Source organism: Pararhizobium qamdonense, from assembly GCF_029277445.1.
In the GTDB taxonomy this organism is placed as follows: domain Bacteria; phylum Pseudomonadota; class Alphaproteobacteria; order Rhizobiales; family Rhizobiaceae; genus Pararhizobium; species Pararhizobium qamdonense.
The window spans coordinates 3,746,404-3,859,992 of the sequence record NZ_CP119566.1 but is presented as its reverse complement, the minus strand read 5'-3'; the positions used below and the strand labels follow the sequence as shown (position 1 = coordinate 3,859,992).

Annotated in this window: 103 protein-coding genes and 2 tRNA genes (2 of these 105 cut by a window edge); 61 read left to right on the top strand and 44 right to left on the bottom strand. The window is 60.7% G+C overall.

All coding sequences use genetic code 11. The annotated features are described in order from the left end of the window. Nucleotides 1–294: the 3' portion of a GFA family protein gene (locus PYR65_RS18915; protein ID WP_276119092.1), read on the top strand. It extends 72 nt beyond the left edge of the window; 294 of the gene's 366 nt are visible here — the last part of the coding sequence; its start codon lies beyond the left edge, outside the window; it ends in the stop codon at nucleotides 292–294. 47 nt (nucleotides 295–341) lie between these two features. Here PYR65_RS18915 and edd read toward each other — a convergent pair whose 3' ends face one another. From edd to PYR65_RS18890, 5 genes are all read right to left on the bottom strand, one after another. Continuing rightward, nucleotides 342–2,162 (bottom strand): phosphogluconate dehydratase, encoded by a 1,821-nt coding sequence (gene edd, locus PYR65_RS18910; RefSeq protein WP_276119091.1) that lies wholly within the window; start codon nucleotides 2,160–2,162, stop codon nucleotides 342–344. Between the two features lie 185 nt (nucleotides 2,163–2,347). After that, nucleotides 2,348–3,046 (bottom strand): 6-phosphogluconolactonase, encoded by a 699-nt coding sequence (gene pgl, locus PYR65_RS18905; protein WP_276119090.1) that lies wholly within the window; start codon nucleotides 3,044–3,046, stop codon nucleotides 2,348–2,350. 11 nt (nucleotides 3,047–3,057) lie between these two features. After that, on the bottom strand, nucleotides 3,058–4,533 hold the full coding sequence (zwf, locus tag PYR65_RS18900; RefSeq protein WP_060635979.1) for a glucose-6-phosphate dehydrogenase: 1,476 nt from the start codon (nucleotides 4,531–4,533) through the stop codon (nucleotides 3,058–3,060). Between the two features lie 109 nt (nucleotides 4,534–4,642). Continuing rightward, entirely contained in the window at nucleotides 4,643–5,929 is a 1,287-nt protein-coding gene (locus PYR65_RS18895) for an NAD(P)/FAD-dependent oxidoreductase (protein ID WP_060636237.1), read from the bottom strand. A gap of 16 nt (nucleotides 5,930–5,945) precedes the next feature. Continuing rightward, nucleotides 5,946–7,382: a glutamine synthetase family protein gene (locus PYR65_RS18890; RefSeq protein WP_060635978.1), complete on the bottom strand. Its 1,437-nt coding sequence runs from the start codon at nucleotides 7,380–7,382 to the stop codon at nucleotides 5,946–5,948. 172 nt (nucleotides 7,383–7,554) lie between these two features. Between PYR65_RS18890 and PYR65_RS18885 the strand changes: the two genes are divergently transcribed. The 3 genes from PYR65_RS18885 (at nucleotide 7,555) to PYR65_RS18875 (ending at nucleotide 12,001) form a co-directional block, all read left to right on the top strand. Further along, entirely contained in the window at nucleotides 7,555–8,739 is a 1,185-nt protein-coding gene (locus PYR65_RS18885; protein ID WP_276119089.1) for a BaiN/RdsA family NAD(P)/FAD-dependent oxidoreductase, read from the top strand. A gap of 54 nt (nucleotides 8,740–8,793) precedes the next feature. Then, the gene (locus PYR65_RS18880) at nucleotides 8,794–9,117 is read left to right on the top strand and encodes a hypothetical protein (RefSeq protein ID WP_276119088.1); all 324 of its coding nucleotides are present in this window, start codon (nucleotides 8,794–8,796) and stop codon (nucleotides 9,115–9,117) included. 355 nt (nucleotides 9,118–9,472) lie between these two features. Continuing rightward, entirely contained in the window at nucleotides 9,473–12,001 is a 2,529-nt protein-coding gene (locus PYR65_RS18875; RefSeq protein ID WP_276119087.1) for a methyl-accepting chemotaxis protein, read from the top strand. Between the two features lie 50 nt (nucleotides 12,002–12,051). Here PYR65_RS18875 and PYR65_RS18870 read toward each other — a convergent pair whose 3' ends face one another. Continuing rightward, nucleotides 12,052–12,210 carry a hypothetical protein gene (locus tag PYR65_RS18870; RefSeq protein WP_276119086.1) on the bottom strand — a complete coding sequence of 53 codons (159 nt, stop codon included), beginning with the start codon at nucleotides 12,208–12,210 and terminating at the stop codon, nucleotides 12,052–12,054. A gap of 168 nt (nucleotides 12,211–12,378) precedes the next feature. On the opposite strand from PYR65_RS18870, the gene PYR65_RS18865 reads away from it, so the two are divergent. Continuing rightward, the gene (locus PYR65_RS18865) at nucleotides 12,379–13,254 is read left to right on the top strand and encodes a LysR family transcriptional regulator (RefSeq protein WP_276121106.1); all 876 of its coding nucleotides are present in this window, start codon (nucleotides 12,379–12,381) and stop codon (nucleotides 13,252–13,254) included. An 85-nt stretch (nucleotides 13,255–13,339) separates the two neighbouring features. Here the strand turns inward: PYR65_RS18865 and PYR65_RS18860 are convergent, their stop codons facing one another. Beyond that, entirely contained in the window at nucleotides 13,340–13,579 is a 240-nt protein-coding gene (locus PYR65_RS18860; protein WP_037119629.1) for an SMc00767 family acetate metabolism repressor, read from the bottom strand. Nucleotides 13,580–13,776: 197 nt separating this feature from the next. Beyond that, nucleotides 13,777–15,066 (bottom strand): isocitrate lyase, encoded by a 1,290-nt coding sequence (gene aceA / locus PYR65_RS18855; RefSeq protein ID WP_276119085.1) that lies wholly within the window; start codon nucleotides 15,064–15,066, stop codon nucleotides 13,777–13,779. Nucleotides 15,067–15,295: 229 nt separating this feature from the next. Between aceA and PYR65_RS18850 the strand changes: the two genes are divergently transcribed. After that, entirely contained in the window at nucleotides 15,296–16,705 is a 1,410-nt protein-coding gene (locus PYR65_RS18850; RefSeq protein ID WP_276119084.1) for a helix-turn-helix domain-containing protein, read from the top strand. 8 nt (nucleotides 16,706–16,713) lie between these two features. On the opposite strand, the gene PYR65_RS18845 is transcribed toward PYR65_RS18850, so the two are convergent. Further along, entirely contained in the window at nucleotides 16,714–17,667 is a 954-nt protein-coding gene (locus tag PYR65_RS18845; RefSeq protein WP_276119083.1) for a fatty acid desaturase family protein, read from the bottom strand. A 343-nt stretch (nucleotides 17,668–18,010) separates the two neighbouring features. Here PYR65_RS18845 and PYR65_RS18840 point away from each other — a divergent pair, with 343 nt between their 5' ends. The 4 genes from PYR65_RS18840 to PYR65_RS18825 all read left to right on the top strand — a co-directional run bounded on the left by PYR65_RS18840 (nucleotide 18,011) and on the right by PYR65_RS18825 (nucleotide 22,073). Further along, nucleotides 18,011–19,105, top strand: a complete 1,095-nt coding sequence (locus tag PYR65_RS18840) for a polyamine ABC transporter substrate-binding protein (protein WP_060635972.1) — start codon at nucleotides 18,011–18,013, stop codon at nucleotides 19,103–19,105. Between the two features lie 91 nt (nucleotides 19,106–19,196). Further along, the gene (locus PYR65_RS18835) at nucleotides 19,197–20,339 is read left to right on the top strand and encodes an ABC transporter ATP-binding protein (RefSeq protein WP_276121105.1); all 1,143 of its coding nucleotides are present in this window, start codon (nucleotides 19,197–19,199) and stop codon (nucleotides 20,337–20,339) included. 4 nt (nucleotides 20,340–20,343) lie between these two features. Continuing rightward, the gene (locus PYR65_RS18830) at nucleotides 20,344–21,255 is read left to right on the top strand and encodes an ABC transporter permease subunit (RefSeq protein WP_060635970.1); all 912 of its coding nucleotides are present in this window, start codon (nucleotides 20,344–20,346) and stop codon (nucleotides 21,253–21,255) included. Between the two features lie 2 nt (nucleotides 21,256–21,257). Next, nucleotides 21,258–22,073, top strand: coding sequence for an ABC transporter permease (locus tag PYR65_RS18825; RefSeq protein WP_060635969.1), 816 nt, complete (start codon nucleotides 21,258–21,260; stop codon nucleotides 22,071–22,073). A gap of 452 nt (nucleotides 22,074–22,525) precedes the next feature. Here the strand turns inward: PYR65_RS18825 and PYR65_RS18820 are convergent, their stop codons facing one another. Continuing rightward, on the bottom strand, nucleotides 22,526–24,364 hold the full coding sequence (locus tag PYR65_RS18820; RefSeq protein WP_276119082.1) for an AsmA family protein: 1,839 nt from the start codon (nucleotides 24,362–24,364) through the stop codon (nucleotides 22,526–22,528). A 173-nt stretch (nucleotides 24,365–24,537) separates the two neighbouring features. Here PYR65_RS18820 and PYR65_RS18815 point away from each other — a divergent pair, with 173 nt between their 5' ends. Beyond that, on the top strand, nucleotides 24,538–26,490 hold the full coding sequence (locus PYR65_RS18815; RefSeq protein ID WP_276119081.1) for an acetoacetate--CoA ligase: 1,953 nt from the start codon (nucleotides 24,538–24,540) through the stop codon (nucleotides 26,488–26,490). A gap of 464 nt (nucleotides 26,491–26,954) precedes the next feature. Here PYR65_RS18815 and PYR65_RS18810 read toward each other — a convergent pair whose 3' ends face one another. Next, a complete protein-coding gene (locus tag PYR65_RS18810; protein ID WP_276119080.1) occupies nucleotides 26,955–30,869 on the bottom strand; it encodes a PAS domain S-box protein in 3,915 nt (1,304 codons plus the stop codon). Nucleotides 30,870–31,119: 250 nt separating this feature from the next. Here PYR65_RS18810 and PYR65_RS18805 point away from each other — a divergent pair, with 250 nt between their 5' ends. The 3 genes from PYR65_RS18805 (at nucleotide 31,120) to PYR65_RS18795 (ending at nucleotide 32,815) form a co-directional block, all read left to right on the top strand. Then, nucleotides 31,120–31,569, top strand: a complete 450-nt coding sequence (locus tag PYR65_RS18805) for a phasin (RefSeq protein ID WP_276119079.1) — start codon at nucleotides 31,120–31,122, stop codon at nucleotides 31,567–31,569. A gap of 186 nt (nucleotides 31,570–31,755) precedes the next feature. Continuing rightward, nucleotides 31,756–31,832 (top strand) — tRNA-His (locus tag PYR65_RS18800). 320 nt (nucleotides 31,833–32,152) lie between these two features. Beyond that, the gene (locus tag PYR65_RS18795) at nucleotides 32,153–32,815 is read left to right on the top strand and encodes an MT-A70 family methyltransferase (RefSeq protein ID WP_276119078.1); all 663 of its coding nucleotides are present in this window, start codon (nucleotides 32,153–32,155) and stop codon (nucleotides 32,813–32,815) included. On the opposite strand, the gene PYR65_RS18790 is transcribed toward PYR65_RS18795, so the two are convergent. Both PYR65_RS18790 and PYR65_RS18785 read right to left on the bottom strand, forming a co-directional pair. Further along, a complete protein-coding gene (locus PYR65_RS18790; RefSeq protein WP_276119077.1) occupies nucleotides 32,816–33,619 on the bottom strand; it encodes a BglII/BstYI family type II restriction endonuclease in 804 nt (267 codons plus the stop codon). A gap of 123 nt (nucleotides 33,620–33,742) precedes the next feature. Continuing rightward, entirely contained in the window at nucleotides 33,743–33,904 is a 162-nt protein-coding gene (locus PYR65_RS18785) for a hypothetical protein (protein WP_276119076.1), read from the bottom strand. Between the two features lie 250 nt (nucleotides 33,905–34,154). On the opposite strand from PYR65_RS18785, the gene bcsA reads away from it, so the two are divergent. The 4 genes from bcsA to bcsN are packed head-to-tail and all read left to right on the top strand — an operon-like array spanning nucleotide 34,155 to nucleotide 41,851. Beyond that, complete coding sequence (bcsA, locus tag PYR65_RS18780; protein ID WP_276119075.1) at nucleotides 34,155–36,419, top strand: UDP-forming cellulose synthase catalytic subunit; 2,265 nt, start codon at nucleotides 34,155–34,157, stop codon at nucleotides 36,417–36,419. Continuing rightward, entirely contained in the window at nucleotides 36,412–38,781 is a 2,370-nt protein-coding gene (locus tag PYR65_RS18775) for a cellulose biosynthesis cyclic di-GMP-binding regulatory protein BcsB (RefSeq protein ID WP_276119074.1), read from the top strand. Before bcsA ends, PYR65_RS18775 begins: the two co-directional genes overlap by 8 nt. A gap of 5 nt (nucleotides 38,782–38,786) precedes the next feature. Then, nucleotides 38,787–40,871, top strand: coding sequence for a bacterial transcriptional activator domain-containing protein (locus tag PYR65_RS18770; protein WP_276119073.1), 2,085 nt, complete (start codon nucleotides 38,787–38,789; stop codon nucleotides 40,869–40,871). Beyond that, nucleotides 40,868–41,851 carry a cellulose biosynthesis protein BcsN gene (gene bcsN / locus PYR65_RS18765; RefSeq protein WP_276119072.1) on the top strand — a complete coding sequence of 328 codons (984 nt, stop codon included), beginning with the start codon at nucleotides 40,868–40,870 and terminating at the stop codon, nucleotides 41,849–41,851. The genes PYR65_RS18770 and bcsN overlap by 4 nt, the downstream gene beginning before the upstream one ends. A gap of 3 nt (nucleotides 41,852–41,854) precedes the next feature. Here bcsN and PYR65_RS18760 read toward each other — a convergent pair whose 3' ends face one another. Further along, the gene (locus PYR65_RS18760) at nucleotides 41,855–42,736 is read right to left on the bottom strand and encodes a LysR family transcriptional regulator (protein WP_276119071.1); all 882 of its coding nucleotides are present in this window, start codon (nucleotides 42,734–42,736) and stop codon (nucleotides 41,855–41,857) included. A gap of 248 nt (nucleotides 42,737–42,984) precedes the next feature. On the opposite strand from PYR65_RS18760, the gene PYR65_RS18755 reads away from it, so the two are divergent. The 4 genes from PYR65_RS18755 (at nucleotide 42,985) to rirA (ending at nucleotide 47,539) form a co-directional block, all read left to right on the top strand. Then, nucleotides 42,985–44,481, top strand: coding sequence for a CoA-acylating methylmalonate-semialdehyde dehydrogenase (locus PYR65_RS18755; RefSeq protein ID WP_276119070.1), 1,497 nt, complete (start codon nucleotides 42,985–42,987; stop codon nucleotides 44,479–44,481). 170 nt (nucleotides 44,482–44,651) lie between these two features. Then, nucleotides 44,652–45,743 carry a YjgN family protein gene (locus tag PYR65_RS18750; protein ID WP_276121104.1) on the top strand — a complete coding sequence of 364 codons (1,092 nt, stop codon included), beginning with the start codon at nucleotides 44,652–44,654 and terminating at the stop codon, nucleotides 45,741–45,743. Beyond that, entirely contained in the window at nucleotides 45,733–46,800 is a 1,068-nt protein-coding gene (locus PYR65_RS18745; RefSeq protein ID WP_276121103.1) for a M48 family metallopeptidase, read from the top strand. Before PYR65_RS18750 ends, PYR65_RS18745 begins: the two co-directional genes overlap by 11 nt. A gap of 274 nt (nucleotides 46,801–47,074) precedes the next feature. Beyond that, the gene (rirA, locus tag PYR65_RS18740) at nucleotides 47,075–47,539 is read left to right on the top strand and encodes an iron-responsive transcriptional regulator RirA (RefSeq protein ID WP_060635955.1); all 465 of its coding nucleotides are present in this window, start codon (nucleotides 47,075–47,077) and stop codon (nucleotides 47,537–47,539) included. 179 nt (nucleotides 47,540–47,718) lie between these two features. Here the strand turns inward: rirA and PYR65_RS18735 are convergent, their stop codons facing one another. Together PYR65_RS18735 and PYR65_RS18730 are read right to left on the bottom strand one after the other, a co-directional pair. Continuing rightward, on the bottom strand, nucleotides 47,719–48,105 hold the full coding sequence (locus tag PYR65_RS18735) for a response regulator (RefSeq protein ID WP_060635954.1): 387 nt from the start codon (nucleotides 48,103–48,105) through the stop codon (nucleotides 47,719–47,721). A gap of 72 nt (nucleotides 48,106–48,177) precedes the next feature. After that, nucleotides 48,178–48,888 (bottom strand): helix-turn-helix domain-containing protein, encoded by a 711-nt coding sequence (locus tag PYR65_RS18730; RefSeq protein ID WP_276119069.1) that lies wholly within the window; start codon nucleotides 48,886–48,888, stop codon nucleotides 48,178–48,180. 515 nt (nucleotides 48,889–49,403) lie between these two features. On the opposite strand from PYR65_RS18730, the gene PYR65_RS18725 reads away from it, so the two are divergent. The 6 genes from PYR65_RS18725 (at nucleotide 49,404) to PYR65_RS18700 (ending at nucleotide 55,151) form a co-directional block, all read left to right on the top strand. Further along, nucleotides 49,404–50,999: an ABC transporter substrate-binding protein gene (locus PYR65_RS18725; RefSeq protein WP_276119068.1), complete on the top strand. Its 1,596-nt coding sequence runs from the start codon at nucleotides 49,404–49,406 to the stop codon at nucleotides 50,997–50,999. Between the two features lie 104 nt (nucleotides 51,000–51,103). Then, a complete protein-coding gene (locus PYR65_RS18720; RefSeq protein ID WP_276119067.1) occupies nucleotides 51,104–52,108 on the top strand; it encodes an ABC transporter permease subunit in 1,005 nt (334 codons plus the stop codon). A gap of 9 nt (nucleotides 52,109–52,117) precedes the next feature. Next, nucleotides 52,118–53,011 carry an ABC transporter permease subunit gene (locus tag PYR65_RS18715; protein ID WP_276119066.1) on the top strand — a complete coding sequence of 298 codons (894 nt, stop codon included), beginning with the start codon at nucleotides 52,118–52,120 and terminating at the stop codon, nucleotides 53,009–53,011. Beyond that, the gene (locus PYR65_RS18710; RefSeq protein ID WP_082546598.1) at nucleotides 53,011–53,865 is read left to right on the top strand and encodes an ABC transporter ATP-binding protein; all 855 of its coding nucleotides are present in this window, start codon (nucleotides 53,011–53,013) and stop codon (nucleotides 53,863–53,865) included. The genes PYR65_RS18715 and PYR65_RS18710 overlap by 1 nt, the downstream gene beginning before the upstream one ends. Continuing rightward, nucleotides 53,862–54,689 (top strand): dipeptide ABC transporter ATP-binding protein, encoded by an 828-nt coding sequence (locus PYR65_RS18705; protein ID WP_060635950.1) that lies wholly within the window; start codon nucleotides 53,862–53,864, stop codon nucleotides 54,687–54,689. The genes PYR65_RS18710 and PYR65_RS18705 overlap by 4 nt, the downstream gene beginning before the upstream one ends. A 117-nt stretch (nucleotides 54,690–54,806) precedes the next feature. After that, the gene (locus PYR65_RS18700; RefSeq protein WP_060635949.1) at nucleotides 54,807–55,151 is read left to right on the top strand and encodes a RidA family protein; all 345 of its coding nucleotides are present in this window, start codon (nucleotides 54,807–54,809) and stop codon (nucleotides 55,149–55,151) included. 65 nt (nucleotides 55,152–55,216) lie between these two features. On the opposite strand, the gene PYR65_RS18695 is transcribed toward PYR65_RS18700, so the two are convergent. Then, entirely contained in the window at nucleotides 55,217–55,603 is a 387-nt protein-coding gene (locus PYR65_RS18695) for a hypothetical protein (RefSeq protein WP_060635948.1), read from the bottom strand. A 225-nt stretch (nucleotides 55,604–55,828) separates the two neighbouring features. Between PYR65_RS18695 and PYR65_RS18690 the strand changes: the two genes are divergently transcribed. The 3 genes from PYR65_RS18690 to PYR65_RS18680 all read left to right on the top strand — a co-directional run bounded on the left by PYR65_RS18690 (nucleotide 55,829) and on the right by PYR65_RS18680 (nucleotide 58,848). After that, nucleotides 55,829–55,999, top strand: a complete 171-nt coding sequence (locus tag PYR65_RS18690; protein ID WP_200953529.1) for a hypothetical protein — start codon at nucleotides 55,829–55,831, stop codon at nucleotides 55,997–55,999. 403 nt (nucleotides 56,000–56,402) lie between these two features. Further along, entirely contained in the window at nucleotides 56,403–57,530 is a 1,128-nt protein-coding gene (locus PYR65_RS18685; RefSeq protein ID WP_276119064.1) for an AI-2E family transporter, read from the top strand. A gap of 70 nt (nucleotides 57,531–57,600) precedes the next feature. Then, the gene (locus tag PYR65_RS18680; protein WP_276119063.1) at nucleotides 57,601–58,848 is read left to right on the top strand and encodes an NAD(P)/FAD-dependent oxidoreductase; all 1,248 of its coding nucleotides are present in this window, start codon (nucleotides 57,601–57,603) and stop codon (nucleotides 58,846–58,848) included. 9 nt (nucleotides 58,849–58,857) lie between these two features. On the opposite strand, the gene PYR65_RS18675 is transcribed toward PYR65_RS18680, so the two are convergent. Then, entirely contained in the window at nucleotides 58,858–59,655 is a 798-nt protein-coding gene (locus tag PYR65_RS18675; protein ID WP_276119062.1) for a response regulator, read from the bottom strand. 287 nt (nucleotides 59,656–59,942) lie between these two features. Between PYR65_RS18675 and PYR65_RS18670 the strand changes: the two genes are divergently transcribed. Next, nucleotides 59,943–60,107 (top strand): NepR family anti-sigma factor, encoded by a 165-nt coding sequence (locus tag PYR65_RS18670; protein WP_276121102.1) that lies wholly within the window; start codon nucleotides 59,943–59,945, stop codon nucleotides 60,105–60,107. 90 nt (nucleotides 60,108–60,197) lie between these two features. Here the strand turns inward: PYR65_RS18670 and PYR65_RS18665 are convergent, their stop codons facing one another. The 3 genes from PYR65_RS18665 to PYR65_RS18655 form a co-directional block, all read right to left on the bottom strand. Beyond that, entirely contained in the window at nucleotides 60,198–60,446 is a 249-nt protein-coding gene (locus PYR65_RS18665) for a YMGG-like glycine zipper-containing protein (RefSeq protein WP_060635943.1), read from the bottom strand. Between the two features lie 51 nt (nucleotides 60,447–60,497). After that, nucleotides 60,498–60,653: a DUF3309 family protein gene (locus PYR65_RS18660; protein WP_082512023.1), complete on the bottom strand. Its 156-nt coding sequence runs from the start codon at nucleotides 60,651–60,653 to the stop codon at nucleotides 60,498–60,500. 91 nt (nucleotides 60,654–60,744) lie between these two features. Next, nucleotides 60,745–61,659 carry an alpha/beta fold hydrolase gene (locus PYR65_RS18655; protein WP_276119061.1) on the bottom strand — a complete coding sequence of 305 codons (915 nt, stop codon included), beginning with the start codon at nucleotides 61,657–61,659 and terminating at the stop codon, nucleotides 60,745–60,747. A gap of 262 nt (nucleotides 61,660–61,921) precedes the next feature. Between PYR65_RS18655 and PYR65_RS18650 the strand changes: the two genes are divergently transcribed. The 3 genes from PYR65_RS18650 (at nucleotide 61,922) to PYR65_RS18640 (ending at nucleotide 63,606) form a co-directional block, all read left to right on the top strand. Next, nucleotides 61,922–62,251, top strand: coding sequence for a hypothetical protein (locus PYR65_RS18650; RefSeq protein ID WP_276119060.1), 330 nt, complete (start codon nucleotides 61,922–61,924; stop codon nucleotides 62,249–62,251). 30 nt (nucleotides 62,252–62,281) lie between these two features. Continuing rightward, the gene (locus PYR65_RS18645; RefSeq protein ID WP_276119059.1) at nucleotides 62,282–62,476 is read left to right on the top strand and encodes a CsbD family protein; all 195 of its coding nucleotides are present in this window, start codon (nucleotides 62,282–62,284) and stop codon (nucleotides 62,474–62,476) included. A 200-nt stretch (nucleotides 62,477–62,676) separates the two neighbouring features. Then, a complete protein-coding gene (locus PYR65_RS18640; RefSeq protein WP_276119058.1) occupies nucleotides 62,677–63,606 on the top strand; it encodes a PRC-barrel domain-containing protein in 930 nt (309 codons plus the stop codon). A 119-nt stretch (nucleotides 63,607–63,725) separates the two neighbouring features. Here PYR65_RS18640 and PYR65_RS18635 read toward each other — a convergent pair whose 3' ends face one another. Continuing rightward, on the bottom strand, nucleotides 63,726–63,935 hold the full coding sequence (locus PYR65_RS18635; protein WP_276119057.1) for a hypothetical protein: 210 nt from the start codon (nucleotides 63,933–63,935) through the stop codon (nucleotides 63,726–63,728). Between the two features lie 251 nt (nucleotides 63,936–64,186). On the opposite strand from PYR65_RS18635, the gene PYR65_RS18630 reads away from it, so the two are divergent. The 4 genes from PYR65_RS18630 (at nucleotide 64,187) to PYR65_RS18615 (ending at nucleotide 67,098) form a co-directional block, all read left to right on the top strand. Continuing rightward, nucleotides 64,187–64,351: a DUF1328 domain-containing protein gene (locus tag PYR65_RS18630; protein WP_037105882.1), complete on the top strand. Its 165-nt coding sequence runs from the start codon at nucleotides 64,187–64,189 to the stop codon at nucleotides 64,349–64,351. 208 nt (nucleotides 64,352–64,559) lie between these two features. Next, nucleotides 64,560–65,060, top strand: coding sequence for a TIGR00645 family protein (locus tag PYR65_RS18625; RefSeq protein WP_082546572.1), 501 nt, complete (start codon nucleotides 64,560–64,562; stop codon nucleotides 65,058–65,060). A 26-nt stretch (nucleotides 65,061–65,086) separates the two neighbouring features. Further along, nucleotides 65,087–66,340 carry an NAD(P)/FAD-dependent oxidoreductase gene (locus PYR65_RS18620; protein WP_276119055.1) on the top strand — a complete coding sequence of 418 codons (1,254 nt, stop codon included), beginning with the start codon at nucleotides 65,087–65,089 and terminating at the stop codon, nucleotides 66,338–66,340. 464 nt (nucleotides 66,341–66,804) lie between these two features. Continuing rightward, a complete protein-coding gene (locus tag PYR65_RS18615) occupies nucleotides 66,805–67,098 on the top strand; it encodes a hypothetical protein (protein WP_276119054.1) in 294 nt (97 codons plus the stop codon). 30 nt (nucleotides 67,099–67,128) lie between these two features. On the opposite strand, the gene PYR65_RS18610 is transcribed toward PYR65_RS18615, so the two are convergent. From PYR65_RS18610 to PYR65_RS18580, 7 genes are all read right to left on the bottom strand, one after another. Continuing rightward, entirely contained in the window at nucleotides 67,129–67,674 is a 546-nt protein-coding gene (locus tag PYR65_RS18610; RefSeq protein ID WP_276119053.1) for a TIGR02588 family protein, read from the bottom strand. A gap of 9 nt (nucleotides 67,675–67,683) precedes the next feature. Continuing rightward, the gene (locus tag PYR65_RS18605) at nucleotides 67,684–68,556 is read right to left on the bottom strand and encodes a TIGR02587 family membrane protein (RefSeq protein ID WP_407951338.1); all 873 of its coding nucleotides are present in this window, start codon (nucleotides 68,554–68,556) and stop codon (nucleotides 67,684–67,686) included. A gap of 71 nt (nucleotides 68,557–68,627) precedes the next feature. Then, on the bottom strand, nucleotides 68,628–69,122 hold the full coding sequence (locus tag PYR65_RS18600) for a BON domain-containing protein (protein WP_276119051.1): 495 nt from the start codon (nucleotides 69,120–69,122) through the stop codon (nucleotides 68,628–68,630). Nucleotides 69,123–69,276: 154 nt separating this feature from the next. Then, nucleotides 69,277–69,759: a hypothetical protein gene (locus tag PYR65_RS18595; protein ID WP_276119050.1), complete on the bottom strand. Its 483-nt coding sequence runs from the start codon at nucleotides 69,757–69,759 to the stop codon at nucleotides 69,277–69,279. Nucleotides 69,760–69,947: 188 nt separating this feature from the next. Next, nucleotides 69,948–70,181 (bottom strand): hypothetical protein, encoded by a 234-nt coding sequence (locus tag PYR65_RS18590; protein ID WP_060635932.1) that lies wholly within the window; start codon nucleotides 70,179–70,181, stop codon nucleotides 69,948–69,950. 199 nt (nucleotides 70,182–70,380) lie between these two features. After that, the gene (locus tag PYR65_RS18585; protein WP_276119049.1) at nucleotides 70,381–72,300 is read right to left on the bottom strand and encodes an O-linked N-acetylglucosamine transferase, SPINDLY family protein; all 1,920 of its coding nucleotides are present in this window, start codon (nucleotides 72,298–72,300) and stop codon (nucleotides 70,381–70,383) included. A 381-nt stretch (nucleotides 72,301–72,681) separates the two neighbouring features. Continuing rightward, nucleotides 72,682–72,755 (bottom strand) — tRNA-Gln (locus PYR65_RS18580). 265 nt (nucleotides 72,756–73,020) lie between these two features. Here PYR65_RS18580 and PYR65_RS18575 point away from each other — a divergent pair. From PYR65_RS18575 to PYR65_RS18565, 3 genes are read left to right on the top strand one after another with little or no spacing between them, the layout of a single operon-like run. Further along, nucleotides 73,021–74,634 (top strand): Ppx/GppA phosphatase family protein, encoded by a 1,614-nt coding sequence (locus PYR65_RS18575; RefSeq protein ID WP_276119048.1) that lies wholly within the window; start codon nucleotides 73,021–73,023, stop codon nucleotides 74,632–74,634. After that, nucleotides 74,631–75,410: an RlmE family RNA methyltransferase gene (locus tag PYR65_RS18570; RefSeq protein ID WP_060635927.1), complete on the top strand. Its 780-nt coding sequence runs from the start codon at nucleotides 74,631–74,633 to the stop codon at nucleotides 75,408–75,410. Before PYR65_RS18575 ends, PYR65_RS18570 begins: the two co-directional genes overlap by 4 nt. A 3-nt stretch (nucleotides 75,411–75,413) precedes the next feature. Next, the gene (locus PYR65_RS18565; RefSeq protein ID WP_276119047.1) at nucleotides 75,414–75,797 is read left to right on the top strand and encodes a VOC family protein; all 384 of its coding nucleotides are present in this window, start codon (nucleotides 75,414–75,416) and stop codon (nucleotides 75,795–75,797) included. An 11-nt stretch (nucleotides 75,798–75,808) separates the two neighbouring features. Here PYR65_RS18565 and PYR65_RS18560 read toward each other — a convergent pair whose 3' ends face one another. Beyond that, nucleotides 75,809–77,221, bottom strand: a complete 1,413-nt coding sequence (locus tag PYR65_RS18560) for a DHA2 family efflux MFS transporter permease subunit (protein ID WP_276119046.1) — start codon at nucleotides 77,219–77,221, stop codon at nucleotides 75,809–75,811. A 327-nt stretch (nucleotides 77,222–77,548) separates the two neighbouring features. On the opposite strand from PYR65_RS18560, the gene PYR65_RS18555 reads away from it, so the two are divergent. Beyond that, complete coding sequence (locus PYR65_RS18555; protein ID WP_407951337.1) at nucleotides 77,549–78,418, top strand: MBL fold metallo-hydrolase; 870 nt, start codon at nucleotides 77,549–77,551, stop codon at nucleotides 78,416–78,418. 544 nt (nucleotides 78,419–78,962) lie between these two features. Further along, a complete protein-coding gene (gene guaB, locus PYR65_RS18550) occupies nucleotides 78,963–80,459 on the top strand; it encodes an IMP dehydrogenase (protein ID WP_276119043.1) in 1,497 nt (498 codons plus the stop codon). Nucleotides 80,460–80,544: 85 nt separating this feature from the next. Here the strand turns inward: guaB and PYR65_RS18545 are convergent, their stop codons facing one another. Beyond that, entirely contained in the window at nucleotides 80,545–81,807 is a 1,263-nt protein-coding gene (locus PYR65_RS18545; RefSeq protein ID WP_276119042.1) for a low temperature requirement protein A, read from the bottom strand. Nucleotides 81,808–81,962: 155 nt separating this feature from the next. Between PYR65_RS18545 and PYR65_RS18540 the strand changes: the two genes are divergently transcribed. The 5 genes from PYR65_RS18540 to PYR65_RS18520 all read left to right on the top strand — a co-directional run bounded on the left by PYR65_RS18540 (nucleotide 81,963) and on the right by PYR65_RS18520 (nucleotide 86,368). After that, entirely contained in the window at nucleotides 81,963–82,382 is a 420-nt protein-coding gene (locus tag PYR65_RS18540; protein ID WP_276119041.1) for an MAPEG family protein, read from the top strand. A gap of 234 nt (nucleotides 82,383–82,616) precedes the next feature. Then, nucleotides 82,617–83,759, top strand: a complete 1,143-nt coding sequence (locus PYR65_RS18535) for a patatin-like phospholipase family protein (RefSeq protein WP_276119040.1) — start codon at nucleotides 82,617–82,619, stop codon at nucleotides 83,757–83,759. After that, the gene (locus PYR65_RS18530; protein ID WP_060635921.1) at nucleotides 83,756–84,496 is read left to right on the top strand and encodes an acetoacetate decarboxylase; all 741 of its coding nucleotides are present in this window, start codon (nucleotides 83,756–83,758) and stop codon (nucleotides 84,494–84,496) included. The genes PYR65_RS18535 and PYR65_RS18530 overlap by 4 nt, the downstream gene beginning before the upstream one ends. Before the next feature lie 12 nt (nucleotides 84,497–84,508). Continuing rightward, complete coding sequence (locus tag PYR65_RS18525; RefSeq protein ID WP_060635920.1) at nucleotides 84,509–85,291, top strand: 3-hydroxybutyrate dehydrogenase; 783 nt, start codon at nucleotides 84,509–84,511, stop codon at nucleotides 85,289–85,291. 201 nt (nucleotides 85,292–85,492) lie between these two features. Beyond that, nucleotides 85,493–86,368 carry a dienelactone hydrolase family protein gene (locus tag PYR65_RS18520; RefSeq protein WP_276119039.1) on the top strand — a complete coding sequence of 292 codons (876 nt, stop codon included), beginning with the start codon at nucleotides 85,493–85,495 and terminating at the stop codon, nucleotides 86,366–86,368. A gap of 1 nt (nucleotide 86,369) precedes the next feature. Here PYR65_RS18520 and PYR65_RS18515 read toward each other — a convergent pair whose 3' ends face one another. Further along, nucleotides 86,370–87,269 (bottom strand): hydrogen peroxide-inducible genes activator, encoded by a 900-nt coding sequence (locus tag PYR65_RS18515; protein WP_276119038.1) that lies wholly within the window; start codon nucleotides 87,267–87,269, stop codon nucleotides 86,370–86,372. A gap of 109 nt (nucleotides 87,270–87,378) precedes the next feature. Between PYR65_RS18515 and katG the strand changes: the two genes are divergently transcribed. Beyond that, nucleotides 87,379–89,586: a catalase/peroxidase HPI gene (gene katG, locus PYR65_RS18510; RefSeq protein WP_276119037.1), complete on the top strand. Its 2,208-nt coding sequence runs from the start codon at nucleotides 87,379–87,381 to the stop codon at nucleotides 89,584–89,586. Between the two features lie 623 nt (nucleotides 89,587–90,209). On the opposite strand, the gene PYR65_RS18505 is transcribed toward katG, so the two are convergent. Continuing rightward, entirely contained in the window at nucleotides 90,210–91,160 is a 951-nt protein-coding gene (locus PYR65_RS18505) for a LysR substrate-binding domain-containing protein (protein ID WP_060504715.1), read from the bottom strand. A 322-nt stretch (nucleotides 91,161–91,482) separates the two neighbouring features. Between PYR65_RS18505 and PYR65_RS18500 the strand changes: the two genes are divergently transcribed. From PYR65_RS18500 to PYR65_RS18490, 3 genes are all read left to right on the top strand, one after another. Further along, nucleotides 91,483–91,776, top strand: a complete 294-nt coding sequence (locus PYR65_RS18500) for a DUF1127 domain-containing protein (RefSeq protein ID WP_060635916.1) — start codon at nucleotides 91,483–91,485, stop codon at nucleotides 91,774–91,776. A gap of 407 nt (nucleotides 91,777–92,183) precedes the next feature. Beyond that, nucleotides 92,184–92,777: a response regulator gene (locus PYR65_RS18495; RefSeq protein ID WP_276119036.1), complete on the top strand. Its 594-nt coding sequence runs from the start codon at nucleotides 92,184–92,186 to the stop codon at nucleotides 92,775–92,777. Further along, a complete protein-coding gene (locus tag PYR65_RS18490) occupies nucleotides 92,774–92,953 on the top strand; it encodes a hypothetical protein (RefSeq protein WP_276119035.1) in 180 nt (59 codons plus the stop codon). Before PYR65_RS18495 ends, PYR65_RS18490 begins: the two co-directional genes overlap by 4 nt. 24 nt (nucleotides 92,954–92,977) lie before the next feature. Here PYR65_RS18490 and PYR65_RS18485 read toward each other — a convergent pair whose 3' ends face one another. Further along, nucleotides 92,978–93,874, bottom strand: coding sequence for a DUF937 domain-containing protein (locus tag PYR65_RS18485; RefSeq protein ID WP_276119034.1), 897 nt, complete (start codon nucleotides 93,872–93,874; stop codon nucleotides 92,978–92,980). Nucleotides 93,875–94,065: 191 nt separating this feature from the next. Between PYR65_RS18485 and PYR65_RS18480 the strand changes: the two genes are divergently transcribed. Further along, nucleotides 94,066–94,497, top strand: coding sequence for a GNAT family N-acetyltransferase (locus PYR65_RS18480; RefSeq protein ID WP_060635912.1), 432 nt, complete (start codon nucleotides 94,066–94,068; stop codon nucleotides 94,495–94,497). A 3-nt stretch (nucleotides 94,498–94,500) separates the two neighbouring features. Here the strand turns inward: PYR65_RS18480 and PYR65_RS18475 are convergent, their stop codons facing one another. From PYR65_RS18475 to PYR65_RS18455, 5 genes are all read right to left on the bottom strand, one after another. Continuing rightward, complete coding sequence (locus PYR65_RS18475) at nucleotides 94,501–95,874, bottom strand: glutamate--cysteine ligase (protein WP_276119033.1); 1,374 nt, start codon at nucleotides 95,872–95,874, stop codon at nucleotides 94,501–94,503. Nucleotides 95,875–96,020: 146 nt separating this feature from the next. Continuing rightward, nucleotides 96,021–96,758, bottom strand: a complete 738-nt coding sequence (locus PYR65_RS18470; RefSeq protein WP_276119032.1) for a 16S rRNA (uracil(1498)-N(3))-methyltransferase — start codon at nucleotides 96,756–96,758, stop codon at nucleotides 96,021–96,023. 42 nt (nucleotides 96,759–96,800) lie between these two features. Beyond that, entirely contained in the window at nucleotides 96,801–98,306 is a 1,506-nt protein-coding gene (locus PYR65_RS18465; RefSeq protein WP_276119031.1) for an inorganic phosphate transporter, read from the bottom strand. 105 nt (nucleotides 98,307–98,411) lie between these two features. Then, nucleotides 98,412–98,921 carry an NUDIX hydrolase gene (locus PYR65_RS18460; protein ID WP_060635908.1) on the bottom strand — a complete coding sequence of 170 codons (510 nt, stop codon included), beginning with the start codon at nucleotides 98,919–98,921 and terminating at the stop codon, nucleotides 98,412–98,414. A 282-nt stretch (nucleotides 98,922–99,203) separates the two neighbouring features. Continuing rightward, complete coding sequence (locus PYR65_RS18455; protein ID WP_156382978.1) at nucleotides 99,204–99,992, bottom strand: FadR/GntR family transcriptional regulator; 789 nt, start codon at nucleotides 99,990–99,992, stop codon at nucleotides 99,204–99,206. Nucleotides 99,993–100,181: 189 nt separating this feature from the next. Between PYR65_RS18455 and PYR65_RS18450 the strand changes: the two genes are divergently transcribed. After that, nucleotides 100,182–101,465, top strand: coding sequence for a DUF3422 family protein (locus PYR65_RS18450; RefSeq protein WP_060635907.1), 1,284 nt, complete (start codon nucleotides 100,182–100,184; stop codon nucleotides 101,463–101,465). A 40-nt stretch (nucleotides 101,466–101,505) separates the two neighbouring features. Beyond that, a complete protein-coding gene (locus PYR65_RS18445; RefSeq protein ID WP_276119030.1) occupies nucleotides 101,506–102,948 on the top strand; it encodes a DUF6880 family protein in 1,443 nt (480 codons plus the stop codon). Here PYR65_RS18445 and PYR65_RS18440 read toward each other — a convergent pair. Next, complete coding sequence (locus PYR65_RS18440; RefSeq protein WP_276119029.1) at nucleotides 102,933–103,829, bottom strand: LysR family transcriptional regulator; 897 nt, start codon at nucleotides 103,827–103,829, stop codon at nucleotides 102,933–102,935. The genes PYR65_RS18445 and PYR65_RS18440 overlap by 16 nt on opposite strands. A 136-nt stretch (nucleotides 103,830–103,965) precedes the next feature. Here PYR65_RS18440 and PYR65_RS18435 point away from each other — a divergent pair, with 136 nt between their 5' ends. The 3 genes from PYR65_RS18435 (at nucleotide 103,966) to glcF (ending at nucleotide 108,135) form a co-directional block, all read left to right on the top strand. Beyond that, complete coding sequence (locus tag PYR65_RS18435) at nucleotides 103,966–105,405, top strand: FAD-binding oxidoreductase (RefSeq protein WP_276119028.1); 1,440 nt, start codon at nucleotides 103,966–103,968, stop codon at nucleotides 105,403–105,405. After that, nucleotides 105,402–106,604: a glycolate oxidase subunit GlcE gene (gene glcE, locus PYR65_RS18430; protein WP_276119027.1), complete on the top strand. Its 1,203-nt coding sequence runs from the start codon at nucleotides 105,402–105,404 to the stop codon at nucleotides 106,602–106,604. The genes PYR65_RS18435 and glcE overlap by 4 nt, the downstream gene beginning before the upstream one ends. 223 nt (nucleotides 106,605–106,827) lie before the next feature. Next, nucleotides 106,828–108,135 (top strand): glycolate oxidase subunit GlcF, encoded by a 1,308-nt coding sequence (gene glcF, locus PYR65_RS18425; RefSeq protein ID WP_276119026.1) that lies wholly within the window; start codon nucleotides 106,828–106,830, stop codon nucleotides 108,133–108,135. A gap of 238 nt (nucleotides 108,136–108,373) precedes the next feature. Here glcF and PYR65_RS18420 read toward each other — a convergent pair whose 3' ends face one another. Beyond that, nucleotides 108,374–109,063, bottom strand: a complete 690-nt coding sequence (locus PYR65_RS18420) for a L,D-transpeptidase (RefSeq protein WP_060635900.1) — start codon at nucleotides 109,061–109,063, stop codon at nucleotides 108,374–108,376. Between the two features lie 180 nt (nucleotides 109,064–109,243). Beyond that, nucleotides 109,244–110,005, bottom strand: coding sequence for a L,D-transpeptidase (locus PYR65_RS18415; RefSeq protein ID WP_060635899.1), 762 nt, complete (start codon nucleotides 110,003–110,005; stop codon nucleotides 109,244–109,246). A gap of 293 nt (nucleotides 110,006–110,298) precedes the next feature. On the opposite strand from PYR65_RS18415, the gene PYR65_RS18410 reads away from it, so the two are divergent. After that, nucleotides 110,299–110,928: a DNA-3-methyladenine glycosylase I gene (locus PYR65_RS18410; protein ID WP_276119025.1), complete on the top strand. Its 630-nt coding sequence runs from the start codon at nucleotides 110,299–110,301 to the stop codon at nucleotides 110,926–110,928. Nucleotides 110,929–110,966: 38 nt separating this feature from the next. Here the strand turns inward: PYR65_RS18410 and PYR65_RS18405 are convergent, their stop codons facing one another. Together PYR65_RS18405 and PYR65_RS18400 are read right to left on the bottom strand one after the other, a co-directional pair. Then, on the bottom strand, nucleotides 110,967–111,185 hold the full coding sequence (locus PYR65_RS18405; RefSeq protein ID WP_060635897.1) for a hypothetical protein: 219 nt from the start codon (nucleotides 111,183–111,185) through the stop codon (nucleotides 110,967–110,969). 127 nt (nucleotides 111,186–111,312) lie between these two features. Next, a complete protein-coding gene (locus PYR65_RS18400; RefSeq protein WP_276119024.1) occupies nucleotides 111,313–111,714 on the bottom strand; it encodes a hypothetical protein in 402 nt (133 codons plus the stop codon). A gap of 582 nt (nucleotides 111,715–112,296) precedes the next feature. On the opposite strand from PYR65_RS18400, the gene hisS reads away from it, so the two are divergent. Next, nucleotides 112,297–113,589, top strand: partial view of a histidine--tRNA ligase gene (gene hisS / locus PYR65_RS18395; protein ID WP_276119023.1) — the 5' portion only. It continues 189 nt past the right edge of the window; only the first 1,293 of its 1,482 coding nucleotides appear in the window; it begins with the start codon at nucleotides 112,297–112,299; its stop codon lies beyond the right edge, outside the window.

The window sequence follows — 113,589 nt, the reverse complement described above, 5'->3', positions numbered from 1 at the left end:
GTTGTCGAATGCAACTGTTCGACCTGCCGCCGTTCGGGCTTTCTGCACTGGAAAGTTCCGGCCAGCACCATCACGCTGGTCAGCGAAAAGCGCCGCATCTCCACCTATGTCTGGCGCAGCATCACCGAAGGACATCACTTTTGCGCGACATGCGGTGTGGCCCTGATGCGCAGCGGTTATCCCGGTGAAAAAGTCTCGGTGAATGCCCGCTGCATCGAAGGCATCGACATTTTCGAGCTCACCATCGAGCGTTATGACGGCAGGACCGACATGCATCCCGGGCCGCTGCCATAAGCAGCGGTGTGTGAAAGCTCGCGGCGCTTGGCCGGGAGCTTCCGCTTTCAGTGAAAGAACACGCTCGCCCCATGATCGGCCGAGCCCGTTGCCGCGCGGAACGGGGCAAACAGCTCGCGGCCCATGCCGAATTCGTTGCCGGACAGATCGGCCTCGGCCGGAGCCCGGTTGGCAAGTTCGGCAGCATCGACCAGCACCTGGATCGTGCCATGGATGGCATCCAGCCGGATGATGTCGCCTTCCCGGATTTTGGAGATCGGTCCGCCATCCTTGGCTTCCGGCGTCATGTGGATCGCCGAAGGCACCTTGCCGGAGGCGCCGGACATGCGGCCGTCGGTTACGAGCGCCACCGTCTGGCCACGGTCCTGCAGGATGCCGAGCACGGTGGTGAGCTTGTGCAGTTCCGGCATGCCGTTGGCCTTCGGGCCTTGGAAACGCACGACCGCGACGAAATCGCCCTCGAGCTTGCCATCCTTGAACGCCGTCTGCAGTTCGGACTGATCGTGGAAGATCTTGGCCGGTGCCTCGATGACGTGGCGCTCCGGCTTGACCGCCGAAATCTTGATGACGGCCTTGCCGAGATTGCCGGTCAGCATCTTCAGCCCGCCGGAATGCTGGAAGGGCTGTTCGACGGTCGAAAGCACCTTGGGATCATGGCTGACATCCGGTGCCGGTTCGCGCGCGACCGTGCCGTTTTCGCCGAGCTTGACGTCGATCGCATAGGCATCGAGCCCCTGGCCGAAAACGGTGCGCACGTCGTCATGCAGCAGGCCGTGCTTCAAAAGCTGGCTGATGAGGTAACCCATGCCGCCGGCGGCATGGAAGTGGTTCACGTCAGCAAGCCCGTTCGGGTAGACGCGGGCGAGCAGCGGGATGATGTCGGAAAGCTCGGAAATATCCTGCCATGTCAGCGCGATGCCGGCCGAGCGGGCCATGGCGACGAGATGCATCGTGTGGTTGGTCGAGCCGCCGGTCGCATGCAGGCCGACCACGCCGTTGACGATCGAGCGTTCGTCGATCATCTCGCCGGCAGGGGTGAATTCGTTGCCGAGCGCGGTGATCGCCAGTGCCCGCCGGGTAGCCTCGCGGGTCAGCGCATCGCGCAGCGGCGTGCCCGGATTGATGAAGGAGGCGCCGGGCAGATGGAAGCCCATGATCTCCATCAGCATCTGGTTGGAATTGGCCGTGCCGTAGAAGGTACAGGTTCCGGGGCCGTGATAGGATTTCGATTCCGCCTCCAGCAATTCGTCGCGGCCGACCTTGCCCTCGGCAAACAGCTGGCGGACCCGCGACTTCTCGTCGTTCGGCAGGCCCGTGGTCATCGGCCCGGCGGGAATGAACACTGCCGGCAAATGGCCGAAGGTCATGGCGGCGATCATCAGGCCGGGAACGATCTTGTCGCAGACGCCGAGATAGACGGTGGAATCGAACATGTTGTGCGACAGGCCGACGCCTGCAGCCATGGCGATCAGGTCGCGCGAAAACAGCGAAAGCTCCATGCCCGGCTGTCCCTGGGTGACGCCGTCGCACATGGCGGGAACGCCGCCCGCCACCTGCGCCACGCCGCCGGCGTCATGGGCGGCCTGGCGGATTAGCGCCGGATAGGTCTCGAAGGGCTGATGCGCCGAGAGCATGTCGTTATAGGAGGTGATGATCCCGAGATTGGGCACTTCGTCGCCGGAAAGCGCCACTTTCTCGGAGGGGGAACAGACGGCGAAGCCATGGGCAAGATTGCCGCAGCCAAGGACCGAACGGGTGACGCGTTTGGATGCCGCCGCGCGAACGCGGGCGAGGTAAGGCTCGCGGTAAGGTTTCGAGCGTTCGACGATGCGGGCGGTGATCGCGGCAATACGGCTGTCGGCGGACATGGCAATCCTGTTCCGGAGTGTTCGGCACTCCTGTGGTCTGCATGGTTGCGGTTATCCGGGTCTTGGGTCCCCGGACATCGGGCTTTCAGCATGCCGCGCAAACGTATGCAGCGGTTGGCGATGACGGCATGCGTAAATCTAAGACCTGAAGCGCGGGAAGCGATCTCGAGAGATCACGGCCCGCTTCAGGGTGCCCAGTAGATCTGGAGCGGCGAGGCCGCCCGGCGCAACATGGCGCGGATCGGCATCTCCGCCTCGTCACCGGGCGCTTCGGCCTTCGCAAGAACGTCCTTCTTGGCCGCTCCCTCGATATGGAGCACCAGAAGTCGGGCATCCTGAAGGCTGGAGAAAGTGAATGTCAGGCGCGGCTCGCCCGCACCTTCGGCTTCCATCGTCATCACGCCGCGCGGCGTGGCCGGGTCGAGCGCTTCTGCAAGGCGCGAGCCGCCCGGAAAGAACGAGGCCGTATGCCCGTCGCCGCCCATGCCGAGGATCACCACGTCGAAGGGACAGCCGATGGCGGCGGTCTGCTTGCTGGCTGCGGCAGCGGCCTCTTCGGCGGTCGCCGTTGGATAATAGAGCGGCTCGAAGATCGCGTGAGCCGCAGCGTTGATCAGGAGGTTGTCCTTGACGAGCTTTTCGTTCGAGCGGTCGGTATCGGGTGCGACAAAGCGTTCGTCGACCAGGGCCACGGTGACCTTGGTCCAGTCGATCGCCTTGCCGGACAGCGCCTTGAAGAAAGCCTTCGGCGTCGAGCCGCCGGACACGGCGATGCAGGCTTGCCCGCGGGCCGCAACGGCTGCCGACAGCGCAGTGGCGACCGCTTGCGCAAGGCCTTCCGCCAGGGCCGCACCATCGTTGAATACATGCATCGCAGCCGTCATGGCGCCCGTCCTCAGATCACTTCATGCCAGGTGCGGCCGTCCCGCTCGATGAGCGCGATGGCCTGGCTCGGTCCCCAGGTGCCGGCCGTATAGGCCTGGACCTGCTGGTTGACGGCTTCCCAGGCTTTCAGGATCGGATCGACCCAGCGCCATGCGGCCTCGACTTCGTCGCGGCGCATGAACAGGGTCTGGTTGTTGCGCACCACGTCGAGCAGCAGGCGCTCGTAGGCATCGGCGCTGCGGGCGTTGAAGGCTTCGGCAAAGGTCATGTCGAGCGAGACGTTGCGCAGGCGCATGCCGCCCGGGCCCGGGTCCTTGATCATCAGCGACTGCTTGACGCCTTCGTCCGGCTGCAGGCGGATGATCAGCTGGTTGGCCTCGATGCGGCCCGCAGCCTCGTCGAAGATCGAATGCGGGATCGGCTTGAAGGTGATGACGATTTCCGACATACGGCCGGCCATGCGTTTGCCGGTGCGGATGTAGAAGGGAACGCCGGCCCAGCGCCAGTTGTTGATTTCGGCCTTGATGGCAACGAAGGTCTCGGTGTTGGACACGCCGCCTTCGAGTTCTTCGAGATAACCCTTGACCGCACCCCCGGCCGAAGCGCCGGCCTTGTACTGGCCGCGCACGGTCATCTTCTCGACATTGCCGGGATTGATCGGTTTTAGCGCACGCAGCACCTTCAGCTTCTCGTCGCGCACCGCTTCCGCGTTCATCGACGGCGGCACTTCCATGGCGACCAGGCAGAGCAGCTGGAGGATATGGTTCTGCACCATGTCGCGTAGCGCACCGGCCTTGTCATAGTAACCGGCACGGCTTTCCAGCCCGACCGATTCGGCAACGGTGATCTGGATATGATCGATATAGGACGAGTTCCACAGCGGTTCGTACAGCGTGTTGGCAAAGCGCAGCGCCATCAGGTTCTGCACGGTTTCCTTGCCGAGATAATGGTCGATGCGGAAGATCTGCTCTTCCTTGAACACTTTGCCGATCGTGTCGTTGAGCTCGAGCGCCGAGGCAAGGTCACGGCCGATCGGCTTTTCGACGACGATGCGCGTCATCTTGGTGATCAGCTTGTGGTCGCGGATTTTTTCGGAGATATCGCCGAAGATGGCGGGTGCGACGGCAAGGTAAAAGGCCCGCACGCGGTCCTTGCCCTCGTCCAGAAGCGCCTTCAGCTGATCCCAGCCATTGTCCGACTTGGCATCGACAGGCACGTAGAACAGACGGTCGGTGAAGATCTTCACCTGCGCTTCATCGTACTCGCTCGGCTTCAGATGTTCCTTGAGGGCGTCGGTCGCAAATTTGCGGTATTCGTCATGGCTGAGCACGCTGCGCGACGCACCGATAATGCGGGTCGGATCGGTGAGTTGGCCATCCAGCTGGCGATGATAAAGGGCAGGAAGCAATTTGCGTTCGGCAAGGTCGCCGGTGCCTCCGAAAACCACATAGTCAAAGGGTTCCACAGGAATGATCTGGCTGCTCATGAGAAATCTCGATCTCGTTCTGGTCTGAGGAGTGTATAATCTAATCGATTTAAAAGCGCTAGGGTGCGGCGCAACAAAATGCGTTTCCTGCGCTTTTCAGGTGCGGCTTTTAAAACTTGTCGCGCAAGGCATACCAGCTGAGTGCGACGAACAAAAGCACGGAGCGGAACCGCGTGCCGCCTGGAAAAGCCGGAACATTCAGCTCCCGCAACAGGTCGAGGTCCGAGCGGTTGCCGGTCACCATATCGGAATAGAGCTTGCCGCAATAGTTCGACAGCATGACGCCATGGCCGGAATAGCCGCCAATCGATGTAACGCCGGGCATGACCTCGCGCACGAAGGGCTGGCGCGGCAGCGTGATGCCAACCGAGCCGCCCCAGGAATGGGTCATCTCGACATTCGCCAGCGACGGGTAGATCTCCGTGATCTGCCGGCGGATATGTTCGGAAATTTCCCGCGGATTGTCCGCCGTATAGGCCTCGCGGCCACCAAACAGCAGCCGCCCATCCTTGGATTTGCGGAAATAGCGCACGACGAAGCGTGAATCCGCCACCGCTTCGCCGCCGGGCAGCACATCGGGAAAATCGCTGAGAACCTTGGTGGCGCCGATGAACGAACGGATCGGCATGACATGCCGTGCCGTGACCGGTTCGAGATTGCCGATATAGCCGTTGCAGGCAATCAGGGCGCGATCGGCGCGGATGGTGCCCTTGTCCGTCTCGATCGTCACCCGGCCGCCGGCCTGGTTGATCTTCAGCGCCTTGGTCTGCTCGTGCAGCGATGCGCCGGCCAGGGCCGCCTGTCTGGCGAGGCCAACCAGAAGCTTCATCGGCTGGATATGGCCGGTGCCGGTATCGCGGATGCCGAAAAGATATCGCTGCGAGCCCAGCCGCGCCACCGTCTCGTCGCGGTCCATGAAGCTCTGGTGCGCATAGCCATAGCGCGATGCGGCGATCTCGACGCTGTCGCGATAATCTTTCTCGAGCCGTGGCCTGTGGCAGACATTCAGCTGCCCCTCGACATATTCGATATCGATGCCATGTGTGGATGCGAAGTCGAGCAGATGTTTCTTGGCATCCTCTGCCAGATCGAACAATGCCTTGGACCGCTCGTAGCCGAGCGTTCCCTCCATCTCCTCGGGAGACCAGCGCTGGCCGGTGCCGAGCTGGCCGCCATTGCGGCCAGACGCACCGTCGCCGAAGCGGCAGGCATCGATCAGCGTGACGCGCACGCCCTTGCGCGCCAGATTGTAGGCGGCCTGCAGCCCGGTGAAGCCCCCGCCGACGATCGCGACATCGGTCTCCACCGAACCCGAAAGGGCCGGATATTCCGGCCGCTCCGCGACACTGGACTCATACCAGGAAATCCCCGGCGAGATCGGGCTTTGCCAAGGCATGGCTGCGCCTTTCGTATCAGACATTGAGAAGCAGGTATTCGCGCTCCCAGGGGCTGATCACCTGCATGAAGGTTTCGAACTCGCCCCGCTTCACGCCGCCATAGATGGCGATGAATTCCGGGCTGAAGATCTCGGCAAAAGCCGGTTCCGCTTCCAAGAGCGACACCGCTTCCAGCAGCCCCCTCGGCAGGTCGATCGTCCCGCTATCGGCCGACGCTTCCGCCGGTGCCGATGGTTCCAGTCCCTGGATGATGCCGAGATAACCGCAGCCGAGCGAGGCTGCGAGCGCCAGATAGGGATTGGCGTCCGAGCTTGGCAGGCGGTTTTCCACACGCCGTGCGGCAGGTTCGGAAACCGGAATGCGAAACGCGGTCGTGCGGTTGTCGTAGCCCCAGGCATTGTTGACCGGCGCCGACATGTCCGGCGTCAGCCGCCGGTACGAGTTGACGTAAGGGGCCATCATCGACAGCGCCTTGGGCACGAATGTCTGCATGCCGCCGATAAAGGAGAAGAACTCCTTGGAGGGCGAGCCGTCGGCATTGGAAAACAGGTTGCGGCCGGTATTCACTTCGACAACCGACTGATGGATATGCATGGCAGAGCCTGCCTGCGCCTGCATTGGCTTGGCCATGAAGGTTGCGTAGATGCCGTGCTTCAGGGCCGCTTCGCGAATGGTCCGCTTGAACATGAAGACCTGGTCGGCAAGCTCGATCGGATCGCCATGGCGAAGGTTGATTTCCAGCTGTGCCGGGCCTTCCTCGTGGATCAGCGTGTCGATCTCCAGACCCTGCTTTTCCGAGAAATGGTAGATATCGTCGATCAGTTCGTCGAATTCGTTGACGCCGGCGATCGAATAGCCCTGTCCGCCCTGGATCGCCCGTCCGGAACGGCCTTTCGGCGGATGCAGCGGATAATCCGGGTCTTCGTTCTTGGCGACCAGATAGAATTCGATTTCAGGCGCGACGACCGGCTTCCAGCCCCGTTGGGCATAGAGGTCGAGAACGTGCTTCAGGACGTTGCGCGGCGTGTAGGGAACTTTTTCGCCCTGCGAGCCCGCAATGTCGCAGATCACCTGCGCCGTCGGGTCGCTTTCCCAGGGAACCACCGAAAGGGTCGAAAGATCAGGCACCAGCTTGATATCGCTGTCGCGGCTGTCATAGCGGAAATTGCCCGTCTCTTCGGGATATTCGCCGGAAATCGTGTGGCGGTAGATCGCCGAGGGCAGTGCAAGCGAGGTATTGGAGGTGAATTTCGAGGACGGCATCATCTTGCCGCGCGGAACGCCGGCAATATCAGGCGTGATGCATTCGATATCCTCGATGCCACGGATTTTCAGCCAGTCGGCGGCTTCCTTCCAGGTCTTCACTCCGCGGGGGGCTTGCAGTGCGGCGGGTATTTTCGAGCTCTTGACAGTCCTTGCAGTTGGTTGGGCAGCATTTCTTCTGACGGGCATAAATCACCGGTTTTGGGTTCGGATGGGGCATCATAGCCACAGTTTGGCAATTGGCTAGGGTGAAAACCGGGACTTTTGCCGCCGTACAGGCTGTATTCGCCCTCATCGTCACAACAGCAATTGACTTTGCCGCCCTTGCCTTTGAAAGAAAACCGAAACGGGAATGGATGTCTTGGCCGAACAATTCGACGTGGTGATAATCGGGGCAGGGGCTGCCGGCATGATGGCGGCGATCGAGGCGGGCAAGCGCGGCCGCCGCGTCGCTGTGCTCGATCATGCCAAGGCGCCGGGCGAAAAAATCCGCATTTCCGGCGGTGGACGCTGCAACTTCACCAATATCCATGCGAGCCCGAAGAACTTCCTCTCAGTCAATCCGCATTTCTGCAAGTCGGCTTTGGCGCGCTACACGCCGCATGATTTCATCGCCCTGGTCGATCGCTACAAGATCGCCTGGCATGAAAAGACGCTTGGCCAGTTGTTTTGCGACGACACCGCCAAGGACATCATCCGCATGCTGCTGACCGAGATGAAGGAGGCACGCGCGGTCCTGCGGCTGGGCGCGCAGATCCAGGCGGTTGAAAAAACCGTGTCCGGGTTCCGGATCGTGACCGCCGATGGCGCCATCGATTGTTCCTCGCTGATCGTTGCGAGCGGCGGAAAGTCGATCCCGAAAATGGGCGCAACCGGTCTTGCCTATAAGATCGCAGAGCAGTTCGGCCTGCCGCTGGTGGAGACCCGGCCGGGACTGGTGCCGCTGACGCTCGATCCGGTGCAACTGGAAAGCCTGAATGCGCTGGCCGGCGTTGCCGTCGATGCGCAGGCGCGCTGCGGCAAGACGGTTTTTGAGGAAGCCGTGCTGATCACCCACCGGGGCCTGAGCGGTCCGGCCATCCTGCAGGTATCGTCCTATTGGCGCGAGGGCGGCGATATCAGCCTCAACCTTTTGCCGCATGCCGATATTGCCGGCGTGCTGAAGGCGGCGCGTAAGCAGAATGGCCGCCAGGCGCTGCAGACGGCGCTCTGCGAACCCTTGCCGAAACGGCTGGCACAATTCTTCGCCGAGGCCGCCGGGCTCAGCAACCGGCCGCTCGCCGATCTCTCCGACAAGGCGATCGATGCGTTCTGCCTCACCCTCAAGGACTGGGTGATCAAGCCCGCCGGATCGGAGGGCTATCGCACCGCCGAGGTGACGCTGGGCGGTGTCGATACGAAGGCGCTCGATTCGCGCAGCATGCAGGCGCGGGACGTTCCCGGCCTCTATTTCATCGGCGAGTGCGTCGATGTCACCGGATGGCTGGGCGGCTATAATTTCCAATGGGCCTGGGCATCGGGCTTTTCGGCCGGCCAAGTGGCATGAGCCGGCAAAGCGCAGGCGGCTTCAGCACTTGTTAAGACATCTGACGGAACCTGTTTGAAACGCTGGTCCAAACGTTTTGCAGCACGGCACGATAGTCATTTTCAGGAATTGTTTCAGAAACGTGACATTTTTTACGCTTTTGTGAGCGGTTGCAGCACGGCATGGACTGGCGGTCCGGAGCATCCGGGTCTATTGTTGCTGATGTCGAAAGGAAATGATGCCATGAATCAATCACGCAATCGTTCCACCGCCCGCGCAATCGCAATTGCGAAAGCCGACGAAAGTGCCGCGCGCAAGGCTTTGTTCATCCGTGTTTCAGTGATCGCCGCGTTCGCGCTTGCAGCGCTCGTTGCCCTTCCGTCCTTCTGGTCGTTCTAAACGGTCCGATTGCTTCCCGCTTTCTGTGTGAGGCGGGTTATATCTGCCCATGCCTTGCCGCATGGTCTCGCGAAATCCCGCAGGGCGGGATTTTCCATCGATGCGCTGCAACAGCCATCTGAAACGATTTAGATCCCACTTATTCAAATATTAATCGTTGCCGTTGAAGAATGATTTCAACGGAGCCTGCCGTGATCTCAGCCCCGGGGAGGCGGCGGATCATGCAATGAATGCCTGGCAGGCTGGCGGCGATGCGCCGCATGATTTTTCAGTTAAATCACCAGCGTGCTGGCGCACCGGGCAAGCCTGTACGGCTTGAGGAGGGCGGACGCAGGCTGCGAGCCAAGGTGCGTTCATGTTCATCGACAAGATTCTTGCCCGCTTCAAAATCCAGACCAAGGTGCTGTTGTTCATCCTGCCCTTCGTCGTCAGCATCTGCGCCGTCGGCATTACCGGGCTTTATGCGTCGGGATTGCTGCAGGGGCGGATGGAGATTTCCAATAGCGTCCTGCAGTCGCTGAGCGGTTTCAAGGATGTCTATGCCGGCATGAACGCCTTTCTGCAGAACACGTCGGAGGACACCCGCCAGGCTGTGGTTGAAAAGCTTGAGGGCCAGCAAGCGGTCCTGTCGGGCACGCTGGCGCAGGTCAATGACGAGGAAGGCCGCCGCCAATTGCAGGAGGCCGTCGAAGGCAGCACCAAGATCGGCGAGCGCGTCGGCCAGCTCTGGACGCTCTACGAGGAAGAAGTGGCGCTGCGCAAATCCATCTCCAACAGCCTCGGCAGCCTGCTCGGCGAGCAGATGAAGGTGCTTGAGGAAGCCACCAAGATGGAACGCGCAGTCCGCAAGGATGAGGAAGCGGCCAAATCGATCCTGCGTGAAGCAGATCGCCTGACCTCGTCCAGCGATACGCTCGTTGCCTTCATGTCGGCCTTTGCCAAGGCGGCGACGCCGGAAGAAAAGATCAAGTTTGCGGGCAGTTCCTATGGAGAACTCACCAAGGTACAGCGCAAGATCGCTTCCGGCCTGCCGGCAAACCAGAAGGCCGTCGCCGAAACCTTCAAGAAGACCGTGGCCGAGATGAAGGCGCTGGTCGATACCGGCGATCTCAGCGAGGAAAACGCCGCAGCAGTCGGCCGTCTGGTTGCCCGCTTCCGCCAGAACAGCATCCAGCTGCAGACGGCCGCCACCGTCAAGATGCGCGACGCGACCGCCACCTTCGGCAAGCTCGATGCGCCGCTGGTCAAGGCCGCAACCGTGCTCACCGATACTCGCAAGCTGGTCAATTCCGTCTATTCCATCCGCATCGCCGCCGCGAGCTTCCTGGAAAAATCCGACGAGGAGGGCCGTGCCCGGCTTTCGCGCGAATTCTCCATCATGGGCCAGGATGTGCAAAGCCTGGCACAAACAGCCGGCGACCTGAAATTCTTCACCGATCTGGTCGGCTCCTTGAAACCGATCATCGAGAAGATGGATCAGGACAGCATCGCCCTGGTCGCAACCAGCCATAAACGCCAGGCCGAATTCACGGCTGCGGCTGCCGAAATCGACAGCATCTGGGGTCAGCTGACCGCATTTGCCGAGGGCCAGAAGACCACCGCCTCGGTCGAGCGCGACAAGGCAAATCAGGTCTCTGTCTTTGCGACGGTTCTGGGCATCCTGATCGCCCTTCTCGCCGGTGGCGCGCTGGTGCTGACACTGAAGGGTCCGATCGGGCAGATCACCGCCGCCATGCGCCGTCTGGCTGACGGTGCGCTCGATACCTCGATCGATGGCGGCGCCCGCCGCGACGAGATCGGCGACATGGCGCGGGCGCTGGGCATCTTCAAGGAAAATGCCCTTTCCAAGGTCCGCATCGAAGCCGAAAGCGAGGAGCAGCGCGCCCAGGCCGATGCCGAGCGCAGCCGCAACGATACCGAAAAGCGCGCCCTCGACAGCCAGATCGATTTTGCCGTCAACCAGCTCGCCGCCGGTCTCGGCCGCCTGGCGCAGGGCGATCTCTCGCAGCAGATCGAAACGCCGTTCACCGGCCGTCTCGAACAGCTGCGGATGGACTTCAACGGTTCGCTGATCCGCCTGCAGGACACGCTCCTGCAGATCCGCAACAATGCGCTGTCGATCCAGCGCAGCGGCAACGATATGCATGCATCGGCAGATCAGCTCTCCAAGCGTACCGAGGCTCAGGCCGCGTCGCTGGAAGAAACCGCAGCCGCCGTCGACCAGATCACCGTCACCGTACGGTCCTCGGCCGAGCGGGCGCATGAGGCCAATGTTGCCGTCACGCATACCAAGAAGAGCGCCGACAATTCCGCCGTCGTCGTCAGCAACGCGATCTCGGCCATGGGCCGCATCGAAGATGCCTCGCGCCAGATCGAGCAGATCATCGATGTCATCGACGAGATCGCCTTCCAGACCAATCTCCTGGCGCTGAATGCCGGGATCGAGGCCGCCCGCGCCGGCGATGCCGGCAGGGGGTTTGCGGTGGTGGCGCAGGAAGTCCGGGAACTCGCCCAGCGTTCGGCAGGTGCGGCCCGCGAGATCAAGGGCCTGATCAACAAATCCGCCAACGAAGTGAATTCCGGCTCGCAACTGGTCCAGGAAACCGGCGCGGTTCTGGCATCGATCAGCCAGCAGATCGTTGCGGTCAGCAGCCATGTGGAAATGATTGCCACTGCCAGCCGCGACCAGGCCGCAGCGCTGCACGAGGTCAACGGGTCGGTCAACCAGATGGACCAGATGACGCAGCAGAATGCGACCATGGTCGATCAGGCAACCAGCGCCAGCCGCGAACTCGCCAACCAGGCCGATACGCTGATGATGCTGGTCGAACAGTTCCGCCTGGAGCCTGTTGCAACCGGCCGCCAGGTCGGCCGCGCCGCCTGATAGATACTAGATAAATGCGGACAGCCCGGCGGCTTTGGACGCCGGGCTTTTTATTTTCGTCGCAGCCAGCCCAGGCAAAGCCGCCGCACCGCGCTGGACATCCTGCTGGACAGGCGGTTCCGGTCGATCACCTCCTGGAATTCATGCGGTCTGCGCGCGTCCTTCGCCAGCATCTCCATCCATAAAACCATTCCCATCATCTCCGGCATCACAGCTTCCCTTCGGCAACAGAAAGCCGTTGCCGGACCTAAGGCCCTGCAGGACGCTTTCTTCAATTTGGGATGAGGCGGCACTGCCGCCGCACTCCGTTCACACCTTGAACCTATGCTTCAAAAATGGGTTTATAAACGCAAGAAACCGGAGTATGTTTTTCAATGATGAAAGACATATCCTGGGATGCCTATCAGATATTTCTGGCCGTTGCGCGCCATGGCGGATTGACCGGTGCCGCGCAGGTCAACGGTTTGAGCCCCGCCACCGTCGGCCGCCGTGTGCTGGATCTGGAACAAAGGATCGGCCGGCAGCTGTTTGTCCGCAGCCAGACCGGGTACCGTTTGACCGCCGATGGCCAGGCGCTTTTAGAACAGTTGCAGGCTATGGACGCCGTGGTGCGCAAGGTCGATGGCTGGCGGCAGGAGGCGCATGGGGGCTCTGTGGTGCGGCTGATGGCCGGAACCTGGGTGACGTGGCTGGTCTGCGAAAACATCCAGGCGATCTGGAGCGAGCGTGACGGTTTCCGCCTCGACATGTCCGTTTCCGAGCGGCGGGCGACGCTGGCACACCGGCAAAGCGATGTCGGCGTGCGGGCGGTCGTGCCGGACGAGCCGCATCTGACAAGCCGCCATACCGGCGAGGTCGCCTATGCCGCCTACCGCCAGCGCAATGCGCAGCCGGGATTGGCCTCAGCCTGGATCGCGGTGTCTGAGGAGGATGCGATCTCGCCCTATCTGCGCTTTCCGCATGAACAGGCGGCTGCCCCGGTCGCCGTCATCGTCAGCCGCCCGCGCTCGCTGCTGGATCTGGCGCGGGCAGGGGCGGGGCAGGCGGTGCTGCCCTGTTTCGTCGGCGATCTCGATCCGGGCCTGGAGCGGGCAGGCGAGGAACTGAAACAGCTGCGCCACGGCCAATGGATCGTCACCAACAGCGAGGACCGACACCGCCGCGAAATCCGCACGGTGTCCGAGCGGCTGTTCCGGCTGGTCAAAAGCCATGCCGATCTTTTTGCCGGCAAGCGGCCAAGCCGCAGTCTTTAGCCGTTAGTCTTTAGCGTTTCGCCGGAACGCAACATCCCGGCAGGATATTGTCCCGCCGGGATGTTTGTGGACACGGTGTCATGCCTCAGCCGCGTCCCTGCGTGACGATAACGGGGATCAGCAGATCACCCCAATTGCCTTCGCCGCCATGATGGCGGGCCGAGCGGACAAGCTCGACGGAAACGCCAGCATCCACGGCTTTCATGACGGCCTGGTTGAGCCTGTGCAGGTCGTTGGCGACCATGCGGATCATGGCCTGCTGTTCCGGTGTCATAGCCGAGGACTGTTCCTCCGCCCGTTCCTTGACGCGTGTCTGGACTGTCATGGTGGTTCCTCCTTGGTTGATGTTGTGATTGGTTGAGAGCCCCTCCCCAACCCCTCCCCACAAGGGGGAGGGACTTGCATGCCGCACCGTTCTGCCCAGAGACAACTCCGCACGTCTGGAGTGGTTGATGGAGCACAGAAAGTGCCGCAAGTTAGCCCCTCCCCCCTTGTGAGAAAGAGTTGGGGAGGAGAATTCGCCTACTCCGCCGCCGGCCGGAATTGCTCGTGTTCGGTCGATTCGTGCATGGCTGTCGTCGAGGACTTGCCGCCGGTGATCGCCATCGAGACGGCGTCGAAATAGCCGGTGCCGACTTCGCGCTGATGCTTGGTGGCCGTGTAGCCGTTGACCTCGGCGGCGAATTCGGCCTCCTGCAGCTGCGAATAGGCAGCCATCTGCCGGTCCTTGTAGCCGCGTGCCAGTTCGAACATGCCGAAGTTCAGCTGGTGGAAGCCGGCAAGTGTGATGAACTGGAATTTGTAGCCCATGGCGCCCAGCTCGCGCTGGAACTTGGCGATCGTCGCGTCGTCGAGGTTTTTCTTCCAGTTGAACGACGGCGAGCAATTATAGGCGAGCTTCTTGCCCGGATGCACCTTGTGCACGGCCTCGGCAAACCTGCGGGCCTGCTCGAGATCCGGCTTGCCGGTCTCCATCCAGATGAGGTCGCAATAGGGCGCATAGGCAATCGCGCGGGCAATGCAGGGCTCGATGCCGTTCTTGACCTGATAGAAACCTTCCGTCGTGCGCCCGGCATCGTAATCGACGAAGGGCTGGTCGCGCTCGTCGATATCGGATGTGAGCAGCTTGGCGGCCTCGGCGTCCGTGCGGGCGATCACCAGTGTCGGCGTGCCCATGACGTCGGCGGCAAGGCGCGCGGCGTTGAGATTGCGGATATGAGCGGCTGTCGGGATCAGAACCTTGCCGCCGAGATGGCCGCATTTCTTTTCCGATGCCAGCTGGTCCTCATAGTGAACGCCGGCAGCGCCCGCCTCGATAAACGCCTTCATGATCTCGAAAGCGTTGAGCGGCCCGCCAAAGCCAGCCTCCGCATCGGCAACGATCGGGGCAAACCAGGTATCGACCGAAAGGCCCTTGCCCTCCGAGGTTTCGATCTGGTCGGCGCGCTGCAATGTCCTGTTGATGCGCTTGGCCAGTTCCGGGGCCGCATTGGCCGGATAGAGCGACTGGTCGGGATACATGGACGAGGCGGTATTGCTGTCGGCGGCAACCTGCCAGCCGGAAAGATAGATGGCCTTCAGGCCGGCGCGAACCTGCTGCATCGCCTGGTTGCCCGTCATCGCGCCCAGCGCATTAACGAAATCCTCCTCATTGATCAGCTTCCACAACCGGTTCGCGCCCATTTCGGCCAGCGTATGGCGGATCTGGACGGAGCCGCGCAGCCGCGTGACGTCCTCGGCAGTATAAGGGCGATCGAGGCCGTCGAAACGGCCCTGCGGGGCGCCGGGAATGAGATTGTAAAAATCAGTCATAAGTTTCCTCCTGCAATGTTTCGAGACAGATAAGGCTTTCGTTTAAGGGTGTCTCGATCGGCGATCTGATGTGACCTGTTTTACAGTGCGCTGCACAAACCCGCCAGAAAAAAAGGATTTTTGCTATGTTCAAAAGGGTTATCATGTCTTGCCTTTTACAATGGCCCTTTGTAATTCTGTAAAAACTGTAAAGACCGCCAGTCTGGCTAAATTGTAAAAGGCGTGACAAATGGCTGAAAACAAGATTTTTGCCGGGGCTCGCGTGCGGCGGATCCGTAATGGCTTGTCGCTGACGCAGACGGCGATGGCCGAAGCGCTTGGCATCTCGCCGTCCTATCTCAACCTGATCGAGCGCAACCAGCGTCCGTTGACGGTGCAGCTGCTATTAAAGCTCTCCTCGGTCTACAAGGTCGATCTCGACGAGCTGCAGGGGGAGGCGACCGGCAGCGTCACGCAGTTGCGCGAAGTATTTGCCGATCCGCTGCTCTCGGGCGAGCTGCCGGGCGATCAGGAATTGATCGAGGTGGCGGAGGCTGCCCCCAACGCCGCGATCGGCGTTCTCAAACTGTATCGCGCCTACCGCGAACAGTCGCTGCGGCTGAAGGACCTGAGCGCACTTTTATCCGATCAGGGCCATATGGCGGCATTGTCGGACGCGCGCCTGCCAATGGACGAGGTGCGCGACATCTTCGAAAGCCGGCCTCATTATTTCGCTGATATAGACGAGGCCGCAGAGGCCTTCCATGCGCAGCTTTCCCCCGGCGAAGACCTTGCCGGAGCGCTGAAAGGCTTTTTGCGCAAGGAGCATGGCCTGACGGTGCGCACATTGCCCGTCCATGTCATGCCGGACCTGCGCCGCCGCTTTGATCGTCATTCCATGCGGCTGTTCCTGTCGGAGCGTCTATCGGCGCAGGACCAGCTCCGCGAAATCGCCATGGAGGCGGCGCAGATCGCGTTTCCGCAAGCCATCGCCGCCGACCTGCAGCAGCTGGCATTTTCCACTGGCGAGGCGCGCCGTATCGGCCGTTTCGAGCTGGCGCGGTATGCGGCGCATGCGGTCATGATGCCATACGCTGGCTTTCTCGCCGCAGCACAGCGGGCGAAATACGATATCGACGTGTTGAGCGCCCGCTTCCAGGTCTCCTTCGAACAGGCCGCCAGCCGGCTGGTGACGCTGCAGCGCCTGGGGGCTGCGGCGCTACCGTTCTTCCTGATGGAAATCGATCATGCCGGCAACCGGCTGCGCAAGGCGGGTGCGTCCGGTTTCCCGCAGGCGCGCTTCGGCGGCGGCTGTCCCAAGCTCAACGTTCACACGGCCTTTGCGCAGGCTGGCCAGGTGCTGGCCGAGCGGGTGGAGATCTTTGGGGGCGGGGAGTTTTTGACCATCGCCCGGACGATCGAAGGTCCACGGGCGAATTTTCAAGATCGCGTCCGCCGCACCGCGATCCTCATCGGCTGTGATGCCGCGCATGCCGGCGAAACCGTCTATGGTGCCGCACCTCTTGCAACTGTCGCCGGTGGCACCGCCTGCCGTCTCTGCGAGCGGCAGGGCTGTCTTGCCAGGGCTGAGCCGCCGGTCACAAGGCCGCTCGGGCTCGATGAAATGGTGACCGGTCTGAGCGCCTTTGATTTTCAGTAGCTGCCCATTCAGTAACTGACAGGATGATGCGCCGGAAGCAGCGGCGCATTCGGGGCAAAGCATTCCGAAGCAAGCCCTGTCGTATAGCCTCGTGTAATGTGCGCCCGGCTGGCGTAATTCGGGTTTGTCATCAGCACCGCGTGCAGTTCCGGCAGGTTGTAATAGGGCACGCCCGGATAAAGATGATGTTCCAGGTGATAGTTGATGTTGTGGGGCGCAAAGAACAGCTTTTCCCAGAGATGGGGATAGACGGTGCGCGAGCTGCCCAGTTCGTCGGAATAATCCATGCTGCCGAAATGCTCGGCAACGCTGCGGACATAGAGGAACAGGCAAAAGAAGGTGAAGAATGGCACCAGCCAGTAGAGCGTGACGTCGGTCCAGAGCCCGAAGACCGAGAAGATCACTGCGGCCGCGATATAGAAGCTGATGCGCAGGAGCTTGTAGGTCCGGGTCGAGCGGTCATGCTTGGCAATGCGCTTGGCCATGTGCAGGATATCGCGCACAGAATTGATTGCCACGAGATAGCCGAGCAGCTGCACCACGCCGCGCCAGACTTTCTGCGGGAAGGTGAACTGCGTCATGCCGAGCTTGGCGGCCCAATCGGGGTCCTCGTCGGTATTGGTATGCTGGTGATGGGCAAGATGGTTCATCCGGTAGCCATCGACCGTCGCCATGATCGGCCACGCGAGCAGCAGATCGCTCATCCAGTCGCTGACCTTGCGGTTCTTGATGATGCGGTAATGGGCGGCCTCATGCATCAGGCAGCCGAAGGCATGCATGCGTCCGGCAATCACAAGCACCGCTGCGATATAGGCGAGGGGATGCTGCATATATTTGCTGAAGACGATGGCGCCGGCAATCAACGCCCAGTCGAAACCGATGGCCAGAAGCGTCCTGTGAGATTGCAGCACCGACAGCCGCTTCAATTCCCGTGGATCGATCCGCTGCGACTTCACATTCATGACGGCCAACTCCGAAACACATAACCTTCTCTGCGCAAAATCGCATTCCGCACATGGTTAAGCAATCGTAAACGCCGTGTTCCACGCGCGATCTGCGCTTATGGTTAACCGGCGCTGGGATGCGGGCCGCCGGGCGCGCAGGCCGCGATGGTGCACTGAAAAGATTCGGCTTTTTGCAGGAAGCGCTAAAATTTGGCAGTGCACCGAATGGTTCTGCTTGGGCCAGTAAAAGCGCTTGTGGTTGTTTGAAAACATGCCTAACTTCCAAACGCGCATACGGAGGGACAGACAGGCAGGCGACGGCGGCCGCCCGGACTGTTCCGATAAAACCAAGGGGAATTCTATGTCGCGTACGATTGCCACAGCCTTTGCCGCGTTGATCCTTTCTGGGTCCGCAACGATTGCCACCGCGCAGGAGCGCGTGGTCAATATCTACAACTGGTCCGATTATATCGATGCGTCGATCCTGGAGGATTTTACCAAGGAAACCGGCATCAAGGTCGTCTATGACGTCTTCGACAGCAACGAGATCCTCGAAACCAAGCTGCTCGCCGGCGGCACCGGCTATGATGTCGTCGTGCCGACCGCAACCTTCCTGCAGCGTCAGATCGCGGCCGGCGTCTTCCAGAAACTCGACAAGTCGAAGCTGCCCAATCTTTCCAATATGTGGGACGAAATCACCACGCGCGTCGCCACCTACGATCCGGGCAACGAATACGCGATCGACTATATGTGGGGCACGACCGGCCTTGGCTATAATGTCGAGAAGGTGAAACAAATCCTCGGCACCGACGAGAAGCCCACATGGGATGTGCTTTTCAAGCCGGAACTGGCCGCTAAGTTCAAGGATTGCGGTATTCAGGTTCTCGATTCGCCGACCGATGTCGTGCCGAGCGTCCTGCTTTATCTCGGCCTCAATCCCGACAGCCATGCGCCGGAAGATCTGGCCAAGGCCGAAGAGCTGCTGCTGAAAATCCGCCCGAACATCCGCAAGTTTCACTCCTCGGAATATATCAATGCGCTCGCCAACGGCGATATCTGCCTGGCCTTGGGCTATTCCGGCGATATCTTCCAGGCACGCGACCGTGCCGCCGAAGCCAAGGCCGGTGTGACCGTTGATTATTCCATTCCGTCGACGGGCGCGCAGATGTGGTTCGACGTCATGGCCATTCCAGCCGATGCGCCGCATGTCGCCGAAGCGCATGAATTCCTGAATTACATCATGAAGCCGGAAGTCATTGCCAAGGCGAGCGACGTGGTGTTCTACGCCAACGGCAACAAGGCCTCCCAACAGTTCGTCAGCAAGGACGTGATGGGCGACACCGCGATCTATCCGCCGGAGGATGTCATGAAGAAGCTCTTCACGACGACGCCCTTCGATGCAAGAGAGCAGCGCGTGCTAACGCGCATGTGGACCAAAGTGGTCACCGGCCAGTAAGTCGAAAAGAATTGCCCGGACCTCATCCGGGCAATTTTCTTTTGTGGCGCTGGGGACGGCGCCGTTCGTGCAAGTCATTCGGGGATAGATGATGAAGTCACTTGGCAGTATCCGGCGCTCCTTTGCTCCTTGGGCCGATCCCAATTCCGTACCCTTCATCGCCGTCAAGAACGTCACCAAGAAGTTCGGTGATTTCGTTGCGGTCGATGATCTCTCGCTCAACATCTATCCGCGTGAATTCTTCGCGCTTCTGGGAGCATCCGGCTGCGGCAAGTCGACGCTTTTGCGCATGCTGGCCGGTTTCGAACAGCCGACCTCCGGCGAGATCATCCTCGACGGCCAGAGCCTTGCCGGCATCCCGCCCTACAAGCGGCCGGTCAACATGATGTTCCAGTCCTATGCGCTGTTTCCGCATATGACGGTCGAAAACAACATCGCCTTTGGCCTGAAACAGGACGGCATGCCGAAGGCCGATATTGCCGCGCGTGTCGAGCAAATGCTGAAACTGGTCAAGCTCGACAAGTTCGCCAAGCGCAAGCCGCACCAGCTCTCCGGCGGCCAGCGGCAGCGCGTGGCGCTCGCCCGGTCGCTTGCCAAGCGCCCGAAGGTGCTTCTGCTGGACGAGCCGCTTGGCGCGCTCGACAAGAAGCTGCGCGAGGAAACCCAGTTCGAACTGATGGATCTGCAGCAGGAACTCGGCCTCACCTTCGTCGTGGTCACCCATGACCAGGAAGAGGCGATGACCATGGCCGACCGCATCGCCGTCATGGCGCATGGCAAGGTCGTGCAGGTGGCGACCCCGCCGGAAATCTATGAGGCGCCCAATTCCCGTTTCGTGGCCGATTTCATCGGCGACGTGAATATTTTCGACGGCACGGTCTCGGCTGCAGGCAACGGCACCGTCGAGATCGCAACGCAGAGCGGCTTCACCTTCCGCGTCGCCTCCACCGAACCGCCCGCCATCGGCGCCAAGGCCGGCTTTGCCGTGCGCCCTGAAAAGATCCGCGTCGGCCGCGACCAGCCGGCCTGTGCGCCGCTCAATGCAGCACAGGGCGAAATCTGGGATATCGGCTATCTCGGCGACATGACGGTTTTCCACGTCAAGCTGAAGGACGGCAAGGTGATCAAGGCCTCCTCGCTCAACGCCGTGCGCGCCGTCGAGGACCCGCTGGGCTACGATCAGGAAGTCTGGATTTCGTTCGATGAAAATGCCGGCGTCGTGCTGAAGGATTGAGGCCATGGCAAAATTCGGATCGGCTTTGTTCAACCGGCTGGTGATCATCATCCCCTATGCCTGGTTGCTGTTCTTCTTCCTGATACCGTTTTTCATCGTCATCCGCATTTCCCTGTCGGAAACGGCGGTCGCCATGCCGCCCTATCTGCCGGTGTTCGACCTCGCATCCGGCATCGGCGGGTTCATCGACAATATCAAGCAGTTCTCGATCGACAACTATGTCTGGCTGACCGAGGACGCGCTCTACACCAAGGCCTATGCGTCCAGCCTCTGGATCGCCGCCATCTCGACGTTCCTGACATTGCTGATCGCCTATCCGGTGGCCTACGGCATGGCGCAGGCGCCCAATACGATCCGCCCGACGCTGTTGATGCTGGTCATCCTGCCGTTCTGGACGAGCTTCCTGATCCGCGTCTATGCCTGGATCGCCATCCTGAAGCCGGAAGGGCTGCTCAATCAGCTGCTGCTCACGCTGGGCGTGATCGATCAGCCGCTGATCATCCTCAACACCAATTGGGCGATCTATATCGGCATCGTCTATTCCTACCTGCCATTCATGGTGCTGCCGATTTATTCCTCGCTGGAAAAGATGGATCACAGCCTGACGGAAGCGGCCCAGGATCTCGGCTGCACGCCGATCCGCGCGTTCTGGCGGGTGACATTCCCGCTGTCGATGCCCGGCGTGGTGGCCGGCTGCATGCTGGTCTTCATCCCGGCCGTCGGCGAATTCGTCATCCCGGATCTGCTCGGCGGCTCCGAAACGCTGATGATCGGCAAGACGCTGTGGAACGAGTTCAACGCCAACCGCGACTGGCCGGTTTCCGCAGCCGTGGCGACCATTCTGCTGCTCATCCTGGTGGTGCCGATCATGTTCTTCCAGCATGCCCAGTCCAAAGCCGATAGCGAGGGGAGATAGTCATGCAGCGCTGGTCCCGTTTCAATATCGCCTCGATCGTCATCGGTTTCGCCTTTCTTTATCTGCCGATCGTGCTTCTGGTGATCTTCTCCTTCAACGAATCTAAGCTCGTTACTGTCTGGGCGGGCTTTTCGACCAAATGGTATGTGCAGCTGTTCCAGAACCAGGCGCTTCTCGATGCCGCCTGGGTGACGATCCGCGTCGGTCTGATTTCGGCAACGGTCGCGACGGTTCTCGGCACGATGGCAGCGCTGGCCATGACGCGCTACACCCGCTTTCGCGGCCGCATGCTGTTTTCCGGGATGATCTATGCGCCGCTGGTCATGCCGGAAGTCATCACCGGCCTGTCCATGCTGCTTCTCTTCGTTGCCATCGGCTTTGATCGCGGTTTCTGGACGCTGACTTTGGCGCATATCACCTTCACCATGTGCTTCGTTGCGGTCGTCGTGCAGTCAAGGCTCCTAAGCTTCGACCGCTCGATCGAGGAGGCCGCGATGGATCTGGGCGCAACGCCGGTCGCCACCTTCCTGCAGGTGACCTTGCCGGTGATCGCGCCTGCCGTCTTTTCCGGCTGGGTGCTGGCTTTCACGCTGTCGCTGGATGATCTGGTGATATCAAGCTTCACCTCCGGCCCCGGCGCCACGACACTGCCGATGCGGATCTACAGCCAGGTGAGACTGGGCGTAACGCCCGAGATCAACGCCGTCTGCACCATCCTGATCGGCATCGTCGCCATCGGCGTCCTGATCGCATCGGTCGTCTCCCGCCGCCGCGAAATCCAGCGCGTCAAGGACGAACAGGCAGCGTTCGCGCATTGATGGCTGGGTCCCACATCGGCGTCCGCCTCCCCGGCAAAAGCGGCATCCTCCCCTTCTCCCCAGCGGGGAGAAGGTGCCCGAAGGGTCGGATGAGGGGGGCCGAAGGCCACCTTAAGCTGGCTCAGAGTTTGCCGAAGCACCCCCTCATCGCCTCGCATCCGCTCGGCACTTCTCCCCGCTGGGGAGAAGGGGGAGACCGTGGCTGTCCGCCTCATTCCATTGCGACATGCTACGGCTGAGCAGGCATCGTCGCCAGCGGAGAGCGGCGAACTCCCTCTTCTCCCCAGCGGGGAGAAGGTGCCCGAAGGGCGGATGAGGGGGGCCGAAGGCCACCTTAAGCTGGCTCAGAGTTTGCCGAAGCACCCCCTCATCGCCTCGCATCCGCTCGACACTTCTCCCCGCCGGGGAGAAGGGGGAGACCGTGGCTGGCCGCCTCATTCCACTGCGACATGCTACGGCTGGGCAGGCACCGCAGGCAGGGGCGAAACGACCGGGTTTGGCCAGGCGCCATCGGCAAAGAAGCGGACGGAAGGCGTTTCACGTCCGTCTGCCCGGATGGCGCCGGTCAGCGCCAGTTTGCCTTTCGTGAAGGGAAGGGTGCCGGCCAGGGACACGGTTTTTCCGTCGCCGACGATATCGGCCGTGGCCAGTTCGACCACGCCTTGGCGCAAGCGCGCCACGATATCTGCACTCGTGAAAGCAAACGACCCATTGGTGGCATGGCTGATGTTGAAGGCCTGGCCCAAGGCGGCAAGCCGCTCGAATTCCGGCAGGTCGAAATTCACCACGCTGCCATTGTTTGCCGCATAGCGGAGTTCGCCGGACATTCCGTCCGCCGTCATTTTCGACAGCGGTTGGGTGGTCGACAGATCGAGGCTTAAAATGCCCCGGCCGAGCGGCAAAGGCCCGGCAAGGCCGAGGCTTGCGGCGACGGGCGCCAGATCCGCATTCTTCAGCGCCAGCTGTATCTGCCCGCCGGCGGCACCATCATTGGCAAGCGCGATGCGGCCGCTGAGCGCGCCATCGGCAAAGGTGCCATCGCCGATATCGATCGATGCACGGCCGTTTTCCACCATGATCCCGGCAGCGGCATCGGTGACGGCGGCGGCCCCATAGATGATCTCCTGCGCCGAAAGGCGCAGATCGACGCTGATCCGCTTGAGCAATGCCGTTTCCGGCTCGGTCTGCGTATTGGGCTCCGGCGCAAGCGGGAAGACTGAGGCGAGAAGCGGCGTCAGGTCCAGCCGGTCGAACGCAAGCGTGCCGTCGATGCGCGGCGTGCGTTGCGGGTCCCAGGCAATGCCGAGCACGCCGGTCGCGTCGGAATCGTCCAGGGACAAAGACAGGCTGTCCATCTTCAATCCCTGCGCCGACATGGTCACGCTGGTATCGATGCTGATCGATCCGCTGGCGGAAACCGGCTGCGGCACGTCTTTGATCCAGGCGAGAAGCGCCCCAAGCGATTTTGCTTTCAGCTGGAGCTGACCAGCGGCAAACGGACGGCTGGACGCATTGCCATTGCCGTCGAAGCTGAAGCTCAGCGGTGTGGAATTGAACGAGGCCTGAAACGTGCTGTTCTGGCCGGAAAGCAGCAGCAGAGGTTGATCGCAGGCAATCGTGCCCTGAACCTTTTCGCCGTTGATCAGCGCCGACAGGCTGGCATTCATCCGCGTGGTCGGGGTGCGCCATTGCACGGAGCCGGTTATGGCGCTGACGCGGTGGGTGCTCGCCGTCACACGGTCGGTCAGTTCCAGCGTGCCGTTGACGATCTCGATATCGCCGATCGGCGTGTTGCGGGCTTGAGATGCCGTCTTGCCGGACGCATCCGCGATGGCATCGGCCATCCAGCCGGCGCGGCGCCAGTTGAACGTGCCGTCGACCCGCCGCTCCACCTTGAAGACCGGATTGACGAGATGGAAATCGTAAAAGACCGGCGTGCCGCGCAGGGCAGCCAGCATGTCGAAGCCGGCGGCAATCGCGTCCGCTTTGGCCAGAAGTTCCGGTGCCGCCGCATCGCCACCCGTAAAGGTGACATTGCGGAGCGTCAGCACCGGATGCGGCCAGAAGCTGAACTGCGGATCACCGACGATACTGGCCCGCGCCCCTGTCCAAGACGACAGCACATTTTCCATGTTGGTCTTGACGCTGGCCGTGGAGATGAACATCGGCAGCGCGAATTTGAACAGGGCCGTGAGGATAACCGCTCCGACGAGCAGCCACGCGACGGTGCGCGACAGAAATATTGTCTTCCATCCAATTTTTCTGCTGGCGATGGTGAAGAATTGCCTCATGACCGTCCGGGGCACTTTCAATCGGTTTGATGGCCTCTGGATAGGCGTTCGGCACTCAGAAATCAAACGGTTGACACGCAAAATGTCGCAACTGCCACAGCCAACATTGGCGCGGCCTGTTTATCTTGCGTCGCAGCATGATATAGAGGCTGGCTTGGGAAGCGGAGGAAAATATGCAGTCAGATCGGCCCCTGTGGATACCGTCGGAAGAATTCATCGAACAGACGCCGATGAAGGCGTTCATCGACTGGTGCGGACAGCGCTTTTCCAAGACCTTTGCTGATTACGACGCGTTTCATGACTGGTCGATCACCGAACGCGCCGATTTCTGGACGGCGGTCTGGGATCATTGCGGCGTTATCGGCGATCGCGGCGGCCGCGCGCTGATCCATGGCAACGTGATGCTGGACGCGCGGTTCTTTCCCGATGCTACGCTTAATTTCGCCGAAAATCTCCTGCGTCATACCGGCAGCGGTGATGCGCTGCTGTTCCGGGGCGAGGACAAGGTGCAGTCGCGTATGTCCTTTGACGAGCTGCGCGCGCTGGTGTCGCGGCTGCAGCAAGCCTTGAAGGCGCAAGGCATCGGCAGGGGCGACCGCGTTGCCGCGATGATGCCGAACATGCCGGAAACCATTGCCCTGATGCTGGCCACCGCCTCGATCGGCGCGATCTGGTCGTCCTGCTCCCCCGATTTCGGCGAGCAGGGCGTGCTTGATCGCTTCGGCCAGATCGAGCCAAAACTGTTCATCGCCTGCGATGGCTATTGGTATGCCGGCAAGCGGCAGGATGTCGCTGCCAAGGTCCAGGCGGTCGCCGGCAAACTCGGCGTTCCCGTCTTGATCATCCCCTATGCTGGCGATGCTGAAACGCTCGCCGGATCGCTGGATAAGGGCCAGACGCTGGCGGGTTTCATCGACCCGTTTGAAGCGCGCGACATCGAGTTTGCGGCCCTGCCATTCGCGCATCCGCTCTATATTCTCTTTTCCTCGGGCACGACGGGCGTTCCCAAATGCATCGTCCATTCGGCCGGCGGCACGCTGCTGCAGCACCTGAAGGAGCATCGCTTCCATTGCGGCCTGCGCGAGGGTGAAAAGCTCTTCTATTTCACCACCTGCGGCTGGATGATGTGGAACTGGCTGGTCTCCGGGCTCGCCTTCGGCGCAACGCTCTGCCTGTTCGACGGCTCGCCGTTCCATCCCGATGGCAACGTCCTGTTCGATTATGCCCGCGACGAGCAGTTTTCCATCTTCGGCACTTCGGCAAAATATATCGATGCGGTGCGCAAGGGCGGCTTCACGCCGGTATCGACCCATGACCTCTCAGCGCTGCGGCTGATGACCTCGACCGGCTCGCCGCTGTCGCCGGAGGGCTTTTCCTTCGTTTATGACGGCATCAAGCCGGATATCCAGCTGGCCTCGATTTCCGGCGGAACCGATATCGTTTCCTGTTTCGTGCTCGGCAATCCGCTGAAGCCTGTCTGGCGCGGCGAAATCCAGGGGCCGGGGCTTGGCCTTGCCATGGACGTCTGGAACGACGACGGCCAGCCGGTGCGTCAGGAAAAGGGCGAGCTCGTCTGCACCAGGGCCTTTCCCTCGATGCCGGTGATGTTCTGGAACGACCCGCAGGGCGCCAAGTACAAGGCGGCCTATTTTGAACGCTTCGACAATATCTGGTGCCATGGCGATTTTGCCGAATGGACGGAACATGGCGGCATTATCATCCATGGCCGTTCGGACGCGACGCTCAACCCGGGCGGCGTGCGCATCGGCACCGCTGAAATCTACAATCAGGTCGAGCAGATGGACGAGGTGGCCGAGGCCATCTGCATCGGTCAGGACTGGGATGACGATGTCCGCGTCATCCTGTTCGTACGGCTGGCCACCGGGGTCACCTTGAGCGAGGACCTGGTGAAGGCGATCAAGGCGCGCATCCGCAGCGGTGCCTCGCCGCGTCACGTCCCCGCCAAGATCATCGCCGTCACCGATATCCCGCGCACCAAATCCGGCAAGATCGTCGAACTCGCCGTGCGCGAAGTCGTGCACGGCCGCCCCGTCAAGAACAAGGAGGCGCTGGCCAATCCGGAAGCGCTCGATCTCTATGGCAATTTGCCGGAGCTTGGAAACTGACGCCGCCGCGTTAACGATTTCTAATCACCGGAATTAACCAAACCTTACGTCTTCGGGGCCGATGCTTAAAATTGACGGGTCTGCTGGAAAGGTTTTGTTTACGAATGGCGGCGCATGGTGATCACAACTTGAGGCCAGCCGATGTGGGTTGGCTTTGGCTGAGATGCCTGCGCAGACATGATGTCATTACCTCTCGAGCACCTGTTTTTAGCATTCAACTTATCGAGGCAGCTTTGAAGCTGCCTCTTTTTTTGTCTGCTGTTTGGATGCGTGGGGAAATCGCGTCACGGATGCTCTTTGAGCGTTTTCTGCAAGGCCTGCAGCACCAGCCCCGTAAGTTCGCCATGAATATCCGCGCGTGACCGGGTGCCGCTATCCGGCGGGTGACATCCTTAAGCCCCATGTCCTGGCGCGCTGAGAACCGGCAACCGCGATCATCCGGCAGCGGACTGCCGTCCGGCTGATCAGTTGGCGAGAACGCGCTGCGACGGGAAGGAGATCTCCACCAGCGTTCCCTCGTTGGGGGCCGAGTTGATCGAGAATTGCGCCCGGTTGGCTTCGGCCATCGCCTTGGTCAGCGGCAGGCCAAGGCCGGTGCCGTCGCCGCGTTTGCGCGCGCCCGTTGTTACTTGCCGGAATGGCTTCATTGCCTGCTCAAGCTCGGTGCGGGTCATGCCGACGCCGGTGTCGCGGATGCGCAGGATGACGCTGCCATTTGCCTCATAGGCCGTCGAAACGACGATCTGGCCGCCCGATGGCGTGAAACGGATGGCATTCGACAGGATGTTCAGCGCGATCTGCTTGATCGAGCGATTATCGGCGACGACGTTGGGGACGGACCCCGACAGCGAGGTGCGGATGATCACCCGCTGGCTGTTGGCCTGCGGCTGCACCAGGGATACGGCCTCGGACACCGCATCGTTGATTTCGACGGCGGTGAATTCGAGATCCATTTCGCCCGCTTCGATCTTGGAAATGTCCAGGAGGTCGTTGACGATGTCGAGTACATGACGTCCCGAGCGGCCGATATCGCCGGCATATTCGACATAGCGCGGATTGCCGATCGGCCCGAAATGTTCGCTCGCCATCATGTCGGAAAAGCCGATGATCGCATTGAGCGGCGTGCGGATTTCGTGGCTGACACGGGCGAGGAAATCGCTCTTATGGGCATTGGCCGTTTCGGCGGCGCGCTTGGCGTTGCGCAACTCCTCTTCCGTGCGTTTCCACTGGGTAATGTCGCGGATGACGGCGCAGAAGCCGTTGGAGGAGGAGAGGCGCCCCATGGTCATGAACAGCGGAATGAACCCGCCGGACGCCTCGCGGCCGATCACTTCGCGGCCATCGTTCAGCACGCTGGCGACGCCATGGCCGGAAAGACCGGCGAGGTAATCGAGAACCGCCTTCTGGCTCTCATGCGCAAACAGCATGGCAAAGGGTTTGCCGCGGACTTCGCCCTCGTCATAATTGAACAGGGCGCTGGCCGAGCGGTTGACGGAGCGGATTTCGCCCTCGGCACCGACAACCACGACACCGTCCGTTGCCGTCTCGAGAATGGAATGCAGCTCTTCCGCTTCCATGCGCAGCGCCTGCACTTCCGGTGCTTCCGCCGGCTCTTCGGCAATTGCGGCGGGCTCCGCAACCACGGGCGCTGGCGCCGTTCCTGCTCCTGAGACCGCCATCATCAGCGCGTTCTTGTCTTCCCAGCGGATCGACTGGAGCCGCGCGGAGACGGGCACGAGCTGGCCGTCATTGCGGATCAGCATCATCGTGCCCTCCGGCAGATCGAACAGATCATCCTCGTCGCTGGCGAAAAGCGCATCGATGCCGCCTTCGTCGCGCAGTTCATCGAGATCGCCATAGCCCGTCAGTGCCAGGAATTCGGAATTGGCATGGAACAGATCGTCGCCGCTATGAACCAGAAGCGCGAGCGGGAGATTGTCGAGGATTTCCGGCGTCAGGCTGCTGCTGCCGCTGGTGCGGGCCGGAACGATCGGAGCGGGGGGCTGGACCTCTTCGATGGCCGGGGCCACGATCTCATCGCTATCATCGCTATCATCGCTATCATCGCTATCATCGCTATCAGCGCGATCGTCGCCAAAGGCGAGATCATCCTCACCTGTTGCCTCGATGGCGGGGGAAACATCATCCGCACGCGAATCTTCCGCTGCGGGCACCTCCGGAGCGGCCAAAGTCTCGTTTGGACGCTTGCCGAAATTCTCGCCGAGTTGACGGGCGATTTCGCGAAAGGCGGCCTGTTCGCTGCGGCTCAAGGGTTCGCTGGCTGGACGGTGATTGTCGAGCTGCACGATCTTGTCGGATTCGCGCCGCCCCGCTATCTGGACCAGTTTCAGCGCCGGACGCTCGCCACGGAAGGGATCGTCGGCCTCGTCAACGGCAGTCACGCCATCACCGGTCGCGGCCACGCCTTCGCCGGGCTCGGCCACGCTTTCATTGGGCTGGGCCGGTTCGGATGCAGCCTGCGCGGTGTCAGCCGGTTCGCCTGCAGTTTCCGCAGGCTCCGCAGCCGGGGCGTCCTCTCCTCCTGGAGCGGCAATGTCGCCCGTCATTCCCTCGTGACTGTCCGGAGCCAGATCGTCCGCAGCACCTTCCAGGCCGTCGTCAAGATCGTTGACAACGCCCTGCTGCGCGCCAAAACTCAGACCCATGGCCTTGTCGTCCTCGGCGGTATCGGCCACGCGCACGATCCCGAAACCACGGAAACCATCAAATTCGCGGTTGCGCGAATAGGTCGGAAGGGCAGCGAGATCGACGGGAACCTGCAGGCTCGTGCCTTCCACCGGCCAGTAGATCGTCTTGCCCGACCAGGTGTCGCGCCGTTTCAAAAGCTCGCTGATCGTATTGCCGGGGTCGAGGTGATAGCGATCGGCCAGATCGCTAAAACTCTGGCCGGTAATATCGGCCGAATTCGGCCCGACGGCGGAGGCGAATTCCTCGGAAATCTCGCTGAACCGCCCATCCGCATCGATCTTCCAGACGAAACGCACCGCGCGGCTATTGGGATTGAAGACGAAACCTTGAGGTTCCGGTTCTACATCAGCCATGGTCTCCGCAGGCGGAATATCCGCAGGCATGACGGCGGCGCTATCGCCATCTGTCGCAGCCTCTTCAGCCGTTTCAACTGCCGCATCGTCCTGGGCAAGCTCAGCCGAAACCGTTTCATCCTGCACAACGCTGTCTTGCGAAGACACATCCGGGGCCTCGGCCGGCTCGGTCCCGTCCGTTTCGCCGGTCTCGATTGTATTGCCGCCGATTTCCGCAGCCACCGCTTCATCGGCCACCGGCAAGGCGGCGGGTTCCTCGACGGTATCGTCTTGCGCAAGCGTGTCCGGATCCGCAACGCCGGATTCGGCAGGCTCAGCATGCGTATCCAGCGGCAAGTCCGGACGCGGGGTTATCTCACCACTCACCGGTTCGACGGAATCCGCCGCGTCTTCCACGGGCGCTTCCTGCGTTTCTGCGGCCGTGTCATCATCGGCTTCAATGACGCTGTCGTCGTCCTCAGCGATTTCCTCGATCTGCGCAATCTCGTCGATGACATCGGCAGGCAGCGTCGCCGGTGACAGCAGTGGCGCTGCTGGTTCGCTGATGACGGGCTCGGTAACGGCTGTTTCGGTCACGGCCGCTGCGGCCGCCACCGGCGCGTCATCGCTGCCGGTGATGTCCTCAAAATCCGTGCCCGGATCGAGATTGCCCAGAATCGTCTCGACCGCAAACAGAAGGTGCAGGGCCGGGCGTTCTGAGAGCTTGCCGATGGCGGCAGGAAGATGGCCCTTGCCGGTCGGGACCGGCCGCTTGAGCAGCCAGTCGCTGTCGCGGGTGACGGCTGATACCAGCGAACGGCAGGTCTGCGGGGTCATGGAAAGCGCTGCAAAACCCGGCGAGGCAGCAAGCACGTCGCCGTCGCCGTCCAGCACAGCCATATGCGTATCGGGGTCGTCGAAGCCGGAGATCATCCGGGCGGCGCGGTCGTTAATGGCAAGCGGCTTGCCGTTGCGCGGCGCGGCAAACAGGATGGCGGTTTCACCGGGCCTGACCGAGATCATTTCGACGGAGGCGCCAACGGAGGCGCGCTGGAAGCCGGATGCGATGCGCATCAGAAATGTCCGGCTGTCGCCGCTGCGCTTCAGCTGACGGGCCGCGGCCTCCATCTGACGATAGGCGGCATCGTTGCGATTGGCGCCGCTATCGATGAAATCATAGATCGACGGCAGGCCGAACAGGAATGCGCCCTCGCCATTCGACCACAAAACCTGGCTCATATCCGGCGAAAAAAGGACCGCAGCATCACCCTTGGCAAAATGCTCCCGCACCCGTTCATGAACGGCAATGTCGATAAAGGGATAGGATTTTGCGGGCATAAGCGAACCTGGTTTGCGCAACCGCCACGAGGACGGGATTGTTAACAGTCTATTAATAGACGCAGGCGTGCCAGGGGTCCAGCGCGCTGACTATGGCGCACAGGCCTTTCGCGGCGCAAGGTTAATGCAGCTGATTTTAATGAATGCTGCATTGCACAAATATGTTGCAACGCACAACAAAATCGCCTATATACCCATCATCACACGACGGGTGCCTCAAAAGAGGGCCCAAAACCAAGGAGCGCAGATCATGGCTACCAAGAAAACCGACGACGTCTTTTCGCTTGCCGCCTTCGACCCGGCCAAGGCCACCGAAACTTTCCGCGATTTCGCTGAAAAGGGTGCCGCCCAGTCCAAGGAAGCCTATTCCAAGATAAAGGCCGCCGCCGAAGACGCAACCAAGACCGTTGAAGCCACCATCGAAAACGCCCAGTCCGGCTCGGTCGAGCTTGGCCTCAAGGCGGTCGACGCGCTGCGCACCAATGCCGAGAACTCGCTGTCGCATCTGGAAGCGCTGCTCGGCGTCAAGTCGGTTTCCGAACTGTTCGAACTGCAGACCGCGTTCATCCGCAAGCAGGCCGAGCTTGCCGTCGAGCAGGCCAAGACAATCCAGGAAGCCACCCGCAAGATCGCCGAAACCGTGACCAAGCCGAGCAAGGATGCCGCCGAAAAGGCTATCTCCAGCTTCAAGAAGAACTGATATACGCAGGCGCGGGCTTACGCCTGCGCCGCATGATGAATGGAACCGGGTGATTGTTTTACCCGGTTTTTTCACATCTCCCGGTTTTTTCCGATCGAAGGCAAGTTATGGCTTGCAAAAAATACGGACTGCCCGTATTTGACCCGGAAAGCGCGACGCGACACCGTTTCGTCAGCTTTGTTTTGTGCGGTTGTAGCTCAGTTGGTTAGAGCGCAGGTTTGTGGCACCTGAGGTCGGAGGTTCGAGACCCCCCAACCGTACCATTCTTTTCGGATTGCCAAACCATGGCACAGTTCTGATAGCTTGCTTGAAAGCGAAGCCTTCTAAGTAAGTTTAGACATCTTCAAACATATCTTCGCATGTCAATCTTCATGGACCAGCGATTGCCTACTTGTATTTGTTGACAAGTGGAAACGGAACAAATAAAGAACATTCTGGTGATTTTTGTTTTATTTTGTAGCGCTTTCTTATGTTAACAGCAAATTTGACAGTCTGGCCTAAACCACGCGATTTACCCTCGCTTTACACATTCGGCTCGACTACGGTTTAGCCAATGCAAAGCGGCACTGGCGGGAGACAGAACTTGACTAAATCCGACGAGCAGTCTCCCTCTGAGGACTTCGTTGACTTCATTGGTGGGCGAAAATTTGCGACGATAATGGCTGATCCACCGTGGCAGTTCATGAACCGTACGGGCAAGGTTGCGCCGGAGCACAAAAGGCTCAATCGCTACGGAACGATGGAGCTGGACGCGATCAAGGCGTTACCGGTTGCGACGGCTTGTGCGTCAACAGCCCATTTGTATCTTTGGGTCCCAAATGCTTTGTTGCCCGAGGGCATTGAGGTTATGCGGGCATGGGGTTTCACCTACAAAGCCAATGTAGTGTGGCACAAAATTCGCAAAGATGGCGGTTCCGATGGGCGGGGTGTTGGCTTTTATTTCCGTAACGTGAGTGAACTCATTTTATTTGGAACGCGCGGCAAGAATGCGCGCACACTCGCGCCCGGTCGCTCCCAGGTTAATTATATTTCCAGCCGCAAACGCGAACATTCGCGCAAGCCGGATGAACAGTATCCATTGATCGAAAGCTGCTCTCCGGGTCCCTTCTTGGAAATGTTTGGCCGTGGTGTGAGGCCAGGTTGGGCGACTTGGGGCAACCAAGCCGACGAAAGCTACGAGCCGACGTGGAAAACGTATGGCTACAATTCCGCTACGGACGTCATCCCAATCGAGGCTGCTGAATAACTAGTTGGGAGAGACGATTCCCGTCTCAACCATGGTCTGTTCCGTATCTATGATTTTTTCCAAATCGATGTTTTCATTGAATGTCACGATTGAGGCGGGTAATCCGATTAGAACCAAAGGACATGGATTACCCACACCGCGATGAACACGGTCTTCTAATTTTGCCCAATGGGTAGTGGCGGCCCCGTATTTGTCTGAAACGAAATGCGTGGCCCAGGCTTCCTCGTAGGACAAGCCAGATTTTATCCGGCGTTCAACTTCTTTTTTCTGCCGAGCAGTCCTCGCCATTCCGAATGTTTCCACAGCTTCGTGCGAGTTCAAGCTTTTATCTGCTGCAAAGCGATAAACCATGTCACGCATCGAATCCTGCATGGATGTGCCGCGTGTTATGATGATGCCAACCGAAATTGCGCCATCGGCATGAAGCCGTTTAAAGTTTTCCAGGTCGCGATCGTAAAATGGGTCTTTATTGTTCCATTCGATTTCGCAGGCAATGACTCCAGCGGCGAACATTTTGACGTGATCGATTTCATGGGAAATGGCTTCTCGAGCTATACCGTTGATGCGTTTTTCAACCACAAAATTCATCTTTTTCCAGCCGGCGTCAGCGAGCCCATTTCTTAAACGCTGGGTTCCCTGCGTTTCTCCGCCACCTGATCCAATAATTTCTTCAATGGGGATGGATAATGTGCTGATGACCGATTCCAACTCCGTAACGGCATCTGGAAAATCAACACTCAGAATTGCCTTTGCATGAGAATGGATCTCGACCTGAAAACCGTTCTCTAAGAGTTTTTCAAACATGAGGTACCCACACGACGATTCGGTAATAAACACATTATGGAGATCGCCAATACCTGGCTACTGTATCATACGGATCTGTCCTGCCGTGAAACATGCAAAAATGGTGTAGGGGAAAAAAACGGATTAGGCCCTTTCAGTTGCCACCTGCTGCGGCGGTTCCGGGTTTTCGTCAGGGTTAGGCAAGGGTTCCTCGTCCGGCAGCCGGTCGGGCTCGGGTTCCTTGACGGGGATGGGTTGCTGGATTGGTGGAACCGGGCCGGGGATGGGGTCGGGGGGAAGGGTCATTGCTTGTCTCCTGTTTTCAGGGATATCAACGCGACGATGGCCTGCATGTTCCGTTCCGGTTGCAATAGCTGCCCCTCCTCAGATCTTGGAACGGCGCGTAAACCTTGTGTTTACCTAGTCCTGTACCGTTTCCGTCCACGGCGCCTCAAATTAGGATTCTGTTGACCCTTCGCCGCTTAGGTTTGCCCTGTTCGATGTAGAACCGGCACGCATGATGCGCCGCTGAAAATGACGATGGGGTTGGTGGCACATGATGTGCGGAAAATATCTGGCATTTCCGGCCGGGGCTCTCGGCTTGTTCCTTATTCTGCTGCCGATGAGCCTTCAGGCGCAGCTCATGCTGTCATTCGCGGTTCTCGGCATCATGTTCATCGGCATGACGCGGCCGGACAACAGCACTTTCCGCGTCGTCACGCTCGTCTTTGCCGGCATTATCGCGCTTCGCTACGGCTTCTGGCGCACCACCGAGACGCTGCCGGATATGACCGAGCCGCTGAACTTCATCCCCGGCTTCCTGCTCTATCTCGCCGAGATGTATTGCCTGGCGATGCTGGCGATCAGCTTCTTCATGGTCATCGATCCGATCAAGCGCAAGACGCCGGACATGGGCGCTGCCGCCGATCTGCCGACGGTGGATGTGTTCATCCCGAGCTATAATGAGGATGCCGAGCTTCTCGCCGTGACCCTGGCGGCTGCCAAGTCGATGGCCTATCCGAAGGACAAGCTGAACATCTTTTTGCTCGATGACGGCGGCACGGAGGCCAAGCGCAACCACAAGAACCCGCATGTTTCGGTCGCCGCCATCCGCCGGCATGAGCAGCTGAAGGCGCTCTGCGCCGCCATGGGCGTGCACTATCATGCCCGCAAGCAGAACGATCATGCAAAGGCCGGCAATCTCAACGAGGGTTTGAAAATATCCTGCGGCGAGCTGGTCGTCGTCTTCGATGCCGACCATGCCCCTGTGCGCGATTTCCTGCGCGAAACCGTCGGGTTCTTCAAGGACGACGAGAAGCTCTTCCTCGTCCAGACGCCGCATTATTTTCTCAATCCCGACCCGCTGGAAAAGAACCTCCAGACCTTTGCCCGCATGCCGTCGGAAAACGAGATGTTCTATTCGATCCTGCAGCGCGGGCTCGACAAGTGGAATGCCTCGTTCTTCTGCGGCTCGGCCGCCGTGCTGCGCCGCAAGGCGCTCATGACCACGGACGGTTTTTCCGGCCAGTCGATCACCGAGGATTGCGAAACGGCGCTGTCGCTGCATTGCCAGGGCTGGCATTCGGTCTATGTCGACAAGCCGCTGATTGCCGGCCTGCAGCCGGAAACCTTCGTCTCCTTCATCGGCCAGCGCGCCCGCTGGTGCCAGGGCATGCTGCAGATCCTGATTTTGAAGCGGCCATTCCTGGCCAAGGGCCTCTCGATCCCCCAGCGCATCTGCTATGCCGGCATCAACATGTTCTGGCTGTTTCCGCTGTCGCGGCTGGCCTTCATGTTCTCGCCGCTGCTCTACATTTTCTTCTCGCTGGAAATCTACAAGGCCAATATCCTCGAATTCGCCTCCTATGCGGTCACCTATCTGATCTCCTCGTTTGCAATGCAGAGCTATCTCTATGGCCGCGTCCGCTGGCCGTGGATTTCCGAGCTTTATGAATATGTCCAGGCCGTCTTCCTGTTCGGCAGCATCCTCAGCGTCGTGCGCAATCCGCGCAAGCCGACCTTCAACGTCACCGCCAAGGGCCAGACCCTGGACAAGAGCAAGCTGTCGCCGCTGGCAAAGCCCTATTTCGCCATCTTCTTCCTGCTGCTCGCCGCTGCGCTTTATTCCGGATACCGCGTGCTGACGGAGCCGGTCGCCAGCGAGCTGCTGCTGATCGTCGCCATGTGGAACCTGATCAATCTTGGCCTGGCCGGGGCAGCGCTTGGCGCCATTGCGGAGCGCCGCGAACTGCGCCGCAACCAGCGCCTGCCGGTCAAGCGCCATGCGCTGATGCATATCGGCGAGATCATCCATCACGTCATCGTCCAGGATGCCTCGAGCGGTGGCGTGTCGATCGAATTCGTCGACAAGGAACCCAAGCTGGACCTCGTCAATCCGACGACAGCCAAGGTCGAAGTGCGGCGCGGCGGCCAGACGATCAGCTTCAACGTGGTCTACCGCTCGCGGCGCATGCTCGGCCAGACGGCGATCTGCGGCTTTGCCTATTCCGAGCGCACGCCGGAAACGGTGATGGCGATTGCCGAGCTGATGTATTCCGACCAGACCGTGCTGCAGGATCGCCTGGAGCGCCGCCAGGTCCGCAAGAATTTCTTCTGGGGCACCAGCCGGTTTGCGCTCTGGAGCCTGACGGAATCGCTGCGCGCCATCCGCTATAGCGCAGGCCTGATCCGCGAAAGCGTGGTCCAGTCCTTCGAAGATGCGCCGATGGTGCTGAACGACAACAAGATCGTCCAGGTGCCTTTGACCGTCAAAACCGCCGATCATGCCCCGGTTCTCAAGGGAGAGCAGCTCTATGGCTAAGCCTTTTTACACGCGCGCAGCCGGCCTGTCGCTCGCTCTCGTCCTTTCGCAGACGCTGCCGCTATCGGCCCAGAGCCTGTTGGATGCCGCACCTGCGGCCGTGCGCAGCCTGCCCGGCGAAAGCGAAAGCATCCTCTCGACGCGGCCGCTGGAGGCTAACATCCCTGCGGTCAAGGCGAGCGGCCTGGTGCCGTTCGAACAGGCGCGTCCAGCCTATCATCTGTCGGGCGAGGATGCGGTCGCGCGGTTCAGTTTCAATCTGTCAGCCGGTCAGGCCGCAAGCGGCGGGCAGCTGTCGCTTGCCTATCGCAATGCCGTCTCCGTTATACCGGACACGTCGGTGATGGATGTCGAAATCAACGGCCGGGCCGCAGGCACATTCCCGATCGCCTCGCCAAACGGGTTCAAAAGCGAGATGCTGCCGGTCGCTGCCAATGTTCTGAAACCCGGCCGCAACCAGGTGGTCTTGCGGGCCCGGCAGTTTCATCGGGTCGATTGCTCGCTGGAAGCGACCTACGAGCTGTGGAGCGAGCTCGATCCCACTGCAAGCGGTTTTGCAGCGATCAGACCGCAGGGCTTCCAGTCGTTCGACGATCTCTTGACCGTTGCCCGCACCGAAGCTGAAGTGACCGATATCCGGTTGATCCTGCCGCAGGCGGCGACTGCGGAGATGTTGAACGATGCGGCCCCCGTTCTGCAAACGCTGGCGCTGTTCATGAACAGGGACGATATTGCTGTCACGGTCGGCGAAAAGCCGGGCACCGGCCCGGGCATCGACCTCTTTGTTTCAACCGACAGGACACGGGCCCAAACCCGCGATGGCGATCGTCAGGCTGCACCTTACGGTCTTTCCGTGCGCAATGCGGGGACTGATGGCCGCGCCGTCGTCAGCCTGCGGGGTGCGACCCGTGCCGATCTGAGCAGCCAGCTGCTGCAGGCGATCAAAGGGCCGCTGAAGGATAGCCTCGACAGCGGCATCTTCTCCACCCGCTCGGGCACGATCATTGCCGATGCTTCGACGTCCTTCACGCTTGCCGATACCGGCTACGAAACACGGGTGTTTTCCGGCCGCCTGTCGCGCACCGGTTTCAACATGGTGATGCCTGCGGATTTCTACCCGGCCGACTATGCCACGATCGGCCTCAAGCTTAGCGCGGCCACGTCTCCGGGCCTGAAGCGCAGCGCGCAGTTTCTGGTGCGGGTCAATGACCGCGTCGTCACCAGCTATCCCTTCCGCAATAGTGCCGGAGAACAGTTTGACGGCAAGCTGATCGAACTACCGCTGCGGGCATTCCGTCCGGGCAACAACAAGGTCGAGCTTTTGGCCGAACTGCCGGTCAGCGCGGACGAGACCTGCGCGCCGGACATGCGTGACGATGCCACGCCCCGGTTCATCCTGCTGCAGGATACAAGGATCGAAATCCCCGCACTGGCCAGGATCGGCCGTCTTCCCGATATCGGGGCGCTGGCCGCAACGGCCTATCCCTATGCCGATGGCGCGCCGTTCGATATTGTCGTCGAGCGCCCGGACGCGCAGTCCGCGGGCGCTGCCCTCACCATGTTGTCGCGCCTGGCGCTGGCCGCACGCAATCCGCTGAATGCCGATATCCGCCTGGGCGCCGCCAACCCGTCCGCAGGCCGCAATGCGCTGGTGATCACCACGCAGAACGCCTTTGCCGATCTTGGGTCGGCCGGCAAGAGCGGGTTCCCCATCGATGCCTTCCATCCGGCGATGGCATCAGCCGGCGGGGTTGATCCGATCAAAACGGCGGCGACCGGCGACACTGTTTTCGTGCCCGGTGCCACCCCCGGTGATGACGATGATTCTTCGGCGCTCCTGGATGCGTTCCGCAAGTCCACCACGCGGCCGCAGGACGAAGCGTCCGTATCCTCAAAGCTGCGAACCTGGTTTTCCGGCGCAGGCGCACGCTTTGGCAAATGGCTGAACTATCAGGACGGGGCGGCCGCCACCGTCATGCTGAAGCCCGGACATTCGCTGCTCACCCTGACGCAGACACCCTCGCCGACAGGCGATGCCGTCTGGACCGTGGTTCATGCGGGGTCTCCCGCCGATATGGCGCTCGGTGTGCGCCGCCTTGTCGAACCCGCCGTCTGGCAGGGTTTGAGCGGCGGCTCGGCAGAGATCGAGACCGCCAGCCTTGCCGTCAACACTCTGCCTGCCGGGTCGCATTTCATCGCCGGAATGACCGATCAGAGCCCCAGCAACATCCGCCGTCTGCTAGCCGCCTGGTTCTCCGATAATTTCCAGTTCTACGTTCTGCTCATCACCGGTTTGATGGGTGTTTTTGCCGTGTGGCTTGGCCTTGCCATTCCGCGCAAGGGTGTGAGGTCGGATCAATGATCGTCATGAAGAAACACTGGGTCGCCCTTCTGGCAGCCTCGAGCCTGCTGTTGCCAACGGCGGCATTTTCCGAGGATTCGGCGAAATTGCTGACGCAGGCCGCCGGCTCCTTCCGCATCATCGATGACGTCATGACATCGGCCGCCGCCGGGCAGATCGACCCTGCAGCAGCAGACACCGCGCAAGCGGCCAGGATATCGCAGGCTAAGGCGAGCCAGCCCGATGAGGTCGAAATGGCAGCGCTCTATTATTACGCCGAACAGAAACAGGACGAACGGGTCGCCGCCGAGGCAGCCCGTCTGCGGATGAAATTCCCGCAATTCGAGATGCCGCAGGACCTCTACCTGCCGCAATCGGCGCGTGGCGTCGACGAGACGCTGCTTTGGCAACTTTACGACCGCAGCGATTTCACCGGCATCGACGCCGAGATCATCCGCCGCAAGAGCGAAACGCCGGACTGGCAGCCGACAGCCGATTTCACAGAAAAGCTGGCGCGCCGCAAGCAGCGCGTGCTGATGACGGAAGCCGCTAAGGACAAAAACTGGACGGATGTGGTCCAGGCCGGTGGCAGTATCGACCCTGCGACGGAAACGGAAGTGGACCTGCTCTGGACCCTGATCGATGCCTATGCGCAGGCGGGCATGAAACAGCCGCTCGCAGACGCCTATCGCGGCATCCTGTTGCGCGAGGGCGAAAAGCGCCTGCCCGATGCGGTGCTGGTGACGACGCTGGAAAAGGCGATTCGCGATTTCCCGGCAGCCGAAGTCCGGGCCGTGATGCAGAAGCTTGCCGTGACGCCGGCGATGCAGGCAGGTATGCAGCCGGTTGCCTTCGATCTGATGCGCAAGACGGTCGCCGATTTCAACGCCGATGACAAACAGACCGTGCCGCTGGCGGACGAACAGCTTGAACCGCTGAAATCCGCGACACCTGCAAAGACCAGCGATATGGCATTGCTCGGCTGGTATTACCTGAAGATCAAGCAGCCGGCCGTTGCCAGCGGCTGGTTCGGCAAGGCGCTGGCGATCCAGGCGGATGCTGACAATGCCAAGGGGCTCTATCTCAGCCTCGCCGCCCAGAACCTGGAGGAAGAAGCCTACAAGGTGGCAACCACCTACCTGCAGGATCTGTCCGGCGATCCGGAATTCCTGATGAACGCGCTTTCCCTGCGCTTTGCCAAGCCGGATATGGCCGTCATCGACGAAAAGATCGTCGCATCCTATTCGACCACTATCCTGCAGACGCTCAACGCCGACCATGCCGAAATTCTGGCCTGGTACGCCTATAATTCCAAGCAGTACGAAGCGTCCTCCGCCTGGTTCCGCAAGGCGGTCGAATGGAAGGCGGCACCGGCGCGTGTCAAAGGTCTGGCGCTCTCTTATTTGCGGCTGTCGCAAAAGCCGGAATTTGCCGCGCTGCAGGAGAAATACGGTTCGGCTTACCCCGATATCTGGAACGAGATACGCGCCGCATCGCCGCCGAAGGGCAGGGCGGCGGCTTCCGTGATCAAGCCGCGCGGCGTGATCCAGGCCAATTATGTCCGCAATTTTCAGGCCAAGCGCTACGCTGCCTGCATCAACGATCTGGCTGATTTGCGCAGCCGCGGCCAGCTCCCGGCGGATGCGGCGCAGATCGGCGGCTGGTGCTATCTCGGCCTTGGCCGGCTGGCCGAGGCGCGCGCAGCCTTTGCCGAGGGCCTGACCGCTGGCGGACAGGTGCAGGCCGATGCGGCCTACGGGACGGCGCTCACGCTCCTGCGTGGCCGCCTGACCGATGATGCCGAGGCGATCCTCCGGGCCTATCCGCTCAGCGCCGGACGCGACCGGGAAATCCGGGTGGAAATCTACTTCCAGCGGGCCCGGGCCGCGTTTGATCGCAAACAATACCAGATGACGCTCGATGCGCTGAATGCGCGGGCAAGCCTGGTGGCGGAACCCGCCGATCTCAGCCAGTTGCGCGGCTGGGCCTATTACCATCTCGGCAACAAGCCGCTCGCCAAACAGGTGTTCCAGCGCCTCAACGATCACCTCGCCGATGCCGGCGTCAGACGCGGCCTTGTCGCCACTAGCCAGACGGATTCAGGCCGATGAAAACAACCCTTGCAGCAATCGTTCCCATCGCGATCATGATCCCGATGCTCGCCTCTTGCACCTCGGTCGTCGATGATCCCTTTTTGCGGACCGGGGCCGTGGAAAGCAACTGGCCGTCGCTCGCCACCACCGTTCCTGCCGAATACGCGCTCGCCGCCCTTCCGGGCCTTGCCGCAACGACGGTGCGCCAGACGGGGACGAAGGGCAACATCGAGCAGACGATCGTCTACGCCAATGCGACGGACCTGGCCGGCGAAAACATGCTGAGCGTGAGCACCGGTTCGTCCGCAAAGATCAAGCGCAGCAATGGCGCGCCGTCGCGGTCGCAGGTCGAGGCTGAGATGCGAAGCGCGCTCGCAGGCGTCAAGATGCGGATCAGCCCGGTGATCGCAGACAATGCCTATGGTGTGTTCGGCTACGCGACCGGTAGTATCGGCAAGGGCGGCGGCTGTGTTTACGCGTGGCAGTTTGCGCGCAACATCAATCCGTATGACGGCGGGCGGCTGGGTGCGGCCGCTGCCGCGCAGATCCGCATGCGCTATTGCAGCCCCGCGATCGCAGCCGACCGGATCGTCGCGATGATGCAAGGGTTGCGGATCAATGCGGCATCCGCGCATAACGCGCGCGCTCTGGGCTATGCCGCCGCTCCGGCCGCGTTTTCGCAGGCGCCTCTCGTCAGCCCGTTTGCTCAAGCAGACGTGCAATCCGCTGAAACTGTCACGGCCATTGCCCCACCGGTACGCCGGGCAAGACGGCCCGCAGCCGCTGAAGAGGTGGTGGTGCAGGCCGGGAGGACCGAGGCGCCCGAAAAGGCTGAAAAGACCATCGTGAATGCCGTGAAAGTCCCGATGCCGGGCGAGGCGGCGAGCATGGCTGCGGCAGAGACGGAACCGCATGGCATGCGGCATGATGTGTCCAGAGCTGCAACAAAGCCCTCCTTCGTGCCGCTGCCTGCAAGCGTCGCATCCGCAGCGCAATAGGGCTCAGATGAAGATGCCGTGTTCTTCCGTCACCAGCTCCTGCAGGAAATCGGCGACGGTGCGGACGCGGACGAGGTCGCGGGCGCTTTCGTGATAGGTGGTCCAGTAGGCCCGCCGGATCGTCGTGCCGGGCAGGATGCGGATCAGTTCTGGATATTGCCGCGCGATATAATTGTGCAGGATGCCGATCCCGGCGCTGGAGCGCACCGCCTCGGTCTGGCCCGTCGCACTCGAAATCTCGAAGGAGGCGTCCCAGCTGCGCATCACCTCGCCGGTAAAATTCAGTGATGCGGTGAAGATCAGGTCCTCGACATAGCCGATGCGGCGATGGCGCTTCAGGTCCTCCACGCTCTCAGGCGCGCCGTAGGATGACAGGTATTCCTTTGAGGCATAGAGCCCCAGCGTGTAATCCGTCAGTTTTGACGAGATCAGCCGGCCCTGTTCCGGCCGCTCAAGGGTGATGGCGATATCGGCTTCGCGCTGCGACAGCGAAAAGGAGCGCGGCACCGGCACGAGTTGAATGCGCAATTCGGGAAACCGGGCGGTGAGCTTGCCAAGGCGCGGGGCAAGGAACGAGACCCCAAATCCATCGGGCGCACCGACCCGCACGGTACCGGCAACAGCGGTGTCGATCCGGCCGATCTGCGCCTGCGCCGCCAGCATCTCGGTTTCCATCCGCTCGGCCGCATGCAAAAAGATCTCGCCCTCGGCCGTCAGGTCGCAGCCGTTGGTACGGCGGATCAACAGCCGGGTCTTCAACGATTCCTCCAGGGCCGTGACGCGGCGGCTCAAGGTCGCATGATTGACGCCCAGCCGCTTGGATGCCGACAGGATCTGGCCGCTGCGCGCCACCGCCAGGAACATGCGCACGTCATCCCAGTTCATGGTGCGATTTTCGCTTCTCCCCTGCGGGGAGAAGTGCCGAGCAAGGCGAGGCGATGAGGGGGTGGTGCGTCAAACTCTGCGGCTGCGGCCCCCTCATCCGGCGCTACGCGCCACCTTCTCCCCGCCGGGGAGAAGAGAAAATTCACAGCGAGCATCAATTTCTGCACAACGGTTCCTGAATATCGCGCGTTGATTTGTGCATATTGTAGTGCGACACTCCCGCCATAATCAAGATCAGGAGGATCACCATGTACGAGATCGGTCATTTCATTGGCGGCACCCGTGTTGCAGGCACCAGCGGCCGCACCAGCAATGTTTTCAATCCGGCAACCGGCGAAGTTCAGGCAACTGTGGCGCTGGCCAGCGACGCGGAAATGGACGCGGCCGTTCAGAACGCCAAGGCTGCGCAGCCGAAATGGGCTGCCACCAACCCGCAGCGCCGCGCCCGCGTGTTCATGAAGTTTGTTCAGCTCTTGAATGAGAACATGGACGAACTGGCTGAGATGCTGTCGCGCGAACATGGCAAGACCATCGAGGATGCCAAGGGCGACGTCATTCGCGGTCTGGAAGTCTGCGAATTCGTCATCGGCATTCCGCATCTTTCCAAGAGCGAGTTTACCGAAGGTGCGGGTCCGAATATCGACATGTATTCGATCCGCCAGGCCGTCGGCATCGGCGCCGGCATCACGCCGTTCAATTTCCCGGCCATGATCCCGATGTGGATGTTTGCCCCGGCGATCGCCTGCGGCAACGCCTTCATCCTGAAGCCGTCCGAGCGCGATCCGTCCGTGCCGATCCGCCTGGCTGAACTGATGATCGAAGCCGGTCTGCCGGCCGGTATCCTGAACGTCGTCAACGGCGACAAGGGTGCGGTCGATGCGATCCTGACGCATCCCGACATTTCCGCCGTATCCTTCGTCGGCTCGACCCCGATTGCCCGTTATGTCTACGGCACGGCTGCCATGAACGGCAAGCGCGCCCAGTGCTTCGGCGGCGCCAAGAACCACATGATTATCATGCCGGATGCCGATCTCGACCAGGCCGCCAACGCCCTGATGGGTGCCGGCTACGGCTCGGCCGGCGAACGCTGCATGGCGATCTCGGTTGCCGTCCCGGTCGGCAAGGAAACCGCCGACCGCCTGATTGAAAAGCTGACCCCAATGGTGGAGAGCCTGCGCATCGGCCCCTATACCGACGAGAAGGCCGATATGGGCCCCGTCGTCACCAAGGAAGCCAAGGAGCGTATTCTCGGCCTGATCAACAAGGGTGTCGAAGAGGGCGCAAACCTCGTCGTCGATGGCCGCGATTTCAAGCTGCAGGGCTATGAAAACGGCCATTTCGTTGGCGGTTGCCTGTTCGACAACGTCACCCCGGACATGGATATCTACAAGCAGGAGATTTTCGGCCCCGTTCTCTCGGTCGTGCGCGCCAAGACCTATGAGGAAGCCCTTGATCTGCCGATGAAGCATGAATATGGCAACGGCGTTGCGATCTATACCCGCGACGGCGACGCTGCCCGTGATTTCGCGTCCCGCATCAATATCGGCATGGTCGGCGTCAACGTTCCGATCCCGGTTCCGCTGGCCTATCATTCCTTCGGCGGCTGGAAGTCCTCGTCCTTCGGCGATCTCAACCAGCACGGCACGGACTCGATCAAGTTCTGGACCAAGACAAAGACGATCACCTCGCGCTGGCCGTCGGGCATCAAGGACGGTGCCGAATTCGTCATGCCGACGATGAAGTAACGATTATTTTCCCCGATTGGGCCTCCTTGCGGAGGCCCTTTTTTTGTCCGCCTGCAAGGGTGCGGTTGACCTGTGGGCATGACAGTCTAAGTCTTCGTCCGGGGCGGGCGAATATCGGGGGATAGACGAACGTTCCCGCATTGCAGTCATGACAGGCAAGAGGGACAATGATGAGCACACTCGACACGGCGCCGGTACCGGCCGCATCGCAGGAATTCCACCGGTTGTCGTTTACCGGAAATGCCGCGGAATATTTCGGTATCTGGATCGTCAACATCCTGTTGACCATCGTCACGCTCGGTATCTATTCGGCCTGGGCGAAGGTGCGCCGCAACCGCTATTTCTATGGCAACACGGTGCTGCTCGGCCGCGCCTTCGAATATCATGCCAAGGGCAAGCAGATTCTCATCGGGCGCCTGATCGTCCTTGGCTATCTGGTGGTCTACAATATCGTCCTGGCGGTGCTGCCGATTGCTGGTCTTCTGCTCTTTCTGGTCGTGCTGTGCTTCTTTCCGTGGCTGATCATGCGCGGCCTGCGCTTCAGCGCCCGGGTCACCAGCTATCGCAATGTGCGTTTCGACTTCGTTGGCCGGATGGGCGGCGCGTTCGTCGCCTTCATGGCCGGTCCGGTCATCGCGGTGCTGTCGCTCGGCCTCCTGGCGCCGCTTGCCAGCCGCTGGATGTACCGTTACCTCGCCAACAATCTGCGCTATGGCGGCCGCGCCTTTGCGGCGGACCCGAAGCTCGGGCCGATCTATAAGACCTGGTTCTTCTCGGCGTTGATCATCGTTCTCGGCTTGCTCATCATCGCTGTCGCAGCGCTGGCCAACCTGTCCCTAATCATGGCCCTGATCAACAATCCCGACGCCCTGCCGCCGGGCTTCCAGGCCTCGATGTTCGTCCTGGGCGTGATAGCCTATCTCACAGTGCTTCTGTCTTTTGGTATTGCCGCACTGTTTTACCGCGCCGGCGTGCGCAACATCGCCTGGTCGGCGACCCGTTTCGATGGCCGGCATGCGCTGAAAAGCGATCTCTCGCGTTTCCGCTATGTGTGGATTGCCCTGTCGAATGTGGCCGTGACCGTCCTGACGCTCGGCCTGATGCGCCCCTGGGCCGCAGTGCGCATGGCGCGGTACGTTAATGAGCACACGGCGATCCGTTTCGACGGCGATGTCGGCGAAATCCTGGCGGCAACCGGGCAGGAGGGAACCGCCGTGGGTGCGGAGTTCATGGAGTTCGAGGGCTTTGACTTTGGCTTCTGATGAAAAGCCGGTCTGCCGCGGCGACTGGCATCCCCTGGATTCCAGCCGCTCCGTCCCGTCCCTCCTGGTCGAAAGGGATGGGCAGGTCCGGGCTGTCGCACAGGATGGAACCGAGCTTGCATCCTCGGTCTTCTTAACTCTCGATATCTCGCCAAGGGTCGGCTCGATCCCGCGCCGTATCGGGTTTGCCGATGGTTCGCTGTTTGAAACCACGGATAATGCCGCGATCGACACGCTGCAGCGCGTCCATGGGCGCAAGCGGGCAGGGATTATTCATCGCCTCGAACGCTTTCACCCGCGGCTTGTCATCTTTGTGCTCGCGGTCTTCCTGCTGTCAGGCCTGGTCTACCGTTATGCGCTTCCGGTTCTGGTGGAAGTCGCCGTCGCCGTCACGCCGCCGGTCGTGCCGCGCCTGATGTCGATCAGCACGCTCGAAACGCTGGACCGCACGGTGCTGAGCGAAACCAAGCTGGACGAGGCGAAGCGGCGGGCGATTTCCGATGGTTTTGCCCGCATCGCGCTGAACTCCGACCACGGTTCCTCTGCCTATACGCTGAATTTCCGAAAGGGCGGAACGATCGGCCCGAATGCATTCGCGCTGCCGGATGGCACGCTGATCATCACCGACGAACTGGTCGATCTTGCCGGCGGCGATACCGAAATGCTCATCGGCGTTCTGGCGCACGAGATCGGCCATGTTGAGCTGGAACACAGCCTGCGCCAGATTTACAGGGCTGCAGGCATGGCCGGTCTGATCATGCTGATTGCCGGCGATGTCGGCGATAGCGTCGAGGACCTGCTGGTTCAGGGCGGCGGCCTTCTGGCGCTCTCCTATTCGCGCGATGCGGAAGCGGCGGCCGACCGCCATTCGGTCGAGCTGATGCAGAAAGCCGGTTACGACCCGACGGCCATCGCGCGTTTCTTCGAGATCATCGAGGCGAAACTCGGCGACACATCCGCGACCAATATCCTCTCGACCCATCCGGGCACGCCAGAACGCCGCAAGGCGATCCTGGATTATGAGGCGCAATTGCGGGAAAAACCGGCGCAAAATTAGCCCGCAAGCACAAAAATCCATCTAAACTTGAGCTGGTACTTCAACTTTTCCCGTCTGAAGGGTGGACAGCGCGACAGAAGCTGATCATGATCAATTCGAGATGATTTTTCTGCTTTTTGGAATTGTTCCAAACTATCAGACGTCCTATATGTGAAGCAGAAGGTGGAGCGCCTGTCGAATCGGCGAGGCTGCCACGATATCTTGAGTGCCATTGCGGGCTCACGGGGTTTATGCAAACCCGGTGGCGCCGAACGATCGAAGCCTGGAGTCGATAATGCGTCTGACGAAGCAAACGAACTACGCAGTCCGCATGCTCATGTATTGCGCTGCCAATGACGGCCATCTCAGCCGCATTCCGGAAATCGCCAAGGCCTATGGTGTGTCCGAGCTTTTCCTTTTCAAGATCCTGCAGCCGCTCAACAAGGCCGGCCTTGTCGAGACCGTTCGTGGCCGCAATGGCGGCGTGCGCCTGCCCAAGCCGGCTGCAGATATCAGCCTGTTCGATATCGTCAAGGTCACGGAAGACAGCTTTGCCATGGCGGAATGTTTCGAAGCCGGCGAGATCGATTGTCCGCTGGTCGACAGCTGCGGTCTGAACTCCGCCTTGCGCAAGGCGCTGAACGCGTTTTTCGAAGTCCTGCAGCAATATTCGATCGACGACCTGGTGAAGGCCCGGCCGCAGATCAACTTCCTGCTCGGCCTCGACCAGCTCACCCATCCAAAGACTGCAGCGGCCTAAAGCCTACTCAGAATGTCTTACGGGAGCGATATACCACTCTCCGTCATCCCTGCCCCTGTGGCGGGGATCTAGCGACCCGGCGTCCGTCGGGTCAAAAGGCTCTTTCAGCTCAAGGACTTGAGTGGACTGGATTCCTCTGACGAGCACAGGAATGACGGTGGGTTCAGCAATTTTGCTGGCTAGCCTTTGGCCACATATTCGCGCAGGATGAACTCCACGGCAGTTGGATCGAGTTCGCCCTTGTCGATGCGGAAATCGGCGCCGTATTCCTCGAATTTCTGAAAATAGGGATCGGCGAGCGACGAGGAAATCACGCCGATCGGGCCGATATAGCCATTCTGGCGCAGGATCGGCACCGTCTCGCGAAAATCGCATTGCTGGAGCCGGTTGTCCATCAGCACCATCGAAACCGGCGTGCCCGACGCGATGAAGTCCAGCGCAGCACCAATCGTCTGGCAATAGTGCAGCTTAATCTGCAGGCTCAAGACCTTTTTCATCACGCCGCGCATGATCAGGTTTTCGGCCGGATCGTCGTCAACGAGCAGGATATGGATCGTGTGGGTCATCGGGCGGTTTCGCTTGGTGAATGGCTTAATGAAATTGCGTTGCTCTATGCAGTATGCGAAGGCGCAAAGGCGTTATTGAATAATCTGCTCGCGGATCGCTTTCGCCACCATCTGGGTTCTGTTGACGACGTCGAGCTTTTTCAGGATCGTCGCGGTATGCGAATTGACCGTGTGTTCGGAGACCGAGACGATCAGGGCGATCTCGCTCGCCGTCTTGCCATGCGATATCCAGCGCAGGATTTCCGTTTCCCGCGGGGTCAGCCCAAGCCCAACCTTGTTGGACAGAACCAGCCGGTAGAAATAGTCGAACGCGCAGATGGCATCGTAGCACAGCGCATAATGCGCCTGCCGTTCCATGTCGTCGCTGTCGCCCAGAAACAGCACGGCATAGCGGGCGCCGTTGATGCTGGCGACCGGGATACAGACCAGCATGTCGAAGCCGAGTTGCCCGAGCAGATTGCCGCCATGTCCCGGATGCGGGTCCTGGGCTTTCCAGATGGAAGGAATGGAGGACGTGTGCAGGCTCTTGAAAACGGCGGAATCGCCGAAGCGGTGGCGCTTGTCATAGGCGTCGGCAAGGCCCGAGGGAAGATCGTGCAGCGCCAGCCGGTTGGTCAGCGTGCAAGCATCGCCCTCGTTGCCAAGCTGCAGGATGCCGAAATGGTTGAAACCGAAGCGCAGCGCCATCGTGTGGAAAATTCGAAAGAAATCGACCCGATTGAGAGCCTTCTCCAAATCGTTGTCATAATAGGTTTGCCGGTGGCTTTTTAAATCGGTCGTCACGTCGCGGCCGTCCCCCACGTATTCCGCGACTGCTATTTTAACGTGCGATTCTCGATAAGCAACCGCACCGGAACGGAAAAGGCGAGTTACTTGCGGTTTTGAGGGTAGGGGCAGTTTTGAGGCCGACGGCAGCAAGGCCGCAGCGCTGGGGCGAGGGGGAGGACTGGCCATGGTTGCTTTCATCTCATCCCCGCCTGGCAGATAAAAGCCGGACAGTCCTCCCCACCCCGCACGGGCCTTATGCCATGCCGCCGCCTCTGGCGCTATCCGTGCAATTTGGGATTGACTTTGACACTGAAACGAAATCGATTCGGGTTTTCGCGTTGGATGGCTGAAAAAAAGTCGTGTATAGCCTGCGGCAATGTCGCACTTGGGAGAATTTTCCAATTGGACAAATTTTTCGGGTCGCTTATTGCATTGCGTGATCAAATGTCGTTCCATCCGGCCTTGACCGGAAAAAACGGCTTCTGCGTCAGAAAAATACGAGAACAAGAACAAATCTGGGAAGCAAATTCATGAAAAAGCTCTCTACCCTCATCGCAGCAACCGCGATTGCCACATTGATGGCCGGTTCTGCATGGTCGAAGACCTTCGTCTACTGCTCGGAAGCGTCGCCGGAAGGCTTCGACCCTGGCCTCTACACCGGCGGTCAGACTTTCGACGCGGCTGCGCACACGGTTTACAACCGGCTGGTGGAATTCAAGCGCGGCACGACGGAAATCGAGCCTGCGCTGGCTGAAAGCTGGGAAATCTCTGCCGATGGCAAGGAATATACCTTCAAGCTGCGCCCGGGCGTAAAATTCCAGACGACCGAATATTTCACGCCGACGCGCGAACTGAACGCCGACGACGTCATCTTCTCCTTCGAGCGCCAGTACAAGGCCGACAATGCCTGGAATAAGTATGTTCCCGGCGCCTCCTGGGAATATTTCTCCGGCATGGGCCTGCCGGACCTGCTCGAAAAGGTTGAAAAGGTCGACGACCTGACGGTCAAGATCGTGCTGAAGCGTCCGGAAGCGCCTTTGCTGGCCAATCTCGGCATGCCCTTCATCTCGATCCTGTCGAAGGAATATGCCGACAAGCTTCAGGCTGACGGCAAGATGGAACTGATGAACCAGCAGCCGCTCGGCACGGGTCCGTTCACGTTCGTCGCCTATCAGCCGGATGCCGCCATCCGCTACAAGGCAAACCCCGACTACTGGGGTGGCAAGCAGAAGATCGACGATCTGGTCTTCGCAATCACCACGGATGCCGCCGTTCGCGCCCAGAAGCTGAAGGCTGGCGAATGCCACCTGATGTCCTACCCGAACGCTGCCGACGTTGCCGAACTGAAGGCTGATCCGAACCTGAACATCTCCGAACAGGCCGGCCTCAACGTTTCCTACCTTGCCTACAACACGCTCGTTGCGCCGTTCGACAAGGTTGAAGTCCGCAAGGCCCTCAACATGGCTGTCAACAAGCAGGCCATCGTCGATGCCGTGTTCCAGGGTGCCGCAACGGTTGCCAAGAACCCGATCCCGCCGACAATGTGGTCCTATAACGACAAGGTCGAAGACGACAAGTACGATCCGGAAGTCGCCAAGAAGATGCTTGAAGACGCTGGCGTCAAGGATCTGAAGATGAAGATCTGGGCAATGCCGGTTGCGCGTCCCTACATGCTGAACGCCCGCCGTGCAGCGGAACTGATGCAGTCCGACCTCGCCAAGATCGGCGTCACCGCCGAAATCGTCTCCTACGAATGGGCCGAATATTTGAAGCTCTCCTCTGCCAAGGACCGCGACGGTGCGGCCATCCTGGGCTGGACCGGCGACAATGGCGATCCGGACAACTTCCTGGACACGCTGCTCGGTTGCGACGCTGTCGGCGGCAACAACCGTGCGCAGTGGTGCAACAAGGAGTTCGACGATCTGGTAACGAAGGCGAAGGAAACGTCCGACGTTGCCGAGCGCACGAAGCTCTATGAAGAAGCACAGCTTGTCTTCAAGAAGGAAGCGCCCTGGAACACGCTCGACCACTCGCTCGCCGTCGTTCCGATGAGCAAGAAGGTGTCCGGCTTCGTCCAGTCCCCGCTCGGCGACTTCGTCTTCGAAGGCGTTGACATCGCCGAATAAGATCGGCTGAAAAAACAAAGGCACGCCGCAAAGAGCGTGCAATGGCCGGCGGCTCGAAGACATTCGGGCCGTCGGTTTTTCAAAGAAAGAAGGGATTGGCTCCCATGTTGCGCTTTATCTTCGGACGGCTCGCCGTCCTGATACCCACGTTCCTCGGGGTGTCGCTGATCGCGTTCTCCTTCATTCGACTTCTGCCGGGCGATCCCGTCATGTTGATGTCGGGTGAGCGCGTCATGGCTCCGGAACGCCACACCGAACTCATGCACCAGCTCGGCCTCGACCGGCCGATGTATGTGCAATATTTCGATTATCTCGGCGGTCTCGTGACGGGTGATTTCGGCTCATCCATCGTCACCAAGCGTCCGGTTCTCGACGATTTCATGAACCTTTTCCCGGCAACGCTGGAGCTGTCGCTCTGTGCCATCATCGTGGCCGTGCTGCTCGGCATTCCCGCCGGCGTGGTCGCCGCGGTCAAGCGGGGGACCTGGCTCGACCAGTCGCTGATGGGCGTCGCCCTCATCGGTTATTCCATGCCGATCTTCTGGTGGGGCCTGCTTCTCATCATCTTCTTTTCCGGCTATCTCGGCTGGACGCCGGTCTCGGGACGCATCTCGATGATGTATTTCTTCCCGCAGGTCACCGGCTTCATGCTGATCGACAGCCTGATCTCGGGGCAGGCGGGCGCGTTCCGATCGGCCGTCAGCTATCTGATCCTGCCCACCGTCGTGCTTGCCACCATTCCGCTTGCGGTCATTGCCCGCCAGACGCGCTCGGCCATGCTGGAAGTGCTCGGCGAGGATTATGTCCGCACCGCCCGTTCCAAAGGCCTTTCGCCATTCCGGGTCATCGGCGTGCATGCGCTGCGCAACGCCCTGATCCCGGTCATCACCACGATCGGCCTGCAGGTCGGCGTGCTGCTTGCCGGCGCGATCCTGACGGAAACGATCTTCTCCTGGCCGGGTATCGGCAAATGGATGGTCGATTCCGTGTTCAAGCGGGACTATCAGGTCGTGCAGGGCGGGCTGATGCTGATCGCCGCCATGATCATGATCATCAACCTCATCGTTGATGTGCTTTACGGCTTCATCAATCCGCGTATCCGGCATTAGGAGGGTCTGATGGCTGTCGCTGAAATTAAAATTGCCAAGCCGCAGACCGGCTTTGCCGAATTCTGGTTCTATTTCTCGCGCAACAAGGGCGCGGTGATGGGGCTGGCGATCTTCCTGATCATCCTGTTCGTCGCCGTCTTTGCGGCCTTCGTCGCGCCGCATAGCCCCAGCATCCAGAACCGCGATATGCTTCTGTTGCCGCCCGGCTGGACGCAGGGCGGGCAGTGGACCTACTTTCTCGGAACCGACGCCGTCGGCCGCGATATCCTGTCGCGCTTGATCTACGGTGCCCGTTTCTCGCTGTTCATCGGCCTTGTCGTCGTGACGCTGTCGGTCATCTCCGGCGTGCTCGTCGGCCTGGTCGCCGGCTATTTCCGCGGCCGCACCGATACGATCATCATGCGCGTCATGGATATTATCCTGGCCTTCCCGTCGCTGCTTCTGGCGCTCGTGCTGGTCGCCGTTCTGGGGCCGGGCCTGGTCAATGCGATGATCGCGATCTCGCTGGTCAACCTGCCGCATTTCGTGCGGCTGACGCGCGCCGCCGTCATGTCGGAACGCACCAAGGATTATGTCATTGCCTCGCGGGTCGCCGGTGCCGGCACCCTGCGGCTGATGTTTCTCACCATCCTGCCCAATTGCCTCGCACCCTTGATCGTCCAGGCGACGCTCGCCTTCTCGGCGGCCATCCTCGATGCGGCAGCACTTGGGTTCCTAGGCATGGGCGCTCAGCCGCCGACGCCGGAATGGGGCACGATGCTGGCCGAGGCCCGCGAGTTCATCCAGCGCGCCTGGTGGGTCGTGACCTTCCCCGGTCTTGCCATTCTCATCACCGTCATTGCCATCAACCTGATGGGCGACGGCCTGCGCGATGCGCTTGATCCGAAGTTGAAGAGGTCATGATGTCGCTTTTCGAAATCGAAAATCTCGTCGTCGAATTCCAGACGGCCGCCGGTCCTTTCCGCGCGGTCGATGGCGTCTCGATGAAGGTCAATGCCGGCGAAGTGCTGGCGATCGTCGGTGAATCCGGCTCCGGCAAATCCGTCTCGATGCTGGCGGCCATGGGCCTCTTGCCCTGGACGGCCAAGGTCACCGCCGACAAGCTGCAGTTCAACGGCATCGATCTGCTCGGCCTGTCGCCGTCCGACCGCCGCAAGATCGTCGGCAAGGATATTGCCATGATCTTTCAGGAGCCGGTCGCCAGTCTCAACCCGTGCTTCACCGTCGGCTTCCAGATCGAGGAAGTGCTGCGCATTCACCTCGGCCTCGACAAGGCGGCGCGCCGGGCCCGCGCCATCGAGCTGTTCGACCTGGTCGGCATTCCCAATCCTGCCGAGCGCCTGGGACATTTTCCCCACCAGATGTCGGGCGGCCAGTGCCAGCGCGTGATGATCGCGATCGCGCTGTCGTGCAATCCAAAGCTCCTGATCGCCGACGAGCCGACGACGGCCCTCGACGTCACCATCCAGAAGCAGATCCTCGATCTCCTGATGCGGCTGCAGGCCGAACATGGCATGGGCCTGATCATCATCACCCATAATATGGGTGTGGTGGCAGAAACCGCCGATCGCGTCATCGTCCAGTACAAGGGCCGCAAGATCGAGGAGGCCGACGTGCTCTCGCTGTTTGAATCTCCGAAGAGCGAATATACCCGCGCGCTTCTGTCGGCCCTTCCCGACAATGCCACCGGCGACCGCCTTCCCACGATCGCGGAATTCCTCAGCGACGACCAGATCTTTGCAGGAGCTGTTCGATGACCCATGTTCTCGAAGCCAGAAACCTCACCCGCGATTACCACATCCCCGGCAGCCTTTTCAAAAAGGCCAAGACCGTTCATGCCGTCAAAGGCGTGAGCTTTGCCGTCGATCAGGGCAAGACGCTGGCCATCGTCGGCGAAAGCGGCTGTGGAAAATCGACGCTTGCCCGCATCGTCACCATGATCGACCCCGCAACCTCCGGCGACATGCTGATTGATGGCAACAAGGTCGATATCGCCAAGGAACGGCTGACGCCGGAAATGCGCCAGAAGGTGCAGATCGTGTTCCAGAACCCCTATGGCACGCTGAACCCGCGCAAGAAGATCGGCGAAATCCTCACCGAGCCGCTGATCATCAACACCAATATGAAAGCCGACGACCGCCGCGACAAGGCGATGGCCATGTTGAAGAAGGTCGGTCTCGAGGAAAAACATTACGGCCGCTATCCGCACATGTTTTCCGGCGGCCAGCGCCAGCGCGTGGCGATCGCCCGCGCGCTGATGCTCAACCCGCGGCTTCTGGTGCTCGACGAGCCGGTGTCGGCGCTCGACCTTTCGGTGCAGGCCCAGGTTCTCAACCTGCTCGCCGATCTGCAGGACGAATTCCAGCTGACCTATGTCTTCATCAGCCACGACCTGTCGGTGGTGCGCTACATCGCTGATGACGTGATGGTGATGTATTACGGGGAAGCGGTCGAATATGGCAGCCGCGAGGAGGTCTTTACCGACCCCAAGCACAACTATACCAAGACGCTGTTTGCCGCGACGCCGCGCGCCGACGTCGACAGCATCAAGGCAAGGCTTGCCCGCAAAAACGCAGCTTGAACCCCATCGGGTGCGGCAATCGCGCGATCATGGTTCCACTGACCGGAAATCTGCGGTAAAGCGCCTGCGTCACCACAATTCACATGCGGCCCGCCGCATTCTACGAGGAATATCAAGATGGAAATCAAACGCTTCGAAACCGGTCCGCGCATGAGCCAGGCCGTTGTGCACAATGGTACCGTCTATCTCGCCGGCCAGGTTGGCGAGGCCGGTTCCGATGTGACCGAGCAGACCAAGCAGGCTCTGGCTTCGGTCGATCGTCTGTTGGCTGAGGCTGGCACAGACAAGTCCCGTATCCTGTCGGCAACCATCTGGCTGGCCGACATGGTCGATTTCCCCAAGATGAACGCCGTCTGGGATGGCTGGGCCTCGCAGGGCAACACACCGGCCCGCGCCACCGGCGAAGCCAAGCTCGCGACCCCGGACTATCTCGTCGAAGTCATCGTCATCGCGGCTCTCTAAGAGAGCCATGGAACACGGAAAAGCCGGCGTCCTTCCAGGGGCGCCGGCTTTTTCATGCCACTCTGTCAATTCCCGATGCGCGCCGTGCCGGTGTCGCCGTTGTCGCGCACCCATTTGACCTTGCCTTCACCAGTTTCCGTCAGGTCGAAACACATGGGCGACCCGTCATACCAGACCTTGAATTGCTGGCAGAGCTTGTCCGACTTGATCCACCAGCGGCCCGTATCGGTGGGCTGGATGAATTTTCCCAGTCCCAGCGCCTTGCCGCTGCCATCGACCTCGCCGGAGGGGTGATAGTTGAGGGGGAATTCGCCGCCCATCGGCGCTGCCAGATAGATGGTCTTGCCGATGATCTGGCCGCGGATATCCGCTTCCTTCATCTGCGTGGTCTGCGCCGCCGCCGCAAGGCTGGAGATCATGACGCCAAGAGTGACAATTGCAATTTTCCGCATCGCAGTCTCCATCGCTTTGCCTTCGATACGCGGCACCCGGCAATTGGATCACCCGCAAACGGGATTAGTTGAACATCGGGTGATGGCACTACGCCCAAGGTTCGTGGCGGCGTCGACGCAAGGCTACGGAACCATTCGGCTCAAGCCGCGTTAAACTGCGCATCCCAATGAGAATGCTTTCCGACATCAAGGCCGGTTTCAAGGCCAACTATAAAGGAATGTGCCATGCTGTACTGGTTGCCAAGGCTTTGCCTGTTCCTGCTCGCTGCCGCCGTTATCGGTCTCGGCATCCTGCCTGCAACGTCGGAAGACATTGCCAACACTTTGATCGTGGTGATCCTGGGCCTTGGCCTGTTTTCTCTCACGCTTCACGTTTTCCCGCCGGAACGCTACTGACGCCAGGTTTGGCGATGGGGAGGAAATTCCCAGCAATTGTTGCTTGGAAGACCCGACGTTTCGTTTGAAAGTTCGCTCCCGCCAATTTGATCAGGCGGGCAGCAGAGTGGGTGGGTACCTGACGCGCCTACCGATCAAAGCCGCGATCTAGAAAGGCCCTCCGCCGTTTCCACCGCCCGTCAATGTCATGCCAAATTCATCTACCGCCTCACCAGTATGCAAGCCGCAAGGCGGCAATGGCTTGTTCTGGTGACATCTCCGCGACCGGAACTTTTTCACAAGCACTGCGTTAGTTGCCGTTACACACCGGCGCTGCCTCTGCTCCGGTGTTTTCCGCACATCGATCTTATTCGCCCGTCAGGCTGCCTGCGCGCCATTGGCGGGGCACATGGAGAGCCGGAACATGGGTGCTGCCTTGACGGGGAGTGGAGCTTTCAGGAAGCGGAAGCTTGCGGAACTGGAGGCACAGGTGGAGGCGGCGGATATCCCCGAGACATCGCCGAAAACCGGGCTTGACCTGATCGTTGCCTGGAGCATCGTCGGCACATTCGTCATCTTTGCGTCCGCCGTGATTTACCTGATGGAATCGATCCTGATGCCGGTCACGCTGGCCATCGTCATCGGCATGGTGCTTGGTCTGGCTGCCGATCGCCTGGCGCATCTTGGACTGCCACCGGCCTTGGGTGGGCTGCTGTTGGCGGTGATTTTCGTCGTCGGCCTGTTCTTCCTGATCAATGCCCTGGTCGAGCCTTTGACGTCGGTTGCCGGCCAGGCTCCAGGCATTCTGGAGCGGGCGATCGAGCGGGTGCTGCCCTATATCCAGCGGTTCGAATGGGCAAAGGTGGTGATCGCCGGAACGGATGAAAAAGCCGTCACCGATGTGGCCATTCAAAATGCCGGCACCATGCTCGGCCTGGTTGCCGCCGGCGTCACCCCCGCCTTTATCCAGACGCTGATCTTCATGGCCGCACTCGGACTGTTCCTTGTCGGCCGCGGCCATCTGCGCAAGACCATCATCCTTGCGTTTGCCACCCGCGACCGGAGGCTTGCCGCAATCCGCATCATGAATGCCACCGAAAACGCCGTGGGGTTTTACTTCTCGACCGCGAGCCTGATCTATCTCGTTCTCGGCACGATCACCGCCGCGATCGCCTTTGTCGGCGGTTTGACGATGGCGCCGCTCTGGGGGCTTTTCGCTTTCGTCTCCAGTTTCATTCCCTATCTCGGCGTGACCATCATGACCGTGGCGCTTCTGGCCGCCGGCCTGATGACCCAAGATGCGCTCCTGCTGGCGCTGGCTCCAGCCGCCGCCTTCTTCATCCTGCATCTGGTGATGGAAAACCTGGTGACACCAGCCATTCTCGGCCACCGGCTGGAGATCAATCCCTTCCTGATTTTCATTGCGATCATTTTCTGGACCTGGATGTGGGGTGCGGTCGGCGCCATGCTGGCCATGCCGCTCTCGCTCATCGCCATGACCATCTTCAACGAAGTCCGCACCCAGCCGCCGGAGCGCCAGTTGCCGGGGTGAGGATACAGGTGGGTGAGGGCATAAGTAACGGTCCCGGCCGCTCCGGCATAAGGCAATTGAAAGCAGACGCATGACCCCAATGCTCGATACGTTCGATACGGTCCAGGCCGATCTTCATGGCGGCCGGTCTCCCTGGGGAGGCGGCCAGCGCCCACCCCGCAATCCACCTCTCACGCAAAGCATCAAGACAGACGTTCTCGTTGTCGGTGGCGGCATCACGGGATCGCTTGCCGCGCAGCATCTTGCCGCCCGTGGCGTGGATGTAACGATCGTCGATCGCGAGCAGCCGGGCCTTGGCAGCACAGCTGCAAGCACCGCCATGCTGCAATGGGAGATCGATTGCACGCTGGGGGAGCTGACCGAATTCTACGGTTTTGACCGGGCAGCCGAACTCTACCGGCACAGCGTCGCAGCTGTTCAGGGGCTTTCCGGCCTGGTGGAAGGGTTGGGTTTCGATTGTGCCTTCCGGCCCCGGTCCACCCTTTTCCTTGCGGCAGGCGAAGCTGGCCCCTCGGCTCTGCGCGACGAGCATCTGCTGCGCGAACGCGCCGGTTTGCCCGGCCTGCTTCTGGATCACAAGGACCTTTTGTCCCGCTTCGGTATCGACCGGGCAGCGGCAATCGTGTCTCCGGGTTCCGCCGATGCCGATCCGATCCTGTTATCCTGGGGCCTTTTGCGGGATGCGCAGACGCGCGGCGCGCGGCTGGTCGATGCCATGGTGACGGCCTACCATGATGCACCGGGCTCGGTAACGGTCGAGACCGACAGCCCTTTCGTCATCGAGGCGCGGCATGTCATCCTGGCAACGGGATATGTCATGCCCGATTTCGTCCGCAGCGACCTGCACAAAACAGTCTCGAGCTGGGCAATCGCCACCGTGCCGCAACGGGAAGGCACGCTCTGGCCCGGCGGCGAACTGATCTGGGAAGCCTCGGAAACCTACAATTATGCCCGCACCACAAGGGACGGACGCATCATCATTGGCGGTGGCGACGACGAGACGGTTGATCCGCAGGCCCGCGACAGCAAAATGCCGGAGAAATCGGAAAAGCTGGTCGATGACCTCGTCAAGCTGTGGCCGTCAGCCAATCCGGTCATCGATTTCTCCTGGTCCGGCGCTTTTGGCGAGACGGATGACGGTTTGCCGCTGATCGGCGCAGTCCCCGGCATGCCGCGCATCCTTGCCGCTTACGGCTACGGCGGCAACGGGATTACCTTTTCCTTCATGGCATCGCGCATCTTGGCGCAGCTTTGCGCCGGTCAGCGGGAAGGCTGGTTCGAGGCCTTCGCCATCGACCGGCCATCCCCGGGACAGTAGCAGCAATGCTCAGCGTTTGCCGGAGCGCGCGTTGTCGTCGAAGAACAGCGCCTGGCTGATCAGGGCCTTCACCATTTCCGGATTGAACGGCTTGGTCACCAAAAAGGCCGGCTCTGGTTTGGTGCCGGTCAACAGGCGCTCCGGAAACGCGGTGATGAAAATCACCGGGATCGTCGCGCTTTTCAGGATTTCGTTGACGGCGTCGATGCCCGAGCTGCCATCGGCAAGCTGGATATCGGCAAGGATCATCTTCGGCTCGGTCTTCTCAAACAGCGTGATCGCTTCGCCATGCGTTCTGGCCACGCCTGCCACCTTGTGGCCAAGGCTCAGCACCATGTCCTCGATATCCATGGCGATCAGCGGTTCGTCCTCGATGATCAGGATTTCGGTGGCGACCTGGCGGGAAATATCCTCGGATGCCTCGCGCAACAGATTTGCGGTTTCAAGGTCCGAGACACCCAGAATTTCGGCCGTTTCCTCCGGCGAGAACCCCTCGACGGAAACGAGCAGAAACGCTTTGCGGGCTGCCGGTGCAATCACCGAAAGATTGGCGGCGGCGCGCGCTTCCCAGCCAAACGGCGATGGTGTTTCCGGCAGGTCTATGCTCAGCGTATCGAAGATCGAGCAGAACAATTTAAACAGGTTGACCCGGTCGTTGGACCCTTGCGGGAAAAGCGTGATGTCGGCGATCAACGCTTCCAGAACGGCGGCGACATAGGCGTCGCCTGAGGTTTGCGATCCGGTAACGGCACGGGAGAAACGGCGCAGATAGGGAAGATGGGCTGCGATCCGCATGGAAAGTGACATTTATGACTTCCTTCAGTATGATGGCGCCGAATTTTCACCGGTGCCTGATGCTATCGCATGGCGAAACATGGCATTGGTTTGATCATGTTTTAAGGTTGAAGGGAAGTTTCCGTGTTGAACGAATTGTGTGTCGGTTTCAAGGAAACCGGACATAAGTTCGGAATATGGCAATGTTTTTTGATGTATTGAATTGGACGTGGAAGCAGTGCTGCGGGGCGATTGCCGACGCGGATTTTGGAGTGAGACAGACTATGACGGACATACCGGAAAATCAACCGCGTGCCGGTATGGGCAGGAAGGCGGCAGTGGGGACGACAGATCCCACTGGCCAGATCGCCTCAAAGCTGAAGGCGCTTTACAGTTCCGTCGAACAGGAGCCAATTCCCGATACCTTCCTCGACCTCCTGGAAAAACTCGACCAGGCTGAAAGGCTCGGCAAAATTTCTGACTGATCCATAACAACGGCCCGGCATCAACCGCTGTCAGCAAGACACAAAAAAACGGGCCGAGGCCCGTTTTCCTGTTTTAAGAGCGCTGAGCGATCAGCAAGCTGCCGTGTAGCGGCGGCCATAACGGTCGCGGTAGACGCAGCGGCCCGGCTCATTGGCATTGCCGATCAAGGCGCCAGCCACACCACCGACGGCAGCACCAACTGCTGCGCCACGGACATTGCCGGTCGCTACGCCACCGATGATGGCGCCGGATGCGGCGCCGATGCCGGCACCCTTTTCCGTCTGCGAGCAGGCGGCGAGAGGAAGAATGAGCGCGACGGCAAGAAGAATCTTTTTCATGACTGGTTCCTTTTCAAGGCTGTTGATGAACGAAAGCAAAGTTACGGCAGATTAGATGCGGCCCATCAACACGAGGATGAGAAGTATCACAACAACCAGCCCGAGGCCGCCTGACGGCCCATAGCCCCAATTGCGGCTGTGGCCCCAATTCGGCAGCGCGCCGATTAGCAAGAGCACCAAGACAATTAGGAGAATTGTACCGAGCATGATTATTCCTCTTCGGGTTCTGGCCGTGCGGGTCACGGGTCTGCTGCGGTAACGTTGCTCACGCGAATTTGTTCCCGCGTGTTGTGTTCATTTAAAGGCTGAGCGGCAGCGCATTGTGGCAAGGCGTGATCGCAGCCTCTTTTGTAATGGTTTTCTTACGGTTTGCGGTCAGCGGACCGAACAGGAGAAACGCCCCGATCAGTTGATCAACCTTGTCGCGGGCCTCGGCCATCGGCAAATGGCCGACCTTGTCGAGGATGACCGTATGGACGCGCGGCAGCCGTCCGGAGAGATGGATCTGGTGCAATGGCGGCACGATCGCGTCGCGGCCGCCGATAATGTTGAGGACCGGCACGTCTATCAAGGGGAGTTCGTTGATGACGGATGTGCGCGACATCCAGGAGACGAAAGCCGCAATCTCCGCCGCCTGCGACTTCAACAGATGCGCGCGGACCTCTTCCATTGTGGCAATGGTCTCCTCGGTTTCCCAGTCGGCGGCCTTGTCGAACACGCATTCGAGCGAACCGAAGCGGAAGGTCTCGCGGGTGGCAATCCAGCGGGCAAAAAGCCGGGTGAAAAGATGCCGTCCCAGAAGGGGCAGCCGCAGGATGCGCGACGCCATCCGCTCCTGTCCCTCAAACCGCCCGCAGGCAAAAGCGCCCATCAGGATGACGTTGCTGACCAGATCCGGGCGATGCCGGGCTAGCAGGAGAGAGACGAAGCCGCCGGTCGAATGACCAATCAAGGTCACCGGCTCGCCATCGAAATCCCGCTCGATCGCCTCGGCATAGGCATCGACGATGGCTTTTGTCGTCAGGCTCCCGGCAACACCATCAAGCGTCCACGGACTATGCCCCGGCAATGGATAGGCTGCAGCGCGGCCCTCGCGCACGATGCTTGGTGCAAAACTGCGCCAGAACGCCGGCGACATGACCATACCGTGGATCAGCACGGTTTTGATGCCGGGATCCTCGCAGAGCCAATGGGGAGAGGGCGGGCGCAACATGGATGGCATTTCCTTCGCTGTGTGTCAGCAAGGCATGCCTTGGAGATTTGGGTTGTCTGGGCGGGCACGGCGGAAAAGCCGTTGCGGGTATCCGGGTTCACCAATTCACGCCAGGCACTCCTTGACGCGTTGGTGAAACGCAAGCTGCCGCTAAAAAGTTCCCGTCGAAATTTCCGGAACTTCCCGGCCATTGCCGCCGTTTCCCTGCCACGTTCTGCAAAGTAATTCCCACGTTCTGCAACATTGTGCAGGGAGCACGACGATGGAACATATCGCAGCAATCATGATGCTTATCGGGTGCACCCAGGGCAATGTCGAATGCAAGGAATTGCCAGCACCGGCGGTCGGTTTTGAGACCGCCGAGGAATGCCAGGCGCTTTTGCAGCCAGCCGTGAACGATGCGCGCGGCCGTTATAAGGTCATCTACGGCAAATGTGCTGCGATCGATCCTGCTCTTTATATCGAGGATGCAACGATCACATGGGCGATCACGCCAGCCAACGAGCTCGACGTCCAGGTCACCTTCGATGAGCCCGCTGCACCTGTTCTCGTCGCCGGTAAAACGGGCCGTCAGAGCGTCATCAGCAACTAACATAGTCAAACCCAACGTAAGGAGAATGCCATGAACTGGGATATGATCGAAGGCAAGTGGAAGGAATATCGCGGCAAGGCCCAGACCCAATGGGGCAAGCTGACAGACGACGATCTCGACGTGATCAACGGCCGCCGTCAGGAATTGGCTGGTAAGATCCAAGCCCATTACGGCGTCGAGAAGGAAGAGGCCGAGCGCCAGATCGACGAATGGTCGCGCCGCTGATCTGCAGTGGTTGAAGAGGTTTGAAGCGGCATCCGGTTTGCCAAAACCGGGTGCCGTTTTTGCGTCTGGCCGTCCGGCAGGCGGTGACAATAGGGAACAAAACCGGCGCCGGTTCGTTCTGAGGAGCAATCACAGCCGGCTGAACCCCGGCTTTTCAGCCGCCACAGGCGTCTCCCCAATCTCTACGAAGGAGTTCATCAATGATCCGCACTCTTATGGCGACGACCGCGCTTGCGGCACTTTTGGCCACCGGCGCATGGGCGCAGGAAGGCGCCATCAAAGCTGATGGCACCCCGGCCACAAGCACCGGCACAAAGGCTGCCAAGGGTCCGGCCGGTTATTTCTCGGCGTCTCCCGAACAGGTGCTCGCCACGTCCGTGCTCGGCAAGACGGTTTATACCGGCGCCGACGAACAGGGTGAGGCTATCGGTGATGTCAATGATGTCGTTATCAATGCCGATGGCGGTGCCGAGGCGCTGGTGGTCGGCGTCGGCGGCTTTCTGGGAATCGGTGAGAAGGATGTGGCTGTCAGTTTCGACCGTGTGTCCTGGTCCGATCGGGATGGGCAGCGTATCATCGTGATTTCGGCAACCAAGGAAGAGCTGCAGGCCGCTCCGGAATTCCAGCGCTCGGCCATCGCGGATGGCGTCGCGGCAACGGCACCGGAAGCCGATAACACGGCTGCATCGGCCACGGCCCCCGTCATCACTGACGAAGCCGCCGAAGCCATACCGCCGGCCACCGGCACCACGCCGGAAATGACCGACCCGGATCTGCCGCCAGCCGATGAAATGAAGTTGGTCGATGCGTCCTTGATCAGCGCAGAAAAGCTGATCGGCACCGAGGTTAAGGTTGCCGACGATACCAAGGTCGGCGAGATCGGCGATGTGCTTCTCGACAAGAACGGTAAGGTCGAAGCCTATGTCATCGATGTCGGCGGCTTCCTCGGCATTGGCCAGAAGCCGGTGGCGATGAGCGCGCAGAGTGTTCAGGTGATGGCCGATGCCAAGGGCACGATGACCATCTACTCGCCTTTCACCAAGGAACAGATGGAAACACAGGCCGCCTATGACGCAGAAGCCTATAAGGCCAATCCGCGCGGCATCGTTCTGGCCGCGCCTGCAAACTGAGGTTTACGCTTGAAAAAAACCGGCGTCGATTGGCGCCGGTTTTTCATTAACTTCTTCACGTAGGCACAAAAAAAGCGGCCCATGGCCGCCATATTTTTGTTTCGTTTTCACTGCAGGTCTCAGTTGCCCGCTTTTTTCCGAGCGCGGCTTTCCGCCGCCTCAAGATCATCGAGAAGATCTGACAAGGTGCCGTCCGTGGCCGGCAGGTTTTCCGCAAAGTAAAGATCGCGCAGGGTCGAACCGATATGCAGATTTCTGTCGCGGCCTTTATTGGGCATTTGCACCGCAGCCGAGGCAGATTTCACGATATTCGTTGTTGATACGGTCATTTTACTATCTCGCATGAGGTATATGCCTTCACAACGTTCCCTGCCTTGCTAATGTTCCGAGAAATACGTGGCCAAACCGTGTCAAATTGGGGCAATCTCTTGCACCATGGTTAACGATCCGTTTCCAGTGTTGAGGACGGGTTTGATGAAGAGATAAAATGAGACGCAATGTCTCCAGCGCCTTTTTCCCCGGAACAAAAGTACCCGCCCGGCGTTTATTCAGCAATGATTGAAACCAAGGAGAATTTCTCATGCTGTACTACGCTCTCGTCTTCCTCGTTGTTGCCATCATTGCCGGCGTGTTGGGCTTTGGTGGTATTGCAGGTGCTTCTGCCGGTATTGCGCAGATTCTGTTCTTCCTGTTCCTTGCCTTCCTGGTCATCTCGCTGGTGGCTGGCCTGATGCGCCGAACCTGACCCCATCTCGGGTGAGTGCGTGAACGAAGGGAGCGATGCGAAAGCATCGCTCCCTTTTGGCGTTTGGGCCCTTTGCGCGTTTAGGCCCTTCGCGCGTTTGAGGATCTCTCCCTAGCTCGCGCTGCTTGCCGTCTTGCCGAAGGCAATGGGCTTGGCTATGCATGACCGGACCATCTCGCAACTGCACAAGTCCGGAGCCGTACTACGCATGAAATCGCTGGAACTCATCGTTGAAAGGATCATCCTGTCGAGCCGCTGGCTCCTCGTGGTCTTTTACCTCGGCCTGGTTGCGGCCCTGGCGCTCTATGCCGTGTCCTTCGTGTTTAAGTTCTACAAGGTCGCCATCATGGTCTTCACCTATGATGAATCCGACATGATCCTGGCGATGCTCGGCCTCATCGATGCGGCGCTCGTTGCCAGCCTCATCGTCATGGTGATGATCTCCGGCTATGAAAATTTCGTCAGCCGTTTCGATGAAGCCGATGCCGAGGTGTCGTTCCTGGGCAAGCTGGATTCAGGCAGTCTGAAGATCAAGGTGGCATCGTCGATCGTCGCGATCTCGTCCATCCATCTCCTGCAGATTTTCCTCAACGTGCAGAGCTATACAGGCGAGCATCTGATGTGGGCGACCATCATTCACATCGCCTTCGTGGTTTCGGCACTGATGCTCGGGTTCCTCGAGCAGATCATGAACAGACTGAAGAAATAAGCGCAAAGCAGAACAGGGAACAGGATATGAAGACAGACGTCGTTGTTTTGGGCGCAGGCATAGTCGGCCTGTCGACGGCCATCCATCTGGCGCGGCGGGGCAAGTCCGTGGTGCTGCTCGACCGTCGCGGTGCCGGCGAGGAAACCTCCTATGGCAATGCCGGCCTGATCCAGCGCGAAGGCGTCTTTCCCTATGGTTTCCCGCATGATTTCGGTGCACTGTTCCGCTATGCGCTGAACAACACGATCGACGCTCATTATCATTTCCGTGCGCTGCCGGGCCTTGTGCCGTTTCTCATCCGCTACTGGTGGAATTCGGGTTTCACCCAGCATCAGAATATCGCGTCCATGTATGCGCCGCTGATCGAAAATTCGATCGCCGAACATGCAGACCTCATCAATGCGTCGGGCGCCGGCGATCTCATCCGCAAGGATGGCTGGATGAAAGTGTTCCGCACCGAAGCGGCGCGCGACGCAGCCTATAAGGAAGCGGAAAAGCTCTCCTCGACCTTCGGCGTCAATCACCAGAAGCTGTCGAGCAGCGAGCTCAAGGTGATGGAGCCATCCATCCGTGCCGACCTGACCGGCGGCCTGCGCTGGACCGACCCCTGGTCGATCCGCGATCCGCACAGCCTGAACAAGGCCTATCTCGCCTATTTCCAGTCGCTCGGCGGCCGCCTGGTGTCCGGTGATGCGGCAACGCTCGAACATATTCTCGAAGGTCCGGGCTGGCGGGTTGCAACCCCGGAAGGGCCGCTGGAAGCCAAGGAAGTCGTCGTGGCGCTCGGTCCCTGGGCCGACACGGTCACGAAAAAACTCGGCTACCGTTTCCCGCTGGCCGTCAAGCGCGGCTACCACATGCATTACGGCATGGCGGACGGCGCACAGTTGAACAACTGGGTGCTCGATGCCGAAAAGGGCTATTTCCTGGCGCCGATGCTGCGCGGCATCCGCCTGACCACGGGCGCTGAATTTGCCAATCGCGATGCGCCGAAAACCCCCGTTCAGCTGACGCGCGCCGAACGCGTCGCGCGCGAATTCTTCCCGCTGGCGGAGCGCCGTGATGAGGAACCGTGGATGGGCGCGCGGCCGTGCACGCCGGATATGATGCCGATCATCGGCAAGGCGCCGCGTCACGAAGGCCTCTGGTTTGCCTTCGGTCACGCCCATCACGGCATGACGCTTGGCCCGGTGACCGGCCGTGCGCTCGCCGAAAAGATGACCGGCGAAAAGACCGTGATCGATATCAAGCCGTTCCGGCCGGACCGTTTCCTGGCCTGACGAAAACGGGCGCCGGGAGCGATCCCCGGCGCCTCGATTGCCGACAAATTCTGAACAAGCTGGTCTGACGAGAGCAATTACCCCACGCTCCGTCATCCTCGCCCTTGTGGCGGGGATCCAGCGACCCGACGTCCGTCGGGTCAAACGACTATTTCAGCTCAAGGACTTGAGCTGACTGGATCTCTGTGACAAGCACAGAGATGACGGAGAGTTGGTGAAACGCATGATTTCCCAAATGCTCCACCGAATGCCGGGACGGGCTTCGCCAGCGGCCCGGCGCCGGGAGGTATTTCCGGTCAGCCATCACTCCCCAAGTTTTATTAAAATAAATTTCCAGAGCCGCGGAACAAACGTCAAGCTCATCCGTTATGTGGGTTGGCTGAAGGCGAGGGCTCGGTCGGCTGTGCCATGCGCAGCGAATGGAAATGACCGCCGTGATAAACGGCGGCGGGAGCAGTATTTCAATGCAGAAACAAGTAATAGAGTTCGGCGGCGAAGCCGTTGGCGCTTTGATGCGCGAGGATAATGGATTTCGCTTTCTCGCTGTCAAGTTCAGCGTCTGGGGTCTGGATGGCCGTCTGTTTTCAAACGCATCCGAAGCGAAACGCGCCGTCAAGGCGCTTCTGTCAAAACCGGCAGCCCGGTCGATGCCACCGGCGAGCTTCTGGGTTCCAGGAGATGGCGACCCGTCGAGCAGCCAGTTTCAATGGAATGCCGTGTCGTCCGTGCCCGCCCGCAACACTGAAAATCGCGTCTGAGCGGCAGATGTTTCTACCGCATGGCTTTTATCACGGATCGGTATAGCCCGACGCGACGATGGTAAAGGTGTTGGCGGATGGATCGGTCTTGAAGAGCAGCGTGCCGGTCGCGGATGACTGAGCCGGGACATAATCAAATGTGATCTCCTGCGTCTCGATCACGCTATCTCCGTTCAGCACCTCCCCCTTTACCGGCACGGACGCGGCGGTCCGCTTGCCCCTGTTTTCGACGGTAAAAGACACCTCATAACCGCCACCTGCCGGAGACGCCCGCTGGCTGAGAATGCTGACGGAAAGTTGCGGCGCGCCGCCAGCGGAGGTGACAGCATCATAGCTGATCCAACCGATCATCGCGGCCACGAGCAGGGCGCAAATTCCGCCGGTCAGCCATTCGATCCAATGCGCGCCGCGCCCCACCGTGCGGCTCTTGGACGTCTCGCTTTTGGACGTGCCACTCTTTGCCGCGTCGCTCTTGGCCGCGTCGCTTTTGGCCCCATTGCTTTTGGGTGGGCCGCTCTTGGGTGGGCCGCTGTTGGAGATGCGGCTGCTGGATTTGACCGGTTTGGCGTCAGCCATGGTGGTTCCTCATAAAATGAGCCGCGCGGCAGCCGCGCCGATGGCGCCGGGAAAGGCAAGCACGATCATCGCCATCATCGCCGGCGTGAACGATCCGCCGTCCAGCCGCTCGAAACTCCAGAGCGCGTAAAGGCTGATCAGCAGGGCAATCACGTAGCCGGGCAGGGTGAAGCGGACAAACGCATGCCACCACGGCGTATCGGCCGATAGCTCATGGCCGCCCTTGAAGGACACCGCGTAGACAAAGGCATGCATGAGCGTGATGGACAAGATGATGGTCGCCAACGCATGCCATGGCGTCATCTTGTAGGAAATCAGGATCATCTCTTCCGTCGGCGCCATGTTGAGATTGAGGAACAGTGCGCCGACCGCCATCATGAAGAGCTCGCTGCCATAGCTGTCCTTCTGATCGTCCTCGGTGTCATCCTTGCCGCTGCCCAGCTGGCTGCGCCCCAGAAGCGCGCCGATGCTGGCCGGAATAGCCTGGACCGCAATCTTGCCGGTAATCTCCTGCGCCGGCATGTCTGCCATCAGAAGCTTGAACAGGCACAGCGTCACCGCACTGGTAAAGATGCCGATCCCGAACGCGATCATCGCATCGCGGATCGCCGTCTTCCAGGAAAACGTCTCTTCAAAGCCGATCCGGTGGGAAATGCCGATCAACAGCGGAATGGTGAGAACGAGAAGCAGAGCCAGCCGCCAGCGGTCCATGGTAAAACCGAGTGCCCACATCTCCATGGTCATCTGCATCGGCAATGCAAACAGCAGCGCACCGCCGATGCCACGGCCAACCCCAACCGCAAATTTCGCAGCCGTCGCCTTGTCATCGGTCTGTGTGTTATACGGCCGGCCGGAAATCTTGTTTCTTCCGGCCGCGCCCATCCCCGCCTTCTGCATGAAATCCCCTCATATCAACGAAGCTCACAATCCCTCATTGTGATGCAACCCTGAAGTTACTCGTCCCAATCCGCCGGGATGCCGCCATCCACGCCGCTTGCTTCCAGATCGTTGCGAATGCTGACGACACCGGGCACCGCATAGATCAGCAACTCGATCTTGCGGCGCTCCTGCGCCGTATCAACCGCACCCTTCAGCCACACCGCACCCCGGCGCGCCTTGATTTCCACAGACGTCGTTTCAATGTCGCTGTCTTCGAGCACATTGGCAATCACATCTTCCAGCGCGTCATCGTCCACATCGGCCTCGGTTTCGTCGCCAAACAGATCCGGCCCGTTTTTGCTTTCGATCACCGTTTCGTCGCTGCGCTGGAATCCAGGATTTCCCGCTTCATCGAAATTCTCTTCACCCGCGCCATAAGAGCCGTTGCCGACCTTGGTCTCTGATCCCGGCGTGGCATCGGCATAGGGCCAGCCTTCCTCGACGTCCCGTTCCTCATAATCGCGGTAATCGTCTTCGCGTCCGGTGGGCTTCGGTGTCTTGTCGGTCATAGTCGTGTCCTCGTTGTCATGGAACCGAGAGGGAAACGGCTGGCGTGACATTTGGTTCATTTGGATGGGCGCTGAAAGCAATTCCGGGGCGCGACACAAAAAATGGCGGAGCTGCATCGGCAGCTCCGCCATCCATATCAACCAGCCACAGATGTTAGTTCTGCGGAGCCGTACCGGTTGCCGGGGCAGTGCCCGTAGCCGGAGTCTGCGTATCAGTGCCGGTGGCCGGCGTCTGGGTATCCGGAGTCATAGGCGTCGCGCTCGTATCCGGAGTGGTTGCAGTACCGGGTGTTGCCGGCGTTGCACTCGTATCGGCCGGCGGCGTTGCCGTATCAGCCGGTGCCATCTGATCCGTTGTTGCCGGCGGCGGTGTTGTGGTGCCGGTTGTCTGATCGGTCGACAATTCTGCTGGCAGCCAGACAAGAAGCGCCAGAACCAAACCTGCGAGCAGGATGATCAGCACCGGCCACTTGGAGCGTCCGGAGCGGGGTTCAAGCTCTTCCGGCCGCCGCTGGTTGGCCAACGGATCGTTCACCGGCGCGCCTGTCACCGGATCGATACGCGGACCTGCCTGATCGGCCGGCCATGCTGCAGGATTCACGTTGCGGTTTTCACTGGGGTCAAAACGTTGATTCATGGCGGACATATCCTTTCGAGAAATGGTGCCTGTGCCAGCAAACGTTGAAGGCAACTGCCCGATAAACGTCGCCGCGAGACGAATGTTCCTTGAAAAAGACCTGTAAACAGGCAAATGCAGCCAAATTGCCGAAAAAAGCGGCTTTTTACGCTCAAAACATGCCGAAAACGTGCCTTATGCGCGTCACATCAGGGTGACGGCAGCTCGGCAATATCCCCGAATTGCACGAGAAGGCGCGGGCTGGTCATATCGCCGCTCTCCTCATCGACTTCCACGGCATAGGCTGCGACCCCGATGAACCGGTCGGCCATGGCTGCGGCAATCTTTTCCGCACTGGCCGCATTGGATGCCTGGCGCATCTCCCCCGGGGCCAGTCCGCCGCGCGTCTTCTTATAGGGAATGACAATGAATTTCTCGGCCATGATGGCCCTTTCAAGTATTTTTCGCGGGCACGGACCGGCAGTAGCCACAACGTCCATAGCGATTGTTGGATTGCGGCAGTCGTGAAAGACACGCGCGCAGCTTGGCTGCGATCCTTAGCATCGATTGCCGTGCCGCTATACTGGCAATCAGTCCGGCATCCACAAAAACGCTGAAGCGAATCCGCAACTTGGAATGACGTTATGTCCGGCTCGAAAACGGGTGAGCGCGAACCGGCAGGGCAGGCACCTCGAAATGCTCGGGCGGCAGCTTCGCCCGGGCGCGGTCCACCATGATAGACAGACCCTGTTCCAGATGGCGGCAGAACCGCTCGGCATCAAACAGCGGCGATATGAAACGGTTTCGTGAGATTTCCTGCTTCAGGCGGGCAATTTCGCCGGGATCGTGTGCGAGTTGCACCGCCATTTCGACAAACGCCGCCGGCGTCCCGGCCACCAGCTGCGGCAGGCCCAGTGCGCTCAAAAGGCTTTCGGATACCCGTGAGGCAAAATTGCTGCCCTTCACCGAAATCACCGGCAGGCCCGCCCAGAGCTTGTCCGAGGTGGTCGTGTGGCCATTATAGGGGAATGTATCAAGCCCGAGATCGGCCGCCTGCAACCGGGCAATATGGGCCTCATAGCCGGTTGCGGATGCAAAGATGATTTTGTCCGCGCTCACCCCGCGCGTGCCGAAAGCCGCAAGCATATTGCTGCGGGCCAGGTCGCCATCAATCATCATCCAGAGAACCGAATGATCGCAATGGCGCAGGATCTGCGCCCAGCAATCGAGCGCTGCAAGCGAAATCTTGCGGCCCGCATTGAAGGCGGCAAAAACGAAGCGGTCTGACAGCAGGCCGAGCGCGCCCCGGTCCATGGCGTCTGGGAGGGCGCGATGCACCGGGTCGTTCGGCTGGTAGCTTTCCGGCAGCAGGCAGAATTTCTCGTGGTAATTCTGCCTGGCGCTTGCCGGCAGCACGATCCGGTCGCCGATGATATAATCGCAATCGACATGCACGGCGCTGCCGGGAAAACCAAGCCAGGCCACCTGAACCGGCGCCACCATCTGGTTGAGAATATTGGACCGGGAACCGCCGGTATGGCCCTTGAGATCGACGAGGACGTCGATATCGTGCCGGCGGATGATATCGGCCGCCTCCGCGTCGCTTTTACCGTGCAGGGTAACGATCTCCCCCCATTTCGAGCGGTTGGCGTCCGAAGCTGCGTGATGCTCCGGCGTATAGCAAAACAGCGTCACGTCGAAACGGCTTTTGTCATGGGCCTCCAGCACGCTCTGCAAAAGACGCATCGTCGCATGTCCGCTCCAGAAATCGCTGGAGAGATAACCAAGGCGGATCCGCTCGCCCCACGCATGCTGCCGCATCCGCCTCAGCCGGCTATGGCCGGGCGAGGGGATCGTCAGGCCGGGATTGTTCGCAGCCAGCCGGTTGAGCCGCTCATTGCCACAGTGCAAAAGGTTCGAATAGGCCGTTTCGCCCGCAAGGAAAGACAGGTCGCCACTTGCCGATCGAACGGCATCTGCCTGCTCGAGCGTCTCGATCGCCGCAAAATCGCAGAAATCGCGCGCCACCGACATCAACTTGAACTGCGTATAGGGATCATCGGGAAAGAGCGCCGCAAGCTTGCGAAACACCGTCAGCGCCAGAGGGTTGCGCTCGCTGCCGCTTAAAATCTCGCCGGCAAGCTTCAGATGATCGGCCTCGCTGCTCTTGGCAAGGCTCTCGACAAGCAGATGGACAAGCCCGGTGTCGCCGGTGCGCCGGAACGACAAAGCCAGATGATAGGCAAGGGAAGTATCGCCAGGCATCGCGTCCAGAAGCTTGATGCCGATCAACTGCGCCCGGTCGTCATCGCCGGCCTCGACATAAAGCGCCGTGGCGCGGCTGAGAGAAGCACTGACGTCTGCACCGGGACAAGCCGCCGCCTGCTCAAAGACCTGCGCGGCCTCGGCCGGAAGACCGAGATGCGCAAGAGCATCCCCCAAAAGCACAAGCGGCGCCGCATCCGCCGAAGTTCCCAGCAAGGGGCTCAGAAGCGAAAGAACACCGAGGTAGTCCCCCCGCCCAAAGGCAACGCCCGCCGCCGCAACTGCCTGTCCGTCCATATCCACTCATCCAGCTATCCGCAATGCGATGAATAACGCCCATTGCTTGCGCGGAGCGGATCAACCACAGCTCGCAAGAACGGATGGAAAACATCGACAGATCTCAGAAAATCAAATGAGTTTTCAACGCCTTGACATCATCACACAAGAGCGATGCCCGACAAAATCGGACGGCCACGTTTTTTCGCAGCAGCGAGAGAGACGTCAATCTGCCCGCCCGGCCCTATTCTAAATCTAATAGCAGCCGCGCCCCGTCCTTGCGGACGACAGGCCTTTCGCAGATTTCGCAGCGGATTGAAAGCCTGATTTTGATGAGGGGAGGCGGTGTGCGCGCGGAGGGCTGCGGCGGGCGGTGTTTTATTTTGCGCTTTCGGAAAGGTTTGGCTGGGGAACCTGGATTCGAACCAGGACTAACGGAGTCAGAGTCCGTGGGTCTACCGTTAACCTATTCCCCAAAACTGCGTGGGCGATGTTTGTGCCCAGCCGGTGAGGCGGGCTTATAAACAAAAGATTGGGGGATGCAATAGATTTTGGGAAAAAATCGGCAAGGTTAGGGAAAAACTCGTCCCGCGCGGCATCGCAAGCGGCGCGCTAAACCGGCGCTGCACGCTGTGCAAAAAGAATTTGGCGAATTGGGACGGCGCTGGTAAAGTCCACCCAACGAAAATCAAGAGAGCGCCTCGAGCGGCGATCGTTCCGCGCGGCGCAATGGACAGACACGTGAGAGACCCCGACAACGGCGAACAGCCGTCCGTTTCCGGGGCGTCGGCAGCAGACCGCAACGATGGGCAGTCAGTACCTCGTTCCGGCAAGGGCAAGCGTAGGCGGGGAAAACCCTCCCGCGCAGCCTCTGCGAATGCCAGTTCCTCCGTTGGTAACGGAGAAACACGGCGTCCCGAAGTGACAGATGCGACCGGAGAACCGGTGCGCAAACGCAAACGCAGGCGGCGTTCCAAATCCGGCCAGCCTGCCATTGCCACCAGTTCAGCGACTGAGGCCGATGGTTCAAACACCGTTGCGCCAGCATTGGCTGACAATCCCAGCCGCAAGCGCAACAAGAAGAACAGGCAGCGCCGCAGCTTGCAGGGCCGCCCGCTGGCGGTCAGTGAAAAGCCGCGCCCTGCCAGCGATCCGGCACGCCAGCCGCCGCAGCAACAGGCCGCATCGGTCGCGCGCGCTGAGGAGCAGCGTCCATCCGGGTTGGGGTCAGGTGCCAATAGCGGCCATCACGCCGGCCAGGAGCGGCGCGCCAATGGCCAGGGGTTTTCCCATGGGTCCGATTCGGGTTCGCCGCTCTATGCAGCGCTTGATCTCGGCACCAACAATTGCCGCCTGCTGATTGCCCAGCCGACCCGTCCCGGCCAGTTCCGTGTCGTCGATGCCTTCTCGCGCATCGTCCGGCTCGGCGAAGGGCTTGGCGCGTCCGGCCGCCTGTCGCAGGATGCGATGGACCGCTCGATCGAGGCCTTGAAAGTTTGCGCCGCCAAGCTGAAGACCCGCGAGATCCGCAAAACCCGGCTGATCGCGACCGAGGCGGCACGATCAGCCGAAAACGGCGAGGCCTTCCTGGAGCGGGTCCTGGCTGAAACCGGCCTTGAGCTGGAGATCATCAATCGCGAGACCGAGGCGCGGCTTGCCGTGTCCGGCTGCTCGTCGCTGGTCGGGCGCGAAACCAAATCGGTGGTTCTGTTTGATATCGGCGGCGGCTCCTCCGAGATCGCCGTCATCAAGATCGGCGAGAACCGGTCGAGCCGGCTTGCCAATCACATCACCCACTGGACATCGCTGCCGGTCGGCGTCGTCACGCTGTCGGAACGTCATGGCGGCCAGGATGTCTCGCCGGCAAGCTTCGAGGCGATGGTGGTCGAGGTGCAGGGCATGCTCTCCAATTTCGATTGCCCGGCCATTCAGACGCTGGAAAATCCCGGCGACGAGAACGGGTTTCATTTGATCGGCACCTCCGGCACGGTGACGACCTTGGCTGGCGTGCATCTTGATCTGCCGCGTTACGACCGCCGCAAGGTCGATGGCCTCTGGCTGTCGGACGACGAGGTTTCGGCGATGCAGGCGCGGCTGTTGTCCTGGGATTTCACCGCGCGCGCCGCCAATCCCTGCATCGGGCCGGACCGGGCCGATCTGGTTCTGGCCGGATGCGCCATTCTCGAAGCCATCCGCCGCCGCTGGCCGTCGGAGCGCATGCGCGTTGCCGATCGCGGCCTGCGCGAGGGGCTGTTGACCGATATGATGGCCGATGATGGTGTCTGGCGGCGCGGACGCGCCCGCCGCCATCCGCGCGGCATGCAATACGGTTCCCACGAAGGAAACACCCAATGACAAAACCCCCGATCGGCGGAAACCGCACCGGGCGCAAGCTTGGCCAGAAGGTCAAGAAGGGCAAGCTGAAGGCGTCGTCGCGGCGCTGGATCGAGCGGCATATCAACGATCCCTATGTGCAGCGCGCGCAGCTCGAAGGCTATCGTGCCCGCGCGGCGTTCAAGCTCCTGGAGATCGACGAGAAGCACAAGATCCTGTCCGGCGCCAAGCGCATCATCGATCTGGGTGCCGCACCCGGCAGCTGGTCGCAGATCGCCGCCAAGGTGACGAACTCGACCGATAGCGATCCGAAGGTGGTGGCGATCGATTTTCTCGAGCTTGACCCGCTGGCAGGCGTTCATATCCTGCAACTGGACTTCCTCGACCCGACGGCGCCGGAAAAGCTGATGACGGCGCTGGGCGGCACGCCTGACCTCGTCTTGTCCGACATGGCGGCGCCGACGACCGGCCATCGCCAGACCGACCATATCCGCACCATGCATCTCTGCGAAGTCGCGGCCTATTTCGCCATCGACGTTCTCGGCGAAGGCGGGCATTTCCTCGCCAAGACATTCCAGGGCGGTGCCGAGCGCGAACTGTTGACGCTGCTGAAGCAGAATTTCAAGCAGGTCATCCATGTGAAGCCGGCGGCCTCGCGGGCGGAATCGGTCGAAATGTTCCTGCTCGCCAAAGGGTTCAAGGGCCGTAAGCCCGGTGCCCGCTCGCTCTATGACAGCGAAACCGAAATCGACGAGCGCGAAGTGGTGGACGAGCGGGACACGGCCGAGGCCGATTGAGCCATGCTTCTCTACGTCACTCTCGGAAGCAACGATCTTGAGCGGGCGCAGCTGTTTTATGATGCAGCACTGGGGCCGCTTGGCCTGACGCGCCGCAGGCAGGATGACCTTGAGATCGGCTATGCGAGGGAGAGCGATACCCGCTGCCGCCTGTGGGTCGTTACGCCGCATAACCGCAAGGCCGCGACGATCGGAAATGGCTCGATGGTCGCGCTTGAAGCGCAAAGCCGTGCCATGGTTGACGCGTTTTACGCGGCAGCGCTTGCACATGGCGGCACTGACGAGGGTGCGCCCGGGCTACGGCCTTTTCACGCAAATTTCTATGCGGCCTTCGTCCGCGATCCCGATGGCAACAAGCTGTCCGCGGTCTGCGAGCGGCCGCAATAGCGTGTTTTCCCTTATTTGACGCTGATCGTTTCGGCTTCGGGGTCTTCGCGCATGCGGTGGCCGGAGACGGATGAGCCCGCGTTCTTCGACATGCCGATCAGCGGAATGATCGCAGACAGCGTGATGGCCGAGATCAGCATGAAGGCGAGCTGGAAATCTGCAAGCTCCAGTTTCGATCCCGTCAGCGTCGTCTCGATCTCAAGGATAGCACCTGCCACGGCAACGCCGAGCGCGAGACTCATCTGCTGCAGCACGGCGGTCATGGAGGTCGCCTTGCTCGCCATCGAATCCGGGATATCGGCAAAGGCGAGCGCGTTGACGCTGGTGAAGAAGAACGAGCGGGCAAAGCCGGCCAGCAACAGGATGAACATCATCACGATGGTGGGTGTCGCCGGCGTGAACAGGCCGTTGATAAATGTCAGGATCGTTCCGGTGATGCAGGCAAAGATAAGCGTGGTGCGAAACCCGGCAAAGATCAGCACACGCTTGGCAAAGAACTTCGTCGTCAATGCGCCGGCCGCCCCAACGAAGGTGATCATGCCGGACTGGAACGGCGTCAGGCCGAAACCGACCTGCAGCATGAGAGGCATCAGGAATGGAACGGCGCCGATCGAGATGCGAAACAGTGTGCCGCCAATCGCCGCCGCCCTGAATGCGCTGTCCTTGAACAGGTTGAGATCGAGCAGCGGCGCGGGATGGCGCCGCGCATGGCGGACATAGAGGAAGCCGCAGACAAGGCCGATAACGACGGCGGCAGCGCCGACCTGCGGCGGCAATGCCGGCAGGCTCATCACCGAGAGGCCGAACATCGTGCCCGAGGCGGCGATGGCGCTGAGGAAAAAGCCTTTGATGTCGTTGGGCGGCGGCGCGTCGCTCTTGATCTCAGGCAGGTAGATGCCCGACAGGATATAGCCGATAATGCCGACCGGCACATTGATCAGAAAAATCCAGTGCCAGGAGAAATAGGTGGTGATGAAGCCGCCGAGCGGCGGGCCTGCCAGCGGGCCGACCAGGGCGGGAATGGTGAGCAGCGCCATGGCGCCGACCAGTTCGCTGCGCTGCGTCGAGCGCACCAGGACAAGCCGGGCAACCGGCGTCATCATCGCTCCGCCCATGCCCTGCAGGAAGCGCGAGACGACGAAGGCAAGCACGCTGTCGGCAACCGCACACAGGATCGAGCCGAAGACGAAGACGAGGATGGCAGCGCGAAAAATGCGCTTGGCGCCGAACCGGTCGGCCATCCAGCCGCTTAATGGAATGAAGATTGCCAGCGACACCATATAGGACGTCAGCGCCAGCTTCAGCGTGATCGGCCCGACGCCCAGGTCGTGGGCGATCGCCGGCAGCGATGTGGCAATGACGGTGGAATCCATCTGCTCCATGAACAGAGCGACGGCGAGGATCATCGGAACGATGCGGTTCATGCGAGCGGCCTTGCGCTTAAGCGGAGCGTCGGGAACATAGAACTTCTGCGGCAAAAGTCGCTGCCAAGCGCTCACTTTGCGATCACATCCCTGTGAGTTCTACGGCCATCTCCTGTCAAGACCCTAGATGTCGCCTTGTTGATTGGACGCAACCGCCATTCAATCGAACACTGCCAGCCTTCCAGTCAAAACATGGAGAACAGCATGACGACGTCTATTCCCTTGAGCCGCCGTGCCTTATTTGGAGCGGCAACAGCGGGCGCGTTGGCGGCGCCCTTTGTGATGAACCGGGCCGCCTTTGCGCAGAGCGAACCGAAAGCGGAAACGATGAAAATACCGGAAGGCAGAACCAGCAGTTTCAAGATCGGCAGTTTCGGCGTCACCGTCATCAGCGATGGCCTGCGCATCGGGGAAAAACCGCAGGAAACCTTTGGCACCAACCAGACACCGCAGGCGGTCGCCGACCTGCTCACCGCGAACTTTTTGCCCACCGACAAATTCGTCAACGGCTTCTCGCCGACACTGATCGATACCGGCTCGGAGGTGATCCTGTTTGATACCGGCATGGGCGAGGGTGGCCGCGCGGCGGGCGCCGGGCATCTCCTGGAAGGCATTGCGGCTGCCGGTTATACGCCCGACCAGCTCAGCATCGTTGTCCTCACCCATATGCATGGCGATCATATCGGCGGCCTGATGGAGGGCGGCGTACCGGCCTTCAAAAATGCCCGCTATGTTGCAAACCAGACGGAGTTCGATTTCTGGAAGGACGAGGCCCGCGTCGGAACGCCGGCCGAAGGCGGGCACCAGGGCGTCTTGAAGAATGTCGTGCCGCTGGCCGAAAAAATGACCTTCATCGGCGATGGTGGCGAGGTCGTTCCGGGTATTACCGGTATGGCAGCCTTTGGTCACTCTCCGGGACACATGATCTTTACGGTCGAATCGGACGGCAAGGGCTTGGTGCTGACTGCCGATAGCGCCAATCATTTCGTTCTGTCGCTGCAGCGTCCGGATTGGGAAGTGCGGTTCGATATGGACAAGGCCAAGGCTGCGGCCTCGCGCAAAAAGGTCTTCGACATGGTCGCCACGGATCGGCTGCCCTTTGTCGGCTACCACATGCCGTTCCCGTCCGTCGGCTTCATCGAGAAGTTCGAACAGGGCTACCGTTTCGTACCGGAAACCTACCAGTTCGAAATCTGACCGTCTTGACGGAAAATTGCAATCTCTGCGTGCTTCAGGTTGCAGGCACTGCGGCGTTTGCTACACTGGAAAAGTTTCAAGGCAGAAGCAGCAGCGCCATGCCAGCCGGCGCATCGGGGAGATGAGCTTTCCCGACTGTGGCATCAGCTTTGCCTTCAAACGTGGAGGTGATCTATGTGGTACCTGCCATTTAGCATCACGCTGACGCTCAGGAAAAACCGGACAGGCTGGCAAGCTTCCGTCCGGTTTCAGTTCCTCGGCTAAGCAGTAAACGCCGGTGCAGGTTGGGCCCTGCACCGGCACTCCAAAAATAACGTATTGCCGGCAAAATACAAGCCCGGCGCCTGGTCCGGCGCAAACGTGTCATCGCTGCAGCAAAACGATGCGTCATTTCCGGGCTTTTGCTATTTCCAACCCGTCATATCCGTGTTACCAGCCCTCGCCAACTTCCAAGAAACTCTCGCCCGCCTGAGCGCGGCGAGTCTTCCGCCTCACTGTTGTCAAACGGTGCGGGGAGAACACCTTTTACTGAAGGGATTTGGCCATGGCGCGCATCATTGAAACGGCAACCGGTCTGGAGGCATTGACCTTCGACGACGTCCTTCTGCAACCCGGACATTCTGAGGTCATGCCGGGGCAGACGAATATCGCCACCCGTATCGCCCAGGATATTGACCTCAACCTGCCGATCCTCTCCTCGGCGATGGATACGGTTACCGAAGGCCGTCTGGCGATTGCCATGGCGCAGGCCGGTGGCATCGGCGTCATCCACCGCAATCTCACCCCGATCGAACAGGCCGAGCAGGTGCGCCAGGTCAAGAAGTTCGAAAGCGGCATGGTCGTCAACCCGGTGACCATCGGTCCCGATGCGACGCTGGCCGATGCGCTGGCACTGATGAAGATGTATTCGATCTCTGGCATCCCGGTCGTCGAAAATGCCACGGGCGGCGTTCCCGGGCGTCTGGTCGGCATCGTTACCAACCGCGACGTGCGCTTCGCCTCTGATCCGGGCCAGAAGATCTACGAACTGATGACCCGCGAAAACCTGATCACGGTCACGGAGAATGTCGATCAGCAGGAAGCCAAGCGCCTCCTGCATTCGCATCGCATCGAGAAGCTGCTGGTGATCGATGGCGATGGCCGTTGTGTCGGTCTCATCACCGTCAAGGATATCGAAAAGTCGCAGCTCAACCCCAATGCGTCCAAGGATGCGCAGGGCCGTCTGCGTGCTGCCGCCGCCATCAGCGTTGGTGATGACGGTATCGAACGGGCCGAGCGGCTGATCGATGCCGGCGTCGATCTGATCGTCGTCGATACCGCGCATGGCCATTCGCAGCGCGTTCTCGATGCGGTGACCAAGGTCAAGACCATGTCGAACTCCGTTCGTGTCATGGCCGGCAATGTCGCCACCGCCGGCGGCACCAAGGCACTGATCGATGCCGGTGCGGATGCCGTCAAGGTCGGTATCGGTCCAGGCTCGATCTGCACCACCCGCATCGTGGCCGGTGTCGGCGTGCCGCAGCTGGCAGCCATCATGGCGGCCGTCGAGGCAGCCCAGGCGGCCAATATTCCGGTGATCGCCGATGGCGGCATCAAGTTCTCGGGCGATCTCGCCAAGGCCATCGCTGCCGGCGCATCGGCCTGCATGATCGGCTCGCTGCTCGCCGGTACGGATGAAAGCCCGGGCGAAGTGTTCCTGCATCAGGGCCGCTCGTTCAAGGCCTATCGCGGTATGGGTTCCGTCGGCGCCATGGCGCGCGGCTCGGCCGACCGTTATTTCCAGGCGGAAGTGCGCGATACGCTGAAGCTGGTGCCGGAAGGCATCGAAGGCCAGGTTCCGTACAAGGGCCCGGTTTCCGGCGTGCTGCATCAGCTGGCCGGTGGCCTGAGGGCGTCGATGGGCTATGTCGGTGGCGCCACCATCAAGGACTTCCAGGAGCGCGCCACTTTCGTGCGCATCTCGGGTGCTGGCCTGCGCGAAAGCCATGCCCATGACGTGACGATCACCCGCGAAAGCCCCAACTATCCCGGCGCGATGTAAGCGATTGTCGCTTGGCCGCATATGGCCAGGATTTGATGTTGGAAAAGGCGGCGGCGCGATCTTCGCCGCCTTTTCGTTTTCAACCTTAAGAGCCAAGCGCCCGTGTGAGCGCCGCATCGCCATAGCGGTGCCCCTTCGCCTCGTAGCCGATGACAGGGACCAGCGGCGCCAGCATCAGGAGCGCCAGGCAGATGGTCATGCTGACGCCTGCAGCAGCGGCAAGGACAGGCAGCACCAGCAAGACAGCCGCACCTGCCAAAAGCCCGAGATAGAACGCTTCCATCCGCTGCAGAAGATAGACGTAATGGGCAAAGATCAGCAGCATGTAGATGCCGACGGGGATGGCCACGGTCGAGACGGCGGCAGCGGCGCTGATATGCGCCTTGTGCTCGATATAATAGGCCGCCACATGCAGGCCGGCGCCGGTGGCGGCGATCGACGCGAAGATCAGCATATGGCCATAGCCCCAGAGGAAGGCGCGGTTGCGGAAGTGGTGCAGGATCTCAGCCGACGGCAACAGGAAATACAGCCACCACATGCCAAAGGTAAGCCCGGTGCCGGCAACGCAGATCAGGATGGCGTCGAGGCTCCAGCCCTGCTCGCCGACGATGGCCGAAATCGAGGCCACGGTTCCGACGACGCCTTCGCCCAGCGTGATGATCGCCAGCAGCCCGTAGCGCTCGGCGATATGATGCGCATGCCAGGGCGTGCCGCCATTCTTGCGCTCGGCAACGACCGGGCCGAGCAGTTCGATCAGCGTCAAAAGAACGACACAGATGAAGGTCGGCAATAGCGGCATGTCGATGAAAATCAGCGCGATCCAGCCGATCTGCGCGATCGAGATCGCCGTGACATAGGAAAGGCAGGCAGGACGGCAGCGCGGCGCGTGGCGGGCGGCCCGCAACCACTGGAAAATCATCGCCACCCGCATGACGACATAGCCGAGAACCATGATGCCATTATCGACATGGGCGCCCTTGTCGATCGATTCGTACATCTGCGGCAGTCCAAGCGACAGGATCAGCACCCCGGCCATCTGCACCATCGTTGTCAGCCGGTAGATCCAGTCGTCGGTGTCGAAGGCGGAGGCAAACCAGGAGAAATTCACCCAGGCCCAGCAGACGGCAAACATCGCAAAACCGAAGCCTGCAAGTCCGGCGGCATAATGCCCCTCGGCCAGGAGATGCGCGAGCTGCGATCCGGCAACGCCGAAGGCGATGACGAAGGTCAGGTCGAACAGCAGCTCCAGCGGCGTCGCCACCCGGTGATGCTCATGCGGGTCGCGCCCGCGCATCGCGCTGGCATGATGGGTGGGCAGCGCGGGGGCGGGATCAGGCTGTTGGGACATGCGGGACTTTCCTGTTGAGGGTGCCGTCTCGAACATCGTTTATTCGTAAAACAGCTGTCAAGCATGGAGAGCGCTGTGGACCGTTCGCCCGCCTTGTTCTGGATTTCCCGCACGCCCGCTATAGATCAGGGCAGGTGCGAATGAACGGAGTGATCATGCCCATATCAACTGCAATCTTCTGGCCCGTCATCGCGCAAGTGGCGTTGATCCATGCAATCTATTTCCTGATGCTCAGGCGCCGCTACCGTGCAGTGCGTTCCGGGACCGCCAAAGTGTCGGATTTCTGGATACCGGCGGTCGAGCCGGAGCCCAGCGCCACCGTCGCCCGCAGTCTGATTAACCAGTTCGAGCTGCCGGTGCTGTTCTTCGTGGTCTGCATTCTCTTGCACCTGACGGCCGGCGTGAACTATCTCGTGCTGGTGATCGCCTGGCTTTTCGTTCTCAGCCGCTACGCCCATGCCTATGTGCATGTAACGTCCAACAGGCTGCGCATCCGCCAGCGCCTATTCGTGGCAGGTTTCTTTCTCAACTTCAGTCTATGGTTGATTTTCGCCGTTCACCTCACTGGGTTTTGATTGCGAAATTGTCATATTGTCTTGCATTGCGCAGTGCACAAGACCGGACTATCATCGGCTTCCAGGCGGCAGGAAAAGTGCTGCCTGTTGAAACCTAACCGATTGAATAAACGGACCATATAGCCCCTCTACTGCCTTTCCATATTACCGAAACTTAATCTGCGGATGCGGAACCGGACAACCTTACGAGCCGTTGTCTCTTCGCAGTTGCGGTCGTCGCAAGGAAAGCATCCAGTGAGCATACCCCCAGTCACCATCCCTACAGAGAAGACCGTTCTCGTCTTTCAGGGCGGCGGGGCGCTTGGCGCCTATCAGGCAGGTGCCTATGAGGCGCTGCATGCGGCCGGCATCCGCCCGGACTGGCTGGCCGGCATTTCCATCGGCTCGATCAACTCGGCGATCATTGCCGGCAGCCCGGTCGATCAGCGCGTCGATAATCTCAGAACCTTCTGGCACCGGGTCTCCTCGGCATTGCCGGGCCATTTTCTCGGCAATGGCGATGCCATGCGCAAATGGTTTAACGAATCCTCGGCCTTCCTGGGCTCGCTCACCGGCGTTCCCGGCTTCTTCACGCCGCGCGCCTTCTCCCCTTGGAAAATCCCCGGCGATCCGATGGCGGCCATCAGTCTCTATGACACCGCGCCGCTGGAGGAGACGCTTGCCGGTCTGGTGGATTTCGACCTGATCAATTCGGGCGCCATCCGGCTCAGCCTTGGCGCCGTCGATGTGATGAGCGGCAATTTCAATTATTTCGACAACCACCACTGCGCCTTTTCCGTCAAGCATGTTGCAGCCTCCGGCGCCTTGCCGCCGGGCTTTGCGCCGGTCGAGATCGACGGCCGCTTCTATTGGGATGGCGGCATCGTCTCCAATACGCCGCTGCAGCGGGTGCTGTCGGGCCAGGAGCTGGAAACCGATCTCTGCATCTTTCAGGTCGATCTGTTCAGCGCCAAGGGCCCGTTGCCGCGCGATCTCTTCGATGTCGAGGCGCGGGAAAAGGAAATCCGCTTTTCCAGCCGCACACGCCTCAACACCGACCAGTTCCGCAAGCTGCAATCGGTGCGCATGGCCGCCAAGCGGCTGATGGAAAAGCTGCCGCCGGAGCTGAAGGACGATCCCGATGCGAAAATTCTTGAGCGGATCGGCAACGATTGCGCCGTCACCATGGTGCATCTGATCTACCGGAATGCGGCCTATGAGACCGGGTCCAAGGACTACGAGTTTTCGCGGCTCTCAGTGGAAGAACACTGGAAGGCCGGACATGACGATGTGGTCGAGACGCTCAATCATCCCGATTGGCGCAACCGCACGCGCCCCACCAACGGAATACGGGTTTTCGATCTTGCCGAGCAACGCCTGCGGGGGAATAAGCCATGAAAATCGAAGATGTCGTTCGCAATGCCTTCGCGATGCCGCTGACCAGCCCATCCTATCCGCCGGGCCCATACCGCTTCGTCAACCGCGAATATATGATCATTACCTACCGCACCGATCCGGAAGCCTTGCGCCGGGTGGTGCCGGAGCCGCTGCAGTTTGATGAGCCGCTGGTGAAATACGAATTCATCCGCATGCCCGATTCCACGGGTTTTGGCGATTATACCGAGTCTGGCCAGGTCATTCCGGTCACGTTTGAAGGCGTGCACGGCGGCTACGTGCATTCGATGTATTTGAACGACGATGCGCCGATTGCCGGTGGCCGCGAGATCTGGGGTTTCCCGAAGAAGCTGGCGGAACCGTCGCTGACATCCGTCAAGGACGCGCTGGTCGGCACGCTGGAATATGGCGGCCAGCGTGTCGCGACCGCGACAATGGGCTTCAAGCATCGCACACTCGACAAGGCGAAAATCCTCGAAAGCCTGAAACAGCCGAATTTCATGCTGAAGATCATTCCGCATGTCGATTGCACGCCGCGCATCTGCGAGTTGGTTCGCTATTATCTGGAGGACCTGACGGTGAAGGGCGCCTGGGAAGGTCCGGGCGCGCTGGCGCTGTTTCCGCATGCACTGGCCCCGGTCGCCGATCTGCCGGTGCTTGAGGTCAAGTCCGCCGTTCATATCCTCTCCGACCTGACCCTGGGTCTCGGCGAAGTGGTCCATGATTATCTGCAAAAATAGGGAGTTAAAACCATGAAACTCAAGGACAAGGTCTGCATCGTCACCGGGTCTGCCAGCGGCATCGGCCTGGCGATTGCCAAGAAATATGTGTCGGAAGGCGCCAGGGTCGTCATCGCCGATTTGAAGCTTGAAGCAGCCGAGGCGACGGCCAGGGACTTGACGGCGGCGGGTCCGGGCGAGGCGATCGGTATTGCGATGGACGTGACCAGCGAAGACGCCGTCAATTCCGGCGTCGCAGCAGTGATTGCCAAATGGGGCAGGGTGGACGTGCTCGTCTCCAATGCCGGCATCCAGATCGTCAACAAGATCGAGGACTATGCCTTTTCCGACTGGAAGAAGATGCTGGCCATCCATCTCGATGGTGCCTTCCTCACCACCAAGGCCTGCATTCCGCATATGAAGGCGCAGAAGGGCGGGGCGATCATCTATATGGGCTCGGTGCATTCGCATGAAGCCTCGCCGCTGAAATCGGCCTATGTCACCGCCAAGCACGGTCTGCTCGGCTTGGCCCGCGTGGTTGCCAAGGAAGGCGGACCGGACGGCGTGCGCGCCAATGTCATCTGCCCCGGCTTCGTGCGAACGCCCCTGGTCGACAAGCAGATCCCCGAACAGGCCAAGGAACTCGGTATTTCCGAAGACGAGGTCATCAAGAAGGTGATGCTCGGCGGCACGGTGGATGCGCAGTTCACCACCGTCGAGGATGTCGCGGAAGTGGCGCTCCTGTTTGCAGGTTTCGAGACCAATGCGCTTACCGGCCAGTCGCTCGTCGTCAGCCATGGCTGGTACATGCAGTAGGCGTCCCATCGCGGCAGGCTCTTGATCCGGCCGGGCATTGCGGCCGGATCACGTTTGCGTCAACGGGGTGGTGCCAAGCTTGTCGAACGCGGCGAGCGCCACACCTCTGTTTTATCGGCCGCCTGCGTTGTGTGGTGACGGGCGCCAGTATAGCGCGCCTGCATGACCCCGCGATGTGACGGCGGACCAGAGGAGGAAAACATGGAAAAGCCGAAGATCACCCAGGCGATGATCAACGCCTATGACGAATACACCCATCTCAGCCTCGACCGGCGGGCCTTCATGCGCAAACTGACGGCGTTGACCGGCTCGGCTGCAACCGCCGCCGCGATCGCGCCGCTTCTGGCCGCCAACAGCGCGCAGGCGGAAATCATCCCGGAAAGCGATGCGCGGGTAAAGGCAGAGGATGTCACCTATCCCGGTGCCGGCGGCGATTTGAAAGGCTATCTGGTCCGCCCCGCCGACGCATCGGGAAAGCTGCCTGCGGTCATCGTCATTCACGAAAACCGTGGCCTTAACCCGCATATCAGGGATGTCGCCCGCCGCATGGCGCTGGAAGGCTTCGTAGTACTCGCTCCCGATTTTCTTTCCCCCGCCGGCGGAACGCCTGCCGACGAGGACAAGGCGCGCGAAATGATCGGCGCGCTGGATGGCAAGCAGACCGTCGATAACGCGGTTGCGACCGTTACCTATCTCGAAAGCAATGACCTGACCACCGGCAAGGCCGGTGCGGTCGGCTTTTGCTGGGGCGGCGGCATGGTCAATAAGCTGGCCGTCGCATCCCCGGACCTGAAAGCCGGCGTCGCCTATTACGGCGCGCAGCCGCCGGCAGAAGACGTGCCGAAGATCAAGGCGGCGCTGCTGTTGCAATATGCCGGGCTGGACGAGCGCATCAATGCCGGTATCGACGCCTACAGGAAGGCGCTGACGGACGCTGGCAAGGATTTCACCATCCAGATTTACGAGGGCGTCAACCATGCCTTCAACAACGATACCTCGGCGGCCCGCTACGACAAGACGGCTGCCGATCTCGCCTGGAGCCGGACGGTGGAGTTCCTGAAGACGAAGGTCGTCTGATCTATTGCAGCAGGCGCTGGGCGGCCTCCGAAATCAGGCTGGCCAAGGCCTGCTGGTCGTTCTGGCGGCCACTGCGCGTGCGCCAGACAAGGCCGATCCGGCGTGACGGCTGCGGCTCGGCAAAGGGAACGATCCGCATCCGGTTGCGGCTCTTTTCGTCGTTGACGGCAATTTCGGGGATCAGCGTGATGCCCATGCCGTGGCTGACCATCTGCAACAGCGTCGCCATCGACGTCGCGCCATAATTTGCAACGCGGCGGCCGGAATGAATGCCGCAGACCGCTAGCGCATGATCGCGCAGGCAATGGCCTTCCTCCAGCAAAAGCAGCCGTTCCACATCGACCTTGTCCTCGGTCATCGGCGACATCAGGATCGTGTGTTCATCCTCGGTGCTGGCAATCAGGAACCGGTCTTCAAACAAGAGCGCACTCGACAGGTTTTCCTCGTCCACCGGCAGCGCGGCAATAACGCTGTCGAGCCGGCCGTGCCGCAATTCGTCGAGGCAGGGACCGGTCAAAAGCTCCTTCAGCTCGATCTGCAGGTTGGGGTAACGCTCGCGCACCAAAGGAATGAGCACGGGCACAAGGTAGGGCGCAACCGTCGGGATGATCCCCAGCCGGTGCTTGCCTTCCAGCACCCCGGTCACATGGCGTGCCTGCTGGTAGAGCTGGTCGATGCCGCCGAGGATCTTGCGCATTTCCGGCAGCAGCGCCTCGCCCTCGCGGGTCAGAAGCGTCGGCCCCTTGCCACGCTCCACCAGCTTGACGCCGAGCTCGCGTTCCATTTCGGCGATCTGTGCCGACAGTGCAGGCTGGCTGACATTGACCATCTGCGCTGCCCGCCCGAAATGCCGGGCACTGGCAAGTGCATCGAAATAGCGCATTTGGCGTATCGTGATCATGATAGGATAATCCTATCGATATTTCAATTAAATACAATTGGAAATTATGGAACTTATAGGAGATGGTGCGGCGGAACCCACGAATTTGCATTGTAAACAGGAGGCAGAAATGGACGCCAAAGTCGAGAAAACGGGCAAGTGTCCGGTCATGCACGGGTCGCTGACCAGCAACTCGGGCGAGGGGACTTCAAACCGCGAATGGTGGCCGAACCAGCTCAACCTGCGGATTCTCCACCAGAATTCGGCTTTGTCCGATCCGCTGGGCACCGGTTTCGATTATGCCGAAGCGTTCAAGACGCTCGATCTCGCGGCCGTCAAGCAGGACATTTTTGCGCTGATGACGGATTCGAAGGAGTGGTGGCCGGCCGATTTCGGTCATTACGGTCCCTTCTTCATCCGCATGGCCTGGCACAGCGCCGGCACGTACCGCACCGGCGACGGCCGTGGCGGTGCGTCCTCGGGTACGCAGCGCTTTGCGCCGCTCAACAGCTGGCCGGATAACGTCAACCTCGACAAGGCCCGCCGCCTGCTCTGGCCGATCAAGCAGAAATACGGCAACAAACTCTCCTGGGCCGATCTTCTGGTCCTGACCGGCAACTGCGCGCTGGAATCGATGGGCTTCAAGACCTTCGGTTTCGCCGGTGGCCGTGCCGACGTCTGGGAGCCGGAAGAAGATATCTACTGGGGTGCCGAACGCACCTGGCTCGACGACAAGCGCTATAGCGGCGACCGTGATCTGGAAAATCCGCTGGCAGCGGTGCAGATGGGCCTGATCTATGTCAATCCGGAAGGCCCGAACGGCAATCCGGACCCGCTGGCCTCCGCCCGCGACATCCGCGAAACCTTCGGACGCATGGCCATGAACGACGAGGAAACCGTTGCCCTCATCGCCGGCGGCCACACGTTCGGCAAGACCCATGGTGCCGGCGACGCCGCCCATGTCGGCCGCGAGCCGGAAGCTGCCGATATCGAGCAGCAGGGTCTCGGCTGGGCCAGCACCTATGGCAGCGGCAAGGGTGGCGACACCATTTCCAGCGGCCTCGAGGTTACCTGGACCTCGACGCCGACGCGCTGGAGCAACAACTTCTTCTGGAACCTGTTCGGCTACGAATGGGAACTGACGAAGAGCCCGGCCGGTGCGCATCAGTGGACGCCCAAGCATGGCATGGGCGCCAACTCGGTTCCGGATGCCCATGATCCCTCTAAGCGTCATGCGCCGTCGATGCTGACCAGCGACCTCGCGCTGCGCGTCGATCCGGCCTATGAGCAGATTTCGCGCCGCTTCTACGAAAATCCCGATCAGTTCGCCGACGCCTTTGCCCGCGCCTGGTTCAAGCTGACCCATCGCGACATGGGACCGAAGGTCCGCTATCTCGGCCCGGAAGTTCCAAGCGAAGATCTGATCTGGCAGGACCCGGTCCCGGCCGCAGATCACCCGCTGATCGATGCTGCCGATATTGCAGACCTGAAGGAAAAGATCCTCGCCTCCGGCCTATCGGTCTCGCAGCTGGTTTCGACCGCCTGGGCCTCGGCCTCGACCTTCCGCGGGTCCGACAAGCGCGGCGGTGCCAATGGTGCGCGCATCCGCCTTGCCCCGCAAAAGGATTGGGACGCCAACCAGCCCGAACAGCTCGCAACCGTGCTTGCGGCGCTTGAAGGCGTCCAGAGAAGCTTCAACGAGGCGCATCCGGGCGGCAAGCAGGTATCGCTGGCCGATCTGATCGTGCTAGGCGGTGCCGCCGCCATCGAAAAGGCGGCGAAGAGCGCCGGTCAGGACGTGGCCGTTGCGTTTGCGCCCGGCCGCACCGATGCGACGCAGGAACAGACCGATATCGAATCCTTCTCGGTGCTCGAGCCGGTTTCGGAAGGTTTCCGCAACTATCAGAAGACAAGCTTCACCGTATCGGCCGAAGAGCTTCTGATCGACAAGGCACAGCTCCTGACGCTCACGGCGCCGGAACTGACGGTGCTGGTGGGTGGACTGCGGGCGCTGAACGCCAATCACGGCCAGTCCCAGCATGGTGTCTTCACCACGCGTCCGGAAACGCTCACCAATGACTTCTTCGTCAACCTGCTCGACATGGGCACGGTCTGGAAGGCGGCATCGCCGGACAAGGAGGTCTTTGAAGGACGCGACCGGACAACCGGCGAACTCAAATGGACCGCCACCCGCGTCGATCTGGTGTTCGGCTCGAATTCCCAGCTGCGTGCCGTGGCCGAAGTCTATGGTCAGAGCGATGCACAGTCCAAATTCGTCCGCGACTTCGTCTCCGCCTGGAACAAGGTGATGAACGCCGACCGGTTCGACTTGGTCTGACCTGCCGCATTGAGGCCCGCTCAAATGCAGCGGGCTTCATGATCGCGATTTTACAAACCGGGCCTTAATGGGCCCGGTGAGGCGTTTTATAAAGCCTGAACAGATTGTCTTGCAAGGCCGACACCCCACTCTCGCCGTCATCCCTGCCCTTGTGGCGGGGATCCAGTGACCCGACGTCCGTCGGGTCAAAAGACTCTTTCAGCTCAAGGACTTGAGCTGGCTGGATTCCTGTGACGAGCACAGGAATGACGGAGTATTTGGACAACGCTCAATTTCCCGGCTAGCCTCCCAACTCCGCGTGAACCAGCGCTGCCAGCACTCTGCCCAAATCGCGAAAATGCTCAGTTTTTCCTCATCCGGGGCCCGAAAATCAGCGTTGCCGTTAAATTTCCCCTAATTTCCTAGGGGAATTCCACCAAAAATGGTCCATTCTGGGCTCTTGGGCATATATTCAAATTGTCGTATAAAAGCCCGGCAGCGATTTTCGGGGCTGCTTAGGACGAATATATATTGCAGTCGATTTTTGCGGCCGCGTATTCTGGCCGGGTATCCATATTAGCAAATACAAAAAGGCCGCGTCTCCGAAAGGAGCACGGCCTTTTTGCTTGTCGAGCGATTAGGTCTTACCAGCCGGGCAGCATATGGCTCTGGCGCAGGCGCGGGTAACGCGGAAAATTCTTCATGTCGCCATCCAGATCATCGGTGCTCGTCGTCGGCGTGATATTGTCGAGACAGGCCGTGATGTGGTTGGTGATCGCGTTCGAGAGCGAGGGCGAAAGCCCTGGCCGCTTCATGATGCCGATCTGAACCGGAGCAAGCGCTGGAAAACCATCCGCCTGGGTCAGAACCTTCATGCCGGTCCGCAGCGCCGATTCCGGCAGGACCGAAACCGCCATGCCGGCCAGCACCGCCGCCGCCACCACCGTCGATGACCAGCTGGTGAACAGGATATTATATTCCTTGCCGGTGGCATCGAGTGCCGAGCAGGCGGCCTGGCGCCAGGCGCAGTCGCGCTTGCCGACGGCGAGCGGCACCGGTGCATTTTCCGGCAGGGGATGGTTGATGGAGCTGACCCAGCAGAGCGGCTCGGTGCGCACCACGTCGGATGCGCGGGCGCGGGGGTTGTGTGTGACAAGCGCGATGTCGAGTTCGCCCTTGGCCATCTTTTCCGCCAGATCCACCGAGGGCTCGCAGACGATGTTGAGCTCGACATTCGGATGGGTCTTGGCAAAGCGGACGATGATTTCCGGCATGTAGCGATCGGCATAATCATCGGGCGTGCCGATGCGCAGCGTGCCTTCCAGGCGGTTGTCGTCGAAGGAGGCGATGGCTTCGTTGTTCAGCCGGATCATCCGCCGTGCGAAATTCAGCAGCCGGTCGCCTTCCGTCGTCAAGCGGTTGCCGCGCCCGTCCTTGGCAAACAGCTGCTTGCCGATGCGCTCTTCCAGCCGGCGCATCTGCATCGACACCGCCGATTGCGTCTTGAAGACCCGATCGGCCGCCTTGGTGAAGCTGCCGGTGTCGGCGATGGCAACGAAAGTCTGGAGTTGATCGATATCGAGCGGTGCGGACATGGTCCTGGTCCTCAAAAAGAGCACTCATGAAATAGTTTGATGAATACCATTAGAAACATTCGTTGGACTGATCAATAAGGATTTGCGAATTTGATCGGGCAAATCGCATTCTGAACCATTCCGGCGAGCGTCAGCAAAGCCGGTCCACCAATATAAGTTTCGACCCAACTCCCGCGCCGGCCTCCCTGCGGGGGATGGGTCGCCCTTGCCTAAATTTCCAGATCCTAGGCGATCTGGAAAGAAATGAGACAAAATCGACAATGACAGCGAGGCACGTTCAAGACGTGCAGCGCTGACGTGCCCTGACAAAGGAGTTAGCATCATGCGCACGACCGACCACGCACTTGACCTCACCCTCACCGGGAAGCTGTCCGCGACATCCCGCCAGACGGGGCTGATGGGCGTGCTGAACTCGGTATGGCGCCTGCTGCGAAACCGCAATGCCATCGGCCGCCTGCAGGATCTCGACGATCACCAACTGCTCGATATGGGGCTTTGCCGCCACGAAGTGCGCGAGGCGATGACCTCGCCGTTCTTCGACGATCCCGGCCGTCACCTGACACAGGCGTCCCGCGACCGGGCAAACACGTTCTACCGCAAGGCACGCCTCGGCTGAGATGTGCTTTGACCGCTGCCTGCGGAGCTTGAAGAGTTCCGGAGCAGCACTTTGAAAGAGTTTTGTTGCGTGCCCTAGACGTTTTCAAAAACGTCCCACGCAACAGGGACGCGCAGCCGCCTCTGCGCGTTACCGTTCCCCGCAGGGTTAGAGCCAATTGCCCTGCTGCTTGCCCGGTACCCGGTCCCCAAGACCGGTACCGGGCTTTTTCTTGTCTGCAAACCGAAGAGTTCGTGTTGATGTACGCGCGGAAAATGGCCCGCGCAGAAAAAATGACCGCAGTTAATATAGTTTAATGCGTTCCGTGCAATTCAGCGTATTGTTGCATGACCGGTCCCACTACGCCCACTCGGCTGTGACTGTTTGAGAGATCTTGTGCTCTTGCCCAATTCTTGGAGCAGAGCTGTATGTCTCTTCTTGATTTGCTTTATTTTGAAGATGGTCAGTCGCAAACAACTATTGCGGCTGTGCACCGCTGGTGCGATGCGCATGGGTTCAAAATCGGTAGCGAAGAAGGCCAAAAGGCTTTGGTGGTTGCCGAGCGGTTGGCCAAATCCACGGAAAATTCCGGTCTTTTAAGGAGGCTCTCTCTGGAGATGGCAGCTTCAGCGCAGCCGTGTCCTACCGATCAGATCCTCGTTTTGGAGGATGAGCCGTTCATTGCGCTTGATATGGAGGAGGTGTTGAACGCAGCCGGGCTGAAATCGGAGACATATCCGTCCTGCGCTGCGGCGTTGAGATGGTTGGCCTTCCACACACCGCTGGCTGCCATTCTCGACTTTCAGCTGAAAGGCGAAGTGTGCACGCAGGTCGCATCCCTTCTGTTGGAGCGCGGCGTGCCGATGATTTTTTGTTCTGGCGCCGATCGCGCCGAAATTCCCTCCCATTTCCAGCAGGTGCCGTGGCTAAGGAAGCCGTTCGACGACCGGCAACTGACGGGACTGCTCACCCAGGCGCTGGAAGTCCAGGGCTTTGGCTCTCAAATGGAGAAAAAAGCATGACTGATACCGAACCATTGAAGCGCCGGCCGAGGGGGCCGTCGTCATGGGGCGATTTCGAACAAGCCAAGAGTGTCGCAACCGCGAGTGAAGAAGCGCGGGTTGCCGCCGCCAAGAAAAAAACCGATGCCTTGAGGCAGGCGCGGTTGCAGCAGCATGAAAACCAGAGTGTCAAATAACGGCACTCCGGCAAGCTGCAGCGGTTAACCGTTTGTCGTTTTCCGGTAGGTCTCGAACAGGCCGTCGATGTTCTTCTGATATTCCTTCTGCGCCTCGAGCCCGCTGTCGAACATGCTGTTGAACATCTCGGTAAACTGCGCCATCGGATTGGCTTCGGCAGGCTTCTTTTCCGGCTCTGGTGCTGCCTGTGGCTTGCCGTTCATCATGTCCTGAAACGCCTTGATGAAGGGGTTGGCCGCAAACATATCCGGGGCGGATGGCTGTTTTTCCTCCGGCTTTGCCGCACCGAAAAAGCCCTGCATAGCCTGTGTAAACGGGTTGACCGCCGGCGTGAACGAGTTCATCGCCGGCGTGAAGGAACTCATCGCCTGCGTGAACGCGTTGTCGAATGGATTGGCGGCCGGGTGCGGCTTCCTGGTAAAGCCGGATGCCTCCAGCCATGGCTTCATCATTGCTTCCATCGGCGTATTGGCAAAGGGATTCTGCATCCCGCCCATCTGCCCGGATGCCTGCTTGAACAATCCCCCCATGATCGCGCTCGCCACCACCGGCAGCATCTGCTTGTAGATTTCCTGGCCGATACCGGTTATCTGCGCCGCTTGCCCGGAAATGGCCTGCAGCATGTCGGTGGAGCCGAAAAGCTGATTGAGGGCAGTATTGCCGTCGGCCAGGCCCTGCGGCGTGAAAGCCTTGTTCATATCCTCGAAATACTGGGCGTAATTGCCGTTCGACATGGCAGCGAGCAAGGTGCTGAAATCATAAGGGTTGGCGGTGTTGCGCTTGAGGGCGGTGGAAAAGACCGGCATCAGGGCGGCCGTCGCCTTGGCCATCTGCTCCTGCGCCAGGCCGAACTGCTTGGCCATCACGTCCATGGCATTGCCATTCTGCGCCTGCATCATCATATCGAAAAGCGGGATCATTTTTTGTCCTCTCCAGCAGGCGGCACTACGCATGTTGTTGCACTATAACGGCAAAAAGCCGCGAGAACACCGCTTTTTGTGAGCCGGATGAGGACTATGCGACTTGCTCCCGCATCGGCGGAATTTCACTCTCCACAAGCCTGCAGCGTTCGCCTATTGTGCCTGCGTCCCCAGCCACGCGTGGAACCGGCATGAAGCGTCCGATCATCGATATCATTCCCGAAAATGCCAGCGCGCAGGATGCGGCAGCGATCCTTGCGGTGCTGGACCAGCATGCAGCACTGCATCTCGGTGCCATCGAGGAAAAGACCGATTTCGCCATTCTGCTGCGCGACCCCGACACGAATGCGGTTGCCGGCGGTCTTTACGGCACGGATGGGTTCGGCTGGGCCTTCGTCAAATATCTGGGGGTGCCGGATGCGTATCGCGGCCAGGGCCTCGGCTCGCGCCTGCTGGCGGAAGCAGAAACGATCGCGCGGGCCCGCGGCTATATCGGCGTCTGGCTGGACACATTCGAGTTTCAGGCGCGGCCGTTCTATGAAAAGCTCGGCTACACCGTTTTCGGCGAACTCGAAGGCGCCGAAAACGCCATTCCCCGCTACTTTCTGAAAAAGAGATTTTAGAGCCTAATACTGGTAGTCGGTGAACACCGGCTCGACTGAGCCGTTCCAGCGTCCCTTGTAGAGCGCCAGGAGGTCTTCGGCGAGCGTCGCCTTCTTGGCCAGCACTTCATCGAGCGGGGCGAGGAAGATGCTCTCGTCCACGTCGTCGCCGTTCAGCCTGTTGCGGTTCTTCAGCCCCAGGCGCGAGATCGACAGCACTTCGCGGGCAATGTCGAACAGCGAGGTGCCGCGATGCGTGGCAGACAGTCCCTGTGCCGGCACCGCATTGCGCATGGCAAGCGTTTCGTCATAGGTCCAGTCGCGGGTGAGGTCCTCGGCGGCATCGAGCGCTGCCCCGTCATAGAGCAATCCGACCCAGAACGCCGGCAGCGCGCAGATGCGGCGCCACGGGCCGCCATCGGCACCGCGCATTTCCAGGAAACGCTTCAGGCGCACATCCGGAAACAGCGTCGAGAGATGGTTGGTCCAGTCGCCCATATTGGGCTCCCAGTCGGCAAGCTCACCCTTCATCGCGCCGTTCATGAACTGGCGGAAGGTGACGCGGGTGCAGTCATGGTATTTGCCGTCGCGCACCACGAAATACATCGGCACGTCGAGCGCCCATGTGACGTAATCCTCAAAGCCGAAATCGGCATTGAAGATGGCGGGAAGGACGCCGGCGCGCTGGTTGTCGGTGTCGCGCCAGATGTCGCCGCGCCAGGAGAGCAGGCCGTTCGGCTTGCCGTCGGTAAAGGGCGAGCTGGCAAACAGCGCCGTCGACAGCGGCTGCAGCTTCAGCGAGACCTGCATCTTGCGGCGCATGTCCTCTTCGGAGGAGAAGTCGAGGTTCACCTGGATCGTGCAGGTGCGGTACATCATGTCGAGCCCTTGTGTGCCGACCTTCGGCATGTAGCGGCTCATGATGTCGTAGCGGGATTTCGGCATGCGCGGGGTTTCTGAAAGCGTCCATTTCGGACTGCCGCCAATGCCGAGGAAACGGATGCCGAGCGGCTCGGCAATCTCGCGCAGATCGGCCAGATGCCGGTTGGATTCCTTGCAGGTCTGGTGCAGGTTTTCGAGCGGCGCGCCCGACAGTTCGAACTGGCCGCCGGGCTCCAGCGAAATCGCGCCCTGGCCGGAATTCTCGGCAAGGCCGATAATATTGCCGGCATCCATGATCGGCTCCCAGCCGCTCTTTTGCGCCATGCCGTTCAGAAGCGCCGAAATGCTCGCATCACCGAAATAGGGAACCGGGCTGTTGTCTGCCTTGAAGAAGGCGAACTTCTCGTGCTCCGTTCCAATCCGGAACTTCTCTTCCGGCTTGTTGCCCTCTGCCAGATATTCCGTCAGGTCTGCAATGGAGGTAACCGGCGTCTGGTCGGTGGTGTCTCTGGCCATGGGCGTCTTCTTTTGAACGGGCGGGGACCTGCCGGACGGCAGACATCAGAAGGGTGATTGAACCGGTTTCAGGTGTGGTGCAAGTGAAATTCTTTCAAGGCCGGTTCAAATTTTCAACACGTCGAATGACGTGAACATTGCAGATTCTATTGCCAGTCGCCAATCGATGCCTGGATCACAGCCATTGCCGCCACCGCCGCCGTATCCGCCCGCAAAATTCTCGGGCCGAGCGGGATGGCGGTGACGAAGTCGAGACTGCGCAGCAGCGTCCGTTCGCTATCGGAAAAACCACCTTCCGGACCAATCAGGAGCGCCAGTTTGCGTTCCTTCACCGCCGCAAGAACCGGCAGCGGATTTTGCCCGGCATCGCCTTCGTCACAAAAGATGATGCGGCGATCGTCCGGCCAGCCGCTGAGAATGTCGTCCAGCCGGCGCGGCTCGGCAACGTCGGGAACGCCGAGGACGCCACATTGCTCGGCCGCCTCGATGACATTGGCGCGCACCCGGTCGAGATTGGTGATCTTGCCCTGGACATGCTGGGTCATGACCGGCTGCAACAGGCCGGCCCCCATCTCCACCGCCTTTTGCACGAGATAATCGAGCCTGCCGACCTTCAGCGGTGCAAACAGATACTGCAGATCGCAGGGTGCCGGTTGCAGCCGCGCCTGTTCGGTTGCCGTCAGGAACAGCCGTTTCTTGGTCGGAAAGGAGAGTTCCGCCTGCCATTCGCCGTCACGGCCGTTGAAAACCAGCACGGTGCCGCCCGCTTCGAAACGCAGCACATTGACGAGATAGTTGAACTGCTCGCGCGATGCTTCGTAAATCGTCCCTTGCGTCAGCGGTACGTCGATGAACAGCCGCTGCATGCGGAAGTTGGCGCGCATAGATCATTCCTCAATCTAGAGCCTCATTTATCGTACGAGGCTCTAGATAAAGAGAGCCGCGAAAACCGTGTAGACCGCCGCCGATAACAGCGCCGAAACGGGAACGGTGATAACCCAGGCCGCGACGATTGTCATGAAATGCGAGCGCCGCACCAGGCGCCGCCGGTGCGATTCTTCCGGGCTGTGCTCGATCCGGCGCTCGAAATCCATTTGCCCGGTCTTCTGGCGCACATATTCCAGCCGCCGCTTGGAATTGCGGGTGTACCATTCGCGGAAAAAGCCGATGCCGAAGACGGCGCCCACGGCGGTATGCGTGGTCGAGACGGGCAGGCCGAGCGAGGTCGCGATGATCACGGTGATCGCCGTTGCAAGGGCCACGCAATAGGCGCGCATCGGATTGAGCTTGGTGATCTCCTCGCCGACGACGCGGATGAGTTTGGGACCAAACAGAAGCAGGCCGCAGGAAATGCCGAAGGCCCCGATCAGCATCACCCAGAGCGGTACATAGGTGGTCGAGACGATTGCGAGCCCATTGACGTTGGCAACGATCGCCGCAAGTGGTCCGACGGCATTGGACACGTCGTTGGCACCATGGGCGAAGGAGAGAAGGGCGGCCGAAAGAATGAGCGGCAGCTGGAACAGCTTGCGCAGCGACTGGTTGCGGTTGTCGAGCCCGGCAGCCTGGCGCGCGATCCAGGGCCTCGCCGCAAATATGGTCAGCGCCGCCACGGCAAGGCCGATCAGGATGCCTTGTGTCATGGGAATATGCGCCACCTTCTCGATGCCGATCACGGCAAAATAGGTGGCGAAAGCGCCCGTCATGACGGCAAGCAGGATCGGCGTCCAGAAGATCGCCGCCGTGATCTTGTCTTCACGGTAGATGATGAACGTCTTGATGAACGCCAGAAGCAGCGCGGCGACGCCACCGCCGAGCAGCGGCGATATTGTCCAGCTGGCCGTGATGCCCGCAAGCGATGCCCAGTGGATCGAGGAAAACCCGGCCGCCGCTACGCCGGATCCAAGAATACTGCCGACGATCGAGTGGGTGGTGGAGATCGGCGCGCCCGACCAGGTGGCGATGTTGATCCACACCGCGGCCGAAATCAGGGCGGCCATCATCACCCAGACGAAGGCCTCGCCCGATGGCATCTGCGCCGCATCGACAATGCCCGCCTCGATGGTCGAAACCACGCGCCCGCCGGCAAACACGGCGCCGGCGACTTCGAAGATGGCGGCGATGATCAGCGCCGTCGTCATGGTGATCGCCTTCGATCCCACGGCAGCGCCGACATTGTTGGTCACGTCATTGGCGCCGATATTCATCGCCATATAACCGGCAACGGCGGCGGCGGCGAGAATGATCAGGTATTTGGGTTCTTCGGAGACATAGGCGGCCGCGAAAATCACGCTGACCAACAGGAACAGAAAGCCAAGACCGATGCCGGCCCAGGGCCGCAACACATGATGTGTCGCTTCCTCGTTCAATGTCACCTTGTCCAGGTATTTGTCGAGTGTCGGTTTTTCGAGGCTCGGGCGCGGTTTTGTCACCGTCTGTTCTCCAATTCAGACAGCCTGCCCGGATAGGACAGGCGCCCGGTCTGCGCAGCTGCGCCGCACATGTTTCATGTTGCCATGATCACGTCTGTTCCGGCGTTATTGCGCTGCAGTTTTTTGGACCACCGGGTTCATGGTGGCCAGCAGCCGCTGTTCGAAGCTCAGGATGAGGTCCTTCAGCATCGGCTCGGCGACGCGCTTGGCGCCTTCGCGAAAGCTCACCCATTCCATCTTCCGGCTGCCCTTTTCCGGAAAGCTCTTGAGCATATCCAGGACGACCAGCGGATAGACCTGAACCATGCACTGAACCTTGAGGCCCTGGTCCATGCCCTTGTCGTACATGTAAAAGCCGATCCGCTCGGCGCCGGCCTCACCCTTGACGCCAGCCTCTTCATAGGCCTCCTGCGCAGCAGCCTGATGACACATCTTGCCTTCCATCGGCCATCCCTTGGGAATGACCCAGCGGCCGGTGTCACGGCTGGTGATCAAAAGCATCTCTGGCGCCGCGCTCTTCTTCTTGAACCGGTAACACAGCGCAGCACATTGCATCCGCACGGGTCTGCGGAACATCAGGCGTACATCCGTGACAAGGCGATTCAAGATATTCAACGTCGGGGCGTCCTTTCAAAAAGCGAATCATTTTAATCTGCAATATTGCTTTAATATGCGCGCTTTCCGCAGCCTGTAAACGAGCAGATTTGGTGAAGCACATATAGTTATCGCGGCGCTCCGTATAAAGGGCGCGGCAACGCGAAAGACAGGCAACTTAATGGGATTGCGCCAGCAAAATGTGCCGATAGCGGCCTTATAGAGCATGTTTGCGGCATTGGTGAGACAGGCGCGGCAATTTTCCCGGCCCGTGACTTTTGTGTTGCCGGCCGAGGGGAAGGCCTAACCTTGCCGGTCGCGCTGCTGCATTCTCAGCTGCGAGATCCGGGCCCATTCGCCCGAGCGTTCGGCGTCCCGCGTGGCGGTGATGATGAAGTCGATATGCGCCTGGGCTGCCTCGCGCGCCTGCGCCGGATTGCCCGCCATGATCGCCTCGTAGATTGCCTCATGCTGGGCCAGCAGCATGTCACCGGCGCCGGGCGCTGCAAACAGCACCTCGCGGCTGAAGAAGATGCCACCGCTCAACAGCCGGTAACAGGCGCGCAGCGTGTGCAAGAGAATGATGTTATGGGCGCATTCGCCAATCGCGCTGTGCAGCTCGACATCGGTCTTCAGCCCGCCTTCGGCCGAGCCGGACAGATGGGCCGCCCGCATCTCCTCCATGATCCGGGTCAGCATGTCCCGGTCGAACCGGGTGGCGCGGCGCGCGGCGAACTCCGCGGTCATGCCTTCCAGTTCGCGGCGATATTCGAGATAATCCTGCGTCGCCTTCTGATGGCGCGAGATCAGGTCGATGACCGGCTTGGAAAATACCTGCCCGATGACATCCGCCACGAAGGTACCGCCGCCGTGATGGCTCACAAGCAGGCCCCGCGCCTCCAGCTCCTTCAACGCCTCGCGCAGGATCGGCCGCGACACATCGAACCGGCCCGACAGATCCCGTTCGCTTGGCAGCCGCTCGCTGTCGCGCAGCACGCCTTCGAGAATGAGCAGCTCGATCTGCTGGATGATCTCGCCGGAGGTCCGGCTATGCGGGATGCGGGCAAAGGCATCAATAGTGTCGTCGGTCACGGCGGCTCTCCTTGGCGCCAACTTAGTCACCCGCTTGAAAGTGGTCAATTTCTTTAGCCACTTTGCAAAGCGTCAGTACTCCCGAGTCTGTCCACGGCAAACACGGGCCTGCGTCAAAGCGTCCTTTCCCTTTTGCTCATCCTGTTGATAAGACAGTTCTGATTGATGCGTGAGAGGGGAAAACGCTTCATGGCCAAACGCAGTTTCGCATTTCCGTCGGCTCCGGCCCGCGCCCAGGCGCTGGGCGAGATCCATGCGCGTCCATATGCGCTGGTCACGTCGCCGCGCGTGATTTTCCAGCTTGCCTTCATGACCGATGGCGGGGCCGCCGTCGATCATGCGGTTCTGTCGGAATTGTCGCGCGCCCGCGGCGTCTCGCCGCCGAGCCGCGAGGCCAGCCACCATGCGATCTCCTGGGGGCAGGGCACGCTGCGGTGGGAGCGCCATACCGAATTCTCGACCTATTTCTGGGATGGCGTCATTCCCGAGCAGTTCGGCGGCGACGTGACCACGCATCCGTTCGGCGATGGCTTTTCGCCGCCGGGCACGCTGATCTCCGGCATCCGGCTGGAAATCCGGCCGGACACGGAAGAGACCCGCGCGGCGATGAGCGCGTTCGACCCGACCAGCCTCTGTTACAGCGATATCAAGAACGGCCAGTCGGTGGTGCTCACCGATTTCCGCCAGAATGGCGACGGCCTGACGCAGATCCTCGTTATCGATCGCGGCATGACAGAGGCCGGGACGGGCGCGCTCGTGCAGCGGCTGCTCGATATCGAGACCTATCGCACGCTGGCAATGCTCGGCCTGCCTTTGGCGCAGTCGCTGTCGCCGGATATCCGCCGGATCGAGGATGGGCTGACCGGCGTCACCCAGCGGATGCGCACCAGCGCCCGCGAACATGCCGACGAAATGCTGGCCGAGATCACCCTTCTTGCGGCCGAACTGGAGGCAGGAGCCGCGCTCAGCCTCTACCGTTTCGGTGCCAGCCGCGCCTATTACGGCATCGTTCAGGAGCGCATTCGCTCGCTGATCGAAACCGGCGTGCCGGGCTATGAAACGCTCGGCACGTTCCTGGAGCGGCGCCTGGCGCCGGCGATGCGCACCTGCCAGTCGGTCGAAGAGCGCCAGGCCAACCTGTCGCGCAAGCTCACCCGCGCCACCGCCCTGCTCAGAAGCTGGGTCGATGTCGAACTCGAGCGTCAAAACAGTGTGCTGCTCAATTCGATGGACCGCCGCGCCAAGCTGCAGCTGCGCCTGCAGCAGACAGTCGAAGGGCTCTCGGTCGCCGCCATCTCCTATTATGTCGTCGGCCTGTTCGGCTACATCGCCAAGGCTCTGGAAAGCGAGGGCATTCCGATCAAGTCGAGCGTGCTGACCGGTTTCTTCGTGCCGGTCGCGGTTCTTGCCATGTGGCTGGTCGTCCGGCGCATCCGCAAGCATCATGCTGACGAGGACCGCGAAAGCCTCTAAGTCTTGGGGGATATTCGAAACGAATCGATCCGGCACATTTATGGCAAAAGTTGCAAAAGCGCCGAAGAAGGCAAAACTCGACCGTGACGGCCTGACAGCGCTCGGCCTGGAGCGGCTGATCGAGATCGCGTTGGATGAGGCGGCGCTCAACCCGTCCTTCAAAAAGCGGCTCAGCGCAGCACTGGCCGGGATCGGCGGTGCTGCCGGTGTTGCCAAGCTGATCGACAGCCGCCTGGCCGCGCTCGAAAAATCAGGCACGCGCATCCGCTGGCAGAAGGAACGCGCCTTCGGCAACGATCTCGACAGCATTGCGGCCAGCATTACCAAGGAGTTCGGCGCGGTCGATCCGGGCATGGCGCTGGAGCGGCTGATCCGTTTCGTCTACGGCTATGAGGGAATTTCCGAGCGCGTCAACGATTCCAGCGGCCGCATCGCCGGCATTTATGTCCAGGCGTGCGAGGCCGCAGGCCGGCTTGCGCCACTCGTGCCCGCCGATCAGCAGGTGCGCATTCCACCTTTGTTGACCCCCGGCCTGCACGGCATCGACTATCACGGCGTCCGCACGCTGCTGTCGGTCCGCATCGCGGCGGCGCTGCCGCCGGACGTGCTGAAGGCCTGGGACGCAGGGCTGGCCGCAGCCATGAAGATACCGGCGGGAACCACCATTCTGCCGGCGATCGTGCATGTGCGTCGCGCCATTGCCGATGCGTGCGGCGACCTCGATGCCTATGTGGCAATCGAGGAAAGCCTGCCGGACGCGCTGCGCGAGCCGGTCGTGGTTGCCGAGCGGCTGCATGCCGCAGGCCGCAATGAGGAAGCGCTGATCTGGGTGCGCAAGCCCCGCAAGTCCCGGCTCGGCTTTGCCCGCCGCGTCGATGTCCTCACCGGCGGGATGCAGGCACCGCCGGACAAGGACAGGCTGGAGGCCGCCATTCTCGATGGCATGAAGGACCGCACCGCCTCGCAGGCCGTGCGCTGGAAGATTTTCGAACAGGGGCTCGATGCCGGGATACTGCGCGAATATATCGCCAAGGCCGGTGATTTCGAGGAATTCGAGGCGCTGGACAAGGCCTTCGCCTTTGTCGAACATCACCGTGAACCGCATGCGGCTTTGCGCTTCTATCTCGCCTGGCCAAGGCTTGATCTCGCGGCGCGCTATGTCGTTGCCCGCTGGGGTGTCTGGGAAGGCGAATTCTACGAGTTTCTTTTACCCGCCGCCGAAGCCTTCGACGCTGGCGAATATCCGGCGGCGGCAACAGCCCTCTACCGGGCGCTGCTCGACCGCATCGTCAGCCGTGGCCTGTCCGATTATTACGAGGATGGTGCGGATTATCTCGAAAGGCTCGCGGCGCTCGCCAAGCGCCCCGGCGGCAATGATGGCCTGATGTCACATGCCGATTATCTGGCGGATTTGCACCGGCACCATATCCGCCGCCACGGTTTCTGGAATCGCATCAAGCCGGAAGCCTACCGTTCCCAATAGGGGTCGGGTCCATAAAGCCCGGCCAGATAATCGATGAAAAGCCGCACTTTGGCCGGCAGGAACTGGCGGCTGGGGTAAAGTGCGGAGACGAACAGGTTGCGCGAGCCTTCCCAGGCGGGCAGGACCTGCACCAGCTTTCCCGATGTCAGGTCGCTGCCAACATCCCAGGTCGAGCGCAAGGCAATGCCGGCACCCGACAGAACGGCTTCGCGCACCACTTCCGACGAATTGGTGATCAACCGGCCCTGCGGCTTGTAGCTCATTGCGCCCGCAGCGCTTTCCAGCTTCCAGGTGTCGTGATTATGCTGGCGAAGGCAGATGTGATCGGCGAGATCGTCGATCGTGCCCGGCATGCCGTAGCGCGCGATATAGGTGGGTGAGGCGCATAGAATCCGCCGCACCGGCACCAGCTTGCGCGCAACCAGCGTGGAATCGCTGAGGTCTCCGATGCGGATGGCGATGTCAAAACCCTCGGCGACGATATCGGTAAATTCGTCCGAGAGCACGATATTGAGAATGAGGTCCGGATGCGCCTCGATGAAGCGGGCAAGATGCGGCGCCACATGCATGCGGCCGAAGGAGGTGGGAGCGGTGATGCGCAGCGTGCCCTGCGGCTGGCCGGAACGGCCGGAGGCAAAAGCCTCGGCCTCCTCGATGCCGGCCATGATCCCCAGCACCCGGTCGTAAAATCCCTGTCCGGCTTCGGTCAGCGAAATCTGCCGCGTGGTCCGCTGGAACAGCCGGGTGCCGAGACGGTCCTCCAGCCGTTTGATGCGTTTGGAAATAACAGCTGGGGAAAACCCCAATGCCCGCCCTGCCGCCGACATACTGCCGGTGGATACGACACGCGTGAACACCTCAAGATCGCCCAGATTCGTCATCAATCTTGACCATTGTTTCGAAAACAGAAAAACTGATTAGCATTTGCTGCGCCATGGTGAAAGTGGTAAAGAAAAAATACCAATTATGCGGCGTTGGCCGGATCATGGCCGAATGCAAATGTGCCGGGAGGCTGATATGCCGGAGACGATTTCCTTTCTGGAGCCGAAACCATCCGTGCTCGCGCGCCGCCATCAGATCGTCGAGGATCTCGCCGATATCCTTCCGGACGGCTGCCTGATCAGCGAGAAGCGCGGCCTGGTCCCGTTCGAGACCGATGCCTTCATCGCCTACCGCCAGGTGCCCCTGGCCGTCGCCCTGCCGGAAACCACGGCGCAGGTGGCAGCCGTTTTGAAATATTGCAGCCGTTACGGCATTCCCGTCGTGCCGCGCGGGGCTGGCACGTCCCTGTCCGGCGGCGCCATACCGCAAGCGGACGCCGTGGTCATCGGCCTGTCGAAGATGTCGCGCATCCTCGATATCGATTTTGCCAACCGGTCAGCCACCGTGCAGGCGGGGGTCACCAATATCAATATTTCCGAAGCGGTCTCGGCCAGTGGCTTCTTCTATGCGCCGGATCCAAGCTCGCAGCTGGCCTGTACCATCGGCGGCAATATCGGCATGAATTCCGGCGGCGCCCATTGCCTGAAATATGGCGTCACCACCAACAACCTGCTCGGCGTGAAGATGGTGCTGTTCGACGGCACAATAATCGAGCTGGGCGGCAAGGCGCTGGATGCGCCGGGCTATGATCTGCTCGGCCTCGTCTGTGGTTCGGAAGGCCAGCTCGGCATCGTCACAGAAGCGACGGTCCGGCTGCTGGCCAAGCCTGAAGGGACGCGGCCGGTGCTATTCGGGTTCATGTCGTCGGAAGAGGCGGGGTCCTGCGTCGCCGAAGTCATCGGTTCCGGCATCATCCCCGTCGCCATCGAATTCATGGACAGACCGGCCATCGGCATCTGCGAAGCCTTCGCGCAGGCCGGATATCCGATGGATGTCGAGGCGCTTTTGATCGTCGAGGTGGAGGGGTCGGAAGCCGAGATGGAGGCTATGCTCGCCAGCATCATCGACATCGCCCGCCGCCACGGCGTCGCCACCATCCGCGAAAGCCAATCGGCAACGGAAGCGGCGCTGATCTGGAAAGGCCGCAAATCCGCCTTCGGCGCCACCGGCCGTATCGCCGATTACATCTGCATGGATGGCACGGTGCCGCTCAGCCAGCTGTCTTATGTGCTGAAGAAGACCGGCGAGATCATCGACGGTTACGGCCTGCGCGTCGCCAATGTCTTTCATGCCGGCGACGGCAACATGCATCCGCTGATCCTCTACAATATCAACGATCCGGAAGACGCCGCGCGCGCCGAAGCCGCCGGCAACGATATTCTGAGACTCTGTGTCGACGCTGGCGGCTGCCTGACCGGCGAACATGGCGTCGGCATCGAGAAACGCGACCTGATGCTGCACCAGTTTGATCAGGTCGATCTCAACCAGCAGATGGCCGCACGCGCCGCCTTTGATCCGCACTGGATCATGAACCCCTCAAAGGTCTTTCCGCTGGAAGGACGTATCCCCGCATGAGCATCGCCTTTGAACCGGCATCGGAAACGGAAGCGGCCGGTATCATCCTTGAGGCCGCCGCACAGGCGACGCCGCTGGCGATCACCGGCGGCGGCACGCGGTCTGGCTTTGGAAACCGCGTGGCGGCTGATCATGTCCTCTCGGCCCGCAAACTTTCCGGCATCGTCAGCTACAATCCGGCTGAGATGACCATGAGCGCCAAGGCGGGAACGCCGATGGCCGAGATCGAGGCAGCGCTTGCCCAAAATCGCCAGATGCTCGCCTTCGAGCCGATGGACCACCGCGGCGTCATGGGGACCAGCGGCGAGCCGACCATCGGCGGCGTGTTTGCGGCCAATGTGTCGGGCCCGCGCCGCATCACGGCCGGTGCCGCACGCGACCATCTGCTCGGCATCCGCTTTGTGAACGGGTCAGGCGAAGCGATCAAATCCGGTGGCCGGGTGATGAAAAACGTCACCGGGCTCGATCTGGTCAAGCTGCTCTGCGGCTCGCACGGGACGCTGGGCCTTTTGACCGAAGTTACCTTCAAGGTCCTGCCCCTGCCGCCTGCTAGCGTCACCATCGTGGCGTTCGGCCTCGACGATGCGCAGGCCGCTGCTGCGATGGCGCATGCGCTCTCCATGCCGGTCGAAGTCTCAGGCGCCGCACATCTGACGGAAAGCGTGCGCTACCGTTTCATCGGCAGCAGCCATCCGGAAGGCGCCGCCACAGTTCTTCGGCTTGAAGGCCTGCCGGCCTCGGTGACGGTGCGGGCCGAAAAACTCAAAGCCGCCTTTGCGAAGGTTGCGCCCGCAACCGTGCTCGATCACGAGGCGACGGAAAAGCTCTGGCGCGATATCCGCGACGTCAAACCCTATGCCGACGGCACGCAAAAGCCGCTCTGGCGCGTCTCCGTGGCGCCAACTGCCGGTCATCAGCTGGTCGCGGCGCTGCGGCTGCAGACTGGCGTCGATGCCTTCTACGACTGGCAGGGCGGCCTCGTCTGGCTGCGCATGGAGGCCGATGCGGAAGCCGAGATGCTGCGCCGTTTCATCAAGGGCATCGGCGGCGGTCACGCAACGCTGGTGCGCGCGTCCGGTGCCGTTCGCGCGGCCACACCGGCGTTTGAACCGGAGCCGGCCCCTGTTGCGGCGTTGTCTGCACGGCTCAAGGAAAAGTTCGACCCAAGGGGAATCTTTAATCCGGGGAAAATGGGGTGATGGAGATGTTGAATATGCGGCCCACCCCCCTCTGTCCCTCCGGGACATCTCCCCCTGAAGGGGGGAGATTGCCCGCAAGCCCCAAGCCCGCCTCACCAAATAGCCAAATTGGGAAAAGAATGATCTCCCCCCTTGAGGGGGAGATGTCACGCAGTGACAGAGGGGGGTATGCGTCCGAAAATTCCGGGCCGAACGAAGGCCCAAATCCGGAGCGTGCCACCTGATGCAGACCAACTTCACCCCCGCCCAGCTCACCGATCCGCATGTCGCTGAATCCGAGGGGATTCTGCGCAAATGTGTGCATTGCGGCTTCTGCACCGCGACCTGTCCGACCTATGTGACGCTCGGCAACGAACTCGACAGCCCGCGCGGCCGGATTTACCTGATCAAGGACATGCTGGAAAACGGCCGCCCGGCCGATGAGGAAGTGGTCACCCATATTGACCGCTGCCTGTCCTGCCTTGCCTGCATGACCACCTGTCCGTCCGGCGTCAATTACATGCATCTGGTCGATCACGCCCGCATCCATATCGAGCAGACCTACAAGCGTCCCTTAAAAGACCGTCTGGTGCGCGGCGTGCTCGCGGCGGTTCTGCCCTATCCGGCAAGGTTCCGGCTGGCCTTGAAGGCGGCACGGCTGGGACGGCCGCTTGCGGCCGCGATGAAGCGCGTGCCGTTTTTCAAGACCTTCGGCGTTATGCTCGATCTGGCGCCATCGGAGATCGCATCTGCCTCCACCGCATCCGCCCCCGGCATCTGTGCCGCCCAAAGCGAAAAGCGCGGCCGGGTCGCGATCCTGACGGGCTGCGCCCAGCCGGTGCTGAAGCCTGGGATCAACGAGGCAGCCATCCGGCTGTTGACGCGGCTCGGCGTCGAGGTCGTGGTGCCGGAAGGCGAGGGCTGTTGCGGCGCGCTGGTGCATCATATGGGCCGCGAGGAACAGGCGCTTGCGGCTGCCCGCCGCAATGTCGATGTCTGGATCAAGGCTGCCGACACGGGCGGGCTCGATGCCATCATCATCACCGCATCGGGCTGCGGCACCACCATCAAGGATTACGGCCATATGCTGAGGCTCGATCCGGCCTATGCGGACAAGGCTGCGCGGGTCTCGGCGCTTGCCAAGGATATTACCGAATATCTGGCAACGCTCGACCTGCCGCGCTTGGAGCCGAAAACCCTGACCGTCGCCTATCATTCCGCCTGCTCGATGCAGCACGGCCAGAAGATCACGATGGCGCCGAAACTCCTGTTGCGCAATGCCGGCTTCACCGTCCGCGATCCGGCCGAAGGCCATCTCTGCTGCGGCTCGGCCGGCACCTACAACATCCTGCAGCCGGAAATCTCGGCAACGCTGAAGGCCCGCAAGGTGAAAAATATCGAGGCCACCAAAGCCGACATCATCGCCACCGGCAATATCGGCTGCATCACCCAGATCGCCACCGGCACCACCATGCCGATCCTGCACACGGTGGAACTTTTAGACTGGGCCTATGGCGGCGAACGCCCTGCGGAAATTCCACCCTACCCTTGAGGGGGAGGGTCGGCGCAAAGCGCCGGCGTGGGGTGATCCACGGCATATACAATGACCAATGGTACTCGCGGTGTGTCACCCCCACCCGCGACGATGTCGCGACCTCCCCCCTCAAGGGGGAGGTAGAATTCCCTCTTCTCCCCAGCGGGGAGAAGGTGGCCCGTAGGGCCGGATGAGGGGGCGGCACGCTCCGTTCTACCGGAACATATCCCTCACGGCAGGCAAGACCGCAGTCCCCTCAACCGCCAAAAATCGTCCGCAGCAGATCGAGGCCGCGGTCGTCGAAGGAGACGGCGCCCTGCTTGTTGCCAGGGCCGACGACGATGACCTTGGTGCCGATCGAGGCGCGCTGGTAGAGGTGCTCGACATCCTTGTTCATCATGCGGATGCAGCCAGACGACATGTTGAGGCCGATCGTCCAGGGCTGGTTGGTGCCGTGGATACGGAAGCCGGAATCGTTGCCGCCCTTGTAGAGATAGAGCGCGCGGGCGCCGAGCGGGTTGTCGATGCCGCCTTCCTGGTAGGCCGGAAGGATATGGCCCTTCTTGCGCTCGCGGGCGATCATTTCCTTGGGCGGCGTCCAGCCCGGCCATTCCGCCTTGCGCTGCACCTTGACGACGCCGGACCAGCCAAAGCCTTCGCGGCCGACGCCGATGCCGTAGCGGGTGGCCCGGTTCGGGCCTTCGATATAATAGAGATACTTGTTGTTGGTATCGACGATGATGGTGCCGGGCGCCTCATCCGTGCTCAGCCGCACCTTGGTGCGCCAGAATTTCTGTGCGGGCTTGCGTTCCATCGCCACCATCGTGACATCGGAGCCCGGCTTTGCGGCGGGCTCGCCCGGCATGAAAGCCGATGCGCTGGAGGCACCAAAAGCAACCGCAGCCGCAAGTCCGATCGCGGCCAATGTGTTAAACGTAGAGTTCATAGGCAATATCCCTCATCCGGTCCCAAGCTGCGAAACGCTATTCAATATCGCGTATTACGCAAGTCTTATGGGTTCAGGTTAGGGCAATTGTGATCGATCGGGCTGTCACCCAGGGAACCGCTGTTGCCGAAAGGCCACGTTGTGGCCCTCCGGCAGATAAGCTTTGGCTTATCCTTGGTATCAGATGACGATGACCTTGGTGCCGACCTTCACGCGCTCGTAGAGGTCGGTGACATCCTCGTTGCGCATGCGGATGCAGCCCGACGAAACGGCATAACCGATTGTCCAGGGCGCATTGGTCCCATGGATGCGGTAGAGCGTCGAGCCCAGATACATGGCCCGCGCACCCAGCGGATTTTCCGGGCCGCCGCTCATGCTGACGGGCAGGAAATGCCCCTTGGCCGCTTCGCGGGCCCGCATTTCTGCAGGCGGCGTCCAGTTCGGCCACTCGGCCTTGCGGGTCACCTTATGGGCGCCGGCCCATTCGAAACCGGGCTTGCCGACGCCGACGCCGTAGCGCCGGGCTTCGCCATTGCCGGTGACCAGGTAGAGGAAGCGGTTGTTCGTATCGATGACGATCGTGCCGGCCTTTTCCTTGCTGTCATAGGCAACGGTCTGTGGCAGGAATTGCGGATCCATCTGGCGCACCGGCCGCTGGGCGCGCGTCATTGCGACGGGCTGCGCGACGCCGGCGCCGGAGCGCTGCACGCGCCTCTGGAACAGATATTGTTTTCGGGTGGCGCCCTGCGGCTCCACTGCGATAGGCCGCTGCTGGCGATAGACGACACGATCGGGCGTGCCGCCGAGCTGGGTCACCCAGGGGGCGGTGAGGTCCGGGCTGATGACAACGGGCGGCCGGTTCTGGTACCGGTCCTGCGCCTCGGCAAGACTGGTGAGCGCGACCAGCACGGATGTGGCAAGGATCAGGGTTTTCTTCAACATCGGACGGTTCACTACCTTTCGCCGGACTATCTCATGGCTTCGCCGTCCGCAGGATATGCGGGTGACGAGCCTTGCGGACGCCAATAAAAGAACTGGCGGAATGGAAAGATCGTGGCATCCGGCAGCAACCGAATGGTAAATGCCGGTTCATGAAAGGCCGCTTGGCCGGATAAAGCTTTGGGTAGGGTTATCGCGGGCTTTAGGACTATGGTTGGCAATTGGTAAACCGCAGTGCGGCGCGTTCACGATGGGCCGTGTTGTTGTGGGTATCGAAACAATTCAGGGAGAAACGCGTGACGGCAAAGGGCATCATCACCGGGGAGGACGGCAGGGATCGCTGCGCCTGGCATGCCAATCTGGCGGATTACCAGCGCTACCATGACGAGGAATGGGGCAAGCCGATGGCCGATGATATCAGGCTGTTTGAGAAGATCTGCCTGGAAGGCTTCCAGTCCGGCCTGTCCTGGCTCACCATCCTGCGCAAGCGCGAAGCGTTTCGCTCGGCCTTTGCCGGGTTTGATTTCGATGTGGTGGCAGGGTTTGGCGAAGAGGATATCGCCCGTTGCCTGGGCGATGCCGGGATCGTGCGCCATCGCGGCAAGATCGTCTCGACCATCAACAATGCCAAACGGGCGCAGGCGCTGAAAGCCGAGTTCGGGTCGCTGGCGCGCTATTTCTGGAGCTATGAGCCGGGCGGCAATGAACGTCCCAAAACCGTCACCTGGGAAGCGATCGCCGCCAACCCGACCACGCCGACCTCGACCGCGATCTCCAAGGACCTGAAAAAGCGCGGCTGGACCTTCGTCGGCCCGACCACGATCTACGCCTTCATGCAGGCAATGGGCCTCGTCAACGACCATATCGAAGGCTGCTACTGCCGCGGCCGCATCGAGGACCTGCGCCACGCGTTCGCGCGGCCCTGACGGGGGTTGTGCAACGGCGCCCCGGCGGTTGACTGTCTTTACAACAGATCGTCGCCCGGCATGCCGTGTATCCGGGTTTTCGGACGGTTGTTCTGGTAGAGCAGCCCGATGGCGAAGATCACCAGCATGGCGCCGATCACCAGCCATTCGCCGCTGCCGGACATGGCCATGCCGGGAATGATGTTGGACCCTTGCAGGATCCATAACCCGCCAAGCAAGATGATGACGATGCCTGCGATATTCTTGAATACCTTCATGACGTCCTCCCACGCACTGGAGGAAATTATGTGCCCAAGGCCGCCTGCGGTCAACATCCCCTAAAAGCATGGGTTTTTGCTGCTGCAGACCTGTTCCCGCACCATCAGGCCCGCAATGCGCGCGCCGTCAGCTTGCCGCGTTTGAAAACGCGAAAACCCCCTGCATCCGCCCGCTGGCATCAGCTGCGTTGATCGAGGATGTGCCGATGCAGTATAGCGGGCCTTTGGAACTCTGCGTGCAATAACAAAAGGATGAGGCGGACGATGTTGCCTCTTCCAGAATGCTGAGCACGATTTTGCGATGGTTGTCCGCATAGGCGCGGATGATGTCCAATAATCCGCAAACGCCGTGTTCCAGCGCATGAACACGCTGGCCGATCTTGCCGAGGCGGAAAATGCCGCTGGAGAGATCGCAGTGCCAGCTCTCCATCACATAATCATGCGCCGTCAGTTCGGCGACCCATTCCTCATGGGCGCGCGCGTCCTCGGGAAGGATCGTACCGAAGCCGGGTTTCACGAATCTGAGCATGCTCTTCCATCTTCAATGGCCGCCTGCGCGCGGAATTTTCAGGTCTGAGACAGGTCCATTGCGCGTTTCGGGCCACCATCAAAGAGGGCCTTGCCGGCAGGTGGACATGCGCCGGATGACGGATTTGCCGCCCCTGTGCAGGCGGTCGAAATTGGTCTTCATCGTCGTCAAGAAAATAGTCTGGCAATGCCGCCGCATAAACAGCGGCGATAGAATATCGGTCCTTTCTTTAACCCATAAAAATTGCCATGTACAACTCCTGATTTCATGAAAAAACGTGTTCAAGTGCTATTTCCGGTCGAGCCCGACCGGCAATGTCAGGCGGGCTGGTGCATGACATAGAGGGACCGGGCGCGGCCGTTTCCCATCCGGGGCAGGGGCGTTGGTTGGCGGTACCCCGCGCTCCCGTTCCCGCGTCAGAGGCAACGGTGGTCAGGGGCGGCATTATTCATGGCCTGGATAAGGGCCTGGATAGGCTGCCAGCGGCGCAAAGACTTGCCGCCTTGGCCTTGATCGGATAGGGAAAGCGCCAATTCCCATGACGGATCGGCAGGACCGGTCGACGCTGAAAGTGCTGTTGCCATGAACGACAAAAAGAAGAAGCCACAGAAGCTGAAAGCCCGCCTGCCGCGCGGTTTCGTCGATCGCTCCGCCGCCGATATCCGCGCCGTCGACGAGATGACCGCAAAGATCCGCGAAGTCTATGAGCGCTACGGCTTCGATCCCGTCGAAACGCCGCTGTTCGAATATACCGATGCGCTTGGAAAATTCCTGCCCGACAGCGACCGCCCGAACGAAGGCGTGTTTTCGCTGCAGGACGATGACGAGCAGTGGATGAGCGCCCGCTACGACCTGACGGCGCCGCTTGCCCGTCATGTCGCCGAAAATTTCAACGATATCCAGCTGCCCTACCGCACCTACCGCGCCGGCTATGTCTTCCGCAACGAAAAGCCCGGCCCCGGCCGCTTCCGCCAGTTCATGCAGTTCGACGCCGATACGGTCGGCGCTGCCGGCGTCCAGGCGGACGCCGAAATGTGCATGATGATGGCCGATACGATGGAAGCGCTCGGCATTGCGCGCGGCGATTATGTGATCCGGGTGAACAACCGCAAGGTCATCGACGGTGTTATGGAATCCGCCGACCTTGGTGGAGACGAAAATGCTGGACGGCGACTGGGTGTTCTGCGAGCGATCGACAAGCTCGACAAATTCGGTTTTGAGGGCGTCGAATTGCTCCTTGGCGCAGGCCGGAAGGATGAATCCGGAGATTTTACCAAGGGCGCGGGCCTGACTGCGCAACAGATTGCTTTCATCGTTGGCTACCTAAAGGATGATAAAGTGCATCCAACAAGTGTTCTGTACGCTGAAGGGCATGGGGAACTGCAAACGATTGAACAACTCGTTCAAGCCGCCGGTTATGGTCCAGATCGTATTAAAATAGATCCTTCTGTCATTCGCGGCCTCGAATATTACACTGGCCCCGTCTTCGAAGCCGAACTCCAATTCGCCGTCACCAATGAAAAGGGCGAAAAGGTCGTGTTCGGCTCGGTCGGCGGCGGTGGCCGTTATGATGGCCTGGTCTCGCGCTTCATGGGCCAGCCGGTTCCGGCAACGGGCTTTTCCATCGGCGTCTCGCGCCTGATGACGGCGCTGAAGAACCTTGGCAAGCTCGGCATGGAAGAGCTCATCGCCCCGGTCGTCGTCTGCGTCATGGACCGCGATATTGAGAGCCTTGGCAAATACCAGCAGTTCACCCAGGCGCTGCGCCATGCCGGTATCCGCGCCGAAATGTACCAGGGCAACAAGAAGAATTTTGGCGACCAGCTGAAATATGCCGACCGCCGCGGCTCGCCGCTCGCCATCATCCAGGGCGGC

Coding starts and splice junctions, on each gene's coding strand:
- PYR65_RS18860 (WP_037119629.1), bottom strand. CDS start 13,579: ATGACAGTCCAGACACGCGTCAAGGAACGGGCGGAGGAACAGTCCTCG.
- PYR65_RS18895 (WP_060636237.1), bottom strand. CDS start 5,929: ATGCCTTGGCAAAGCCCGATCTCGCCGGGGATTTCCTGGTATGAGTCC.
- PYR65_RS18585 (WP_276119049.1), bottom strand. CDS start 72,300: ATGGACGGACAGGCAGTTGCGGCGGCGGGCGTTGCCTTTGGGCGGGGG.
- PYR65_RS18475 (WP_276119033.1), bottom strand. CDS start 95,874: ATGGCCAGAGACACCACCGACCAGACGCCGGTTACCTCCATTGCAGAC.
- PYR65_RS18420 (WP_060635900.1), bottom strand. CDS start 109,063: ATGAACTCTACGTTTAACACATTGGCCGCGATCGGACTTGCGGCTGCG.
- PYR65_RS18645 (WP_276119059.1), top strand. CDS start 62,282: ATGAACTGGGATATGATCGAAGGCAAGTGGAAGGAATATCGCGGCAAG.
- PYR65_RS18810 (WP_276119080.1), bottom strand. CDS start 30,869: ATGCCCGCAAAATCCTATCCCTTTATCGACATTGCCGTTCATGAACGG.
- PYR65_RS18595 (WP_276119050.1), bottom strand. CDS start 69,759: ATGAATCAACGTTTTGACCCCAGTGAAAACCGCAACGTGAATCCTGCA.
- PYR65_RS18530 (WP_060635921.1), top strand. CDS start 83,756: ATGAAAATCGAAGATGTCGTTCGCAATGCCTTCGCGATGCCGCTGACC.
- PYR65_RS18555 (WP_407951337.1), top strand. CDS start 77,549: ATGAAAATACCGGAAGGCAGAACCAGCAGTTTCAAGATCGGCAGTTTC.
- PYR65_RS18480 (WP_060635912.1), top strand. CDS start 94,066: ATGAAGCGTCCGATCATCGATATCATTCCCGAAAATGCCAGCGCGCAG.
- PYR65_RS18500 (WP_060635916.1), top strand. CDS start 91,483: ATGCGCACGACCGACCACGCACTTGACCTCACCCTCACCGGGAAGCTG.
- PYR65_RS18605 (WP_407951338.1), bottom strand. CDS start 68,556: ATGGGCGCGGCCGGAAGAAACAAGATTTCCGGCCGGCCGTATAACACA.
- PYR65_RS18640 (WP_276119058.1), top strand. CDS start 62,677: ATGATCCGCACTCTTATGGCGACGACCGCGCTTGCGGCACTTTTGGCC.
- PYR65_RS18590 (WP_060635932.1), bottom strand. CDS start 70,181: ATGGCCGAGAAATTCATTGTCATTCCCTATAAGAAGACGCGCGGCGGA.
- PYR65_RS18770 (WP_276119073.1), top strand. CDS start 38,787: ATGAAGAAACACTGGGTCGCCCTTCTGGCAGCCTCGAGCCTGCTGTTG.
- PYR65_RS18440 (WP_276119029.1), bottom strand. CDS start 103,829: ATGACGAATCTGGGCGATCTTGAGGTGTTCACGCGTGTCGTATCCACC.
- PYR65_RS18625 (WP_082546572.1), top strand. CDS start 64,560: ATGAAATCGCTGGAACTCATCGTTGAAAGGATCATCCTGTCGAGCCGC.
- PYR65_RS18825 (WP_060635969.1), top strand. CDS start 21,258: ATGCAGCGCTGGTCCCGTTTCAATATCGCCTCGATCGTCATCGGTTTC.
- PYR65_RS18680 (WP_276119063.1), top strand. CDS start 57,601: ATGACCCCAATGCTCGATACGTTCGATACGGTCCAGGCCGATCTTCAT.
- bcsN (WP_276119072.1), top strand. CDS start 40,868: ATGAAAACAACCCTTGCAGCAATCGTTCCCATCGCGATCATGATCCCG.
- PYR65_RS18710 (WP_082546598.1), top strand. CDS start 53,011: ATGTCGCTTTTCGAAATCGAAAATCTCGTCGTCGAATTCCAGACGGCC.
- PYR65_RS18560 (WP_276119046.1), bottom strand. CDS start 77,221: ATGAACCGCATCGTTCCGATGATCCTCGCCGTCGCTCTGTTCATGGAG.
- PYR65_RS18775 (WP_276119074.1), top strand. CDS start 36,412: ATGGCTAAGCCTTTTTACACGCGCGCAGCCGGCCTGTCGCTCGCTCTC.
- pgl (WP_276119090.1), bottom strand. CDS start 3,046: ATGACGGCTGCGATGCATGTATTCAACGATGGTGCGGCCCTGGCGGAA.
- PYR65_RS18630 (WP_037105882.1), top strand. CDS start 64,187: ATGCTGTACTACGCTCTCGTCTTCCTCGTTGTTGCCATCATTGCCGGC.
- glcF (WP_276119026.1), top strand. CDS start 106,828: ATGCAGACCAACTTCACCCCCGCCCAGCTCACCGATCCGCATGTCGCT.
- PYR65_RS18540 (WP_276119041.1), top strand. CDS start 81,963: ATGCCCATATCAACTGCAATCTTCTGGCCCGTCATCGCGCAAGTGGCG.
- PYR65_RS18470 (WP_276119032.1), bottom strand. CDS start 96,758: ATGCGCGCCAACTTCCGCATGCAGCGGCTGTTCATCGACGTACCGCTG.
- guaB (WP_276119043.1), top strand. CDS start 78,963: ATGGCGCGCATCATTGAAACGGCAACCGGTCTGGAGGCATTGACCTTC.
- PYR65_RS18565 (WP_276119047.1), top strand. CDS start 75,414: ATGCTTCTCTACGTCACTCTCGGAAGCAACGATCTTGAGCGGGCGCAG.
- PYR65_RS18835 (WP_276121105.1), top strand. CDS start 19,197: ATGAAGTCACTTGGCAGTATCCGGCGCTCCTTTGCTCCTTGGGCCGAT.
- zwf (WP_060635979.1), bottom strand. CDS start 4,533: ATGAGCAGCCAGATCATTCCTGTGGAACCCTTTGACTATGTGGTTTTC.
- PYR65_RS18615 (WP_276119054.1), top strand. CDS start 66,805: ATGCAGAAACAAGTAATAGAGTTCGGCGGCGAAGCCGTTGGCGCTTTG.
- PYR65_RS18400 (WP_276119024.1), bottom strand. CDS start 111,714: ATGCTCAGATTCGTGAAACCCGGCTTCGGTACGATCCTTCCCGAGGAC.
- bcsA (WP_276119075.1), top strand. CDS start 34,155: ATGATGTGCGGAAAATATCTGGCATTTCCGGCCGGGGCTCTCGGCTTG.
- PYR65_RS18545 (WP_276119042.1), bottom strand. CDS start 81,807: ATGTCCCAACAGCCTGATCCCGCCCCCGCGCTGCCCACCCATCATGCC.
- PYR65_RS18660 (WP_082512023.1), bottom strand. CDS start 60,653: ATGCTCGGTACAATTCTCCTAATTGTCTTGGTGCTCTTGCTAATCGGC.
- PYR65_RS18450 (WP_060635907.1), top strand. CDS start 100,182: ATGGCCAAACGCAGTTTCGCATTTCCGTCGGCTCCGGCCCGCGCCCAG.
- PYR65_RS18695 (WP_060635948.1), bottom strand. CDS start 55,603: ATGCGGAAAATTGCAATTGTCACTCTTGGCGTCATGATCTCCAGCCTT.
- PYR65_RS18725 (WP_276119068.1), top strand. CDS start 49,404: ATGAAAAAGCTCTCTACCCTCATCGCAGCAACCGCGATTGCCACATTG.
- PYR65_RS18445 (WP_276119030.1), top strand. CDS start 101,506: ATGGCAAAAGTTGCAAAAGCGCCGAAGAAGGCAAAACTCGACCGTGAC.
- PYR65_RS18485 (WP_276119034.1), bottom strand. CDS start 93,874: ATGATCCCGCTTTTCGATATGATGATGCAGGCGCAGAATGGCAATGCC.
- PYR65_RS18490 (WP_276119035.1), top strand. CDS start 92,774: ATGACTGATACCGAACCATTGAAGCGCCGGCCGAGGGGGCCGTCGTCA.
- PYR65_RS18685 (WP_276119064.1), top strand. CDS start 56,403: ATGGGTGCTGCCTTGACGGGGAGTGGAGCTTTCAGGAAGCGGAAGCTT.
- PYR65_RS18890 (WP_060635978.1), bottom strand. CDS start 7,382: ATGCCCGTCAGAAGAAATGCTGCCCAACCAACTGCAAGGACTGTCAAG.
- PYR65_RS18870 (WP_276119086.1), bottom strand. CDS start 12,210: ATGCCGGAGATGATGGGAATGGTTTTATGGATGGAGATGCTGGCGAAG.
- PYR65_RS18655 (WP_276119061.1), bottom strand. CDS start 61,659: ATGTTGCGCCCGCCCTCTCCCCATTGGCTCTGCGAGGATCCCGGCATC.
- PYR65_RS18495 (WP_276119036.1), top strand. CDS start 92,184: ATGTCTCTTCTTGATTTGCTTTATTTTGAAGATGGTCAGTCGCAAACA.
- PYR65_RS18815 (WP_276119081.1), top strand. CDS start 24,538: ATGCAGTCAGATCGGCCCCTGTGGATACCGTCGGAAGAATTCATCGAA.
- katG (WP_276119037.1), top strand. CDS start 87,379: ATGGACGCCAAAGTCGAGAAAACGGGCAAGTGTCCGGTCATGCACGGG.
- PYR65_RS18840 (WP_060635972.1), top strand. CDS start 18,011: ATGTCGCGTACGATTGCCACAGCCTTTGCCGCGTTGATCCTTTCTGGG.
- PYR65_RS18670 (WP_276121102.1), top strand. CDS start 59,943: ATGGGCAGGAAGGCGGCAGTGGGGACGACAGATCCCACTGGCCAGATC.
- PYR65_RS18830 (WP_060635970.1), top strand. CDS start 20,344: ATGGCAAAATTCGGATCGGCTTTGTTCAACCGGCTGGTGATCATCATC.
- PYR65_RS18755 (WP_276119070.1), top strand. CDS start 42,985: ATGTACGAGATCGGTCATTTCATTGGCGGCACCCGTGTTGCAGGCACC.
- aceA (WP_276119085.1), bottom strand. CDS start 15,066: ATGACTGATTTTTACAATCTCATTCCCGGCGCCCCGCAGGGCCGTTTC.
- PYR65_RS18820 (WP_276119082.1), bottom strand. CDS start 24,364: ATGAGGCAATTCTTCACCATCGCCAGCAGAAAAATTGGATGGAAGACA.
- PYR65_RS18650 (WP_276119060.1), top strand. CDS start 61,922: ATGGAACATATCGCAGCAATCATGATGCTTATCGGGTGCACCCAGGGC.
- PYR65_RS18635 (WP_276119057.1), bottom strand. CDS start 63,935: ATGACCGTATCAACAACGAATATCGTGAAATCTGCCTCGGCTGCGGTG.
- PYR65_RS18700 (WP_060635949.1), top strand. CDS start 54,807: ATGGAAATCAAACGCTTCGAAACCGGTCCGCGCATGAGCCAGGCCGTT.
- PYR65_RS18785 (WP_276119076.1), bottom strand. CDS start 33,904: ATGACCCTTCCCCCCGACCCCATCCCCGGCCCGGTTCCACCAATCCAG.
- PYR65_RS18850 (WP_276119084.1), top strand. CDS start 15,296: ATGGCTGAAAACAAGATTTTTGCCGGGGCTCGCGTGCGGCGGATCCGT.
- PYR65_RS18600 (WP_276119051.1), bottom strand. CDS start 69,122: ATGACCGACAAGACACCGAAGCCCACCGGACGCGAAGACGATTACCGC.
- rirA (WP_060635955.1), top strand. CDS start 47,075: ATGCGTCTGACGAAGCAAACGAACTACGCAGTCCGCATGCTCATGTAT.
- PYR65_RS18505 (WP_060504715.1), bottom strand. CDS start 91,160: ATGTCCGCACCGCTCGATATCGATCAACTCCAGACTTTCGTTGCCATC.
- PYR65_RS18845 (WP_276119083.1), bottom strand. CDS start 17,667: ATGAATGTGAAGTCGCAGCGGATCGATCCACGGGAATTGAAGCGGCTG.
- PYR65_RS18760 (WP_276119071.1), bottom strand. CDS start 42,736: ATGAACTGGGATGACGTGCGCATGTTCCTGGCGGTGGCGCGCAGCGGC.
- PYR65_RS18520 (WP_276119039.1), top strand. CDS start 85,493: ATGGAAAAGCCGAAGATCACCCAGGCGATGATCAACGCCTATGACGAA.
- PYR65_RS18675 (WP_276119062.1), bottom strand. CDS start 59,655: ATGTCACTTTCCATGCGGATCGCAGCCCATCTTCCCTATCTGCGCCGT.
- glcE (WP_276119027.1), top strand. CDS start 105,402: ATGAGCATCGCCTTTGAACCGGCATCGGAAACGGAAGCGGCCGGTATC.
- PYR65_RS18805 (WP_276119079.1), top strand. CDS start 31,120: ATGGCTACCAAGAAAACCGACGACGTCTTTTCGCTTGCCGCCTTCGAC.
- PYR65_RS18665 (WP_060635943.1), bottom strand. CDS start 60,446: ATGAAAAAGATTCTTCTTGCCGTCGCGCTCATTCTTCCTCTCGCCGCC.
- edd (WP_276119091.1), bottom strand. CDS start 2,162: ATGTCCGCCGACAGCCGTATTGCCGCGATCACCGCCCGCATCGTCGAA.
- PYR65_RS18865 (WP_276121106.1), top strand. CDS start 12,379: ATGAAAGACATATCCTGGGATGCCTATCAGATATTTCTGGCCGTTGCG.
- PYR65_RS18515 (WP_276119038.1), bottom strand. CDS start 87,269: ATGATCACGATACGCCAAATGCGCTATTTCGATGCACTTGCCAGTGCC.
- PYR65_RS18690 (WP_200953529.1), top strand. CDS start 55,829: ATGCTGTACTGGTTGCCAAGGCTTTGCCTGTTCCTGCTCGCTGCCGCC.
- PYR65_RS18875 (WP_276119087.1), top strand. CDS start 9,473: ATGTTCATCGACAAGATTCTTGCCCGCTTCAAAATCCAGACCAAGGTG.
- PYR65_RS18435 (WP_276119028.1), top strand. CDS start 103,966: ATGCCGGAGACGATTTCCTTTCTGGAGCCGAAACCATCCGTGCTCGCG.
- PYR65_RS18790 (WP_276119077.1), bottom strand. CDS start 33,619: ATGTTTGAAAAACTCTTAGAGAACGGTTTTCAGGTCGAGATCCATTCT.
- PYR65_RS18705 (WP_060635950.1), top strand. CDS start 53,862: ATGACCCATGTTCTCGAAGCCAGAAACCTCACCCGCGATTACCACATC.
- PYR65_RS18735 (WP_060635954.1), bottom strand. CDS start 48,105: ATGACCCACACGATCCATATCCTGCTCGTTGACGACGATCCGGCCGAA.
- PYR65_RS18750 (WP_276121104.1), top strand. CDS start 44,652: ATGAGCACACTCGACACGGCGCCGGTACCGGCCGCATCGCAGGAATTC.
- PYR65_RS18720 (WP_276119067.1), top strand. CDS start 51,104: ATGTTGCGCTTTATCTTCGGACGGCTCGCCGTCCTGATACCCACGTTC.
- PYR65_RS18525 (WP_060635920.1), top strand. CDS start 84,509: ATGAAACTCAAGGACAAGGTCTGCATCGTCACCGGGTCTGCCAGCGGC.
- PYR65_RS18405 (WP_060635897.1), bottom strand. CDS start 111,185: ATGAAGGTATTCAAGAATATCGCAGGCATCGTCATCATCTTGCTTGGC.
- PYR65_RS18620 (WP_276119055.1), top strand. CDS start 65,087: ATGAAGACAGACGTCGTTGTTTTGGGCGCAGGCATAGTCGGCCTGTCG.
- PYR65_RS18610 (WP_276119053.1), bottom strand. CDS start 67,674: ATGGCTGACGCCAAACCGGTCAAATCCAGCAGCCGCATCTCCAACAGC.
- PYR65_RS18570 (WP_060635927.1), top strand. CDS start 74,631: ATGACAAAACCCCCGATCGGCGGAAACCGCACCGGGCGCAAGCTTGGC.
- PYR65_RS18715 (WP_276119066.1), top strand. CDS start 52,118: ATGGCTGTCGCTGAAATTAAAATTGCCAAGCCGCAGACCGGCTTTGCC.
- PYR65_RS18415 (WP_060635899.1), bottom strand. CDS start 110,005: ATGTTGAAGAAAACCCTGATCCTTGCCACATCCGTGCTGGTCGCGCTC.